The organism is Pedobacter suwonensis (genome assembly GCF_044762335.1).
In the GTDB taxonomy this organism is placed as follows: domain Bacteria; phylum Bacteroidota; class Bacteroidia; order Sphingobacteriales; family Sphingobacteriaceae; genus Pedobacter.
On the sequence record NZ_JBIWEB010000022.1, the window covers coordinates 1 to 86456 of the forward strand.

At 38.9% G+C, this 86456-nt stretch carries 73 protein-coding genes; 34 read left to right on the forward strand and 39 right to left on the reverse strand.

Annotation, left to right across the window (positions count from 1 at the left end; genetic code table 11):
* Positions 1–169: 169 nt before the first annotated feature.
* The 6 genes from ACIQXP_RS22345 to ACIQXP_RS22370 form a co-directional block, all read right to left on the reverse strand.
* A complete protein-coding gene (locus ACIQXP_RS22345) occupies positions 170–1201 on the reverse strand; it encodes a response regulator (protein ID WP_293741977.1) in 1032 nt (343 codons plus the stop codon).
* Between the two features lie 9 nt (positions 1202–1210).
* Positions 1211–2413, reverse strand: coding sequence for a PAS domain-containing sensor histidine kinase (locus ACIQXP_RS22350; protein WP_387507953.1), 1203 nt, complete (start codon positions 2411–2413; stop codon positions 1211–1213).
* A gap of 54 nt (positions 2414–2467) precedes the next feature.
* A complete protein-coding gene (locus ACIQXP_RS22355; RefSeq protein ID WP_387507956.1) occupies positions 2468–4249 on the reverse strand; it encodes a hypothetical protein in 1782 nt (593 codons plus the stop codon).
* A 302-nt stretch (positions 4250–4551) separates the two neighbouring features.
* Positions 4552–5424, reverse strand: coding sequence for a universal stress protein (locus ACIQXP_RS22360; protein ID WP_387507958.1), 873 nt, complete (start codon positions 5422–5424; stop codon positions 4552–4554).
* 104 nt (positions 5425–5528) lie between these two features.
* Positions 5529–6986, reverse strand: coding sequence for a L,D-transpeptidase family protein (locus ACIQXP_RS22365; protein ID WP_387507961.1), 1458 nt, complete (start codon positions 6984–6986; stop codon positions 5529–5531).
* A gap of 109 nt (positions 6987–7095) precedes the next feature.
* Positions 7096–7818, reverse strand: a complete 723-nt coding sequence (locus ACIQXP_RS22370) for an LOG family protein (protein WP_387507964.1) — start codon at positions 7816–7818, stop codon at positions 7096–7098.
* A 109-nt stretch (positions 7819–7927) separates the two neighbouring features.
* Here ACIQXP_RS22370 and ACIQXP_RS22375 point away from each other — a divergent pair, with 109 nt between their 5' ends.
* From ACIQXP_RS22375 to ACIQXP_RS22385, 3 genes are all read left to right on the forward strand, one after another.
* Positions 7928–8308 (forward strand): hypothetical protein, encoded by a 381-nt coding sequence (locus ACIQXP_RS22375; RefSeq protein ID WP_387507967.1) that lies wholly within the window; start codon positions 7928–7930, stop codon positions 8306–8308.
* 25 nt (positions 8309–8333) lie between these two features.
* Complete coding sequence (locus tag ACIQXP_RS22380; protein WP_387507970.1) at positions 8334–9644, forward strand: NRAMP family divalent metal transporter; 1311 nt, start codon at positions 8334–8336, stop codon at positions 9642–9644.
* Positions 9645–9976: 332 nt separating this feature from the next.
* Positions 9977–10990 carry a zinc-binding alcohol dehydrogenase family protein gene (locus ACIQXP_RS22385; protein ID WP_387507973.1) on the forward strand — a complete coding sequence of 338 codons (1014 nt, stop codon included), beginning with the start codon at positions 9977–9979 and terminating at the stop codon, positions 10988–10990.
* A gap of 64 nt (positions 10991–11054) precedes the next feature.
* Here the strand turns inward: ACIQXP_RS22385 and ACIQXP_RS22390 are convergent, their stop codons facing one another.
* Positions 11055–11444, reverse strand: coding sequence for a response regulator transcription factor (locus ACIQXP_RS22390; RefSeq protein WP_145854687.1), 390 nt, complete (start codon positions 11442–11444; stop codon positions 11055–11057).
* Between the two features lie 42 nt (positions 11445–11486).
* On the reverse strand, positions 11487–12251 hold the full coding sequence (locus ACIQXP_RS22395) for a DeoR/GlpR family DNA-binding transcription regulator (protein WP_090979524.1): 765 nt from the start codon (positions 12249–12251) through the stop codon (positions 11487–11489).
* A gap of 162 nt (positions 12252–12413) precedes the next feature.
* Between ACIQXP_RS22395 and ACIQXP_RS22400 the strand changes: the two genes are divergently transcribed.
* From ACIQXP_RS22400 to ACIQXP_RS22420, 5 genes are all read left to right on the forward strand, one after another.
* The gene (locus tag ACIQXP_RS22400) at positions 12414–13982 is read left to right on the forward strand and encodes a glycerol-3-phosphate dehydrogenase/oxidase (RefSeq protein ID WP_387507977.1); all 1569 of its coding nucleotides are present in this window, start codon (positions 12414–12416) and stop codon (positions 13980–13982) included.
* 34 nt (positions 13983–14016) lie between these two features.
* A complete protein-coding gene (glpK, locus tag ACIQXP_RS22405; protein WP_387508062.1) occupies positions 14017–15510 on the forward strand; it encodes a glycerol kinase GlpK in 1494 nt (497 codons plus the stop codon).
* 203 nt (positions 15511–15713) lie between these two features.
* The gene (locus tag ACIQXP_RS22410; RefSeq protein WP_387507980.1) at positions 15714–16457 is read left to right on the forward strand and encodes an MIP/aquaporin family protein; all 744 of its coding nucleotides are present in this window, start codon (positions 15714–15716) and stop codon (positions 16455–16457) included.
* A gap of 206 nt (positions 16458–16663) precedes the next feature.
* Positions 16664–17341 carry a 3'-5' exonuclease gene (locus ACIQXP_RS22415; RefSeq protein WP_387507983.1) on the forward strand — a complete coding sequence of 226 codons (678 nt, stop codon included), beginning with the start codon at positions 16664–16666 and terminating at the stop codon, positions 17339–17341.
* Positions 17331–18782 (forward strand): DUF294 nucleotidyltransferase-like domain-containing protein, encoded by a 1452-nt coding sequence (locus ACIQXP_RS22420; protein ID WP_387507985.1) that lies wholly within the window; start codon positions 17331–17333, stop codon positions 18780–18782. The genes ACIQXP_RS22415 and ACIQXP_RS22420 overlap by 11 nt, the downstream gene beginning before the upstream one ends.
* 232 nt (positions 18783–19014) lie before the next feature.
* Here ACIQXP_RS22420 and rplT read toward each other — a convergent pair whose 3' ends face one another.
* The 9 genes from rplT to ACIQXP_RS22465 form a co-directional block, all read right to left on the reverse strand.
* Positions 19015–19359 (reverse strand): 50S ribosomal protein L20, encoded by a 345-nt coding sequence (rplT, locus tag ACIQXP_RS22425; protein WP_025144714.1) that lies wholly within the window; start codon positions 19357–19359, stop codon positions 19015–19017.
* A gap of 73 nt (positions 19360–19432) precedes the next feature.
* Positions 19433–19633, reverse strand: a complete 201-nt coding sequence (gene rpmI / locus ACIQXP_RS22430; protein WP_010600880.1) for a 50S ribosomal protein L35 — start codon at positions 19631–19633, stop codon at positions 19433–19435.
* 29 nt (positions 19634–19662) lie between these two features.
* Entirely contained in the window at positions 19663–20232 is a 570-nt protein-coding gene (gene infC / locus ACIQXP_RS22435; RefSeq protein WP_051691975.1) for a translation initiation factor IF-3, read from the reverse strand.
* A 17-nt stretch (positions 20233–20249) separates the two neighbouring features.
* Positions 20250–22175, reverse strand: a complete 1926-nt coding sequence (thrS, locus tag ACIQXP_RS22440; protein ID WP_145854697.1) for a threonine--tRNA ligase — start codon at positions 22173–22175, stop codon at positions 20250–20252.
* 328 nt (positions 22176–22503) lie between these two features.
* Positions 22504–23595: an acyltransferase family protein gene (locus ACIQXP_RS22445; protein ID WP_387507989.1), complete on the reverse strand. Its 1092-nt coding sequence runs from the start codon at positions 23593–23595 to the stop codon at positions 22504–22506.
* Positions 23596–23731: 136 nt separating this feature from the next.
* On the reverse strand, positions 23732–24631 hold the full coding sequence (locus ACIQXP_RS22450) for a hypothetical protein (protein ID WP_387507991.1): 900 nt from the start codon (positions 24629–24631) through the stop codon (positions 23732–23734).
* 444 nt (positions 24632–25075) lie between these two features.
* Positions 25076–25813: a (Fe-S)-binding protein gene (locus tag ACIQXP_RS22455; RefSeq protein ID WP_387507993.1), complete on the reverse strand. Its 738-nt coding sequence runs from the start codon at positions 25811–25813 to the stop codon at positions 25076–25078.
* A gap of 24 nt (positions 25814–25837) precedes the next feature.
* Positions 25838–27145, reverse strand: a complete 1308-nt coding sequence (locus ACIQXP_RS22460; protein ID WP_387507995.1) for an MFS transporter — start codon at positions 27143–27145, stop codon at positions 25838–25840.
* Between the two features lie 215 nt (positions 27146–27360).
* Positions 27361–29259, reverse strand: coding sequence for a RecQ family ATP-dependent DNA helicase (locus tag ACIQXP_RS22465; protein ID WP_387507996.1), 1899 nt, complete (start codon positions 29257–29259; stop codon positions 27361–27363).
* Positions 29260–29617: 358 nt separating this feature from the next.
* Here ACIQXP_RS22465 and ACIQXP_RS22470 point away from each other — a divergent pair, with 358 nt between their 5' ends.
* Positions 29618–32845, forward strand: a complete 3228-nt coding sequence (locus ACIQXP_RS22470) for an amidohydrolase family protein (RefSeq protein WP_387507998.1) — start codon at positions 29618–29620, stop codon at positions 32843–32845.
* A gap of 148 nt (positions 32846–32993) precedes the next feature.
* A complete protein-coding gene (locus tag ACIQXP_RS22475; protein ID WP_293741959.1) occupies positions 32994–33257 on the forward strand; it encodes a hypothetical protein in 264 nt (87 codons plus the stop codon).
* 313 nt (positions 33258–33570) lie between these two features.
* Here the strand turns inward: ACIQXP_RS22475 and ACIQXP_RS22480 are convergent, their stop codons facing one another.
* Positions 33571–35781 (reverse strand): B12-binding domain-containing radical SAM protein, encoded by a 2211-nt coding sequence (locus ACIQXP_RS22480; protein WP_387508000.1) that lies wholly within the window; start codon positions 35779–35781, stop codon positions 33571–33573.
* 205 nt (positions 35782–35986) lie between these two features.
* Between ACIQXP_RS22480 and ACIQXP_RS22485 the strand changes: the two genes are divergently transcribed.
* Positions 35987–36703, forward strand: coding sequence for a hypothetical protein (locus tag ACIQXP_RS22485; protein WP_387508002.1), 717 nt, complete (start codon positions 35987–35989; stop codon positions 36701–36703).
* Between the two features lie 46 nt (positions 36704–36749).
* On the opposite strand, the gene ACIQXP_RS22490 is transcribed toward ACIQXP_RS22485, so the two are convergent.
* Positions 36750–37940: a BaiN/RdsA family NAD(P)/FAD-dependent oxidoreductase gene (locus ACIQXP_RS22490; protein WP_387508004.1), complete on the reverse strand. Its 1191-nt coding sequence runs from the start codon at positions 37938–37940 to the stop codon at positions 36750–36752.
* A gap of 54 nt (positions 37941–37994) precedes the next feature.
* On the opposite strand from ACIQXP_RS22490, the gene ACIQXP_RS22495 reads away from it, so the two are divergent.
* Both ACIQXP_RS22495 and purE read left to right on the forward strand, forming a co-directional pair.
* Positions 37995–39134 carry a 5-(carboxyamino)imidazole ribonucleotide synthase gene (locus ACIQXP_RS22495; RefSeq protein ID WP_090979562.1) on the forward strand — a complete coding sequence of 380 codons (1140 nt, stop codon included), beginning with the start codon at positions 37995–37997 and terminating at the stop codon, positions 39132–39134.
* Positions 39135–39204: 70 nt separating this feature from the next.
* Complete coding sequence (purE, locus tag ACIQXP_RS22500; RefSeq protein ID WP_387508007.1) at positions 39205–39705, forward strand: 5-(carboxyamino)imidazole ribonucleotide mutase; 501 nt, start codon at positions 39205–39207, stop codon at positions 39703–39705.
* 68 nt (positions 39706–39773) lie between these two features.
* Here the strand turns inward: purE and ACIQXP_RS22505 are convergent, their stop codons facing one another.
* On the reverse strand, positions 39774–40337 hold the full coding sequence (locus ACIQXP_RS22505; RefSeq protein ID WP_387508009.1) for a YqgE/AlgH family protein: 564 nt from the start codon (positions 40335–40337) through the stop codon (positions 39774–39776).
* Between the two features lie 46 nt (positions 40338–40383).
* Between ACIQXP_RS22505 and pdxH the strand changes: the two genes are divergently transcribed.
* The 5 genes from pdxH to ACIQXP_RS22530 all read left to right on the forward strand — a co-directional run bounded on the left by pdxH (position 40384) and on the right by ACIQXP_RS22530 (position 45239).
* On the forward strand, positions 40384–41034 hold the full coding sequence (pdxH, locus tag ACIQXP_RS22510) for a pyridoxamine 5'-phosphate oxidase (protein WP_387508011.1): 651 nt from the start codon (positions 40384–40386) through the stop codon (positions 41032–41034).
* 89 nt (positions 41035–41123) lie between these two features.
* The gene (locus ACIQXP_RS22515; RefSeq protein ID WP_387508012.1) at positions 41124–42017 is read left to right on the forward strand and encodes a 3-hydroxyacyl-CoA dehydrogenase family protein; all 894 of its coding nucleotides are present in this window, start codon (positions 41124–41126) and stop codon (positions 42015–42017) included.
* A 31-nt stretch (positions 42018–42048) separates the two neighbouring features.
* Positions 42049–43071, forward strand: coding sequence for a Holliday junction branch migration DNA helicase RuvB (gene ruvB, locus ACIQXP_RS22520; RefSeq protein WP_293741951.1), 1023 nt, complete (start codon positions 42049–42051; stop codon positions 43069–43071).
* Positions 43072–43610: 539 nt separating this feature from the next.
* A complete protein-coding gene (locus ACIQXP_RS22525) occupies positions 43611–44123 on the forward strand; it encodes a hypothetical protein (protein ID WP_387508014.1) in 513 nt (170 codons plus the stop codon).
* A 534-nt stretch (positions 44124–44657) separates the two neighbouring features.
* The gene (locus ACIQXP_RS22530; protein ID WP_391527805.1) at positions 44658–45239 is read left to right on the forward strand and encodes a transposase; all 582 of its coding nucleotides are present in this window, start codon (positions 44658–44660) and stop codon (positions 45237–45239) included.
* Between the two features lie 96 nt (positions 45240–45335).
* Here ACIQXP_RS22530 and alaS read toward each other — a convergent pair whose 3' ends face one another.
* Positions 45336–47957, reverse strand: coding sequence for an alanine--tRNA ligase (alaS, locus tag ACIQXP_RS22535; protein WP_387508018.1), 2622 nt, complete (start codon positions 47955–47957; stop codon positions 45336–45338).
* Positions 47958–48073: 116 nt separating this feature from the next.
* On the opposite strand from alaS, the gene ACIQXP_RS22540 reads away from it, so the two are divergent.
* The 6 genes from ACIQXP_RS22540 (at position 48074) to ACIQXP_RS22565 (ending at position 56597) form a co-directional block, all read left to right on the forward strand.
* Positions 48074–48409 (forward strand): MerR family transcriptional regulator, encoded by a 336-nt coding sequence (locus tag ACIQXP_RS22540; protein ID WP_090979577.1) that lies wholly within the window; start codon positions 48074–48076, stop codon positions 48407–48409.
* Between the two features lie 384 nt (positions 48410–48793).
* A complete protein-coding gene (locus ACIQXP_RS22545) occupies positions 48794–50791 on the forward strand; it encodes a helix-hairpin-helix domain-containing protein (RefSeq protein WP_387508020.1) in 1998 nt (665 codons plus the stop codon).
* Between the two features lie 3 nt (positions 50792–50794).
* Positions 50795–52882 carry a ComEC/Rec2 family competence protein gene (locus tag ACIQXP_RS22550; RefSeq protein WP_387508022.1) on the forward strand — a complete coding sequence of 696 codons (2088 nt, stop codon included), beginning with the start codon at positions 50795–50797 and terminating at the stop codon, positions 52880–52882.
* A 1-nt stretch (position 52883) separates the two neighbouring features.
* Positions 52884–53660 (forward strand): enoyl-CoA hydratase/isomerase family protein, encoded by a 777-nt coding sequence (locus ACIQXP_RS22555; protein ID WP_387508024.1) that lies wholly within the window; start codon positions 52884–52886, stop codon positions 53658–53660.
* A gap of 22 nt (positions 53661–53682) precedes the next feature.
* On the forward strand, positions 53683–54330 hold the full coding sequence (locus ACIQXP_RS22560) for a DUF4412 domain-containing protein (RefSeq protein ID WP_090979586.1): 648 nt from the start codon (positions 53683–53685) through the stop codon (positions 54328–54330).
* A 98-nt stretch (positions 54331–54428) separates the two neighbouring features.
* The gene (locus tag ACIQXP_RS22565) at positions 54429–56597 is read left to right on the forward strand and encodes a S9 family peptidase (RefSeq protein WP_293741945.1); all 2169 of its coding nucleotides are present in this window, start codon (positions 54429–54431) and stop codon (positions 56595–56597) included.
* Positions 56598–56628: 31 nt separating this feature from the next.
* On the opposite strand, the gene ACIQXP_RS22570 is transcribed toward ACIQXP_RS22565, so the two are convergent.
* Positions 56629–57339 carry a DUF3307 domain-containing protein gene (locus ACIQXP_RS22570; RefSeq protein WP_293741944.1) on the reverse strand — a complete coding sequence of 237 codons (711 nt, stop codon included), beginning with the start codon at positions 57337–57339 and terminating at the stop codon, positions 56629–56631.
* Positions 57339–57950 (reverse strand): SatD family protein, encoded by a 612-nt coding sequence (locus tag ACIQXP_RS22575; protein ID WP_090979592.1) that lies wholly within the window; start codon positions 57948–57950, stop codon positions 57339–57341. The genes ACIQXP_RS22570 and ACIQXP_RS22575 overlap by 1 nt, the downstream gene beginning before the upstream one ends.
* A 182-nt stretch (positions 57951–58132) precedes the next feature.
* Between ACIQXP_RS22575 and ACIQXP_RS22580 the strand changes: the two genes are divergently transcribed.
* The 4 genes from ACIQXP_RS22580 to pdeM all read left to right on the forward strand — a co-directional run bounded on the left by ACIQXP_RS22580 (position 58133) and on the right by pdeM (position 64133).
* Positions 58133–59167 (forward strand): ligase-associated DNA damage response exonuclease, encoded by a 1035-nt coding sequence (locus tag ACIQXP_RS22580; RefSeq protein WP_387508027.1) that lies wholly within the window; start codon positions 58133–58135, stop codon positions 59165–59167.
* A complete protein-coding gene (locus ACIQXP_RS22585) occupies positions 59164–60753 on the forward strand; it encodes an ATP-dependent DNA ligase (RefSeq protein WP_387508029.1) in 1590 nt (529 codons plus the stop codon). The genes ACIQXP_RS22580 and ACIQXP_RS22585 overlap by 4 nt, the downstream gene beginning before the upstream one ends.
* A gap of 191 nt (positions 60754–60944) precedes the next feature.
* Positions 60945–63422: a ligase-associated DNA damage response DEXH box helicase gene (locus ACIQXP_RS22590; RefSeq protein ID WP_387508031.1), complete on the forward strand. Its 2478-nt coding sequence runs from the start codon at positions 60945–60947 to the stop codon at positions 63420–63422.
* A gap of 72 nt (positions 63423–63494) precedes the next feature.
* The gene (gene pdeM / locus ACIQXP_RS22595; protein ID WP_387508033.1) at positions 63495–64133 is read left to right on the forward strand and encodes a ligase-associated DNA damage response endonuclease PdeM; all 639 of its coding nucleotides are present in this window, start codon (positions 63495–63497) and stop codon (positions 64131–64133) included.
* Here the strand turns inward: pdeM and trxA are convergent.
* The 6 genes from trxA to ACIQXP_RS22625 all read right to left on the reverse strand — a co-directional run bounded on the left by trxA (position 64130) and on the right by ACIQXP_RS22625 (position 70967).
* Positions 64130–64426, reverse strand: coding sequence for a thioredoxin (trxA, locus tag ACIQXP_RS22600; protein WP_293741939.1), 297 nt, complete (start codon positions 64424–64426; stop codon positions 64130–64132). The genes pdeM and trxA overlap by 4 nt on opposite strands.
* 29 nt (positions 64427–64455) lie before the next feature.
* Entirely contained in the window at positions 64456–65010 is a 555-nt protein-coding gene (locus ACIQXP_RS22605; protein ID WP_293741938.1) for a hypothetical protein, read from the reverse strand.
* 26 nt (positions 65011–65036) lie between these two features.
* Positions 65037–65651, reverse strand: a complete 615-nt coding sequence (locus ACIQXP_RS22610) for a hypothetical protein (RefSeq protein ID WP_387508035.1) — start codon at positions 65649–65651, stop codon at positions 65037–65039.
* 81 nt (positions 65652–65732) lie between these two features.
* The gene (locus ACIQXP_RS22615; RefSeq protein WP_387508037.1) at positions 65733–67091 is read right to left on the reverse strand and encodes a dihydrolipoamide acetyltransferase family protein; all 1359 of its coding nucleotides are present in this window, start codon (positions 67089–67091) and stop codon (positions 65733–65735) included.
* A 56-nt stretch (positions 67092–67147) separates the two neighbouring features.
* Positions 67148–68392 carry a competence/damage-inducible protein A gene (locus tag ACIQXP_RS22620; RefSeq protein WP_387508039.1) on the reverse strand — a complete coding sequence of 415 codons (1245 nt, stop codon included), beginning with the start codon at positions 68390–68392 and terminating at the stop codon, positions 67148–67150.
* A gap of 4 nt (positions 68393–68396) precedes the next feature.
* Positions 68397–70967: a putative LPS assembly protein LptD gene (locus tag ACIQXP_RS22625; RefSeq protein WP_387508041.1), complete on the reverse strand. Its 2571-nt coding sequence runs from the start codon at positions 70965–70967 to the stop codon at positions 68397–68399.
* Positions 70968–71131: 164 nt separating this feature from the next.
* On the opposite strand from ACIQXP_RS22625, the gene ACIQXP_RS22630 reads away from it, so the two are divergent.
* The 3 genes from ACIQXP_RS22630 to ACIQXP_RS22640 all read left to right on the forward strand — a co-directional run bounded on the left by ACIQXP_RS22630 (position 71132) and on the right by ACIQXP_RS22640 (position 73905).
* Complete coding sequence (locus tag ACIQXP_RS22630) at positions 71132–71995, forward strand: N-acetylmuramoyl-L-alanine amidase family protein (RefSeq protein WP_387508064.1); 864 nt, start codon at positions 71132–71134, stop codon at positions 71993–71995.
* 12 nt (positions 71996–72007) lie between these two features.
* Entirely contained in the window at positions 72008–72784 is a 777-nt protein-coding gene (locus tag ACIQXP_RS22635; protein WP_387508043.1) for an N-acetylmuramoyl-L-alanine amidase family protein, read from the forward strand.
* A 167-nt stretch (positions 72785–72951) separates the two neighbouring features.
* The gene (locus tag ACIQXP_RS22640; protein ID WP_090979618.1) at positions 72952–73905 is read left to right on the forward strand and encodes an MlaD family protein; all 954 of its coding nucleotides are present in this window, start codon (positions 72952–72954) and stop codon (positions 73903–73905) included.
* Positions 73906–74743: 838 nt separating this feature from the next.
* Here the strand turns inward: ACIQXP_RS22640 and ACIQXP_RS22645 are convergent.
* The 4 genes from ACIQXP_RS22645 to ACIQXP_RS22660 all read right to left on the reverse strand — a co-directional run bounded on the left by ACIQXP_RS22645 (position 74744) and on the right by ACIQXP_RS22660 (position 78143).
* Entirely contained in the window at positions 74744–75649 is a 906-nt protein-coding gene (locus ACIQXP_RS22645) for a ribonuclease Z (RefSeq protein WP_293742157.1), read from the reverse strand.
* Between the two features lie 69 nt (positions 75650–75718).
* Positions 75719–76096 (reverse strand): STAS domain-containing protein, encoded by a 378-nt coding sequence (locus tag ACIQXP_RS22650; RefSeq protein WP_293741932.1) that lies wholly within the window; start codon positions 76094–76096, stop codon positions 75719–75721.
* A gap of 46 nt (positions 76097–76142) precedes the next feature.
* The gene (locus ACIQXP_RS22655) at positions 76143–77087 is read right to left on the reverse strand and encodes a phosphoribosylaminoimidazolesuccinocarboxamide synthase (RefSeq protein ID WP_293741931.1); all 945 of its coding nucleotides are present in this window, start codon (positions 77085–77087) and stop codon (positions 76143–76145) included.
* A 96-nt stretch (positions 77088–77183) separates the two neighbouring features.
* A complete protein-coding gene (locus ACIQXP_RS22660; protein WP_145854769.1) occupies positions 77184–78143 on the reverse strand; it encodes a PhoH family protein in 960 nt (319 codons plus the stop codon).
* 103 nt (positions 78144–78246) lie between these two features.
* Here ACIQXP_RS22660 and ACIQXP_RS22665 point away from each other — a divergent pair, with 103 nt between their 5' ends.
* From ACIQXP_RS22665 to ACIQXP_RS22675, 3 genes are all read left to right on the forward strand, one after another.
* Positions 78247–79026 (forward strand): SAM hydrolase/SAM-dependent halogenase family protein, encoded by a 780-nt coding sequence (locus tag ACIQXP_RS22665; RefSeq protein WP_387508046.1) that lies wholly within the window; start codon positions 78247–78249, stop codon positions 79024–79026.
* 299 nt (positions 79027–79325) lie between these two features.
* Positions 79326–79853, forward strand: a complete 528-nt coding sequence (locus tag ACIQXP_RS22670; protein WP_387508048.1) for a hypothetical protein — start codon at positions 79326–79328, stop codon at positions 79851–79853.
* Entirely contained in the window at positions 79834–79980 is a 147-nt protein-coding gene (locus tag ACIQXP_RS22675) for a hypothetical protein (RefSeq protein ID WP_387508050.1), read from the forward strand. The genes ACIQXP_RS22670 and ACIQXP_RS22675 overlap by 20 nt, the downstream gene beginning before the upstream one ends.
* A 123-nt stretch (positions 79981–80103) precedes the next feature.
* Here ACIQXP_RS22675 and ACIQXP_RS22680 read toward each other — a convergent pair whose 3' ends face one another.
* The 6 genes from ACIQXP_RS22680 to ACIQXP_RS22705 form a co-directional block, all read right to left on the reverse strand.
* The gene (locus ACIQXP_RS22680; RefSeq protein ID WP_387508052.1) at positions 80104–81054 is read right to left on the reverse strand and encodes a D-2-hydroxyacid dehydrogenase; all 951 of its coding nucleotides are present in this window, start codon (positions 81052–81054) and stop codon (positions 80104–80106) included.
* A 77-nt stretch (positions 81055–81131) separates the two neighbouring features.
* On the reverse strand, positions 81132–82205 hold the full coding sequence (serC, locus tag ACIQXP_RS22685; RefSeq protein ID WP_387508054.1) for a 3-phosphoserine/phosphohydroxythreonine transaminase: 1074 nt from the start codon (positions 82203–82205) through the stop codon (positions 81132–81134).
* 226 nt (positions 82206–82431) lie between these two features.
* A complete protein-coding gene (locus tag ACIQXP_RS22690; RefSeq protein WP_387508056.1) occupies positions 82432–84852 on the reverse strand; it encodes a TonB-dependent receptor in 2421 nt (806 codons plus the stop codon).
* A 136-nt stretch (positions 84853–84988) separates the two neighbouring features.
* The gene (gene rpe, locus ACIQXP_RS22695; protein WP_387508058.1) at positions 84989–85660 is read right to left on the reverse strand and encodes a ribulose-phosphate 3-epimerase; all 672 of its coding nucleotides are present in this window, start codon (positions 85658–85660) and stop codon (positions 84989–84991) included.
* Entirely contained in the window at positions 85661–86137 is a 477-nt protein-coding gene (locus tag ACIQXP_RS22700) for a DUF6036 family nucleotidyltransferase (protein WP_387508060.1), read from the reverse strand.
* Positions 86138–86140: 3 nt separating this feature from the next.
* Entirely contained in the window at positions 86141–86320 is a 180-nt protein-coding gene (locus tag ACIQXP_RS22705) for a hypothetical protein (RefSeq protein WP_090979639.1), read from the reverse strand.
* Positions 86321–86456: the final 136 nt, after the last annotated feature.

Consider the following 86456-nt stretch of genomic DNA (forward strand, 5'->3'; position numbering starts at 1 on the left):
AACTAGAAATGACGAAAGTTCACCCTGTCTTTTATACTAACGTTTTAAAAATAAACTTTAGTTTTAAATCATTTGATTAACCAAAGGAAATGACGATCTCACTGGGCACCAACCCCAGTTAACCGATTAACCAATTAAACCTTTAACCCAGCGAACAATGAGCCAAACGTTATTGCTTAATATTCCTGAGTTTCTCAATGGATAAAATATTAATGGCATTACCGGTTTTATCGATCAGTTTTTCATCTTTAAAATCAGCCAGCATTCTGCTTACCGTTTCACTGGCAGTACCTACCAATGCAGCAAGATCATCGCGCGAGATCCGGATCGTGCAGGTATTAGCCTCGCCGTCGCCAAATTTTGTAGCCACCTGTAATAAAGCTTCAGCTACCCTTTTCCGTACTGATGAATAGGCCAATTGCAGCATTTGTTTTCCTTTATCGCGTACATTGCCGGATAACAGACCAATAAATGTTTTGGATACAACCTGGTGACTGAGCAGGTATTCCATAAAATCGGCTTTTGGAATATGGATAATTTCTGATTCAGTGAGCGTAGCAGCATTTTCTGCGTAAAGTTCCCCGTTACATAAACTTTCATAACCGAAAAAATCGCCATCATGATAAAGGCCCGAAGAAAGTTCCCTGCCATCTTTAAAACGTTTGTAGGTTTTTACCTGCCCTTTTACCACGTAATAAAGATGTGTGGGTTCGTCACCTTCAATATAGATCACCTGCTTGCTGTTTACCGCCCGTGGTTTACCTTTCTTTCGCAGTTCGTCCATTACCGTTTCACCATTGCCTTCTGCCAAACTAAAACTGGTGGCCTGCTGCTTTTTCTTAAACCTGCTTTCTATTGCCCTGAAAAGTTCAGTATCATCAAACGGTTTGGTGAGGTAGTCATCGGCGCCCATTTCCATGCCTTTTCTCATATCTGCGCGCTCGGTTTTTGCCGTGATGAAAATAAAAGGAATATTGGCTGTTTTAGGATTTTTGTTCAGCAGGTACAAAACACCGTATCCATCCAGCTCAGGCATCATAATATCACACAGAATTACATCAGGAAGATGATTAACCGCCATTTCGACACCGATTTTTCCGTGTTTAGCCGTAAAAGTTTTATAACCGGCCAGATCCAGCACTTCAGCAGTACTTTCCCTGATATCGTCATTATCTTCAATAATTAAAACTTTCCTGTTCATGCGATAGATTTAAATTATAAAATTATTTTTAAAGGGAAAAGTAAGCGTAAATACCGTACCCGAATGCTGCTCGCTATTGCAGGTGACCGTGCCGTTCATCAGGCCAACATATCTTTTAACAATATTAAGACCCAAGCCTGTTCCCGGAATATCGCCGGTATTGTGCGCCCTAAAAAATGGCTCGAAAAGATTGCCCTGATCAGCATCTGGAATACCGATACCATTATCTTTTACTTCTAAAATCAGTTCATCATCTTTCAAAATAGAATTGAACTGGATGAGTGTGTCCTCGCCCGAGTATTTGATCGAATTCGAAATCAGATTGATGATGCAATTTTTCAACAGATTAGGGTCCAGGTAAACCTCAGCGGTTGTTCCGGTATGTTCGTAAATAATGTGCTGGTTCTGTTTGGTCATCATTTGCATCTCTTCTGCTATCTCTTCTGCAAAACTGATGATGTTAAAAGCTTGTGCCGATACCTCCACCTTACCTGCTTCCAATTTTTCAAGCGAGAGAAAATCGTTCAATATTGTAGTGAGGTTATTAATGGAATTTTTGATTTTTAAGGTATGCTTCTCTACACTGGCTACGTCATGTTTGGTCGTATATTTGTCAATTAGCGATGCAGATAGCTGAATCGAACTGAGGGGCGTCCTAAACTCATGCGAAGCCATAGAAACAAACCTGGTTTTAAGCTGGTTGAGTTCTTTTTCCTTTTGAAAAAGTGCACGCATATTTTCTTTCGCCATTTCCAGTTCTGAAACAAGCTTAACCAGGTCCTGTGTACGTTCCTTTATCTTAACTTCAAGTTTTTCAGTATAACTTTTAATCTGTTCTTCGTTGGCCTTTTCTTTGCTGAGATCGTGAATAAAACCTGTATAAATATTGCGGTCTGGAAATTTGATCTCACTCACCCCCAGCCTGAACGGGAATATAGAGCCATCTTTACGCTTTCCCGAAACCTCACGTCCAATACCAATAATATGTTTCTGTCCCGTATTTTCATATCTGGCAAGGTACTCGTCGTGGCGCGAATGGTCGGGTTCAGGCATCAGGACAGAAATGTTTCTGCCCACCAACTCCTCCCTGCTATAACCAAAAAGCTCAAGCGCCGCAGGATTTAGATGTTCTATCATCCCCTTTTCATCAATGGTGATAATCCCATCTATCGCGTTTTCAATAATCGCATCCAAAAATTTCGACCTGTCCATTATTATGCTTCAAATATGTTGTAAATATAGAAAAAGTATCAACGATCTCTTTTCCTATCCAACAATCAGTGTATCAAGCTTATTTTTCGAACTTGCCAACTGTTCATATAATTGCCTAAAGTCATCTGAAGCCTGATCTGAAACTTCGCTGAAAAGTTTTTTATAATAATTGATCCCCTCAGCCAGTTGCAGCTTAAAGCCATTCAGTTGTTTTATCTTTTTGTCACTAAACTGCTGTATATGTTGTTTAATATCCTCCTGCAGGTAATCGATATAAAGATTAAGCTCTTTGATAAAAATGTGCGGACGTTCAACCTGTTCCAACAGGTTAATTTTACCATAAATATGGCCAACCATTTCATCAAACGAGTATACATCAGAAAAATAAGCCAGGTTGGGTCCCGGGCAAATGGCAACAGCCTCATTTTCTTTTGGTTTCAGCATATCGTATTTTAGGTAGTTTGAAGAACAGAGTCCTTCGCAAAGGCATATTTTTCCAGTAACCTCAGTAAATTGTTTTTCGTATTCTTCAGCGGTTAGGCCGGCAGTTTGAAGGCTTTTGATTTTTAAGTGCTGATATTCCCGTGATGCAGTACAAATCGCCTGTTCGGTAAATTCGGTGTTGTTGCACAAATATTTCTTGGTACAGGGGCTTCCTGGCCTGCCCTTTTTAATCCGCTCGGTCCGCTGTTGCTCTATGCTGCTGTTTCTGAAATTATTAAAACGGATTCCCAATGGCGAAGCATTGCTTAAATAAAAATCCTGTTCGGTTGCAGCAGTGAGTTGCGTTAAAGTATTCGAATCTACATTGGTTACTTCTGGCACCAATAAAAAGGGACTTCCCCAGCCTGCGGCATCAAGATGGTAATGCTGCAATAAAAAGTTATGTTCTTCAGCGGTTCCGATTCCGCCCTGAACCGTGATCTTTTGTTTGGGTTCCTCTTCAACCAGAATTCCCTTTTTCACCAAAGCCAGCTGATACATTTCAAAAAGCTCCAGATACATTTCACTTCTTTTGGTTTTGAATTCCTCCAGGATCGGGCCGAGCAGATATCCATCGGTAGCAAATGCGTGTCCACCACAGTTCAATCCCGATTCAATTCTAAACTCTGATACCCATAAACCTTTTTTGGCCAGGAATTTAGCCTGGATCAAAGCCGACCTGAAATCACTTACTTTTAAGATAATTCGTTTTTTTAACAATTCATTCTCATCTGGAAAGAAATCTGCGAAATCCGCGATATAGCTATACAATTTGGGGTTCATCCCTGCAGAAAGTATAACCGATGCATTGAGTTTACTTTCAGCAAAACCCCGTAAAGCGGCCAGCGCATCCGTATTATCATCGCCAGTGTATTCCCCGTCAACATAGTTCATTTTATCCACCTTGGCCATAATATTAACATCGATACTCCCCATACGCATTGTATTTCTGAGTACAGATTTGAAGATCTCCTTGGCTTCTCCATCAGGATAATCCATCATCAGTTCATACCCATGTTTTAATTTTGAAGTGTCGGGCAAAAGTTCAAAGTAACGGCAGATATCAGTCCCATTACCAAAATCCTGCTGTTTTAAAGCTTTAAAATCCTGGTTTATGCAATCGGATAAAAAGTTTAGGTAGGCGGTAATCCGTTTGCTACGGCTATCAGGTTCATCTTTTCCGATTGCCTCGTAATATACTGATCTATTCTGCGAATGATGAGCGCGCATACGCTCTACCAATTCATCGTCAACAATAGAGAGTACAGAAGAAACGCCATATCTGGCAACTTTTAACGGGGTATCAATAGAATAACCCAAGCCCAAAACGGGAATATGAAATGAATGTAACATGGTATTTTGGTATGAAATAGCCTTTAACCTACTGAAAGACTAAATAATTCTCCAACAAAACTACCCTGCTTTAACGGATGTAGTGATGATAAGGCTCAAACCAAAAAATGAGCGAAATCACTTTTTCGAGACAGAAAAGTTAACCTGATCAGCTAAGGTTCAACCCGTAAACGCACAGGACCACACATGATAGCATGCCAGTACTTTATCTCTTTAAAATCACACTAAATTTTATTTTTTACCTGTACCAGGGGCTTGAATCGTTACGCCCCTCATCCGGACAAAATTAGCTGGAATTAGGTTCAAACAGGAATACAGTAAGCAGGAGGTAAAACCAAAAGCGGTATCTGGATATGATCTGACATATCAACCGTGTAACTGCCTTTAAGAAGATGATGAAGGAAACCATGTTTTCGGTGCACCATGGTCAGTATATCAATCTGTCCGTTTTCTACAATCCAGTCCAAACCATCTTTCACCTGCTCGCTTTTTACCTGACGGAAGTAAATATTGCGATAATTCACCTTGCCGGCAACCAGCTGCAGGAAGTCTGCAATTTGTTGAAGGGAAATTTCCGGACCGTTAGCATCATCTGAATGCATAATCAAAATTTCGGCATTAAATGGCTTTGCCAATTCAGCAAGCGTGCATAAAACCGATATATCGCTCGAAGTAAGGTCGGTGGCAAAAGCGATCTTTTTGGGAGTATTAAACCGACAGCATGATGGGATAAACAGCACGGGTATTTTAAGTTCGATTATTTTCCTGGTAATGTTCCCCATGAAGGCTTTCATCAACCGGTCTGTCCGGTTTAAACCGGACACAATCAGGTTCATTTTACATTCGGCGAAGTATTTACCCACCTCCTGATCAATTTTTCCATGGAGTAATCTACCGAATACTTCTGCTTTAAAATCCAGTTCGTGGTGAGCTTTTTTAAATTTTTGCTCCACTTTTCCGACAAGTTTGTTCAAGGCTTTTTTAACATCTTCTTCAAGCAGCTTATATTGCTCGTGAGGCCAAACCAGCGATGCGGCTGCAGGCGAAAACTCCGGCATCTGAAAAACATTGACCAATTCTACCCTCGCACCAATACCATGGGCAAGGTCAGTTGCATAATCAGCCGCATTTTCTGCTGTTGCAGAGAAATCGACAGGTACAAGGATCTTTTTCATATTGGCTTTATTTTAGTATAAAGTTTGGAACAAGCGCCGGTGGAAATATGAGTATCCTCGATTTTCAGATGATTAACATATAGAAACCGATTATTTAAAGTAGATTACTTCTTTACCGGTTTATTATTAACAGGAAACATTAAACTTTCCAAAACCTGATCGCGGTGATATACATCCGGATACACACGGAGCTGCCCGTCATTAACCTCGCAGGTGATATAAGTGATTTTTACCGGAACAGTATTTTTAAGATGGAAATCTTTTTTCCGCATGTTAAGCATTGATGATTTCAAAGCAGGTACCTTATCGCCTGTGCCATCGTTCCTTAATAACAGTTCGGCAAGTAAACCAGCATTTTCTACCCTGATACAGCCATGGCTGAATGCTCTTTGTTGTTTTTTAAATAATTTTTGTTCCGGAGTGTCGTGCAGGTAAATATCAAAAACATTCGGAAACCGGAATACAACCTTGCCCAGTGCGTTATCACAACCGGACGACTGCCTTGCATCATACAGGTTAGGATTAGCTTTGATCGCAGCTATAGTACTTTTGGTTAAGGGCACTATGTTTTGTTTTCTATCGTAAATACTGTAATGGTTATTGATCAGATAGGTCGAATCTTTCCACATTTTGGGTAACAGCTCAGTCGTAAATATTTTATGAGGCACTTTCCAGTCTGGCGATGTAGTGATGTACTTCACCTTACTTTCCAATTCTGGTGTCGGGCTGGAGGGCTTGCCAACAATGGTTTTAAAGATCACTACGTGATCATTGTTAACCAGTTTAAGTGTGTAGGAAGGAATGTTGATCTGCATGAAATAACGATCTGCTGTATTTATCCACCGTAGGCGCTCCATATTAACGGCCATTTTTCTGGCATCACCTTCCGGAAATTCATAGCAGTCATCTATATACTGCCCCTTAACCAGATGGAGATAATCCTGAAGCATTTTATACACATCTGCCTGCGGCTGGGCCGAGGTAACATTGGCCATAAAATCAGGGTGCCCCATAGCTTTCTTAAGATGTGATACCGGATCAAAATCCAGTGGTATTTTCGACTCCAGTCGTTCGGTGGTAAATACAGGGTTAAATTTACCGTAGTGAAGATGGTTGATGAGCGTGATCAGGGCATCAGTTAAATAAATATCAAAAATTTCCTGTTCCTGTAGTTTGGCATTTGGACTGGTAAGTGGGCGAAGCGCATCATAGGTAAGCTGATCGGGATGAAAATCGTTTCTGTTCAAACCAAACTGTAATACGCAATCCATCAGTAACATCGACGCCCAGACATCTGAATGGACAGTATCCTGCATTACCCAGGCACGCTTGTACAGCCTGTCCTGATAAAAGCGGTCAACCAGATTAGGATAGTTCAGCTTTTGCTGCAGGCTAATAATTTCTTTTTTAAGGGATAACGAATCGGTGTATATAACAGATCCATCTTTTTTAAGGCAAACTCCAAAAGCATTATAGACCAATAAGAAAGCCCACAAAAGCGTTAAGGAAATAAAAATCAGCTTCACCGTACCGAAGCGTCTCTGAATATTTTTATTTTTCATAACAGATTGATTTACAATGATAAATATCAAAATACAATCATCGTATTTTAATGATCCCGATCACTTTTTGCAATGATATCTTACAAGTTATCGAGTTGCTCATGAAAGCCTATGAATGCTCAAGCAACCATTTAAAAGGCTTTATTTTTCGTTTTGGCCTCAGGTTGAATTTCTTGATGCTATGCATTTTAACAAAGGTCTTGGCTTCAGAAATATCGTCTGTCACTAAAAAGAGACTGAGGTCATTTTCAGCGATTGTTCCCTCTTCTTTCATCTTTGCAATATGCTCTAAAAGGGATTGGTGATATTTTCGATCAAACATGATTACCGGAAAATCCCTGATCTTTTGAGTCTGGATGAGCGTCAGTGCCTCAAAACATTCATCAAGTGTACCATATCCCCCCGGCAGCACCACAAAAGCAAAAGAATATTTTACCAGTAAAATTTTACGGGTAAAAAAATGATTCATGTTCACCCATTTGTCCAGATATGGATTTGGTTTTTGTTCTCTTGCCAATGAAATATTGCAGCCTACCGAGCGGCCGCCAACTGCCTGCGCACCTTTATTGGCTGCTTCCATTAATCCGGGGCCTCCACCGGTCATAATCGTAAAGCCCAGTTGTGCAAAAGCTCCTGCAGCTTTTTCTGTAAATTTATAATAGGGATGATCGGGTGCAAAACGTGCAGAACCAAAAAAGGTAATGCAGGGGCCTACAAAATGTAATCCTCTAAATCCCCTGATCAGATCCAGTACCGTTTTTAGCGTAAAAATAAACTCCTTAGCTCGGGACCGTGGCCCTTCCAGGAATTCTATTTCTGATTTACTGGCCATTTTTTTTGACCAAATTTAACTCCCCGGCCAGGCAGCAGATATGATGGGTATCACTTTCGGAACTGCGCTGTATCATAACAGCCAAAACTTTAAATAATTAAAATTGTATATGAAAAAAATTAGTATTAAACACCTTAATAACGTACACGGCGACAGCATCCGTGGACTCGATTTTTACGCGGAGACATTAGAAATCTTAAGAGAAAGGCTCAACGAAATTGCAAAGGCAAATACTGGTAAAGAAACCATGATTGGGATAGAACACTTTCAAAACCTCTTTATCATCCATCAGGAAAAGATTGAAGTACTCAAACATCGCCTGCTGAAAAATATAGAGATGCTGGCCGGCGAAATAAAGGATACAAAAGGATTTATAGAACAAAGTGTGTTTGAAAAGAACGAGGAGCTACAGGCCGAATACCTGCGTGAGGTTGATTTATTTGAAGAGATGAGACATGAATTTTATCGTTTTGCAGCAGAATGGATGTAAACGAAAAACATAACCCCGCTGGTTTATGAAAGCAACATTGATGGCCCGCCTTAAACAGCAAAAAATACGTCTTAAAAACTGGGCAAAGCTTTTAGGGCCGGGCGTAACCACAGGGGCAGCTGATGATGATCCGTCGGGCATAGCCACCTATACCCAAACAGGAGCAAAATTTGGCTATAGTCAGCTTTGGACTGCGGTTTATATGTTGCCGTTAATGATTGTGGTCCAGGAAACCTGCGCCCGCATTGGATTAGTACAGGGAAAAGGAATTGCAGCCGTTATAAAAGAATATTACAGCAAAAGAGTACTCTATTTTATTGTAGGTACCGTGCTTGTTGCCAATACCATAAACATCGGAGCAGATATTGGTGCTATGGCTTCAGCAGCAGCGTTAATCATACCCTTGCCATTTGCAGTACTTGCCCTTGCTTTTACTTCTGTCACTTTATTACTCGAGATATTTACGACCTACAAAACCTATTCAAGGATATTAAAATGGCTTGCCCTGAGCCTGCTGGCCTACCCTTTAACCCTGATCATTGTTAAACAACCGTGGCTTACCTTATTGAAAGCCTCTTTCATTCCCAGTTTCAGCTTTAATTTTGAATACATTTTTATCATCATAGGCGTTTTAGGAACCACCATCTCGCCCTATATGTTTTTCTGGCAGGCCTCTCAGGAAGTTGAGGAAGAAAAATCAAAACGCCTGTTAAGAAATGGCAAACCTTTGGTTACCAGGAGGCTGTTAAATAACATGCGGATAGACAATGCAACCGGAATGATTATGTCAGAACTTACTACGTGGTGCATCATTGTTGTATCCGCTACTGTTCTCCACCGTTCGGGCAATACAGATATTAAAGATGCCGCTGATGCAGCCAGGGCGCTTGAACCGTTGGTCAGATCTTTTCCTACTTCAGGCTACATTGCAAAATTGATTTTCTCCACTGGTATTATCGGATTGGGCCTTTTGGCAATACCTATACTTTCAGGCTCGGCAGCTTATGCCATTTCAGAAACTCTCGATTGGAAAACCGGTTTAAATTTAAAGTTTAAAAAAGCCCATGGTTTTTATGGCGTAATCACGATTGCAACCCTAGTTGGCCTGATGATTAATTTTATCGGAATCGATCCGATAAAAGCTTTAATATATGCGGCTGTTTTAAATGGAGTTGCTGCTGTTCCGCTGCTTTTTATTATCGCCAGAATTTCTTCCAGTGAACTTATTATGGGAAAGTACAAAAGCTCAAAAACCGCTAATATAATAGTCTGGATCACTTTCGGGGTTATGGCACTGGCAATTATTGGTATGATTGTTTCTTTCATAAACAACTAATATTGGCCTTAGCGACTGCATAAACTTAGCTACGGTACAGCGCAAACGAGCTAGAAGATTGTAAACCTGTTATGGCTTAAAACAGCGAAAGTGAATTTACAAAGGAGCTTATCACGATTTTGGGTCCTTATTTTCGTTTGCCAGATCGACACTTCGCTTACCTGCTCTTCATTTCTCCAGATTATAAATTTTTGCCTGAATGTGATCTAAAGGTGTCAGCTTTTTTGTTCCGAGTCCTCTATCATATTGCAGATATATGGCAACATTAAGGTTCATCAGTTTATATTTGCTATGCAAAAAACAATATCTTTAATTAAAATAATTCACCAGTAATGAAAGCGATAGGATTTAAAACTTCACTCCCTATAAACGAAAGCGAAAGTTTCATCATGTTTGAAACACCGGTTCCAGAACCAAAAGGGAGAGACTTACTTGTAAAGATAAAAGCCATCAGTGTAAACCCGGTTGATTTTAAAATCCGGCAGAACAGCGCAAAAGACACCGTATTGGAAACACCCAAGGTAATTGGCTGGGATGCTGTTGGCACGGTTGAAGCCGTTGGAGAAGATGTTACCTTTTTTAAAGCCGGAGATGAAGTATATTATGCCGGAGATTTAACCCGAAGCGGCTCCAATGCCGAATATCAATTGATTGATGAACGCATAACAGGTTTAAAACCCTCATCACTTACCTACGTTGAGGCGGCCGCCATGCCATTAACCGCACTTACGGCCTGGGAATCACTTTACGATCGCATCCGCATAACCGAACCTAAAGATAAAGGAAAAAGCATCCTGATTATTGGAGGTGCAGGTGGCGTTGGCTCTATTGCCATACAATTGGCCAGGAAAATAAGTGGCTTAAAAGTGATTGCCACAGCCTCGAGACCAGAGACAAAAGATTGGTGTAAGGCCATGGGTGCCGATGTGGTAGTAGATCATAAAAACCTGGTTGAAGAAGTACACGCAGCAGGTCTAAAGGAAGTAGATTTTATTCTCGATCTGGTAGACCTGAATAACTATTGGGATGCTTTGGTAGAACTGATTAAACCACAAGGCCATATTGTATCAATAACGGGCTCTGCCACACCTGTCGCGCTGAATAAGTTAAAAAACAAAAGTGTGACTTTCTCTTGGGAGCTGATGTACACCCGTTCCATGTACCAGACTGACGATATGGAACAACAGCACCATATTTTAAACGCGTTAACAAAATTATTAGATGATGGCACCCTTAAAACTACATTAAATCAAGCGCTGAAGGGATTTTCAGTAGAAAACTTAAAAGAGGCTCACCGCCTGTTGGAGAGTGGAAAAACCATTGGCAAAGTGGTTATTGAATATTAAAATGCGTGTAAAAAAAAGAGAGAAACCTGACCAGCTTCTCTCCTTTTTTATATCCTATTTTCAACTAAACTTTAGCCCTGTTCTCTGAACTTCTTTTTAGCTGCGCGTTAATGCGTTCCAACACGTTATAAATATCGAAAGGCTTGCTGATGTAATCATCAGCAAATGCATCAATTGCTTTTTGCTCGCTATTGTTCTGTGCAGACATTACAATAATCGGGATATGTTTGGTGAAAATATCAGTTTTTAAATCTTCACATATCTCTGCTCCGTTTCCATCTGGTAACATTACATCTAATAAGAAAAGATCAGGCATTGCATCCTGGATATTTTTTTTCAGTTCCGCAAAGGAAGAAGAAAGCTGTAATTCAAAACCCTCTTCTTTTAACAGGATTTCAATCACGTTTCTGATTTCCTGATCGTCTTCTAAAATGTGTATTCGTTTTTTTTCCATGTTCAAATTATATGTTTGGGATGTCCGTTCGCGTGGAATGCGCTACACGATAGTAACAGTAACACCCAAACCTTCTAAATGTTTTACAATTTGTTCAGAAATTCCTTTATCGGTTATAATATGATCAATTTCTTCTAACCCGCATATCTTTCCGAAACCTCTTTTTCCAAATTTAGTAGAATCAGCAAGTACGATCGTTTTTTGTGATGCACCGATCATTTTGCGATTCAAATGCGCCTCCATGGCATTGGTAGTGGTTACGCCAAAATCTAGATCAATGCCATCTACCCCTAAAAACAGTTTATTAAAATAAAAATCCTGCAAAACCTGCTCCGCATAAGCGCCCATAACCGAAGAAGAACTTTTCCTGAGTAAGCCACCCAATTGTATCACTTCAATACCAGGTTCGCGCATTAATTCGAGCGCCACATTTAATGCAGAAGTAACAACTGTTAAATTGGTTGCAGGGGCAATGTTCTTCGCAAAATAAAGCACTGTAGTACCCGAAGCGATCACAATAGAATCATTATCGTTCAGCAATGCGGCTGCAGCCATTCCAATTTTATTCTTTTCCGCCGATTGTATTTTTTCTTTCTCGTTAACCGGACGGTCGACCGTGTAAGGGTTGTTTATCGTGGCACCACCGTGTGTTCTAAACAGCAGACTCTTGTCTTCCAGTAGTTTTAAGTCCTTTCTTATTGTTACCGAAGACACTTTCAATTCCTTACACAAATCCACAACATTGATGTACTGATCACGTTGCAGGCGACTTAAAATAAACTGATGCCTCTCAGCCAAATTCATCATAGTAAATTAAATTAGCGTGCTGCAAATTAGCAATAAAAACATTCTTTAACATATTTTAGATAAATATTTAATAAATTTTTAACCTGTTTAACATATTATTTCGATTAGGATTTATTATAATTGCGAATAGTTTCGTTTTGTTATCAATTATTATCAAACTCAATGAAAAGATTGCATGGACATCAACCGGCTGATGATATAAATTGGGATTTTATTATTATTGGTGGAGGTGCAACAGGTTTAGGTACGGCACTAGACGCGGCAAGCCGTGGTTTTAAAACGCTATTGGTAGAACAGGCTGATTTTGCCAAAGGAACATCCAGCAGAAGTACCAAGCTGGTTCACGGAGGTGTCCGCTACCTTGCTCAGGGTGACATTTCTTTGGTTAAACATGCACTGAAAGAACGTGGTCTGTTACAACAAAACGCTCCACACCTTGTCGATAAAGAACAATTTCTGATTCCCTGCTATGATTGGTTTTCTGTTATAAAATATTTAACGGGGCTTACCCTTTATGATTGGCTGGCGGGCAAATACAGCTTTGGCAAATCTAAATTTTTGTCCAGAAGAGAAACCCTAAGTATGATGCCTGGCATTAAAGCACGGGGATTAAAAGGAAGCATCAGGTACTATGACGGCAAGTTTGATGATGCCCGTTTGGCCATTAACATTGCACAAACGGCTATCGAAAAGGGTGCATCATTACTCAGCTACACCAAAGTAACAGCCCTTTTAAAAAGCGGTGATGTGGTTACCGGTATTGCAACAGAAGACACTATAACGGGTTCAACAGCTCAATACACGGGTAAAATCGTTATTAATGCAACGGGAGTATTTGTCGATGATATCCTGCAAATGAATAATCCTGCTACAAAGAAGATGGTAAGGCCCAGTCAGGGTGTACATGTGGTCCTCAGCAAAACCTTTTTAAATAGTGAATCAGCACTAATGATCCCAAAAACCACTGATGGGCGGGTTTTATTTGCTGTTCCCTGGCATAAGCATTTACTGGTAGGCACTACCGATACGCCGTTAAACGAACATAGTTTAGAACCGAGGGCATTAAAAGAAGAAGTAGATTTTATTATCAGTACGGCAGCAGGCTATTTCAACCGTAAGCCCATAGCAAAAGATATCTTAAGTGTATTCTCAGGTTTACGTCCCCTGGCTGCCCCTACCTCTGGTGATCCGAACAGCACAAAGGAAATCAGCAGAGACCATAAACTGATTGTTTCCGCAAAGGGATTGATTACGATTACGGGCGGCAAATGGACAACTTACCGCCTAATGGCAGAAGAAACAGTGAATTTAGCTATTGCACATGCAGGTTTAAAACATAAAGCATGTGTAACTCAAAATTTAAATATACACGGGAGTACAGCCAGTTCGGGAAGTGGTCACCTGGCCGTATATGGATCAGATCGTATAAAAATTGAAGCCTTGATTAAACAAAACCCGGGCCTTGAAAAACCATTACATCCGTCTTTTCCTTTCATTGAAGCCGAAGTGGTTTGGTCTGCAAGGAACGAAATGGCAGAAACTGTAGAAGATATCTTAAGCAGGAGATTAAGAATCTTATTTATTGATGCACAGGCTGCTAAAGATATGGCGCCTAGAGTAGCCTCTCTGCTTTGCAAAGAATTAGCTGCAGATGAAAACTGGAAAACCGAGCAAATTAAAACTTTCAATAAATTAGCTGATGGTTACCTTTATTATGAATATATAAAATAACTAAAAGGCAGAAACCTCTAACCAAATTTTAATGATGAGCAAATACGTCTTATCCATAGATCAGGGAACCACAAGTTCGAGGGCTATTATTTTTAATTATCATGGCGAAATTGTTGCCATCGCACAGCGCGAATTTACACAGGTTTACCCTAAGGCAGGCTGGGTAGAGCATGATCCCATGGAAATCTGGTCTACACAATTGGCTGTTGTAACAGAAGTAATCGTTAGAGCAGGCTTAACCGTAGGCGATATTGAAGCTATCGGAATTACCAATCAACGCGAAACCACTGTGGTTTGGGATAAAGAAACCGGACAACAGGTTTATAACGCAATTGTATGGCAAGACAGGCGTACTGCTGGCTATTGCGATGAAATTAAGGCAAAAGGGCTAGGCGATAAAATACAGCAGAAAACAGGTTTGATCATAGATTCTTATTTCTCTGCCACTAAAGCCCGGTGGATTTTGGAAAATGTTGAAGGCGCACGTAAAAAAGCAGAAGCAGGAAAACTGGCTTTTGGCACCATAGATACCTGGCTGATCTGGAAATTAACAGCAGGTGAAAGACATGTAACTGATGTAACCAACGCCTCCCGAACCATGCTCTATAACATCTGTACTTTAAGCTGGGATGAAGAATTGCTCGAGCTTTTCTCTATCCCAAAAGCAATGCTTCCGGAGGTAAAATCATCAAGCGAGGTTTATGATGAAACGGCGGGAAGAATACTGGCTGCAAAAATCCCGATTGCAGGTATAGCCGGCGATCAGCAATCAGCTTTATTTGGGCAAATGTGTACCGAAATCGGAATGGTAAAAAACACCTACGGCACAGGTTGTTTTATGCTAATGAATATCGGAGAAAAACCGAAAATTTCTGTCAACAACCTGTTAACCACGGTTGCCTGGCAAATTAATGGCAAAGTAAATTATGCTTTAGAAGGCAGTATTTTTATAGGTGGCGCCGTTGTGCAGTGGCTGCGTGATGAAATGGGACTGATTTCTAAATCGGCTGACGTAGAAACTTTAGCTAAAAAAGTAAATGATACAGATGGCGTTTATGTGGTTCCTGCTTTTGCAGGTTTGGGCGCTCCGCATTGGGATCAACATGCACGTGGCACCATAACCGGATTAACCCGCGGCACAAACAAATCACATATTGCCAGGGCAGCATTAGAAAGTATTGCTTACCAAACGATGGATGTGTTGAAAGCGATGGAAGCAGATGCGGGTATAAATATTACAGAGTTGAGAGTGGATGGTGGCGCTACCACCAATGATTTGTTGATGCAGTTTCAGGCCGATCTGCTAAAGTGTAAGGTAATCAGACCTGATGTAACTGAAGTAACCGCTATTGGCGCTGCCTACCTTGCCGGTTTAGCTACCGGTTTTTGGGAAAGTATCGATCAGATCCGTTCGCAATGGAAAATAAATAAAACTTTCATTGCTGAAGCAGGAATTGATAACACAGAACGAATAAAGGGCTGGAACAGGGCCGTAAAAGCTGCCAGGGTGAGTGCAGAAAGCCAGTAACTGACCATCCTAGGGCCTAAAAATAAATTTTAATTCATTGAGACAGCTTGTAAGAGATTTAAAGCAAGCCATTCGACTAACTCAGGATTGACAATTTATATTATGCGGCAGCATCCTTAGCTTGGTTTAAACAGATGCCTGCTGCAAATTGCTTTTAATTCTAAACGACCTAATAAATTAATTCAATCGCTTAAAATTTTATAATGAATGTATATCTCTCAGAATTTATAGGTACTGCAATCATGATTCTTTTAGGAAACAGTGTTGTAGCTAATGTAGTGCTTAAAGGCACAAAAGGTAATAACGGAGGGTGGATAGTTATTACAACGGCCTGGGCCCTGGCCGTGTTTACAGGGGTTGTTGTTGCAGGTCCTTATAGCGGGGCACATTTAAATCCGGCAGTAACCCTCGCACTTGCCATTGGAAAAGGCTTTAGCTGGGCTCTGGTTCCATTTTATGTTTTAGCCCAGTTGGCCGGAGCCATGACAGGATCGTTTCTGGTTTGGTTGATTTATAAAGATCATTTCGATGCTACTGACGATCAGGCTTTAAAGGCCGCACCTTTTGCAACTGCTCCGGCCATCAGAAACATGTCCTCGAATTTGTTATCAGAAATTGTCGGAACATTCGTGTTAGTATTCGTGATTTTTTATTTTACCGATGCCAGCATGGGCACAAAAGAAACGGTGAGCACCCCTATTGGCTTAGGTTCCATCGGTGCAATCCCCGTAGCATTTTTAGTTTGGGTAATTGGTTTGGGATTAGGTGGAACAACAGGCTATGCCATCAATCCGGCGAGAGATTTGGGTCCGCGGATTATTCACTTTTTAATCCCAATGAAAGGAAAAGCAAGCAGCGATTGGGCATATGCCTGGGTACCAGTTGTTGGCCCTGCTATAGGTTCGATACTGGCCGCTCTGGCATTTTTGCTCATTAGTAAATCTTGATATCTTCGGAAATACCCGCCGAATGCATTCAAAAAAAGTATTAATATCAACTGAAACGGATAGCGCTGTCTACACAGATTTTGTTTGGCAGAGCTTACTAATTTTATTATATTTTCTCAAAGCAACACTCAATTTAATTATGCCGCTACCGAATATTACTTATCTTTGAAATAACATCCAGCTACTATTTATCTAACCAATCAGAATTGCAAGCATACTTCCTCGTTGTTGATACCGAAACCTCGGGCCTGCCTAAAAATTGGACTGCCCCTTATTCTAAAGAAAAGAACTGGCCTTATATTGTTCAAATTGCATGGATTATATACGATCAAGCCTATCAAGAAATTAAGCGTGAGAATCACTACATCAAAAATACCGATTTCAGTATTGACCAGTCAGCACTAAAAATTCATAAAATCACCCCAGAATACCTGCACAAGCATGGAGAAAACAAAGAGAAAGTGATGTTCCAGTTTGCTGACGATATAGAAAAGTACAAACCTTTGGTTATAGGCCACTTTATTGAACTTGATTATCATATGGTAAATGTCGAATTATACCGTCTTGGTAAAGAAAACATATTTAAAAACCTCTCATTTTTCTGTACCATGAAGGCAAGTGCACCTTATATTACCAATACCGTGATCAGTCACTTAAAACTGGATAAATTTTACACCATTTTATTTAACGAGGCGCCCGAAAGCATCCACAACGCTTTATCTGATACACAAAACACTGCAAAGATTTTCTTTCACCTTTTAAAAACAGATAAAATTAACCTACCTTCAATTTACCAACAGGAGCATACCTTTAACATGGAGAAAGAAAAGAGAAAAGAATTTTCGTTTAAAAGAATTTTAAAGGAACTTTTTAATGGAAGATAGACTGGCCGATCGAATTTATACTGCCCGTATTGGAGATATTACTTTCAGAAAAATTGTGAGTTGTAGCCCCCACACACCAATTTTCGAAGCTGCGATTAAAATGTCGGAGCAAAAAACCAGCTGTCTTTTTGTTAAAAATGACGAAGGAGATTATTTAGGATTTGTAACTGACATTACTTTGAGGGATAATGTCATCGCCAGGCAATTGAGTGCACATTTGCCTATTGATGAAGTAATGGACACCAATATTATGACCATAACACCAGATGCTTATGTTTATGAGGCCATACTGATGATGTTCAGCAAAAAATCGCGGTATCTATTGGTAAACGATAACGGAAATTTTGTTGGTTTTTTAAGCAGAAACCGCCTGTTAAGCGAACAGGCGGAGTCTCCATTGGTTTTTATCCAATCGGTAAAGTCGGCTGTAAATACAAACGATTTAAAACTTAAATGGCAGAAAGTACCGGGCATCGTATCTCAACTGCTTACGCGGGGTGTGCACTCGAAGATTGTAAACGAGGTAGTGACCACCATTGCCGATACCATCTCTTTTAAAATTATCGAAGATGTTATTGCCAAATTAGGCCCACCGCCTGCTAAATTTGTGTTTATGGTTTTGGGCAGTGAGGGTAGAAAAGAACTGAGTTTAAAAACCGATCAGGACAACGCCATTATATATGAAGATACGGCGGAAGAAAATAGAGCGGCCGTACGCTCTTACTTTCTCGATCTGGCAACCCAGGTTTCTGATAAATTAAACTTTGTGGGCTTTGTATATTGCGACGGCGACTATATGGCCACCAATCCAAACTGGACGCATTCATTATCGCACTGGAAGTATAATTATAAAAACTGGATTGAAGAAGCTCTGCCTGAAACTGCTGTGAAATTTGCCGCATTCTTCGATTGCAGGGCCATCTATGGCGATCTGGCAATCATGGAAAGCCTAAGGTCATTCGTAAATGACGAGTTGCAAAAACCCATTGAAAAATTCTACGTATACCTGGCTAAAAATGCTTTGCTTTACGAGCCTCCCCTTACCTATTTTAGAAATATCAGAACGCAAAAAATTCAGAAAAAAGAGGTGTTTGATATTAAAACTGCCATGACCCCCATTGTCGACCTGGCGAGGGTATATGCTTTACAAAACAGAATTTTTCAAAAGGAGAATACCGGCGAACGTTTAAAAACTTTAAGAGATCTGGGCGTTTTTAGTGAAAAGCAATTTAATGAGCTTTCCCAATCCTATTATTACCTGATGGGATTAAGATTAAAACACCAGGCCAATCTGATCATGAATAATCAGGCAGCTCCAAATAACTTTATTGAAATTGATAGTTTAACTAAAATTGAGAAGGTAACACTGATCGAAATCTTTAAAATCATCCTCAACTTTCAGGGTGGGATTAGAATGAAGTTTACCAATAGCCTAGGTTAGGCCACAGTGCTTAGGGCGTTTGATACCAAGCGTTTATAATACGCAGCCGTCATGCTGAATAAATTCAGCATCTATTATTCTATTATCACTTTAATGGAAGACCCTGAAATAAATTACTATCGGTGAGCTCGCTAGGGCTCGGTTCAGGATGACGATCCTTGTTTTAAAGAAAAAAGGTCCCGATTTGCATCGGAACCCTTTTAAAATATGAATATCGCTTAAGCGAAAATTTCTATTTTACTGCATCAATTACAGCTTTGAAAGCTTCTGGGTGATTCATTGCTAAATCAGCCAATACTTTACGGTTTAAACCGATTTCTTTTGAAGCTAATTTACCGATTAATTGAGAATAAGAAATACCGTGTTGACGTGCACCAGCGTTGATACGTTGGATCCACAATCCGCGGAATTCTCTTTTCTTAACTTTACGGTCACGGTATGCATATTGCAAACCTTTTTCTACTGTGTTTTTAGCAACAGTATAAACCTTACTTCTTGCTCCCCAATAACCTTTGGCTAAATTAAGGATCTTTTTTCTTCTTCTTCTCGAAGCTACTGCGTTTACCGAACGTGGCATGTTGTTGTTGTTTTTTGGTAAGCGGCGTCCGGTTAAGGAACTTTAATGCCTGATACCTGGTGAAATTAATGAATTACTTTCCGATGCAAAGCATACGTTTTACGTTACCCGAATCTGCATCTGTTACAATTCCTGCATTTCCAAGCGCGCGTTTACGTTTAGTACTCATCTTGGTTAAGATGTGACTTTTGTATGCTTTGTTTCTTTTGATTTTACCTGTTCCAGTAAGCGAAAAACGCTTTTTAGCACTGGAATTGGTTTTCATTTTTGGCATAACCTGTTATTTAATTTATAAAATTGTTTTTATTTTTTTGCTACTTTAGGCGCAACGGTCAGGAACATCCGTTTACCTTCCAATTTAGGCAGCAGTTCCACTTTTCCTACATCTTCCAAAGCCTGGGCAAATTTTAACAATAAAATTTCTCCTTGTTCTTTGTACACAATTGCCCTGCCTTTAAAATGCACGTAAGCCCTAACTTTTTCACCGTTTTCTAAAAAGCTCACTGCATGTTTTAATTTAAACTGGAAATCGTGGTCGTTGGTATTAGGCCCAAAACGGATCTCCTTAATTACAGTTTGTTTGGCATTAGCTTTAATTTCTTTCTGCTTTTTCTTTTGCTCGTAAACAAACTTACTGTAATCAATAATTCTACAAACTGGCGGTACAGCGTTTGGAGAAATCTCTACCAAATCCAATTCCAGTTCATCAGCAAGTGCCAAAGCTTTCGCCAAAGGATAAATCCCCGGTTCAACATTATCGCCAGCTAAACGCACTTCAGGCGATTTTATATACTGATTAATGTTATGCTCTGCTTCTTTTTTCTTAAAAGGTGGACGTGGTCCCCTGTTAAATCCTGGTCTTCCTAATGCCAAATTTGTATTATTTTAATTTAAACTGTTATTTCTTTTCTTAATAAATTGTTGAACTCTTCCAACGTCATTTCGCCTAAATCTCCCTCACCATGTTTACGAACAGAAACTTTTCCTTCTGCCATCTCTTTATCGCCGATAATGAGCATGTACGGGATCTTTTTAACTTCCGCATCGCGTATTTTGCGACCGATTTTCTCATCACGAAAGTCAATCAGCCCGCGAATATCGGAATTATTTAGTTCATCTAAAACTTTTTTTGCATATTCTTCATATTTTTCTGAAATAGGAAGAATAATAAACTGTTCAGGACTTAACCATAACGGGAAGTTTCCGGCACAATGTTCGATCAAAACAGCAATAAATCGTTCCAGTGAACCAAAAGGTGCACGATGAATCATTACCGGTCTGTGCTTCTGGTTATCACTACCGGTATATTCCAATTCGAAACGTTCAGGTAGGTTATAATCGACCTGAATAGTACCCAATTGCCATTTTCTTCCTAAGGCATCCTTCACCATAAAATCGAGTTTAGGGCCATAAAACGCAGCTTCACCATATTCTACCACAGTGTTTAAGCCTTTTTCTGCAGCAGCTTCGATAATGGCCGTCTCTGATAATTTCCAGTTTTCATCAGAGCCGATGTATTTCGATTTGTTTTCAGGATCTCTTAAAGAAACCTGTGCGGTATAGTTTTCAAAACCTAAGGATTTAAATACATAAAGCACTAAATCGATCACTTTTTTAAACTCGTCTTTCACCTGCTCTGGCATACAGAACAAATGCGCATCATCCTGAGTAAAACCACGTACTCGGGTTAAACCATGTAACTCACCACTTTGTTCGTAACGGTAAACAGTACCAAACTCTGCAAAACGAACCGGAAGGTCCTTGTAAGAACGTGGTTTGGTTTTGTAAATTTCACAGTGGTGCGGGCAGTTCATCGGTTTCAGGAAGAACTCCTCTCCTTCCTGCGGAGTTTTGATTGGCTGGAAAGAATCTTTACCGTATTTTTCCCAGTGACCAGAAGTTACATATAAGTTTTTATGCCCAATGTGTGGTGTTACTACTTGCTCGTACCCTGCTTTGGCCTGTGCTTTAGTTAAAAAGTTCACCAAACGTTCGCGTAAAGCAGTTCCTTTAGGCAACCATAGCGGTAGGCCCATGCCTACTTTTTCAGAGAAAGCAAAAAGCTCCAGCTCTTTTCCTAATTTACGGTGGTCGCGTTTTTTTGCCTCCTCAATCATTAAAAGATATTCGGTAAGCTCGCTTGCCTTAGGAAAAGTAACCCCATAAATGCGGGTTAATTGTTTTTTAGTTTCATCACCTCTCCAGTAAGCACCAGCCACATTCATCAGTTTTACGGCTTTTACAAAACCAGTATTGGGAATATGTGGGCCACGGCATAAATCGGTAAATGAACCCTGGGTATAAAAAGTAATTTTACCATCTTCAAGGCCATCAATTAAATCCAATTTATACTCATCGCCTTTTTCGGTAAAGTATTTTACCGCATCAGCCTTGCTTACACTTTCGCGCACAAAAGTTTCCTTTTGTTTAGCCAGTTCGATCATTTTGGTTTCAATGGCTTTGAAATCATCCGAAGAAAATTCGCGGTCGCCAAAGTCTACATCATAATAAAACCCGGTTTCAATTGCCGGACCGATACCAAATTTGGTACCTGGGTAAAGCGCTTCCAGCGCTTCTGCCATTAAGTGTGCAGAAGAATGCCAAAAAGTAGATTTCCCGGCTGCATCATTCCAGGTCAACAGTTTTACTGTAGAATCTGATTCAATCGGCCTGGTTGAATCCCAAACTTCGCCATTAACCTCAGCGGCTAATACGTTACGGGCTAAGCCCTCAGAAATTGATAATGCAATCTGGTGGGCAGAAGTGCCCTTTTCGTACTGACGGACCGAGCCGTCAGGTAAAGTAATGTTAATCATCTACAACTATGATTTAAATTTTAAATAAAAAAGTTTTAAAGATCACTTACAATGTGATTCTATTTTGTGCGAAGATATGGTTTTATTGATCAAAAAGCAAGATTCACTCCATATCAAATCACCAAGAAACCACGGATTATTACAGCTTTTTTTTCAAAATCCCCGACTGTTGTCACGCTGAACGGATTGGAAGCACAACTGAAACTCATTCAAAACTTACGAAGCATCATGAAATGCTACGGAGGCACTTATTAATACAATTTCTCTGCGTCTAGTCGGGGCTAAAGTGTCCACACAAGCGATTTTATCTTGCTGATATGAGTTGACTTTAGGCTTCACTTACTAATTTACCTTTCAAATATTTACGTAAAGGTGTATCAACAAACCGCATAATGAGGTAAGCTAAAATAACAAGCAGGATTACCGAAACCGGAATCACACCAAAAAGCATCATACCTTTAGGTTTAGCCACTGCTACATAGGTAAGATAAACCCAAATAAATGGATAATGCGTCATATAAAGCGGATAAGATATTTCGCCGGATAAACGGCAAATTTTTCTTAAAGCCGGACTCAACGTTGCGCCCGCACCTAGCGAGACCAATAATGGAAAATAGAGCAACACAATTATAGATTCGCTAATCCAATTATAATCATCATTAAAAGGAAATAAAAAAGCTACCAATAATAGTGCAGTAATTCCCAAAAACCCTAATTCGTTTTTAATGATAAGATTAAACCGATAAACGAGCATACCGGCTGAAAATGAATACAATACCCTTGCTCCTCCGTCCCAGAAATTTTGTCCGCCCCAGCCACCACTAAGATTTTTAGATTGTAAAGCTACGTAACAAAGCACTGCCGCGCCAACCAAAGTAAGAGTTATCAATGCCTTTTTATTGATTTTATAAAGCAGCAGGATGTAAAATATATTAGCGATGTATTCCCAAAACAGTGACCATGCTGGTGCATTTAAACAAAATAAATTGGTGTAACGCTCTGGCATAATTGGGTATGGGATGAGGAAAGCAGAGGTTAAAAATAACAAAGCTGTTTTACCGAAGCCATAAACAGGGTAAAAATCACTGAAAGGATCAAATAAAAAGGTTAGCAGGCCCAACACAGCACCAGCAATCACCAAAGGATGTAAACGGATTAGTCTTAATTTAAAAAATTGCGTAATACCAATGCGCGCCGCCCGGTTATCGTAGGCGTACGCAATGACAAAGCCCGATAAACAGAAAAAGAAATCGACAGCCAGGTAACCATGACCGATAAAATTTTTGCTATAATCGGTAATGGCAATTTCCATAAAATGAAAAATGACTACTACTATGGCGGCTACGCCTCTCAATCCATCCAAAATTTCAAAATGTTGTTTGGTGTGGAGCAACTCTGCCCTGTTTTCTGTTATAATCACTTTGGTTAGGCTTTTATCTGAACCCAATTATAGGAAATATGTCAGCATTACAAATAATCGCTTCAAAAATGATACAAAAAAAGCCCCGAAGCTTAAAAACTTCAGGGCTTGATATATATATTAGGTTGATTCTTAATTAATTTATTCCAAAAGCTCTTCCCTGGCCGCCACCTGCTGGTCTGTTCTGCCTAAAACGTTTCATCATATTTTCCATCTTGGTTTTATATTCTTCAGGGGTAATCAATTTTGCTTTTTTAGGTGCAGTAACATCTTTGCCACTTACATTTCTATATTCAATGCTTTTGGCAATTGAGCTGTTCCCTCTACCCTCAATAGCCAGTACTGCACCTTCTGTCCACATATTTGGATTAGGAGAAAAATCGAAACCTAAATCGTTGGTGTACCAGATTTTGGTTTCTTCTACCACATTTTTATCCATATCTAAAATTTTGATGGCCCTGGTAGATCTTACAATGGCCTGTTGACAGTTAAAACCTAAAATTTGTTTGGTTGAGTCAGTTTTAACCACTTCAATTTTTGGAGCCTGAGCTATTTTTGCCCTTGTCGTATCATTTGAGTTGCCACCGCCCGTTCTGAACGAAGAAATTGGACCGGAAGTAGACAGGGTTAACTTGCTCGGCATATAATAAGTCGTATCATTCAGATCGAATACTTCAGTTAAACTTTTATCAGCAAAGTTGTAATAGTATTCCCGATTGCCTCCGCCACCACCAAAACGCATCATCATCCGGCCCATTCCGCCGCCGCCGCCACCTGCACCGTTGCTATCTTCCGTTTCTTCAACCGGCATATAACTGGCATTGGTTGCCGTAAATAATAATTCAAAATTGGTTTTGCTTGATGAAGGCATCCTCGCTTTCATCTGGTCGGTTAACTGTATGCCATTGGCTGAAGCCATAGCTGCAGGATCTATGGTGTTTTCAAACTGTATAGCTCCCGAAGTTTTTTTCTTTTGTGCATGCGCAACCGATACAATTGATAAAAATCCAAGTAGAGCGAAGGTTATTTTGTTCATGATGATTTTGTTTTGTGGATTAGATACGAAAGCTTAAAAAAGGTTTAACAAAGATATTTTAGATTATAATTTAAACGTGTTAAATTGTGTTAAAGTCAACCTCGATATGGCCTTCGCAAGCTATTTAAAGCAGATGTAATTTATTTTTTACAATAGATTTTTTGGAAAGCAATTGCAGTAGCTTTTCGGTAACGATAGTCCCGCCCTTTGCTTAATCCCGATTAAATATACTTTGTTAATTAAAATCGATCTTTAAATCGGGATAATGCTGACGGTCGGGTTTATTTAACACAAGACTGTGGTTCTTTTGCAAGAAAAGCGATGAGTCTGGCAGTCGTTACCCTGAATTTTGCTTGTAATAAAAAGCTTTTCACAGGTCTGTGTCCGCACAGACCGAAATGTCAACTAAAATATAAATGATTTTTTAGGACGCATTTGCAAAAATTAATATTCTGTACTCTCCAGCCAGCCATTACAAAGCACATCAGCAATATGCATGGTTTTGATTGGCAGGTTATTTTTATCAATGTAACCTTGCAGGTGCAAAAGACAGGATAAATCAGTAGATATAATATAATCAGCACCCTGAGCCAGGGCATGGTTGACTTTCTGTTCGGCCATCGCAGATGAAATGGCATCAAATTTAACGGCAAATGTTCCGCCAAAACCACAGCACATATCGGTATCCTCCATTTCGATCATTTCCAGTCCATGTACTTTCGAAAGTAAGTGACGCGGCTCGTCTTTAATTTTGCACTCGCGTAACGCACTGCAAGAATCATGATACACTGCTTTCCCTTCCAGCTCGGCACCAAAATAATCTTTTTTCGCCACCTTAACCAAAAAATCGGATAATTCCCAGATATTGGATTGCAAACTTCTGCACTTATTGTGAACAATAGTATTGGTAAACAGGTCGTTATAACCACTCTTCACCATTCCCACACACGATGCAGACGGAGCAACGATATAAGTATTTTCAGAAAAATCGTTCAAGAATTTAGTTCCTACCTGTTTGGCTTCATCCCAATAACCCGCGTTATAGGCCGGTTGGCCGCAACAGGTCTGTTTCGAGTTGTATGCTACTTTACATCCCGACTTTTCTAATAATCTCAACGTATTGAAAGCGGTTTCGGGATATAACTGGTCTACAAAACAGGGAACAAACAATTCTACTTTCATCAACAAATTCTTTAGTCTGCAAACTTACAATTTTGCGGTTTCATTGCGCTCGATTTTTTTCAGGAATGCTAAAAATACCAATCCAGCTATAAAAAAGGATGCCAAAGCAATGATGGATTGGCGCATATTATGGGTTAAACCCTCAATAAATGCAAAACTAAACAAACCAATTACAATCGCCAGTTTCTCTGTAGCATCGTAGAAGCTAAAAAATGAAGCAGTGTCGGTTGTGTGCTCCGGAATATGTTTAGAGTAAGTGGAACGGGATAAAGATTGTATTCCGCCCATGATCAGACCAACAATGGCGGCCAAAGCGTAAAATTGATATTGATTTGTTATGGAGTATCCGTAAATGCAACAACCTATCCAAATCAATACAACAATCATTAAAACATTAATATTTCCCAATTTTTTGGCTAAAATCGACATTAACCATGCACCCAGAATTGCAACAAGCTGGATGATTAAGATCACAGCAATTAAGCTGCCCGATTCCAGTTTTAAAACCTTTGCACCGAAACCGGCAGCAGCAAGCATAATGGTTTGCACGCCCATTGAATAAAAGAAGAAAGCAATTAAATAGGTTTTCAAAAACTTCATTTGCTTTAACTGGCCCCATACCTTTGCAAATTCGCCAAAACTGCTTTTAATGATTCCTTTGTTAATGTAGCCTGCGTTAGGAACATCTTTTGGTAATGCCTTGAAAGGTATCTGGGCAAATAGAAACCACCATATCCCAACCAGCAGAAACGATATCTGAGCTGGCAACGACTGATCCGTAATTCCAAACAGTTCCGGTTTTAGTACAAAAACAAAACAGACCAGCTGTAAAATTACACTGCCAATATAGCCGTATGAAAACCCCTGAGCACTTACTTTATCCTGATTATCCTTTGAAGCAATTATCGGCAAATAAGCATTGTTAAACATTACACCGCCCACATAACCCATTGCGGCCAGAACGAAGCATATAATTCCAGCTTCTAAAGTTTCTAATTTGAAGAAAAACAAACCCATACAGGAGAATGATCCGATATAGGTAAACAATTTCATAAAGAATTTCTTTTTGCCCTTTGCATCAGCATAAGAAGATAATACCGGCAGCAATACGACCATTAATAAGTAAGCTACAGCAAGTGCATAGTTCGATAGAACGGTATTTATAACCGTTTTACCAAAAAAAGTTACTTCGTCGCCATGCAGTTTGGTTGTGGTAATGGCAACGTAGTAAACCGGAAAAATAGTCGAGGTAATAACTAAATTATAGGCAGAATTTGCCCAGTCGAAGAAAGCCCATGAGCGTATGGTTTTCTTATTGTCTTTTTCTATCATTTATTTTTCGCTTCTAGGAAGACTGCACTGATTGTTTGAGGATACTGGTTAAATAGTTCATTACAAAACTAATATTTTATTGCTAACTTGATAGGCATTTTTCTCACATCTCACATCTCACATCTCACATCTCACATCTCACATCTCACATCTCACATCTCACATCTCACATCTCACATCTCACATCTCACATCTCAAATCTCAAATCTCACATCTCAAATCTCCAAATAATACTTCTTCCCATCAGTTTTAATCTTCCCTGCATCCAGTAACTCTCTTATAGCATCAATTCGATCTGTTTCTGTGCCGTTTTTAATATGAATAACCAAATCATCAAGGCTGAGCATTTGTTGCTGGAGCAAAGAAATAATTTCATAATCGATTTCTTCCCGTACAGAATGGTGGTTTTCGGCTTTCTTTTCAGCCAGACAAACATCGCAGACACCACACTTTTTGGTATGATGTTCATCAAAGTAATTAAGCAATTGAATGCTTCTGCACAAATTGGATGAGGCGTAAGCTACCACCGCATTGATCTGCTTGTGTAAAATCTCTTTTCTCAGTTCCAGGTATTTTACGTCCAGGTCAAAGTGATCCATATCTACTCTCGGTCTCACATACTGCAACTGCGGTTGATCTGTTTGCTGGATATAGGTAAGCAATTCAATGGTCTGCAATCTATTTAACAAAGCAATAATATCATTATAAGATAAACCTGTTCTCTTGGCTAAATCCGCTTCATTAATTTTAACGAAACCATCAAAAGCGCCTCCATAAGAGCGTAGAATGGTCTTTATTATTCCATCATAAGCCCTATTTTCGATCTGGAAACGATAAACATCCTCATGGCCGGCAATAAACATGATTCTGGAAGGTAAAAAAACACTTTCAGAAAAGGTAAGATAGCCATCATGCTCCAAAAACTTTAGTGCAGAAATTGTTTTTAAAACATTTACGTTAAACCGTTTGCAAAAATCAGCGATATCAAATGGAAAGGTTAAACCTTCGCCTGCTCCAAATGCCAATTGAAAATAGTTGCCGAGATAATGATAAGTTTTTCTGATTTCAGCCGGCGAGGGAAAGCTATCCAAATACCGCGACTCCAGGCTCATGATATCGGATGGATTGGCCAATAAAACGGCATAACTTCTCTTTTCATCCCGCCCTGCCCTGCCCGCCTCCTGGTAATAAGCCTCCAAACTTTCAGGTAAATCCAGATGCACCACAAAACGAACATCTGCTTTATCAATACCCATGCCGAAAGCGTTAGTAGCAACCATGATCCGGGTTTTATTATTCTTCCACTCTTCCTGCTTCAGAAAGCGTACATCGCGTTCCAGTCCGGCATGGTAAAAATCGGCTTTAATTCCGTTCCGGTTGATAAAATTGGCCACCTCTGCGGTTTCCCGTCGGTTGCGAACATACACTAAACCTGTACCTTTAACATTTTTACAGATATTGATCAGCTTTTTATATTTATCCTCATGATCAACAACCACATAACTTAAATTATCCCTGGCGAAGCTTTTTACAAAGACCTGTGGATCTTTCATTTCCAGTTTTTCTACAATATCCTTCCGCACAAATTCAGTAGCGGTTGCAGTAAGCGCTAAAACCGGGATACCTGGTAAGATTTCGCGCAGTTTGGATAGCTGCAGATATGGAGGACGAAAATCGTAACCCCATTGCGAAATACAGTGTGCTTCATCAACCGCAATGAGGTTAACATTCATGTAAGAAATCCTGACCTGAACCAATTCTGAAAGCAATCTTTCTGGCGAAAGGTACAGGAATTTAACCTTGCCATAAATACAGTTATCCAGCAAAATATCGATTTCGCGTTTACCCATGCCTGCATAAATGGCAATGGCCTCAATCCCTTTCGATTTCAGGTGTTCTACCTGATCTTTCATCAGGGCAATTAGTGGAGAAACCACGATACAGATTCCCTCCTTCACCAATGCCGGCACCTGAAAACAGATTGATTTACCACCTCCTGTTGGCAAAAGCGCTAAAGTATCTTTCCCCTCCAGAACCGAAGCGATAATATCTTCTTGTAGTGGCCTAAAAGCCTGGTGCCCCCAATATTTCTGTAAAATCTCTATTGCTGTCATAAATCGGCGGTATCAAAACTATACATTTAATCCAAAATCGCCACTTATTATTGTTGGAAATTGAAAAAATCATCTTCAGAAAAGATTATTAACTTTGCAGATAAGAAGGATAAATTTATAGAGTGCTCGTCTCGACTGAAGCGCAGTCCCGAATATTCCGGAAAGAGATCTATCTTGATAGATTTAGCTTCGCTGAGCCCTCGGGTTCTCGACTACGTTGCACTCCGCTCGAAATGAAGATAGTTTTTCTTAAGATATATTATTTAAAACGCTCAACAGTGTTGAGAGAATTGAAATTCTAAAAAAAATTACTTCAAAAAAAAATACACGAATTGTTCAAATAACCATCCAATATATAATGAAACACCTTTATTTTCTAACCGCTCTTTCGCTATTATTTTTCAGTGTTCATGCCCAGGAAAAAAAGTGGGACATTGAAAAATACCAGGGAACAACCAAAAATTTCACTTTAAATACGGATGAAGGAACCTGGATGAACCTGGATGTAAGTCCCGACGGGCAGGAAATTGTTTTTGATTTATTAGGCGATATTTACGCAATGCCAATCACTGGAGGCGTGGCAAAGCTAATTAGCGGAGGTATTGCCTGGGATGTTCAGCCGCGCTTTAGCCCTAATGGAAAATACATTTCCTACACGAGTGATAAAAGTGGAGGAGATAACATCTGGATCATGAACCGGGATGGCTCTGGTAAAAAACAGATTACCAAGGAAAACTTCAGGCTATTGAACAATGCCACCTGGATGCCAAACGGCGAATACATCATTGCACGTAAGCATTTTACAGCAAGCCGTTCTTTGGGTGCAGGAGAAATGTGGATGTATAGCATTAACGGTGGCGATGGTGTACAGTTAACGAAGCGTAAGAACGACCAGCAGGATGCGGGTGAGCCCAATGTTTCGCCGGACGGAAGGTTCGTTTACTTTAGCGAAGACGTGAGTCCGGGCCCCAATTTCGAATACAGTAAAGACCCTAACGGAACCATTTATGCCATTCGCCAACTCGATTTAACTACCGGAAAATTAACTACCTTAATTGATGAACAGGGCGGTGCCTGTCGTCCGCAGGTTTCTCCAGACGGAAATTTAATGGCTTTCGTAAAACGCGTAAGGCTGAAGTCTACGCTATACGTTCAGAATCTCAAAACCGGAGAAGAATGGCCAATAAACGAAGATTTATCCCATGATCAACAGGAGACATGGGCCATTTTTGGAGTTTATCCAAACTTTGCCTGGACACCAGATAGCAAAAGCATTGTTTTTTATGCAAAAGGAAAAATCAGAAAAACGGAAATTGGAACCTTGATCAACACCACCATACCTTTTCAGGCAAATACGATCCAAACCTTACAAAAAGCATTACATTTTGAGCAGCAGGTTTTCAATAATGAATTTTCGGCAAAAATGTTAAGGCAGTTAACCACCTCGCCCGATGGGAAAACAGTTGTTTTTAATGCCGCAGGGTACCTGTACAAGCAGGAACTGCCTGCTGGAATACCGGAAAGGTTAACCAACGGACTGGATTTTGAATTCGAACCGGCCTTTAGTCCTGACGGAAAATATGTTGTTTATGCTACCTGGAGCGACGAGCTGCGTGGAGCAATAAAACGTACGGATCTAAAATCGGGAAAAACCATTATGCTAACTGATGAAAAAGGGTTTTATTACTCACCGCAATATTCTACTAAAGGAGATAAAATCGTTTTCAGAAAAGGAAGCGGAAACGATGTTTTAGGCTATAACTTTGGCCGTGGCACAGGTATTTTTCTTATGCCAGCCAATGGTGGGGCAAAAACTTTAATTTCGGATAATGGAATCCGTCCGCAGTTTAACAATACCGATACCCGCATCTATTTCCAGAGTTATGCTGACGGGAAAAAAGCACTAAAGAGCATTGACCTGAACGGAGCAAATGAAAGAATTCACTTTACTTCTCAATATGCAAACCAGTTTGTGATTAGTCCAGACAATAAATGGCTGGCATTTAATGAATTATTCAATATTTACATTACACCGATGATTAATATTGGTACAGCACAGGAAGCTTCTGCAGGCAATAAGGCTATCCCTCTTACCAAAGTAACTACAGATGGCGGAACCTATATTCAATGGAGTACAGACAGCAAAAACCTGCATTGGACATTAGGCCCAAAGTATTTTACCATCGACGTAAATAGTGCCTTCAATTTTGACGGAACTACCCCCAAAACTGAGGCTTCTGCCATTGATATTAACCTCGTATTGAAATCTGATGTTCCTACGGGGATACTGGCATTTAAAGGAGCAAGGATTATTTCGGTGAAAGGCGATGAAGTGATTGAAAACGGCACCATCGTTATAGATGGAAATAAAATTACAGCGATAGGAAAAGCAGATGCGGTAACTATTCCGGCTAATGCCAAAACCATTGATGTTAACGGCAAAACAATCATGCCGGGCATTGTTGACGTTCATGCCCACTTAAGGACGAGTCCGGATGGAATAACGCCACAGAGCGACTGGAGTTATATGGCCAACCTGGCTTTTGGAGTAACCACTTCGCACGATCCATCAAGCAATACCGAAATGGTTTTTAGCCAGAGTGAAATGCTTAAAGCTGGTAGAATGGTTGGTCCGCGGGTTTATTCTACGGGATCTATTTTGTATGGTGCAGATGGTGATTTTAAAGTGGTGATTAATAGTTTGGATGATGCATTGGCTCATCTGCGCCGTTTAAAAGCGGTGGGTGCATTTTCAGTTAAATCATATAATCAACCACGTAGAGAGCAGCGTCAACAGATCCTAGAAGCGGCCCGTCAGCTCAAAATGGAAGTTGTACCCGAGGGTGGTTCTACATTTTTTACCAACATGAATATGGTTGCAGATGGACATACCGGCATTGAGCACAGTATACCGGTTTTGCCAGTATATAAAGATGTTACTACCCTTTGGAATAACACAGAAGTAGCCTACACCCCTACGTTAATTGTAGCTTATGGTGGTCAATGGGGCGAAAATTACTGGTATGACAGAACCAACGTTTGGGAAAACGAAAAACTGATGACTTACACCCCACGTTCGATTATCGATGCAAGGTCAAGACGCAGAACCACCTCTGAATATAGCGATTATAACCACATCGAGGTTGCTAAGGCCACCAAACAAATTGCTGATGGCGGCACCAAGGTTAACCTCGGCGCACATGGACAGATTCAGGGCTTGGGAGCACACTGGGAGCTGTGGATGCTGGTTCAGGGGGGCTTTAGTCCGCTGCAGGCCATTAGGGCGGCAACTTTAAATGGTGCAAGTTATTTGGGCATGAACAAAGAAATCGGTTCATTAGAAGTAGGTAAACTGGCCGACATGGTCATTATGGATGCCAATCCTTTGGATGATATCCGAAACTCTGAAAAAATCAAATATGTGATGATTAATGGACGGCTTTACGATAGCGCCACCTTAAACGAAGTAGGAACCAGAGAAAAATTAAGGGCTAAGCTATGGTTCGAGAATGCAAAAGGAAATGGTTACATTATTCCAAACGGGGAATCAGAAACCTGGACTTTTACGGTTCCACATTGTGATTAATCAATTATTATCTGTAATATCTAATTAATTAAGTAATATAAGATGCATATCATTATAAAATGATGATGTGCATCTATAATCAAGAAATAACAAACGAACTGTTAACCGTAGTTGCATAGCATATGTTATTAGACTAATAAATACCGATATGATACCGAACAAGCTCTATAGTATAGCGTCAATTATATTCTTAATCTTAAGCATAGCTGTATTCTCTTACAGCGGATATTACATTTTAGGTATTCAGACTGTAAACCTGTTTTTAGCACTAATTGCAATGGCCTATATCACGTCGTTTATATCGGTAATGAAAAACAGAAAATCGGTTATTTCGTGGTTGCTTTTAATCGTAAATTCGATCGTACTCATTTGCATCATTTACTTTTTGACGCACTTTAAAATGAAGATGTAGTAAGAATAATGTTTGCGCTCGTTTTTAACGGGTGCATGCATGAGCTTGTCTCAAAATGAGAAATTCAATAATAGCAATAGAATTAACGTTGGCGATGTAGTCATGCTCAGCTCGACTGGGCATCTTAATGCTTTGTATGGACTCATTTAGTTGCCGTTCTATCTCATTAAGATTCCTGTTTTCACGGGAATGACGCCCTTTCAAAATATTATTCTGCCAAAAATCTCCAAATCATTTCCGAGACAGCCTCATTTTACGCTAGTTGGCAAACGAGCATAAGCATTTAATGTTAAGAAGTTTACAATTAAACAATTTACAATACGAGTAAACCGTATGCTCTTAATGTATTGACCGGTTTAGAATACCAGAAAAGTTCAAAATTCTCCATTTCCTGTTCAAAATCTCTCTTAACTTCCTGAAAAGTATATACTTTTTCATTCGAGACCGAAATTTTATTCAAAATGGCAGTTAACCACTCGCCTTCCTTTTTATTCGTTTGAATGGCAAAAGTTTCCTTTTTATCATGAAAGGTAAGCGAAGCCATTTCCCATGTATTTCCTTTTTTTGATTTCGTAAAATAATCAGCAAAGGGCTTTCCTCCTATCCATATTACTTTTGCAGTTGGTTTAGTGGTAAACTGATCACTGTCAATCAATGCCTTTTCAATAAAATTGGCGGGAATTTTTGTTCTTGGGATTTTAAAATCGAACCAATCCTGCAATTCGTAATCAAAACAGATACCATGCATAAAATTGAATAACGATTTTTTTAATCCATAGCTGAATTTATTATGATCAATACCTGTTTTGTCAGTATAATTGATGTCGTTATTGGCAAAAGTTCCGATAACCTCGGTCTCTTTAACCACGCCGAATTTTTCAGGATACATCCCGACAGGGCTATGCGCCGTCATGGCAAACTGATGCCAAAAGCCCGATTGTAATATTCCAGCTTCAAACAATTGCCGCACCATCTCTAAACTATCAACCGTTTCCTGTACCGTTTGCGTAGGATATCCATACATCAGATAAGCATGTACCATAATCCCTGCTTCGGTAAAATTACGGGTAACCTTCGCTACCTGTTCTACCGTTACCCCTTTATCAATCAGTTTTAACAGACGATCAGAGGCGACCTCCAATCCTCCCGAAACCGCAATACAGCCTGAGGCCTTTAACAACAGACATAAATCCTGCGTAAAACTTTTCTCAAACCGGATATTCGTCCACCAGGTAACCGCTAATTTCCTTCGGATAATTTCCAAAGCGACTTCGCGCATTAATGCCGGCGGTGCCGCCTCATCTACAAAATGAAACCCATTCTGGCCGGTTTTAGCATATAAATCCTCAATACGGTCAACAATTAACCTGGCTGCAACAGGTTCATAAACCTTAATGTAATCGAGTGAAATATCGCAAAAAGTACATTTGCCCCAGTAACAGCCATGAGCCATGGTGAGCTTGTTCCAGCGTCCATCACTCCACATACGGTGCATGGGGTTCACAATTTCGATTACCGAGATGTATTGATCCAAAAGCAAACCAGTATAATCTGGTGTGCCTACATCAGCCTGTTTATAATCGTTCCTGAAAGCATCGTTGCGATAAAATACTTTACCCTTTTCGAGCAAAAAAGTTCTTTTATAAAAGTGGGCTTCTGCTGGAATAGGGTGCGTAATATTATGATATAATAATTCGATAGGCAACTCGCCATCATCCAAAGTAATGTAATCGAAAAATTCAAAAACCCGAACATCTGATAAGGATCTTAATTCGGTATTGGGAAAACCACCACCCATTGAAATTTTAATTTCGGGATGATTGGCCTTTATCCATTGCGCACAGCGAAAAGCACTGTATAGGTTGCCGGGAAAAGGAACAGAAATCAGGAGTAGTTTAGGCTGAACTGTTTCAATTTTATCCTTCAAAACCGAAATTAAAATCTGATCAATGTAAGTGGGGTCCTTTGATAACGCGTTATATAACTCGTCAAATGAATTTGCGCTTCTGCCCAGCCGTTCAGCATAACGGCTAAAACCAAAATTTTCGTCGACGCATTCTACAATGTAATCAGATATGTCTTCCAGGTAAAGCGTGGCCAGATGTTTTGCTTTATCCTGCGTACCCATCGCCCCAAAAGCCCAATCTAATTCTTCCAATTGCAAAAAACGGGAAGCCTGTGGCAAAAAATCATCGCTGCAGATCTGTAAGGCCAATGTTGGATTCTTGCCTTGTAAAAAAGCAATTGCGGCATCAATGGTTTTTAAATATTCATCCTGTAAAGCGAAGATTCGTTTGGCGTTATCACTTATGTGTTTCTGATTAGCTACATTCCGTTCAGTGTGACGGAACAAATCTTGCAGTCCCTTTTTAGAAAACAGCTCTAAAATGACTTCAATTCCTAAATCGGCCTGTGTAGCACTGATATTTTTGGTATTCAAAAAACCTTTTATATACGCCGTTGCCGGATATGGAGTATTCAGTTGGGTAAAAGGTGGCGTAATGGCAAAGATTTCGGTTTTCAAAAGGAATTGTTTTTCTGCAAAAGTACATGATTTCCGGAAGTTTATTGTTGTAATTTTAAGACTACTGCGCTAGCGAATAATGAACTCCAATTAATTTTCGCGTTTTTGTAATTGCCTAACCTACTAATTGCCTTTAAACTTGATAATAAACTAAAAGTCCGATTAACACGTTTTATAACTACATCAACACCTTTTTTCTACCTGAATGAAGATCTTTTGCTTTTACTTTCTGATGCTGTGCGTGCAAATCAGCTTTGCACAGAAGACATTTACATTCCCAAAAATTAAAACACAAGGAACTTCCATTGAACAGGTTACGCCTTTCAACTGGACAGCCATAAATCAGGCTCATGGCGATTTAAACAACGATGGTTCAGATGATTTAGCGGTAATCTTTGAATACGATAAGACAATCAACGAAACGCGGGCATACGGCGATAACAATAGTTCGATTATAAAGGAAACACAGAAACCCAGGATACTGGCCATATTTTTCAAAGATCAGTCAACTGGAGCACTGACTTTATCTATACAAAACAACGATTTTATTTTACGTTCAGAAGAAGGTGGTAAATTAGGAGATCCCTTACAGCAAATTGCGGTCAAAGATCAACAACTTTACCTCCGTTTCCAAGGTGGTTCTGAGTGGCGCTGGGAATTAGGCTATACCTTTAAATTTGAAAATAATGATTGGTTTCTAACCAGCGCGATTAACCTTTATTTTAATCAGAACACCGGAGACATGACCGAAAGAGTTTATGATTTTAGAACCCGGGAATTATTTACCACTGTTGGGAACCTGCACAGAAGAGATATTGCCAACCGGAAAACCAGCGAAGTTTTATATTTTTCACAGTTAAGGACTTTCAGGACATTTAAAAAGCCATGGGCATGGGAAATCATGCCAAATGTTTATTTGTAACAGAGCAAACCTATCAGGTTTTTGAAACCTGATAGGTTTAATACCATTAAATATTCTGCGCAATTACAAAACCACTGGCCCAGGCCCATTGAAAATTATAGCCGCCAAGCCAACCGGTTACATCCAAACACTCGCCACCGAAAAACAGGTTTGGGATTTTTTTACACTCCAAAGTTTTAGACGAAATTTCGTTCGTATCAATTCCGCCACGCATTACCTCCGCCTTATCATAACCTTTATCGCCTGCAGGCTTTATCTTAAAATGGTGGATGGTTTGTTCTACTAAATCAATTTCCCCTTTGGTTAGTGCAGCAACGGGTTTATTCAGAGGCAAAAACTTACCCAGTGCATCCGTAAATTTCCTGGTATAAATCCGGTTTAGCAATGTAGACACCAAGGTTTTACCGTTTGTCTTTCTTTCTGCTTCCAATAACGAAACTATATTTTGATGTGGCAGCAAATTTAAATTCACTGTCTGTCCCCTTCTCCAAAAAGAAGAGATCTGCAAAATAGCCGGACCACTCAGTCCCCAGTGCGTAAAAAGAATATTCTCTTCAAATGATATTTCGTCGTTGCTCACTTCACAAAAAACGGCATTGCCCGAAAGTTGTGCAAACCACTCTTCGTCTTTTCCGGTAATGGTTAAAGGAACCAAGGCCGGTGCAGTTTCAACAATTTTTAAGTTGTGTTTTCTGGCAAAGCGTAAAGCAAAATCAGTAGCACCCATTTTCGGGATCGGTAATCCACCGGTGGCAATGACGAGTTTCGCCGCATTTAGTGTAACCGTTTTACCATTCCTTTCATAATTCACCCTAAAGCCATCAGGTAAAATTTCGATGTCTTTTACATCAGCAGTGCACCTGATTTCCTGTCCAAAATCTTCACAAATAGCCGTAAAAACCTGTACCACATCTTTGGCATTTTTTTGATCCGGGAATAATTGCCCTAAAGTTTTTTCTTTTCCATCAATGCCGTAAGTTTCAAAAAAGCTAATAGTATCGTTAACCGTCCATTGGGTAAAAGCAGATTTTACAAAGTGCGGGTTGGCCGATATAAATTGCTCTGCCGATGCGAATTGGTTGGTATAATTACAGCGGCCTCCTCCTGAAATTAGAATTTTTGCCCCAGGTTTTTCATTTTTCTCCAGCACAATAACTCTCTTGCCCAGATAGCCTGCCTGCACTGCGCACATCAGTCCACACGCGCCTGCCCCAATAATTATTGCATCAGCATTCATCTATAAAATTTATTATGGTTACTTTTGCACAAAAGTAGCATTATTTTCAAGCGCATGGCAAAACAGATTAGCGAATTAAAATTAGGTATTTTAGGTGGTGGGCAACTGGGCAGGATGCTCATTCAACAAGCCATAAACTATAATGTAACCACATTAGTTTTAGACCCGGATCCTGATGCTCCCTGTAAACACATTTCCAATTATTTCGAAAATGGCTCCATCACAGATTTTGACACCGTTTATAATTTTGGCAAGAAAGCTGACATCATCACCATTGAAATTGAAAAGGTAAATATTGATGCACTTGAGCAGCTCGAGAAGGAAGGCAAAAAAGTATTTCCGCAATCAAGGGTAATTCGTTTAATCCAGGATAAAGGAGTGCAGAAACAGTTTTTCAAAGAGAACGATATCCCGACTTCTCCTTTTCAGATTGTAAATACAAAGGAAGATATGGAAAACTGCAATATTCCTTTTCCATATATACTAAAACTGCGTAAGGATGGTTACGACGGTAAAGGGGTGATGAAAATCAACGGTGCCGCCGATCTGGAAAAAGCTTTTGATGCACCCTGCATTGTCGAAAAACTGGTTGATTTTGAAAAAGAGGTAGCCGTAATTGTGGCACGTAACGCCAATGGCGATGTAAAGACATTCCCAATGGTTGAAATGGAATTTAATCCGGAAGCCAATCTGGTTGAGTTTCTCATCTCACCATCCACTTTTGCTGAAAGTTTGCAACAAAAGGCCGAAAACATCGCCAAGAATATAGCTTCAGCAATGAATATTACCGGTATTTTAGCGGTTGAAATGTTTGTATGTAAAGACGGTGAGTTACTGGTGAATGAGGTTGCTCCCCGCCCGCATAATAGTGGCCATCAAACTATTGAAGGCAATTACGTTTCTCAGTTCGAACAACATTTACGCTCCATTTATAATTTGCCGCTTGGCGATACCAGCAGCATTACCAATGCCATTATGATCAATCTGCTTGGAGAAAAAGGTTTTGAAGGTGTGGCCCAATATGAAAATCTTGAAAAAGTACTCGCCATAGATGGTGTTTATGTTCACCTATACGGCAAAAAGTACACAAAACCTTTCCGCAAGATGGGCCATGTTACCATTGTTGATATCGACAGGGAAAAAGCGATTGAAAAAGCAAGGTTTGTACAAAAAACACTAAAGGTAATTGCTTAAGCCCCTACCTCGCCGAATTGGAGCAAAAAGCAGGATAAAGAAATAAATTTAGAAGAAATAAAAAACAGATATGAGTCAAGGAAATTCAAATTCAGCATTAGTAGGGATTATTATGGGAAGCAAATCAGACCTGCCGGTGATGCAGGATGCTGCTGATGTACTAGAAGAATTTGGAATCAGTTACGAAATTACAGTAGTTTCTGCACATAGAACACCAGAACGTATGTTCAATTATGCTAAAGAAGCTCAGGGCCGTGGATTAAAGGTTATTATTGCAGGCGCTGGTGGCGCTGCGCATTTACCCGGAATGGTAGCTTCGATCACCACCTTACCCGTAATTGGTGTCCCGGTAAAATCATCAAACTCTATTGATGGCTGGGACAGCATTTTATCTATCTTACAAATGCCTAACGGTATTCCGGTAGCCACAGTAGCTTTAAATGCAGCTAAAAATGCGGGCCTGCTGGCATCTCAGATTTTAGCTACCGCTGATGAATCTTTAACAGTTAAAATGCAGGCTTATAAAGATGAATTAAGAAAAAAAGTTGAGGAAAGCGCTGATAGCATTTAGTTTGGAGTTACAAGTTGGGAGTTTGGAGCAATATCGTTAACTCAAAACTCTAAACACCCAACTCCAAACTAGTTCAAACTCGGATCTACCGGAAAATTGCTAATATGTGCATATTTTGGGCCTAAATTCACAATAACATCGCGCCAAAGCTTTTCGTCATCATTACTAAAAATAAGGTCCGGATTAAAATTATCGCTTACCATCCAGGCGTTCTGTTCTATTTCACGATCGAGCTGACCATGATCCCAGCCCGAATATCCCATAAAAAATTTCACTTCATCCTCATTTATCGCATTGGTATTGATCAGGATTTTAAGCGTTTCAAAATTTCCGCCCCAATATAAACCATTTCCAATAGGCTCACCACTCTGTAATTTATCATAACACCTGTGGATAAAATGTAAGGTGTCTGCCGCAACAGGACCACCGAAATAAATATAATTTTTGGCATCCCATAAATCGGGAATTACATCATTCAATACCAGATTGCCTACCTGATTAAGAATATATCCTACAGTCCAATCCTCACCATGTTCTGTTAATAACACAACAGATCTTTTAAAATTGGGATCGGCCATAAAGGGTTCTGATATGAGTAAGCGGCCGGTTTTTGGTTTTATATTGTTCAGCATGATGATAATCATTTGTTACACCGTAAAAGATGCCTATTTTTGTTAAATGCAAGTTACAAATGAATTTCTACAAAACCTGCGCCAAGATTACAAAAGCGCTTCGCTAGATGAATCTGACGTTGATCCAGACCCAATTGTTCAGTTTCAAAACTGGTTTAAACATGCGGTTGATGCTCATATATACGAACCTAATGTAATGACTTTGGCCACTGCAGATAAAGCTGGCAGACCCGATGCCCGCATTGTTTTACTTAAAGGTGTCGATAAAGACGGTTTTCGGTTTTTTACCAATTACCTCAGTGCCAAAGGAAAAGAGCTAAAACGTAATCCTTATGCTGCATTAGTGTTTTTCTGGCCCGACTTGGAAAGACAGGTGAGAATTGAAGGTACCGTAGAAAAACTGGATAAAGAAACCTCGGAAGCCTATTTTAATACCAGACCGATTGCCAGTCAGATTGGTGCGGTAGTTTCGCCGCAAAGCCAGATTATTCCAAACAGGGCCTTTCTGGAAGAAAAAGTTGAACAACTGAAAGCTAAAAGTACCAAAAAGGGCATTGTTAAACCGGCACATTGGGGCGGTTATATTGTAAAGCCAACCAGAATAGAGTTTTGGCAAGGCCGAAGAAGCCGGTTGCACGATAGGATAAACTTTGAACTGGTAAAAGGAAGCTGGACAAAAACCAGGTTGGCACCATAACCTTTTTTATAAAATTAGTAGAGATTGGTTTTGCAACAGATCTTTTTTACCAAATCGTTTATTAATAATTTTCGTTTAATCATTAAAGAATGAAACAAATCGCAGTTATCGGATCCGGAACTATGGGAAATGGCATTGCCCATACCTTTGCACAATTTAATTACCAGGTCAACCTGGTTGACATCAGCCAGTCTGCGCTGGATAAGGCCATGCAGACCATTACCAAGAATCTTGAAAGACAGGTTGCCAAAGGAACCTTAACAAAGGAGCAGAAATCAGCTTCATTGGATAATATCACTACTTATACCTCAATAAAAGATGGAGTTCAAAATTGCGATTTAATTGTTGAAGCTGCTACAGAAAACATCGACTTAAAGCTGAAGATTTTTAGGGATTTAGATGAATATGCACCTGCACATGCCATTCTGGCTTCCAATACTTCTTCTATATCGATAACTCAAATTGCTGCCGTAACCGGCAGAGGTGAGCAGGTAATCGGAATGCACTTTATGAATCCCGTGCCGGTGATGAAGTTAGTAGAAGTAATAAGAGGTTATGCCACAAGCGATGAAACGACCAGCACCATTATGCAGCTGTCTCAGCGCCTGGAAAAGGTTCCTGTGGAGGTAAACGATTATCCGGGTTTTGTGGCCAACCGAATTTTAATGCCCATGATTAACGAGGCCATCTATACGCTATACGAAGGTGTAGCAGGAGTCCGGGAAATTGATACCGTGATGAAACTTGGAATGGCACACCCGATGGGGCCCTTGCAGTTAGCCGATTTTATTGGGCTGGATGTTTGTTTGGCCATATTAAAAGTATTACATGATGGTTTCGGTAATCCTAAATATGCTCCTTGTCCATTATTGGTAAATATGGTGGCAGCAGGTAGAAAAGGGGCTAAAACGGGTGAAGGCTTTTATAAATACACTTCTGGATCAAAGGATCTTATTGTTTCAGATAAATTTAAAAAATCCTAATTTTTTTAGCATTTAATTTTATATTTGCTGTATGAATGAGCATCTGGACCCTGAAGCAAGCAACCTTACCCCTACCGATCGCGATATTGAAAGGGTTTTAAGGCCCCAGGCTTTCGAAGACTTTACAGGACAGGAAAAAGTGATGGAAAACCTGAAGATTTTTGTTCAGGCAGCGAAACTTCGTGGCGAGGCTTTAGATCATGTTCTATTGCATGGCCCTCCGGGATTAGGTAAAACCACACTTTCTCATATCATTGCCAACGAAATGGCTACAGGTATTAAAGTAACATCCGGCCCTGTATTGGATAAACCCGGCGACCTGGCTGGTTTGTTAACTGGCCTGGATGAAGGTGATATTCTTTTTATTGATGAAATCCACCGTTTATCTCCTTTGGTTGAAGAGTATCTATACTCAGCCATGGAAGATTTCAAAATAGATATCATGCTTGAAACTGGTCCTAATGCCCGTTCAGTGCAGATATCACTTAATCCTTTTACATTAGTGGGTGCAACCACACGCTCCGGCTTGTTAACAGCACCGCTGAGAGCCCGTTTCGGAATTAATGCCCGTTTGGCTTACTATGACGCTAAATTACTTACGACAATCGTGCTCCGCTCCTCCGAAATATTAAAAACGCCAATCAGCGATGAAGGTGCCTATGAAATTGCCCGACGCAGCCGCGGTACGCCGCGTATAGCCAATGCCTTACTACGCAGAACCAGAGATTTTGCACAGATTAAAGGAAATGGAACTATCGACACCGAAATCGCCCGTTATGCATTAGATGCACTGAACGTAGACGAACATGGTTTGGATGAAATGGATAATAAGATTCTGGTTACGATTATTGATAAATTTAAAGGTGGTCCGGTGGGCTTAAAGACCATTGCCACTGCCGTTGGAGAAGATGAGGGTACTATTGAAGAGGTTTATGAACCATTTTTAATTCAGGAAGGCTATATCATGCGTACTTCACGTGGACGAGAAGTTACCGAGGCTGCATACAAACATTTAAAGAAAAATTTTCCTGGACAAACCGGAAAGCTGTTTTAGGAAACATTGGTTGCGTCAAAATTGTCCTTTAGACTGATGTCCAACCGAATGAAAAAGTTTATTGACTGACCTCAAAAACCTCACTGCTACGGTGAGGTGCAGACCGTAAATAAAATTAACTGCCATTCCAGCGCAGGCCGGATCTTAAGGGCCTGGAATCAAGCTTTAGCATTTCCGTCAGATGGTTATTGAACGGAGTGAATAGAAAGAAGCAATATCTGTTTAAATAAAACATCGCTTCTCCACTCAATTGAGCATGATGATTTACATGCGGTAAACTTCCTTAATCCTAGTTATAAAATATAAAGGTAACAAAGGTCAGCTGTGATTAAAATTAGGCATGACCAAAAATATTATACCATAAAAAGATATAATCATGTTACGCCGCCATGCTAACCAAAAAATATGGAAAACCAAAGTATCAGTTTGCGAAGGCCAAATGGTAAACACTGAGCTTCCTTTTTTATATATCTGTTACAATAGAAGTTTTGGCACAGCGTTTGAATTATTTGAACCACACACAAATAAATTGGATTATTATGAAAAAGTTATTCATCATCTCCGCGATTTTAGGTATCGTGGCGTTAACTTCTAATCAATCTAACGCTCAGGTAAATATTAATGTGAACATTGGTCCTCAACCAACATGGATTCCTGCTGGTTACCAAAACGTTAATTATTATTATCTTCCAGAAGTTCAATCTTACTATTATGTCCCTCAAAGGCAGTTTGTTTATTTAAACGGCAACCGTTGGATCAGATCAAGGTATTTACCTGCCAGGTATAGAGGTTATGATTTGCATCACGGACGAAAAATTGTAATGCAAGGAAACAGTCCATACCGTGATTACCACAAGCATAGGGTAACTTATGTAAGCCGAAATAACTATTACCGCTCATCTTATGGCGGCGGTGTTGACAGGATTAGAAACCGCGCACCCAAGCATCATTATAAACCACATCATGTAGATCATGGGCGTCATGAAAGAAGGATAAATACCAGTTTATTCTCCAGAGGGTATCGGGAAAAACATGGGCATGGCAGACATTGAAAAAGAGGCTTAACGCCAGTCATGGTCGGAAGATTTTTCTTCCGACTTTTTTTGTTTAAGCGGCTTAACTTTTTTCTTTTTAAATATTTGATTATCAGTATTTTATATTGATTTTATCGCTTATTTTTTGTATCTTAATGAGTGACAATCAATAAGATATGGCCATTTTTAAAGATCATAATATTAGCATAAAACAGCTGTTTGGATACATCCCCGAAGCTCTAATGGCAAATTTGTCTCTGACAACCAAGATCGATCACTACGCGAAAGTGCTGCATGGGAACAAGTTATTTTATTTACTGCTTTACGGCATTTTGGATAACGAAAAGCTGAGCCAGTGAACATTAGAGGATACCTTTAATGATTCGGTATTTAAAGTGCTTTTCAAGCTTGATGAAGATGAAAGAATACGTAGAAGTTCCATTTCAGAGCGGCTTTCCAAAATAGATCCGGATTATTTCAAACAGATCTATGAATGCATTTATGATCAGTTTTCCGAATTGTATGGATCGGGGTCTGCAGTCGACCAGAAATATGCAAGCATTTAGTGCGAATGCGATAACATTCATTTGCAGGTCAAAGGAGAATAAAAAGTTTGTTGAACTTGAATCGTTCATCACCGAAGATCAGGAACTGGATATAGGGGGATCTGTACTGCTAAAGGATTCTAAAGTGCAATTATATACTGGTGTTGTGGTTAATAATAAGCAGGGGAATAAACATTTCAGGCACGAATTGGTAGATAGCCCATTCCGTCTTATTATTGTGGAAAGCAAACTGGATGATAAGAAATATTGGTTCCTAACCAATGATTTCAAACTTTCTGCTAGAGAGATAGCCCAGGCATATAGGAGGCGTTGGGATATAGAAGTATTTTTCCGGTTCTTAAAACAAGAACTAAATGTAAGCCACCTGGTCTCTCTAAACAAGAACGGTATACAGGTAATGTTATACATGACCTTAATTGTTGCTATGTTAGTACTCATCTATAAAAAAGCAAATAACATAGGTTACAAAACTGCCAAAAGGCGATTTGCCATGGAAGTAAGGGACTTGGCTATTGCACTAATCGTTGTGCAATGCGGCGGAGACCCAGGCCTATTTTTTAAAACATAAAAAAAATGGCCGGAATTTCTTCCGACCATGACTGGCTTAACGCCTCTTTTTTTATTTATTTAGGCACGCTGAATTAAATCAGCAAGCTATTTTTATTTACGATTGATGCGGAATAAAACTTTCTGCTTTTTCCAGAACAACCTTTAATCCTGCCGGATTTTTACCACCAGCTGTGGCATAAAACGGCTGCCCACCGCCACCGCCCTGGATTTCTTTACCCAATTCGCGAACGATATTTGAAGCATTTAATCCTTGTTTCACCAGCTGATCAGCCAGCATCACTGTTATCCCAGGTTTGCCATCAATTTCGGTTGTAAAAACCAGGAAAAGATTATCAATCATATCTCTTAAAGAAAATGCCAGGTTTTTTACTGCTTCAGCACTTGGTAAATCAATATGTTTAGCAATCAGGTTAATGCCATTTATTCCTCTTACATGATGTACAATATCATGCTTCAACGTATTTACACGTTCTATGGTCGATTTTTCAATTTCCTTTTTCAGTTTTGCATTTTCGTCAAGCAATGCCTGAACTGCTGCAGATAAATCTTTGCTCCCGTTTAGTAAAGCTTTTAAATGACCCAATTCTTTTCTTTGCTCCAGGAAATACTGCTCAGCTTTATCAGCAGTTATGGCTTCGATCCGGCGAACCCCGGCTGCAACAGCGCTTTCTGAAACAATTTTGAAGGAGCCGATCTGTCCGGTCGCTTTTACGTGCGTACCGCCACAAAGCTCTTTGGAGAAATGATCATCAAAAGTGATCATGCGGACAAAATCGCCATATTTTTCGCCAAATAAAGCCGTAACACCACTTTCAATGGCATCCTGATAAGGAACATTACGCTGTTCTTTTAACTTAATATTCTGGCGGATTTTCTGATTTACAATTACCTCAATCTGTGCTAATTCCTCATCAGTCACTTTAGCAAAGTGTGAAAAATCGAAACGCAGGTAATCTGCATTCACCAATGAACCTTTCTGGTTGACATGTTTGCCCAGCACCTGTTTTAAAGTGGCGTGCAACAAGTGCGTAGCCGAGTGGTTATCTTCAGTTAAGATCCGTTTATCTTCATCTACAACTGCCCAGAATTTTCCTTCCAGGTTATCAGGCAATATATCGGTAAAATGGACGGTCAGACCATTTTCTTTTTTTGTATCGGTGATGTCTACCCAAAACTTGCGGCTATGGTCTTCTAAACGTCCGGTATCGCCTACCTGACCACCACTTTCGGCATAAAATGGCGTTTGGCGCAATACAATCTGATACTGTTCTTTCCCTTTAGCTTTTACTTTACGGTATTTTAAGATCTCGGTTTCAATTTCCAAATCATCATAACCCACAAACTCACTTTGATCATCAGCATTTACGATAATCCAGTCACCAGTATCAATGGCAGTTGCGGCACGGCTATCATCTTTTTGTTTTTTAAGCGCCTGTTCGTAGCCTACAAGATCAACACGCCAACCTTTTTCGCGAGCCATTAATTCCGTTAAATCAATAGGGAAACCAAAGGTATCTGATAATTCGAATGCAAAAGCGCCTTCAACCACATTATTTGCAGCCTGGTATTTTTCGAAACGCTGAATACCTGTAGATAAAGTCCTCAAGAAAGAAACCTCCTCTTCCAAGACTACTTTTTGTACAAAATCCTGCTGCGAAATCAGTTCATCAAAAACACCTTTAAATTGATCAGCCAATAAAGGAACCAATTGATTTAAAAATGGTTCTTTAAAGTTTAAAAAGGTATAGGCATAACGTACAGCCCTGCGTAAAATCCTGCGGATGACATAACCGGCTTTATTATTAGAAGGCAACTGACCATCGGCAATCACAAAGGAAATGGCACGGATGTGATCGGCCATGACGCGCATGGCAATATCGGTTTTCTCGTCGGCTCCATATCTAATACCCGATTTTTCTGCAATGAATTGAATCATCGGTTGAAAAACATCGGTATCATAGTTGGAGGTTTTTTCCTGTAAAACGCGCACCAAACGTTCAAAGCCCATCCCGGTATCAACATGTTTGGCTGGCAAGCTCTGCAATGAACCATTTTTTAAACGGTTAAACTGCATAAATACATTGTTCCAGATTTCGATTACCTGAGGGTGATCTGCATTGACCAGCGTCGCCCCATCAACCAAAGCTCTTTCTTCATCCGTACGGCAATCTACATGGATTTCGGAACATGGTCCGCACGGCCCTGTATCGCCCATTTCCCAAAAGTTATCTTTTTTGTTTCCAGGTAAAATATGGCTTTCGTCTACATATTGTTTCCATAAATCGTAGGCTTCCTGGTCTTTCTCCAGCCCTTCTTTTTCATCGCCTTCGAAATAAGTAACATATAATTTATCCTTCGGGATTTTATAAATCTCCGTCAACAATTCCCAACTCCAGGCAATCGCCTCCTTTTTGAAATAATCGCCAAAGCTCCAGTTGCCCAACATTTCGAACATGGTATGGTGATAGGTATCAATACCAACTTCTTCCAGATCGTTATGTTTACCCGAAACACGTAAACAGCGTTGTGTATCTGCAACCCGAGAATATTTTATAGCGGCTTCCCCTAAAAAAAGATCTTTAAACTGGTTCATACCGGCGTTGGTAAACATTAAAGTGGGATCGTTTTTAACCACTATCGGTGCCGAAGGAACAACATGATGTTGTTTCGATTCAAAAAAACTAAGGAATGCCTGTCTAATCTCTTTTGCTGTCATTTCAATATTATTGGAGGGAACAAAATTAAAATTTTATTGCGTTAATAAGGAAAAATCAAGCTACATTTGAATACTTTAATTAAATGATATAAAGCGCTCATAATCAACCATAAAATATGCCTTATAAAGAAAGAGACATTAATAAAATGTATTATACCATGGGCGAGGTGACTGAAATGTTTAATGTCAACGCATCGCAGATCCGTTTTTACGAAAAGGAATTCGACATTCTCCAGCCTAAAAAAAACAAAAAAGGCAACCGCCTTTTTACGCCCGAAGACATTGAAAATCTAAAAATTATTTTCAACCTCGTTGATGAAAAAGGTTTTACCTTAAAAGGTGCTAAAGAATATCTGAAGAATAATAAAACGGGTGTGAAAGAAAATCAAAAAATTATTGACTCATTGGAAAAACTGAAAAGTTTTCTGGTAAATCTGGCACAAGAACTTTAATTATCCCGTTAAGTTACCTAAATCGTATATATTCCCACGTTAAATCAACTATTTAAAAATACATTTTTGTAGTTTTTAATGATTTTCTTATATTAGAACTACCAATACAAAATCACCCTAATTTTTTATTAACCAGCTTAAACCCTGCTTATGAAAATTTTGTGTGTAGTATTGCCCGCCTTTTCTTCCTGTTCATTATTTCCAAAAAAGCATCTTGGTATAGGTTCACCTTTATTGAAAAGTAATCTGCTTCGGCAAACAAGTCTTTTAAGGAACATGCTTATTCTCATCCTACATTTGATAAGGTCATGGTTTACGGCCCTTTATCATCAATTATTAATTGTAAGTAGTTGCGCTTTTAGGTTTTTAACCGCCGCTTTAATAATGATCGGCTTTATGGCAAATGCGCAAACCAATACAAAGGAGGAAGATATACGTGATATTTTGGAAAGCGTGGCCGAAAACCTTCCCGATGATTACGATATGACCGAGTTGGTTGATGTATTGGAAAGGTATCGTAAACACCCAATTAACCTGAACAAAACATCGGTAGATGAACTAAACACTCTGGTATTTTTATCGCCGCTGCAGATTGCTAATTTCTTTACCCACCTCAAAGAAAACGGCCCGCTTGCCGATGTGCTTGAACTACAGAGTATCCCTGGCTTTGATGTTAAAACCGTTCAAACCCTGCTCCCATTTATAACCTTAGCCGATATGACTGATTATCAGCAAATCGGTTTTAAAAACCTTATTCATGCAGGTGAGAATGACATCATGATGCGGCTGGCGCGAACCTTGCAAAAACAGAAAGGCTACACCGATTTACCTGGAAACCGGTATTTAGGTTCACCAGAAAAATTTCAGATGCGATATCGGTATCAATACAGCTCAATTCTATCGGCAGCCTTCACCTTGGATAAAGATGCGGGAGAAAAATTTATTGACAAACCTTTCGATTTTTATTCAGGTAACATCGCGCTATTCAAATTGGGCAAATTAAAAAAATTAGTGATTGGCGATTATACGCAGCAGTTTGGGCAGGGACTAACCTTATGGTCGGGTTTTTCTTTTGGCAAAGGACCTGATGTTACCAGCGTCGCTAAAAAAGATTTGGGTTTAAGACCTTACAATTCTACCAACGAATACTCCTTTTTTAGAGGTGTGGCTGCAACCCTTAACTTATTTAAAAATGTAGATATAACGCCATTTATTTCTTTCCGCAAGCTGGATGCGAGTCAAAAGTTAGATGCCGATGGAAGTTTAGTTCAGTCTACGATCAATCAAACCGGTTTGCACAGAACACCTACAGAGCTTAAAAATAAAGGTGTTTTGGCACAGACCGTATTTGGCACCACCATTCAATATGCTAAAAACGACTTTGCCATTGGAGCAATTGCCTATCATACCCATTTTAAGAGTCGTTTTATCACACAGACTGCAGCTTATGACCGGTATAGTTTTACAGGAAAATCTTTAACCAATCTGGGTTTATTTTATAATTATACCTATAAAAACATGTACCTATATGGGGAGGGCGCCAAAGGTTTAGGTGGTGGCTTTGCTTATATTAATGGTGTATTGGTGAGTTTATCATCGACAGTTTCTGCGGCTTTAACCTATCGCAATTATGCCAAAGATTACCATAGTTTCTTTAATCAGGCAGTATCCGAATCGAGTGAGGCGGTAAATGAAAGGGGCTTATATGCAGGATTAAATATCAATCCAAATAAACGTTGGTCATTCTCTTTTTATGGAGATTTATTCCGGTTTCCCTGGTTAAAATATCGTGTGGATGAGCCTTCGAAAGGCTATGAAGTTTTAGCGCAAGCCATTTATATGCCCAGTAAAGCTTTTAAAATTTTGGTCCGGTACAAATCAGAAAAAAAGCAACAGAACACCGATCTGAATGTACCGGTAAAGTTTTTAGACGACGTAAAAAGAGATGGCTACCGTACAGAAACGAACTGGCAACTGAACAAGAACTGGCAATTTCAAAACCGCCTGGAGATTTCCCAATATAAGAAAGGAAATGCCAAAAGGGAGTTTGGATACCTCATTTATCAGGATGTAGACTATTCCCCAATGTTTGCCAGGTTAAGTGGAAATGTACGATTTGCATATTTTAATACGCCGAGTTATAATAGTAGAATTTACGCTTACGAAGATGATGTGCTATACAGTTTTGCCTTTGGAATGTATAATGGAAAAGGGTTTAGAACCTATCTGAACCTGAGATATAATGTGATCAAAAAGCTCAATGTGTGGTTTCGTTATGGGCTATTTATTTATCAGGACGTAAAAACGGTAGGTACCTATCTGGACGAGATTAAGGGTAATCAAAAATCGGAGGTTAAAATTCAGGTACGCTATCAATTTTAACCGATGTTTAAAACGGAATATATTTTTGCCAGAATCCTCTTGCCTTTTATTCTGGGTGTCTGTATTTTTTATTATTTCCCGGCATTGACATCTGTTAAATCCTTGATCATAATTGTATTCACTATTTTAACAGGACTCTTATTCTTAAATGTTGTTTATAAAAAATACAATGTATACCGTTACAAAGGCACCGTTGGTTTTTTAATTTACATTTTTTTCTTCAGCCTTGGTGGCTTATTTTGCCTGCTCAAAAATGAAAGATTAAAACAAAACTACTTTGCAAACACCAGGTGTAATCAATTTAAAGTTTGGGTAAATAGCGAACCTCAACAGAATCATGATATTGTACGCTTAAAGGTTGAAATACTATCAGGATATCGGAAAGATAAGCAGATCAATGCATCAGGCCAATTGTTGCTGAACGTCAAATTAGATAGTCTGAAACCCCTCATGATAAAATACGGCGATGAAATGATGATCTCAGTTAGATACACCGAAATAGAACCTCCACACAACCCTGCAGAATTTGACTTTAAAGCTTGGCTTGCCAGTCAGCATATTTATCATCAGGCATTTATAGATCAGGATCACATGATTAGCACCAAAAACAACGTTGGCAATCCGATCAAAAAGATAGCCTTAAGCTTAAGGGAAAGGCAAGTTGCAAAATATAGAAGTTTGATTAAAAGTGATGAGGCTTTTGCCGTGGCCTCTACCCTTATTTTAGGATACCGTGCTGATTTAAGTAAAGAAACGTTGTCGGCTTACTCCAAAACAGGAACCATTCATGCTTTATCCGTTTCAGGGGCGCATGTAGCCATCATCTATGTCATTTTGAATTTTATTTTTTTCTTCTTGAACAATAACCGGACGTTAAGAATAGTGAAACTGATGTTCATCTGCACCTTGATCTGGGGATATGCCTTGATGACCGGTTTATCGCCCTCTGTCGTCCGTTCAGCCATCATGATCAGTATTTTAATCGCTGCCAAAGTTTTATCGAAGAAAACCAATAGTTACAATGTATTAGCCTTTTCGGCATTTTGTCAAATCGTTTACAATCCATTTTTAATCTGGGATGTGGGCTTTCAACTTTCCTATCTCGCCGTATTTGGCCTGATTTATCTTCAGCCAAAAATATACAAGCTTCTCTACACTGATAGTGGTTGGTTGGATAAACTATGGAGTTTGACATCTATGTCTCTTGCTGCGCAAATAGTCACATTTCCATTGAGTATCTATTATTTTCATCAATTCCCCCTTTATTTTTTATTTGCTAATCTTTTCATAACCATTCCGCTAATATTAATGATGTATTTAGGGATTGCTGTATTAATCCCATCATTCGGATTTCTGGCTCCGGTATTCGAATGGATTATAAATTTTACAAATGCAGTGCTAAACTGGATCGCCAATTTGCCATACGCCAGCTTTTCATCCATATGGATTGATCTGCCAGAATTTGTGTTATTGACTTGCTCGCTGGGCATGTTCATTTATGCATTGACAAAACTTAACAAGCGATTTTTATTTGGCTCTTTATTCTTATTTGTCTGTTATCAACTTTTGCTTTTGCGCGATGACCTGATGGTTTTTCAGCAGCGGAAAATTATTTTCTTTTCGTTGAGAAAAAATTATGCGGCCGCCTTTATTGATGGAAAGCAAGCTGTTTTGGTTTCGGATTTAAATCGTGAAGATAAAAACTATACCTTCTCGGTTGAACCTGCATTAGCTCAGCTGCAAGTAGATAAAATACATTTTATAAGTTTAAAAAAAGATACTGTTTTAAAGCGCTTCGTATCAAACAACAATCAGATTGCCTTTTTTCAATATAAAATGCTCTTGGTTGGTGAAGATTTGAATGATAAAGAAATCAATGGAAATGCCAGCTTTTCTAGCATCTGGATAAGTGGAAATACAAAATTTAATTTTGCAAAAATACACCGAGGTATTACATATAAAACGGCGATAATAGATGCGACCAATAAAGATTATAAAATTCGGATCTTTAAAAAAGAATTCGAGAATAATAATATAGATGTATATGTTTTAAAGAAAAATAAAGCATATTTGGTGCAACTAAGCCGATAACATGAAAAATCTGGTTTTATATCAGGTTGCTGAACGAATAGCAACAATAACTATCAACAGGCCCGAAAAGAGAAATGCGCTAAACCCAAAACTCATTGCTGAGTTAACTGCTGCATTTATAAGGGCATCAGAAGATGATCTGGTAAAAGTGGTGATATTAAAAGCAAATGGTGATGCATTTAGTGCCGGTGCCGACTTAGCCTATCTTCAGCAATTACAGTACAATACATTTGAAGAAAACGTAGCCGATTCCAATCATCTAAAAAAACTTTTTACTACGATTTACTATCTGCCAAAGGTAGTTATTGCCCAGGTTGAGGGACATGCTATTGCCGGTGGCTGCGGCCTGGCAACCATATGTGATATTATTTTTGCCACTCCTGAAAGTAATTTTGGTTATACCGAAGTAAAAATCGGTTTTGTGCCTGCCATAGTTTCCTGTTTTTTAAAACAGAAGGTAAGCGAATCCATCGCCAAGGAAATTTTACTCACCGGAAAAATTTTCTCTGCCGAGCAGGCATTAAAATATAATTTGATAAATTTTGTAACAAATTCTTCCGATATCCATCAAAAAGCAAGAGAATTTGCACTAAGTTTGTGTAACGGAAGTTCTGGTAATTCATTAATGATTACCAAACAACTGATTACCCAAACGGTTAATCCGTACTTAGAAAAGAGTTTGGAAATTGCAGTACAGATTAATGCGAGGGTAAGAGAAAGTGAGGATTTTAAAAAAGGGATTTCCTCATTTTTAAATAAAGAAAAAATTAATTGGTAAATAACTTAACAACAATAAAAACATGTTCAAATCAATCAAAACCAGCATTGTAGCTTTAATCTTGGTGAGTACAGCTATAATTGCCCATGCACAAAAGAAAGTTGCTGAAGGTACTTTAGTATTTGCTGTAACGGCAAACGGTACCACAACTGAAGTTAAAACTAAATTTAATGGCAACCTAACTAAAATCGAAATTGAAAATGGCCCCGCCCTGGTAAATATCATTTCGAATACAGCGGATAAAACCGGATTATTATTGATTGATGTTCCGGTAGCTCAAAAACAGTTTGCGGTAAAGGTGAGCAAAGCAGAAACAGAAGCACAGGAAGCTTTGATGCCAAAATATTCTGATTATAAAGCAACTGGCGAAAAACAGACCATTGCCGGATTTAATGCAGAAAAGTACACCTACAAAGACGACAAAGGCGGAGCGCATGAATTATGGGCAACAAAAGATGTTGATATTGCTGCAATTACAAGTGGAGGCCTATTTAAAGGCTTGGGTGCACTTCCTGTAAAATATTCTGCATTAATTAACGGTGTAAATTCAGACCTGGTTTTAAAATCTCTTTCTGAAGCCAAAGTTGGCGCCATTAATACTGAAGTGCCTGCCGGTTATGAAGTAGTAACTATGGAAGATTTGAAAGCCATGCAAGGTGGTGGTGAATAATTAACCAATTCAAGGTAATTTACAGCTTTTTAACTGCAGGCTTTTTATTTAAATTAGCCCGAAAGTTAAAAAGCTTTTTTTATGTCCAAAAATTATATATGATTAAAAAATTATTATTCAGATTATCAGTTGCTTGTATAGCATTTTGTTCGCTTGTTGATGCAAAAGCTCAAAATATCAACTGGGCAAAAGACGGTAATTCCTACTATCAGATTGCAAATGGAGAAATTATTTCGGTTACCCTCCCTAAAGGTGATAGAAAAACAGTCATATCCAGGGCACTGTTAACACCTGCCGGAAAAGCTAATGCCATTCCGGTAAGGAGTTTTCAACTGTCTGACGATGGTACAAAAGCATTAATCTACACCAACAGTAAAAAAGTTTGGCGTTACGATACCCGTGGTGATTATTGGCTGGCAGATTTAACCGCGAATAAGATTACCCAGATTGGGAAAGACAAACCAGCCTCATCATTAATGTTTGCTAAATTATCGCCTGATGGCAGCAAAGTAGCCTATGTAAGCAAACATAACCTATATGTAGAGAATGTTGATGGTACCGGGGCCAAAGCTTTAACAACTGATGGTACAGAACGCATGATTAATGGTACTTTCGATTGGGTTTATGAAGAAGAATTTGATTGCCGGGATGGCTTTAGATGGAGTCCGGATGGTAAATCTATCGCATATTGGCAGCTGGATGCAACCAAGATCAAAAATTTCTTAATGATCAATAATACCGATTCTATTTATCCATTTACCATTCCTGTAGAATATCCAAAGGTGGGTCAAAACCCATCTGCCTGCAAAGTTGGCGTAGTTGATATTGCAACAGCCAAAACCAACTGGCTAGATGTTCCTGGTGATAATATCCAGCACTATATTCCACGCATGCAGTGGGTACCCAACAGTAACAATATTATTTTACAGCAGCTTAACCGTGAGCAGAATGAAAGTATCGTATTTATCTGTAATGCAGCTACAGGATCAGCAAAAGCTGTTTATACCGAGAAAGCCAAAGCCTGGATTGATGCACAGGATGAATGGAAATGGTTAAACGATAACAAAGAGTTTACCATTGTATCGGATAAAGATGGCTGGAACCACCTGTACAGGATTAGTTTGGATGGGAAGAAAGAAACATTGGTTACAAAAGGTAATTATGATGTAATTGATGTAAAACTGATTGATGTAAAAAATAACCAGGTTTATTTTCTGGCCTCGCCAACAAATGCAACCCAGAAATATCTCTTTAAAACCAAATTGGATGGAAAAGGTAAGCTGGAGCAGGTTACACCATCTGTTTTACCCGGTACCCACAATTACGACATTTCACCTAATGCGGCTTTTGCCCGTCATTCTTATAACAGTTCGGTTGTTAGATTCATTACAGAATGGATGAACTTTACTACCGGAAATCCATTTACAATGGATGGAAGCATTACTTCGCAACTGGCGAAACAATCAGTAACGAAAAACAAGGTTGAGTTTTTTAAAGTAACTACCGAAGATGGAATTGAAATGGATGGGTGGATGAAAAAGCCGGATAATTTTAATCCAGATAAAAAGTATCCCGTTTTATTTTATGTATATGGTGAGCCTGCAGGTGCTACAGCGCTGGATGTTGACGGTGCCGGCACAAATCATTTATATGACGGCGATATGGCTAAAGATGGTTATATCTATATTTCAATGGATAACAGAGGTGCACCTGTTCCCAAAGGGAGCGCCTGGCGTAAAAGCATCTATAAAAATATTGGTGTAATTAATATCCGCGATCAGGCGATGGCCGCTAAAAAATTATTGGCTACACATGCGTATATGGATAAAGACCGTGTAGCGGTTTGGGGATGGAGCGGAGGTGGGTCTTCTACATTAAACCTGATGTTCCAATATCCTGAAATTTATAAAACAGGTATTGCTATTGCGGCGGTTGGTAATCAGTTAACCTATGATAATGTTTATCAGGAACGTTATATGGGTACACCTTTTCCGAGCAAAGAGGCATACATTAAAGGTTCGCCAATTACACATGCTAAAAACCTAAAAGGCAATTTGTTGTATATCCATGGCACGGGCGACGATAATGTGCATTATCAAAATGCCGAAATGCTGATTAATGAGTTAATTAAAAACGGAAAGGTTTTTCAACTGATGAGTTATCCAAACCGTACCCACAGCATTTCTGAAGGTGAAGGTACCAGCAAACATTTATCTTTAACCTATACCAAGTTTTTAAAAGAAAATTGCCCTCCGGGAGCAAGATAGAAATTTAGAAGCAGCTTTCGGGCTGCTTTTTTTATGCAATAAACATTTGAATCAGCATGGCCGTTACAATTGCGATACCAAAGCTTAACAAAGTTCCAATCAGTACATATTCGGTTAATTTGAGATCGTGTTTTTCTTTTAAATCACCAAACCGGAATATGGATTTCGCTGCAAGTAAAAAACCAACGGCCTCAAAATGGTTGGTAAGAATAAACAGAAAAATCAAAGTCCTTTCCAATATCCCGATGTATTTGCCGGCGTTCTCCAACGATTTGGGGCTGTCAGGCTGATTATCAGGAATCCATTTAGCAATAATCACTTTCATGATAATTGATGTGGGGAGGGTTAAAAATAAGGCGCCTGAAATAAGTACCCAGGTGTGCAGATGGTTTAAAAAACCAATATTCAAACTTCCCTTATAGAAAATATGCCATACAGCTACAATTGAGCTGAAATGCAAAACCTGATCAACAAAAAACAGTATCCGGGCATTTTTATGGGTTTGAAAGATGGATTTTAGCGCATCAATAATCAAATGCATTACACCTATTGTTAATGCTGTTTTCCAAACATCAAAGCTTAAAAAAACAATAAATATCAAAGCCACATGGATCATTACATGCAAATAGAGCTTGCCTGACTTTAATTTTTTCCTTTCCTTATCTTTTACCCAGGCATTAGGCTGCAAAAAGAAGTCCCCGATTAAATGGGCAAGAATAAGTTTGATTAAATAGATGTCCATTATTTTAAAATCATTTGGTTCAATTTTTTACGGTAAATCCTGTCCATTTCCATGATTTCGCTGTAATGTGCGCGTTTTAATGCTTCACTAACCGATGATTGCGTTCGGCCTGAAATAGCGGCAAGTTCGCTCTGCAATAAATCGTTATTTTCCAGGGCCATTTTTACCATTTCGGCAGCTACAACACCCCAACTATCCATCGCAATCAACGATAACTTGATTAAAACATTAATTTCCTCGTCAAAATCAGCAGAATCTGTTTTAACTGCTAAATTAACCTTAGCCTGTTTTAAACTGTCAAAAGCCGCTCCTGAATACACAAAAGCATCTCCACTGGATTCTGAAAGTTTTTTACGTTTAGTTTTTATTGCTCCAATTCCGATTCCCATTCGTACATCTGCAGGTTTATTTACCTTGATGCAGGCTTTTAAATAGGCCGCGGTTTTGATGGCATTTTCTGGTCCTACTTCTAACTGAAAGCTATCTCCCCGATAAATTTCCCACTTACCACTATGATCAGAAACTACTTTTAAGGCCGTTTTCAGGTCCGATAACCAGCTGTCTTTAATTTTTCTTGAGCCTATAATATCACCTGTTATAATACAAATCATATTACAATATCGAACTTATTATTCATATTTTAAAATAATATCGGGTATTTAGCCGATATTTCAAATTATCGGGTATTTAGCCGATATTTCAAATTATCGGGTATTTAGCCGATATTTCAAATTATCGGGTATTTAGCCGATAATCATTCAAAACTAATCATTGGTTTTATTGTTAAGTAGCTATGGCATTAATAGAATTTACCAAAAGAGGAATCTACTGTAAGCAGGGCGATTTTTATGTAGACCCCTGGTGGCCTGTAGATTATGCAGTAACTACACATGGCCATAGCGATCATGTTCGTTTCGGAAATAAATACTACCTCTGCCATACCTTAACCAAACCCATCATCAAACGCAGGATCAGCGAAGATTTAAACGTAGAAACACTGGAGTATGGAGAAAGCATTACCCGTAATGGCGTAAATATTTCTTTTTTTCCGGCCGGACATATTATTGGCTCTGCACAGGTGCGATTGGAATATAAAGGTGAAATTTGCGTCATCTCTGGTGATTATAAAATTGAAGATGATGGCATCACCACACCATTCGAGGCTGTAAAATGTCATTCTTTTGTTTCAGAAAGCACTTTTGGTCTGCCAGTTTACAAATGGCAAAAACAGGAAATTGTTTTCAACGGAATAAAGAACTGGGTTAATGATAACATCAATCAACAGAAAACAAGTGTATTAATTGCCTATAGTTTGGGCAAAGCGCAGCGTTTAATTAAAAACCTGGCCGGCAATACCCCTATTTATGTACATAACAGCATTGCCAACCTTAATGAAGTGATTATAGAAGCTGGTGTAAAGCTTCCCAAAACGATTAGGATTACACCTGAAACCACAAAAGACGAGTTACAGAAAGGAATTGTAATTGTACCGCCCGCCATGCGCGATAGCCGCTGGATCAAAAATTTATCCCACCCGGTTACCGGTATATGTTCTGGCTGGATGCAGGTACGGGCACACCGCCGCTGGCAAAGTGCTGATGCCGGTTTTGCGCTGAGCGACCATGCAGATTGGCCAGGCTTAATGGAAGCCATTATTGCAACAGGTGCCGAAAAAGTATATGTTACTCATGGTTTTACAGCCGCTTTTAGCCGCTTTTTAAATGATGAGGGAATAGAAGCCGCAGAAGTTTTAACCAGGTTTGGCCAGGAAGATGATGAAGAAAACAAAGTTGATTTAGCCGGGCAGAACGAAAATAAACAACTATGAAACGCTTTGCAAAACTGATCCAGCAGCTCGAACTGAGCAATAAAACCAACGATAAAATCGCGTCCCTGGTTGATTATTTTAACTATGCCGATGATCAAGATAAAGTATGGGTAATTGCCTTATTTACCGGTAAAAAACCCAAAAGACCAATTAAATCAGCGTTATTGAAATACTGGGCGATAGACATTACCCAAACACCAGAATGGTTATTTGCTGAAAGCTACGCTAATGTTGGCGATTTAAGCGAAACCATTGCTTTACTATTGCCCCCTGCTGAAAATACCTCTGACTTTCAACTACATAAATGGGTTGAAGATTTGCACGATTTAGAAGGTAAAGATGATGAAATCAAAAAAGATTTTATTTTAAGTGCCTGGAATAAACTCGAAACGCAGGAACGTTTTATCTTTAACAAACTGATTTCAGGTAATTTCAGGATTGGTGTTTCCAATAAAATGCTGGTGAATGCTTTGGCCAAACAAAGCAACTTAGATAGCGCCCAGATTATGCACAGCATTATGGGGAAATGGAACCCTTATGAAATTACTTTTCATGAGCTGATTAATGGCATCCATGTAAATACAGATAATTCCTGGCCTTATCCCTTTTGCCTGGCATATGCACTGGAGCAAGAGCCCGAAAAACTAGGCGATATTGCTGAATGGCAGGCCGAATGGAAATGGGATGGTATCCGCGGGCAGATTGTAAAGCGCAATGGAGAACTTTTTATCTGGAGCCGTGGAGAAGAACTGGTTACAGAACAGTTTCCCGAATTGCATTTTATGATCAATGTTCTGCCTGATGGTGTAGTTTTAGACGGCGAAATACTGGCAGTACAAGATAAACAGGTTTTGTCATTCAGCACATTACAACAGCGTTTAAACCGGAAAACGATTAGTAAAAAACAGCTGGACGATGCACCCATCGGATTTTTTGTTTACGATATTTTAGAATATGGAGCTAAGGATTTCAGGGAAAAACCTTTAAGCATAAGGCGTAATACATTAGAAAAACTGATCGGTGGTTTAGACGAAAGTCCGGTGATGATATCTCCTGTGATCAATTGCAGCTCGTGGGAGGAGTTGGCAGATTTAAGACAAACCTCGCGTTCTATTAACAGTGAAGGCATTATGCTTAAAAAATTAAATTCTCACTATCACAGCGGAAGAAAACGTGGCGATTGGTGGAAATGGAAAATTAACCCCTATACCGTTGATGCAGTAATGATTTATGCGCAAAAAGGAAGTGGAAGAAGGGCTAATTTTTTTACTGATTATACCTTTGCCGTTCGTGACGGCGAGAATTTAGTGACGATTGCCAAAGCTTACTCCGGCTTAACAGATAAAGAAATTAAAGAAGTAAATGCTTTTGTAAACCGTAATGCAATTGAAAAATTCGGTCCGGTACGCACTGTAAAACCCGAACTGGTTTTTGAAATTGCGTTTGAGGGAATTGCAGAAAGCAAACGACATAAGGCAGGTTTAGCTTTACGTTTTCCACGTATATTGCGGTGGCGAAAAGATAAAAAAGCTGATGAAATTAATACTTTGGAGGACTTGAGGCAGTTATTGCAATCAACATTTTAGCATCTCCATGGTCTGTGTCACTACAGACCATTACATCAGCTTGAAGATTTTGGTCGGTAGTGACACAGACCGAGAAGTTGCTGCTATAAGGTAAAGCCTATGGCCGGGCTGCTGCAAACGAAGAATCACTGCAATTGCTTTTCAAAAAAACTAAAAACAGATCAATATAACATCATAAGGAAAAAAAAAGAATGGACCAAACCAAAACCAAAGGTTATAAAAAGATAAAAGCCTGGTTAAAGGCAAATAAACGCAGGCCTTTTCAATTTCAGGAAGATGCCTGGCAGTATTATCTTAATGGCTATAGTGGTTTGGTAAACGCGCCTACCGGTTTTGGAAAAACATTTTCACTTTTTTTGGCGGTAGTCATTGAAGCTTTAAATGCTTCAGCACCCCATAATAAAAAAGCAAAGGACCGTTTACAATTGATCTGGATTACCCCACTCCGTTCTTTAGCCAAAGATATTGCAAGAGCAATGCGCGAAACTTTACTGGAACTGGAATTAGATTGGTACGTTGGCGTACGAAATGGCGATACTTCGCAGGCAGAGAAAGTACAACAGAAAAAATCGATGCCCGAAATTCTGTTGATAACCCCGGAAAGCCTGCACCTTTTGCTGGCACAAAAAGGCTCATCAACACTATTCCGCAATCTTAAATGCATTGTGGCGGATGAATGGCACGAACTTTTGGGCAGTAAACGCGGCGTACTGGTTGAGTTAGCCGTTTCGCGTATTAAAGGTTTACAAAAGCTGGAAAAAAACCAATTCCTGAGGATTTGGGGAATTTCAGCAACCATCGGAAATATTGAAGAGGCTTTAGATGTATTGACGCCGGATTTAGCAGAAAAAAGAGTGATTGTTAAAGCCGATCTGGAAAAGAAAATCCAGATCAAATCCATCCTGCCTGATGATATCGATACATTGCCCTGGGCGGGGCATTTGGGTTTAAAGCTCGCTTATAAGCTCTTACCCATTATAGAGAAAAGTAAAACGACGTTAATTTTTATCAATACCCGCGGACAATCGGAAATGTGGTACCAGCATTTGCTGAACATTGAACCCGAACTTGCGGGACGCATTGCCATACATCATGGATCGATAGATTTTGAACTCCGCAACTGGATTGAGGATGCACTACATACCGGGCAGCTCAAAGCCGTTATTGCTACCTCATCGTTAGATCTGGGCGTAGATTTTAAGCCCGTTGATACAGTGGTTCAGGTAGGATCGCCAAAAGGTGTTGCCAGGTTTTTGCAAAGAGCAGGACGCTCTGGTCACTCCCCTCACGAAATCTCTAAAATATATTTTCTACCAACCCATGCTTTAGAACTGGTTGAGGCGGCAGCGATTAAAGAGGCGGCCAAAACCAATAATATTGAGAGCCGTGAGCCCTTTATTATGGTATTCGATACCTTGATCCAATATTTGGTTACGCTGGCCATAGGCGATGGATTTGATGATAAAATCATTTATGAAGAAATTAAGGGTACACACGCCTTTAAAATGATCTTACCCGAAGAATGGGCATGGGTGATGCAGTTTATTACCTCAGGAGGAGATAGTTTAAGTGCCTATACCGAATTCAAAAAAGTAATTAAAGATGAAGACGGACTTTGGAAAGTAAAGAGCAGACAACTGGCCATGCGGCACAGGTTACATATCGGAACCATTGTAAGTGACGCGATGTTGAAAGTGAAATTCATTTCTGGCGGTTATATCGGCATGGTAGAAGAATATTTCGTCACCCGGTTAAAAGCCGGAGATAATTTCCGCTTAGCCGGAAGGGTTCTGGAGTTTGTTCAGGTGAAAGACATGACCGTTGTTGTGCGGGTGAGTAAACAGAAAAATGCAATCTCTCCTAGCTGGAATGGTGGTCGCTTACCCCTATCTTCCAATTTAGGATCAGTTTTAAGAAAAAAATATAATGAAGCCCTGGACAAATCCCATCAGGATGAGGAATTAGATACGGTCTATCCACTATTTTTATTACAGGAAAAACGTTCCCATGTTCCCAAAAACAATGAGTTACTGATAGAGCTTATTAACAATAAAGAAGGGTTTCACCTCTTTGCCTACCCTTTTGAGGGCCGTTTGGTACATGAAGTTTTGGCGGCCCTGGTGGCCTATCGCCTGAGTAAACTGTTGCCTATCAGTTTTTCTATTGCCATGAATGATTATGGTTTTGAACTTTTAAGCGAAACGGAAATTCCTATGGACGAATCGATTGCCTACGAAGTTTTTTCACCTAAGAATTTAACTGAAGATATTACACAAAGTATCAATTCAACTGAAATGGCAAGAAGGAAATTCAGAGATATTGCCTGCATCTCCGGACTCGTTTTTCAAGGCTATCCTGGCAAATATGTAGCCAATAAACACCTCCAGTCATCTGCTGGTCTGTTTTTTAATGTTTTTAGCGATTATGATAAACATAATTTACTTTTGCGACAGGCATACGATGAGGTTTTTTACCAACAACTGGAAGAACCCAGATTGGCAGCCGCTTTAGAAAGAATTCAGAATGGAGCAATTATTATCACGAATCCAAAAAGTTTCACACCACTGTCTTTTCCTATTAAAGTAGACAGTTTACGCGAAAACATGAGTTCTGAAGAGTTAGAGCAACGGATTGCCAGAATGAAAGCCGAAGCAGAGAGAATTAGATAAAAACATTTTCTTGTAACCTGTCTAAAATTAAAAAATCCTTCGACAGGCTCAGGATGACAATAGCGTAAATAAATGACCATTATAAGCCAGGGTGAAGAGTTGATTTTAGATAAAGAAAGGGCTTTGTTCTTACCCAAACATCAGCTTTTAGCAATAAGCGATTTACATTTGGGCAAATCTGCCCATTTTCGTCAGGCCGGTTTGCAAGTGCCGGCAACCATTGCCCAGACAGATTTACAACGTTTAAGCTGGTTAATTAAGCAATATCAGCCTGAAACATTGCTGATCAATGGTGATATGTTTCACCATGGTTTAAATACAGACGTTGAAGAGTTTTCTGTTTGGAGAAAGCAATACCAGGAACTTAATTTTTTATTGGTAAAAGGAAATCACGACAGGCTTTCGAACGCGAATTATGCTGCAATGGGCATCGAAATACATGAACCCAGTGTTTGTTTGGGGCCGTTTTGTTTTATCCATGATGCTCCACAATGTACCGAAGATGAATTGTACCCCATTAGCGGACACATACATCCAGGGGTTACCATAGTCGGGAAAGCAAAGCAAAGGTTAAAATTTCCTTGCTTCTATTTTGGAAAGGAATACGCCGTTTTACCTGCGTTCAGTTTATTTACCGGACTCTATAATATCTATCCTAAAACAAGCGAGCGTATATTTGCAGTCACCCCAAAAAGTGTGCTAGAGGTTTAAGCATGGGCATCAATCACCTGTTTCAGTTGTGAAGCCTGCAATACGCCACTTTGCCTCCATACCTGCTTTCCTTTTTTAAACAAAATTAAGGTAGGAACGCTCTGAACATTGAACGATGAAGCCGCTGGCTGATTTTTATCGATATCTACTTTAATAATAGATACCGAGTCGCCTACCTGTGATTTTAATTGTTCCAGAATCGGTTTCATCATTTTGCATGGACCGCACCACTCCGCAAAAAAATCAATCAGCACTGGTTTATCGCCGTTAATTAAATCTGAAAACTTAGACATGATAATTATATTTACTAAGGAAACAAAGGTTAAATGGATTGGTTTTTATGAAATCTTGCTATTTCTATTGACTCACTCAATATTTTGATAATTAGTTCTGCCTCTTCCTGATTGATCCGGTCTACTGCAGTAATTTTAGAAGAATCATCATTACAGATGATTGATTTTGTATTGGTTGAGAACAAGTAATTGGGTCTCGTAAAATATCTGGTGCTTTCTATATCTTTATTCAATATCATTAAATCAGTTATTTCTGTTAAACTGATATATTTTGGGGAAGAAATAAAATCAAATTTCTTTTTAATGATGAGTTTGTCGTTTTGAATACTTAAAATAGTCTTGCCAAATACTTCCCAAAGCCATGTTTTAATAAAGAACAGCCCTATTGCAATCCATCCTAAGAACCAAATACTTAATGAGCTTATGGCTTTTAGATTAGCAAGAATTATGATGGGGAAAAAAAGTTCAACAGCTAGCCATACCAGCAAAAATGGCGCAAAAGCAATAATAAAGAACCAATTTTTAGTTAAGGAGATTACAAATTCTTTTTTATCATTCTTCTCAGCAAAACTGATTCTTTTCATTAATTACCAGTTTAAAACTAATAGAATTAAGCATTTACAGGAAGTTCCGCGGCTAAAGCAGTAACCCAATCTTCAAATAAAGCTTTTTCAATCTTAATGACTTCAGCTGCATGGTTTTCCCAATCATCAGAAAAATTAACCAATTGGCTCATCATTTCCTCCAGATGTCCCTCTTCCTCCAGAATAATAGATTTCACATTTACCCTGCTTTTTGCCTCATCAAGAGCTGCCTGATAGATTGGATACAGTTCATCGGCACGTACTTCAATAGCATAAGTAACGAATAAATATGCAGCGAATTTTAAATCATAACCTGAAAGATTAAATACAGCTTTTAAATAGCGACAAACTGCAATATCCAAGGCATGTAAATAGTATTTGGTATGATTTGGCGATAACAGCTCGGCGTTGGTATAAGTTTTACAGAGAGCCTCATCAAGCTTCGAAATCTGCTTTTTTAAATAGTAAGAATGACGGTGTTCTTCTGCAGCATGTTTAAGAATAATGAGGTTTACACTTTCTTTATGTTCTGAAGCGGAGATCTTCTTCGCACCTGCATTTTCCATATAAGATAACGTATTTAACCATTTGGCATGCAATACATTATCTGAAACTATTGATTTTAAATTTGAAGCTAACATTATTGATTGTTTAACTACTAGGTTGTTCTAATTTTGTGAATTACACCAATTGAAAGCCGTTAATTGAACCCTGAGAGATGATTAAATTTCCCTGTTTAGATCCCAGCTTTCCAAATAATCTGCCACCCTACGCACAAACATTCCGCCTAACGAACCATCTACAACCCTGTGATCATATGATAGTGACAAGAACATCATGTGCCTGATCGCAATTACGTCACCATGCTCGGTTTCCAATACGGCAGGTTTCTTTTTGATCGCACCTACCGCCAAAATAGCCACCTGAGGTTGGTTAATAATCGGCGTCCCCATCACATTCCCAAAACTACCTACATTGGTTAAGGTAAATGTTCCGCCTTGTGTTTCATCAGGTTTTAATTTAGAATTTCTTGCTCTTGCAGCCAGATCGTTAACAGCCTTGGTTAAGCCTACCAGGTTTAGCTGATCAGCGTTTTTAATTACCGGAACAATTAAGTTGCCACTAGGTAAAGCTGCGGCCATACCAATATTGATATTCCCTTTTTTGATGATCTGGTTCCCATTAACCGAAACATTGATCATCGGGAAATCTTTGATAGCTTTGGCAACCGCCTCCACAAATATTGGCGTAAACGTTATTTTTTCATTTTCACGTTTCTCGAAACTGTTTTTGACTTTATTGCGCCACAATACCATGTTGGTAACATCTGCCTCTACAAAAGACGTAACGTGCGGTGATGTTGCTTTGCTCATCACCATGTGATCGGCAATCAGCTTGCGCATTCTATCCATTTCGATAACCTCATCTGCACCATTAACACTTGTGGTAGATGGCTTATTTGAAATTGGAGGCTGAGGGGCTGATTCAACTTTTTTAGCTACAACTTCGGAAACTTGCGGAGGAGGCGGCGTTAATTCCACTGTAGCCGTTTTTATGGTACCTCCATTTTTCCTGGAAATATAATCCAATAAGTCATCTTTATTTAAACGTCCGTCAACACCAGAACCTTTAATGGCATCTAATTCTGCCAGAGAAATATTTTCCTGAGCTGCAATACTCTTCACCAAAGGAGAATAAAAGCGATCAGATGAGCTGAAATCGGTTGTGGTTGCAGGACTGTTGTCGTCAGGTAGTTGTTTGATTCCAGGGATAGCAGCGATCTTTTCTTCTGCCACTGGCTCTTCTGCAACAGACACTTCAACTTCAGGAGCGTCTCCGCCTTCCGTTTCGATAATGGCAATTACATCCCCTACCTGGGCCACTTCATCTTCAGCAAATAATTGTTTTACCAATTTACCGGCAACCGGCGACGGCACCTCTGAATCTACCTTATCAGTAGCGATTTCTAAAACGGTATCGTCTAATTCAATAACATCACCAGGTTGTTTTACCCATTTAATCACCGTTGCTTCTGCAACACTTTCACCCATTTTTGGTAACAGTAGTTCGTATTGAGCCATATTAAATTACAGTATTATATATTGGTAACGCGACAAAAATACAGTTTTTATTCTTTCTAAACTGTTTCTTTAAGGAGATTTAATAACATCGCCAACGCCGAAGCGGCAGAACGTTCGATGTTTTGAATCCGTTTGTTACTGAAATTAAACACCTTAGCTACCGTTTTGTGTTTTGAAGAAACTGCAATCCAAACCGTACCAACCGGTTTTTCTTCTGTACCACCGTCCGGACCCGCAATACCACTTACTGCAAGTGCATAATCCGTTTTGAAATGTTTAATTGCTCCTTCCGCCATTTCAGTTACGGTTTCTTCGCTTACTGCACCGAAAGTGTTTAAAGTGCTTTCTTTTACACCCAGAATGGATTCCTTAAGTTCGTAGGCATACGCAACTGCCCCGCCCCAATAAACTGATGAAGATCCGGGATGCTGCGTAATTAAATGTGCGATATATCCGCCAGTACAGCTTTCAGCTGTTGACAAAGTGAGCCCTTTACTTTTCATCACATCCAGAATCGCTTTTTCCATTGGAATATCTTCATCCGTTACCACAAACTTATTCACTTTAGAAATGATCTGCCTGGCGTAATTCTCAACTTCTTTATTCAACTCTGCTTCGTTATGGCCTTTGGCCGATAAGCGTAAGCGAACTTGCCCCAATTTTGGCAGATAGGCCAGTTTGATATGGGTCGGCAGGTTATCCTCTATTTCTTCAATCTCTTTTGCCAGAAATGATTCTCCGATATTTGCGGTGAGGATGGTTTTATGTACAATAAACGGCAGCTTAAATCGCTTTGTAATCCTTGGAAGAATCTCGTCATCCATGAGATACATCATCTCATAAGGTACGCCCGGCATTGATACAAAAATCGTATTGTTTTGTTCAAACCACATACAGGGTGCGGTACCATGTTTATTTACAATCACTTCACATCCGTCAGGAACATCGGCTTGCTGTATATTGATATCCAATAACGGGCGCTTGTATTTTTCGAAAATCTGACGGACCATTTCCAATGCAGCGGGGTCATTGCGGAAGCCCATATTAAAATACTTTGCCAAAGTTTTTTTAGTAATGTCATCTTTGGTTGGTCCGAGGCCACCGGTAATTAATATCAGATCTGCACGTTTTTCAGCAAGTTCGAGTGCTTCTAAAATATGCTGTTCGTCATCAGAAACTGAGGTAATCTGCTTAACGGCAACCCCAATTAAATTTAACTGTTTAGCCATCCATGCAGAATTGGTATCAACGATCTGGCCGATGAGTATCTCATCGCCAATGGTAATAATTTCGGCTAGCATAAATTTATCGGTATGTGTTGTAAAAACCCTGTCTTTTGCTCAATTTTAAGTCCTGTAATATAGATGCCTTAACCTTTATGGTTACGGAATAACTTTTATAAGCACCATACGGAACCCAGTTTACACTCATATCCCAGCAATGTAAATCGCGGTAAATAGCCAAATTCATAGGCGTTAAACCATTGTTCTTAAAATCGTATCCTGAATTAAAAGTAACCTTCCATTTTGGTGTTAAATTAACATCACCATTAAAGTTTAATGTATTCGAAACGGTATTAATGTTTCCATCATTTGAATATTGAAAACTGTAGGAGAATGAAAAATTCCAGGGAATGTTAAAATCAACGAATGCATTCGGATCACGGCTGATAGCAGCTAACTGTTCAGACTGTATATCCGTTAGTCCCTTTTTGTTGGCCGCCGCCCCTAGTTTGTCATTAGCCTCATTTTTACGTTTCAAAGCCTCCGGATTTAAACTATAGTCGAATGAAAAACCAAAATTGGCCAGGCGCGGCAAAAATTTACCACTTTGCCAGAAATAACGATCTTGTCTGATCCGGCGTGTAGAACCTGGTATAGTATCAGCCGCTAGCGAATATGGATCTAACGTTCCGTTATAGTTTATCCCTAATTTATCGGTGAACTGAGACCGTCCGCTAAAACCAATTGTAGACAACTTATAAGATGTAGCCAGAAAATTATACGAGCCACTAAAACTCAAACCTTGAATGATAGGGATTTTTTTTGAACCTGTTCCGGTTGTATCATTCTTATTTCTCACCTTTAATTCTACCGTATTATCCAGACCAAAACCGATAGATGCATTAGGACCGCCAAACGAGCCTTGCTGCGCCATGCCATCAAAAATAGAATATTTTAAAGGCTGTCCACTGGTGTAAATCTGATTTCCATTCTGATCTATTGCCGGGCGGAAAGGTCCGGCACCTGCTTTTGTAAAATCTGGTGAATAAGAAAAAGATACGTTTGGAGTCACTACATGACGCAATGCCTGAATCTTACCTGCAGGATTAAAATCCCTTCTGCCATATATTTTCGTCGACATACTTGTTGATAAGCTATAACTACCGGCTCTTTTAAAACCACTAACAGTATCTTCCCTGAAAGAAAAAGTATTATCGGCAAAACTCGTATATCTTCTGTTCACACTCTGAAAATTCCATACTTCGTTATAGGTACCGCCCAGACTAAAATTAAGGTATTTCAGGGCTGTAAACGACATATTTAAAGGTATACTGTGTGCAAAGCCGCTTCTCAGCCGTTTTAAACCATCATTTTGAAACAGCAAACTATCAAAAGTGTCGATACGGTTTGTTCCTTGTAAACTATAACCCACTGTAATTTTTTGATACCATTTTTGTTCGCCAACAGCGCTTTTAGAACTAAATGGATTAAAAGTAGGCACGTTAAAGGTCATTTCCGGCAGTCTAAGCGATATCGCCCTGGTACTTAAGGTTTGGTCACTTGATGCAGCCAGGGAGAAATTCATACCGTTTGAATAGGCCTTTGCATAACTGATGCTACTACTTGTTGAGTTAGTGGCGATGGTATTAATATCATAAGTAGTCCCGGCTGCTGTATTTCTATAATATCCCTTTCTTCCTGTTGAAACCAGTCTTACACTTGCGCTGAACGTTGTACCTGGGTTGGCATTGGCATTTTGACTGTGGCTCCAGTTAATACTGAAGTTTTTGGTCGGATTGTTAAATGCATCAGTCCCTTCCAAACCATCTTTAAAGCTAGCGTAAGCTAGGTTAATATTACCGTTAAACTTATATCTTTTGGTGTAGTTACTGAGTAAACTTGTTTCGTAAGAACCGTTGGTATAAATAGAACCGAGAAGTTTAGCATCCCAATAATCATTTAATCCAAGATAATACCCCCCGTTTTGCAAAAAAAAGCCCCTCGTTGCATCTTCACCCGGTGTAGGCAGGATAACCCCCGACGTTCGTTTATTCGGTTTAGGAAAAAATGCAAACGGCAAACCCAAAAAGGTGGGAACATCTTCAATAATCATGTAAACCGGACCGGTAATGATCTGTTTTTCTGTTACTACCCCTTTTGAAATCATCAATCCAAAATGCGGATGAGGAAGGTTACAGGTGCTGTACATCACGTTTTTAACGTGTAGTTCATCATCTATCTGCTTTTTACTTTGCCCACCGGAGAAAAAGCCGCCCTCCTGTTCAGAAAAAACGCCATATACTTTGGCCCGGGTTGTTTCTGAATTGTAAAAAATAGAATCGGCAATCGCAGTACCTTCAGCACCGGATTTAAAGATAGGTTTTCCGGTATACCTACCGGTTTTTGGATCTTTAACACCACGGGCATAAATAGAATTTTGCTTTTTATCATATTTGATATAAGCCGCATCCAGCTCAAAATCACCATAAACCACCCTTGCGTTCCCATACAAATAGACAATGCTTTTGTCAGCGCTCATCTTAACGGAATCTTCGGCTTTGTATTCAACCTTCTGGTCGATACTACTATTATTTTTACCTGTCTTTTTAACTGAATCTTTTTTGACAGTGTCTTGCTGAACGATCTGTTGCAATGAAAAACGAGAAAATGCGTTAGCTTTACTAACAACATGTGTTAATAAAATGACAGATATTAGAAAAATAGAGCTCTTGAGGGGTTTCAAATTCGTATTTGAATGTTATTTTTGCACAAATGTTTAATCAAAAACGTTCAAAATTAGTGAAAAATATACCATTGATGTATCTTAAATCCATTTTAACCATTATTATTTATCTGACGCTATCAAATTTAGCTGATAATCAAGTGCTTGCACAGGGTTATAAAATTAAAACAATTGTGATAGATGCCGGTCACGGTGGTAAAGACGGTGCAACTCACGGGGTGTATTCAAAGGAAAAAGATGTGGCGCTTAAAACCGCGTTAAACCTTGGTCGTGCACTTCAGGATAGCTTAAAAGATATTAAAGTGATTTATACCCGTGAGACTGATGTGTTTATTCCGCTTTATGAGCGGATCAACATCGCAAATAATGCAAAGGCAGATTTATTTATTTCCATTCACTTAAATGATATGCCGGTTAGGGTATCCAGAGTGGTAGATTATTATAGAAAAGTGAGAGGCAGAAAAGTACCGGTTTACCGTACGGTTACCTCTAAAAGTACTTCAACGAGGGGAACTGAAACTTTTGTGTCCGGAACGGGCCGTTTAGGGGAGCAGGATGAAGTAATAAAACGGGAAAATGCATCGATGTTTCTGGAAGAGAATTATCAGAAAAACTATGAGGGATTTATCGCGAATACCCCTGAAAGTGACATTATGTTATCCCTAATGAAACAAACAAACAGAGAAAGAAGTTTAAAGTTTGCGTCATTGCTTCAACAGGAATATGTAAATGCCGGCCGCATCAACAGAGGGGTACAGGAAAAAAGCCTTGCGGTATTGGCGCGTGCAGCAATGCCTGCGGTATTAACAGAGATAGGTTTTGTGAGTAACCCTGAAGAAGAAGATTACATGAATTCTCCTGAGGGGCAAAATGAAATTGTAAGTGGAATTGTTAAAGCAATTAAAAATTATAAACGTATAGCTGAAACATCATTTTAATAACCTGCCTGCATGAAGTTTAAACTGCTGATCACAATCATCTTATTTTCGTTACTGGCTGGTCAAAAAGCACCCGCTCAGGGCTATAAGATCAAAACAATTGTTATCGACCCTGGTCATGGCGGAAGAAAACCCGGCGCATCAGGTAGTTTTTCGAAAGAAAAAGATATAGCCCTGAAAGTAGCATTAAAATTAGGTGCGTTATTAAACGACGAAATGCCTGAAATTAAAGTCATTTTTACGCGCAAAACCGATGTAGATGTTGATTTATACAAACGTGCAGAAATAGCTAATGAAGCCAATGCAGATCTTTTTATATCGATCCACTGTAATTCGATGCCACCAGGCAACAAACATATCAAAGGGGTAGAAACACTTGTGGCGGGTTCGCACCGGTTAAAGGAACAAGATGCAGCCATCAGGGAAAATGCCGATATCAAATTGGAGAAGAATTACAAAAGTAAATATGATGGTTATGATCCCAATAACCCCAGCAGTTTTATTCTTTTTTCGCTTTTAAAAAATACCTTTAGAGACAAAAGCATTAAATTTGCCAAATTAATACAGAACAGTTACATCAAAAGGGATGAACGAATGAGCCGTGGGGTTAAAGAACAGGGGGTTTTAGTATTGCAACGCTGTGGCATGCCTGCCGTTTTAACAGAAGTAGGCTTTATTTCAAATACCGAGGAAGAAAAATACATTAACTCACAAAATGGGCAGAATGAGATTGCCAGTTCTATTTTGGAAGCCATAAAAACATACAAAAAAAATATTGAGGTTAAATAACTGGCATTATAAGTGATAGTTATCTTAACTTTGGAAAAATATAAAACAGATACCAAACAAATAGTGCCGCCTTTGTGTATTTATAGGGTTTGGTACAATAAAACATTTACGCTCTTGCAAGCGAAGAAGTAATACTTCAACACTTGTAACCATTAAATAAAACACTCATGAAGATTAAGAACGAAACCAAAGTAGGTATTTTAGCTGCATTTGCCATTGCTTTATTGATAATTGGATATAACTTTTTAAAAGGAAATTCAATTTTCTCAAATGAAACCACATTATTTGCAAAATACACAAGGGTTGATGGTTTAACGGTATCAAAACCTGTACTTATTAATGGTTATCAGATTGGCCGGGTAGCTAAACTGGAATTACAGGGAGATGGTAGCATCATTGCTACCTTAAGCATCAATAGCAAATATGAAATTCCTGAAAATAGTATTGCCCGTTTAGAAGGTACAGATTTGTTGGGAAGCAAAGCTATTGTAATGTCGTTAGGTGATTCTAAAAAAATGGCCGAAGATGGATACACTTTAAATGCCAATGTTGAAAAAGGCCTGATGGAACAGGTTCAACCGGTTCAAAAGAAAGCGGAGTTAATTATTGGTAAGATGGACTCTATCTTGAGTAGTGTGAATTCTATCCTAAATCCTAACTTCCAAAAAAATGTTGATAGAAGCTTTAATAGCATAGCAGGTACATTAGCATCTTTGGAAACAACTTCTAAAAAAGTTGATGGTCTGGTTGGTTCAGAAAGCGCCCGTATTGAAGCCATCTTCAAAAACGTTGAAGGTATTACAGCCAACTTAAATAACAACAATCAAAAAATAAGTGATATCCTAACGAATATCAATACGGTTACCGATAAGTTTGCAGCAGCTAACTTTAAACAGACATTAGATAATGCAAATAATGCAATTGCTGATCTACAAAGCGTAATATCGGGAATTAAAAGTGGAAAAGGCAGTTTAGGCTTGTTATTGAATGATGATAAAATGTATCAGAATTTAAATAATGCTTCAAAAAATCTGGATGAACTGATGATCGATTTAAAAGCTAACCCTAAACGTTATGTTCACTTCTCTGTATTTGGTGGCGGTAATAAAAAAGATAAGTAAATTTAATTTTATAATTCAGGAAGCCTTGCAGTGTAAATTGCAAGGCTTTTTTGTAGTTGAAATAAATTACAATTTACTCTTTTTGCCAAAGCACAGCGTACAAGTGAAGCGGAATGCTCATCTGTCATCCTGAACGAAGTGAAGGATCTTAAAACCATAAATTAGAGGTTGATATATATAGTTTCCTATTTTTTTACTACAGAGTACATTGAGAATAAACACAGCGTAAACTGAGAGGTATTGACACAGTGTATTTTTTTAACCTCAAAGCGCGCAGAGATAGGTCGCAAAGACGCAACTTTAAAATGACGGCAGCACATAAGAATAATTAACTTTCTTACCCTCTCTGTTTGCGCTGTTCACTTCCTCTGTTTCTTATGTGGTTAAACTGAAGAATTTCATCAATGCATCCGCAAATGTTTTTACCACAGAGGAGCACAAAGAATAAACATAGCATACAAGTACTCAAGTAGCTGGCCATCTGTCATCCTGAACACCGTAAAAGGTCTTAAAAGGAGGAGAAACAAAAAAGCATTTTTTGTCAAGAAGAAATGAATTAAGACACTCCTACCAATTTGTCAACCTGTGAAATTAGTTTAACTGTAAGAGATCGTTATTCCCGAGTTCCTCATATCGGTATCGGATGGGAATGTAATGCAACCACATTAAGATTTCCGCATACGCGGGAATGACAAACATTACACAGTTGATAAATCTATAAATTTATGAATCTGGATAATCCAGCCAGAAAGTTCATGATAAATTTAGCATGACGGACCTGATATAATCTCTGCGTTACCCGGTGCCTCCCTCTTTGTATGCTATGGTTGAAAAATGCTTACAGCTGAAAAGTCCTGCCTTCAACAGCTAGCTCTGTATTTTCAAAAACAGATTGCGCTTCTTCAAAGAGCATTTGCAAAGTTTTATAACGTGAAGAAAAATGCCCGATGAGTAATTTCTTTGCTCCTGTAATTTTAGCAACCTCTCCTGCCTGTAAAGCAGTTGTGTGATGCGTTTCTTTAGCCCTTTCCAACAAATCGTGCATAAAAGTGGCTTCATGATACAAGGTATCGCAATCTTTTATGGTATCAAAATAACTTTCATCAAATAAGGTGTCTGAACAGTAAGCATAGCAACGTGGTGCATCCGCTTCTGTAGTATAATCTATACTACGTAAGATATCGCCATTTGGCAGTTCAACATCCATTCCTTTTTTTAAGGCCGTATAATAAGCCATCGGCACCTGATCAGTCTTCTCTTTTATCAACTTCCGCTGACGCTTCTTTTGCTGAAATATAAAACCGGTAGTTGGAATGCGATGGTTTAAAACAATCGTTTTAACTGTCAGATCACTATTTTCAAATATCTGTGTAGATTGATCAGCTTCAATTGGAAAAAATTCAATCGGGTACCTGAGTACGGTATCGGAGTATTTGAACTGGATTTCTAAAATCTCTAATAAAGGCTTAGGACCAAATATCTTTATCGGTTTTATCCGGCCGTTTAAATGTAAACTGGATAGCAGTCCGATTAAACCAAAGTAATGATCACCATGTAAGTGACTGATGAAAATGTAATCGATACGCGCCGCTTTAAGATTATATTTAGCCAGTTGCTGTTGTGTGCCTTCACCACAATCGATCAGGTAGTATTTTTCATTACAATTTAAAAGCTGTGCTGAAGGATTCCTGTTAAATACCGGGGTAGCGGAACTGCTTCCTAAAATTGTAACTTCAAATTTCATCATGATAATATATAAAAAGCCCCGTAGATTTTAGAAACTACGAGGCCGGAATGTTATTTAAATATTTTGTTATCTATCTCCTCTAAACTCTTTCTCCAACTCCTCCATAAAGATAAAATCAGTAGCCTCGTCTATTGTATTAACAAACATTACAGATTGAAATATGTTTGATAATTCGACAATCGACGCCAGCTCATCGTTAACTCCAGTTACAATAAATAATCCGCCTGCTGATTTACAAAGCCTGTCGCCGGCAAGTAAACAGCTTAGATCCTGTGCATCATTACATTCGGTAACAGCACTTAAATCAACAACTATATTTTTAAATCCCTCTGCATTAAGCAAGTAGAATTCTGCTTTCAAACCCGGGGCATTATCATTTGTAAACTTATTTTCCTCTAACTTTAAGGTTACATATTTATCGTGTTTATCTACTGAAAATTTCATCGCTCTCTTCTCTTTATTTTACTAATGTATAAAATTTCTTTCGGATTTAAAGTGTTTCCAAAGCCTTTAAAACGTTGGTTTCAATTCGGCTTGAGATTGCATCAGCATCAGCTTTTATAAAGTGCTCTCCTACAATTTTTTCGTACAGTTCTATATAACGTTCCGAAATAGAATTCACAATTTCATTCGTCATTTCTGGAACTACCTGACCATCCTTACCTTGAAATCCGTTTTCAATTAACCACTTACGTACGAATTCTTTTGAAAGCTGCTTTTGTGGCTCATTACGATCCTGACGTTCCTGATATCCTTCTGCATAGAAATAACGTGATGAATCAGGCGTATGAATTTCGTCAATCAGATAGATTACACCATCGGCCTTACCAAATTCGTACTTCGTATCAACCAAAATCAATCCGCTTTTTGCCGCGATCTCAGTTCCACGTTGGTAAAGCGCATAGGTGTATTGTTCTAACTGCTCATAATCTGCTACAGAAACAATTCCTTTTGCCAATATATCTTCCTTCGAAATATCTTCATCGTGGCCGACAGCAGCTTTGGTGGTCGGGGTAATAATGGGCTGAGGCAATTTATCATTCTCTTTTAATCCATCAGGTAAAGAAACACCACAAACAGACCGTTTTCCGGCACTGTATTCACGCCAGGCATGACCAGCTAGATAACCTCTGATGACCATTTCTACCTTAAAAGGCTCACAGATACGGCCAATGGTAACCATTGGGTCTGGCACTGACAAAACCCAATTCGGTACAATATCCTGTGTAGCGGCCAAAAACTTGGCTGCGATCTGATTTAAAACCTGTCCTTTAAATGGGATAGCCTCTGGCAATACCACATCAAATGCCGAGATCCGGTCTGATACTACCATTACCATAAACTGATCAGCTATGGTATACACATCGCGAACCTTACCTTTGTAAAAATTGCTCTGATTTGGGAAATTAAAATGGGTTTCTTTAAGTGCTTTCATGAGGCCGTAAAAATAGGAAAAAAGTCCGAAAGTCTTTAGTCCATAGTCCCAAGTTGATTTTGACTTAAGACTACAGACTCGCGACTTTGGACTGAACTACTGAATATCACCGTAAGCTTTCAAAATATCTTTAACCAGTTTATGCCTTACTACGTCTTCCCCGCTTAAATAAATTATATCTATTCCTTTAATATCTTCTAAAATTCTTAAGCCATTAAACAAACCCGACATCTGTTTTTTAGGTAAGTCTACCTGGGTAACATCGCCGGTAACGATAAATTTAGCTGTTGGTCCCATACGCGTTAAAAACATCTTTAACTGCATATCGGTTGCGTTCTGCGCCTCGTCAAGTATCACAAAGCAATTATCAAGGGTACGCCCCCGCATAAATGCCAGCGGAGCAATTTCTATCGTACGGTTTTCAATGTAAAATTTCAGTTTTTCTGCCGGAATCATATCATCCAATGCATCGTAAAGGGGACGTAGATAAGGATCGATTTTCTCTTTTAAATCACCTGGTAAAAAACCAAGATTCTCCCCTGCTTCCACCGCAGGCCTGGTGAGAATAATCCGTTTAATTTCTTTATTTTTCAATGCCCTTACAGCTAAAGCTACTGCAGTATAAGTTTTTCCGGTACCCGCCGGACCAATGGCAAATAAAATATCGTTTTTAGCGATACTGTTTACCATTTTACGTTGATTTGCTGTTCTGGCTTTTACCAACAGGCCGTTCGTACCGAAAACAATTACTTCCCCGCCCCCACCTGAAGGTTGTTCTGTATCTTTTTTTGCAACGCCCGAAGCCTTTGCACCAAGTATGTTTTCGACATCATTATTGCTTAGGGAGCTGTATTTTTCGAGGTGCGCAACCAATTGATTAAACTTCTCTTCGAAAGCCTTAAGTTCCTGTTCATCACCGAGAACCTTAACATCACTACCTCTCGCCACCAATTTTAACTTCGCGAAAGCACCTTTAATCATTTCGTAATTCTCATTGTTCGCCCCCCAAAAGTGAGCAGGATTTACGCTATCCAGGGTTAATTTTAATTCGTTCAAATTGTAGTATTTTAAAAAGTTATCGGGGTATATTAATTAAAATTTGAATATTTGCAGACGCTTAGGCCTGTACACAAGAATAAGCAATAATAATGAATTTTTAATGGGGATAATTACTTTAACAACAGATTTAGGTTCAAAAGACTTTTACCAGAGCGCCCTTAAAGGTAGTCTGTTGAGTCTGATGCCTAATGTTAATTTAGTTGATATTACCCACGAAGTACCCTCATTCAATATATCATACGCGGCCTTCGTTTTAAAAAATGCTTATCCCTACTTTCCAAAGAATACCGTACACCTGATCGGTATAGATTCAGTATATAGCGAAAACACCAAGTACATTGCCGTAAAACACCGTGATCATTTTTTTGTTGGTGCTGATAATGGAATCTTCTCACTTCTTTTTGATGAGGCTCCGGAGGATGTGGTGGAGTTGAACATTATGCAGGATTTGAAATACCTGCACTTCCCCCTTGTGGATATTTTTGTTAAGGCAGCAACGCATCTGGCCAAAGGTGGTAAACTGAAAGACATTGGTTTACCTGTGGCTGAGATTGAGCAAAAGATGCTTTTAAACCCTGTTATTGAACAGAATATGATACGTGGAAGTGTAGTTTATATTGATACTTTTTGCAATGTGATCACCAACATCACCAAAGATCTTTTTACCAAAATACAGAAAAACAGAGACTTCACTTTATACTTTAGAAAAAGTGAAACGATCACCCAGTTAAGCTGGCATTATAACGAAGTGCAGGAAGGCGAAAAACTTTGCCTGTTCGGAATTAGTAACCACTTGGAGATTGCCATCAATAAGGGCAAAGCAAGTGGCTTGTTAGGCTTGCATCTGGGTGATATTGTGAGGGTTGAGTTTCATTCTTAGCAAGCTGAAAGACCAAAGCGAAAAGATTAAAGAAACAACTCAGATCAATAGACCTTAAATCACAGTCATTTCGAGCTGAGCAAAGCGAGTGACGAGAACCAAGTAAGTGCTCAGCGAAGCTTAATTTACTGCAGGAATTATTTCTAAATAGATTTTTATCCGCCTATACGGGCAGGCATTTCGTTGCAATCCAATCGTGATGACAAATATTTTTGGCGCTTTGTATTACCATTGAAAAAATGGCTGGTGAACCATTGTACTAACTAAAACAACTTCTATCCTTTTCGCGTTTATAGCAAATGAAGAAATATGTTTACCTGCTCTCGGTTATCTTGTTTAGTCTGGAAGCTTTTGCCCAACAGGATTCTGCTGCTTATGCAGCGCAACGGGTTAAAGTAAATGCTTTGCTTCAAGAACGAAGTACTAAATTTGGTCAATACGATGAAAGTTTAACACAACGATCAGGTATTTTTGGCTGGCAAACGAAGAAAGATATTAAAAATTCAAATGAAATTCTTCGACAGGTGGTATTGACCGATAATAATATTTTTAAGGAGTTAAAAATATTAATGGATTATAAAGACCTGCAGAATCAGCAAAAAGTGGCTGTCGCAGATCATTCTCAAGAACGGATCGAGGCTTATATGCATACCATTAAAAAATTGCAGGATCAGAATGCACAGCTTAAAGAAGATTTAGCGAAAAATAATAAAGGTAGTCTATCAACCTACATCATCGCATTCCTGATTCTGGTAATGGCAGGCGGCTTTTATTTCTTCAATAAGAAACTACACCGATATAAAAGGTATGAAAAAAGCACTGTTTAAAGCCGTTGTCAAAATCAACAATGCCATTTTGCCAGGTTTATATAAAAAAGATCCAAATAAGTTAAGCAAATGGGAAAAGGCTATTCTTGGTTATCGTTATTGGGTATTAACGAAAGCGTTAGATTAAAAAAGACCAATCCGAGATTGGTCTTTTTATAAGTTCGTCATGCTGATAAGATAGCTACCAGATTCATTTCAGCATCTGTTCTGAAAAGGCCCTGAACCAAGTTCAGGGTGACGGTAACAAGGTTTATTTCTTAAAATGTTCAATAATCAAAGTAGCCAGTTCTGTACCAATACGTTCCTGGGCTTCATTTGTAGAGGCACCGATGTGCGGTGTTAACGAAATTTTTGGATGGGTTAGAATTTCAGCTAACGGCGTAGGTTCGTTATTAAAAACGTCCAAACCAGCAAAAGAAACCTGACCAGCATTAAGCGCTTCAATTAAAGCCGGCTCATCAATTGTTCCACCTCGAGAACAGTTTACAATACCAACACCTTTTTTCATTTTAGCAAATTCTTCAGCACCTAAAATAGGCTTGTCGGCAAATGGCGTGTGCAAACTCAGGAAATCACTTCCGGTGATTACTTCCTCTAAAGAAATCGTCTTAATCGGGATACTTACTGACTTTCCACCTTGAAATTCTAATGTGATTTCTGATTCTGAAGGATATAAATCATAAGCCAGAACATTCATACCCAGGCCTAAAGCTACTTTTGCAGTAGCACGGCCAATACGGCCAAAACCGATAATACCCATGGTTTTACCACTTAACTCAGTTCCTTTAGCGTAAGCTTTTTTAAGATTGTTAAACTGTGTTGCGCCTTCAACAGGCATTTTACGGTTGGCATCCTGTAAAAATCTGATACCGGTAAATAAGTGTGAAAATACTAATTCAGCAACTGACAAAGAAGAAGCAGCTGGCGTATTTACTACTGCAATACCTTTACTGCGTGCATATTCTACATCAATATTATCCATACCAACGCCACCTCTGCCAATTAATTTAATATTGGGTACGGCATCAATCAGTTCTTTTCTAACTTTTGTCGCACTGCGCACTGTAATGGCATCATAGTTTTTTAAAGCTTCAGCTAATTGATCTTGCGCAATGGTTTCCGTATCAACCTGAAAACCTGCTTTTTCTAATAATTCTTTTCCGATCGGATCAATTCCGTCGTTTGCTAATATTTTAATCATGGTATATACAATGGCACAGATTAAAACGATTACACCGATTAAATAATCATGGTAATCTTCTGCGGTTAAAATTTAAATTAATTTGCTTTTGCTTGTTTTTCTTCAAATGATTGCATGGCATCAATTAAAGCATGTACACTTGTAATTGGTAAGGCGTTATACATCGATGCACGGAAACCACCCACACTTCTGTGGCCTTTAATACCCACAATTCCTTGCTCTTCTGCATACTTTAAAAATGGTTTTTCCAGCTCCGGATTTTCCATTACAAAACAAACATTCATTCTAGAGCGGTCTTCAATAGCACAAGTTCCTTTAAATAAAGAATTGCGGTCGATCTCCCTGTAAAGTGCTTCCGCTTTTTGTTTATTTTCTTTCTCAATTTCAGCTACACCACCTTTGGATTTTAACCAGCGTAAATTTAATAAAGCCACGTAAATAGAAAAAACCGGAGGCGTATTGTACATCGAATCATTATCAATATGTGATTGATAATTCAACATCGAAGGAATTTTACGATCGATTTTACCTAAAACCTCATTTTTTACTATAGCAATAGTTAAACCTGCCGGACCTACATTTTTTTGAGCACCTGCATAAATTAAATCAAATTTAGAAACATCGATTACACGGCTCATGATATCAGAAGACATATCGCAAACCACAGGAATGTTGGTTTGAGGTACTTCAAAAAGCTCAGTTCCATAAATGGTATTGTTTGAGGTATAGTGGAAGTAAGCATTATCAGCAGGGATTTCAAAATCCTTTGGAATAAAAGTATAATTTGCATCTTTAGATGATGCCACAACATTTACATTACCGATAAATTTAGCTTCTTTCAATGCTTTGGTTGCCCAAACGCCGGTATCTAAATAACTTGCTGTTTGTCCATCGCCCAATAAGTTCATCGGTACCATGGCAAACTGTAAACTTGCACCACCCTGTAAAAATAAAACGGAATAACCCGATGGCACATTTAATAATTCTTTTACCAACTTATCAGCTTCTGCAACAACTGCCTCAAATTCGGTTGTTCTGTGCGAAATCTCTAAAATCGATAATCCATCGTTAAAATCTAAAACAGCCTGAGCGGCTTGTTTAAACACTTCTTGAGGTAAAATACAAGGGCCTGCGCCAAAATTATGCTTCATCTTATTATATAATGTTTTATGGGCGTAAATGTAAAATTTTTAAAGCAGTTATGCTTATAAAATCGTTACCTAAAAAATTAAATTTTGTTAAAAAAAGCCTTCAAAACGGTAGGTTTATTGCAGTTTTTACAATTAAACCGATTTATCTGAATTTTGTATATTTGAAGGGGTTTGACAGAAAAAAATGTCTCTCCGGGTTATAGAATTGAACTTGTAATTTCCCTGGCTAATTTTTTAATTTTACAATCAGCTTCAGGTTAAACTGCCTGCCTGTTAAATAATTTGGAATTGCATATTGAACATTATCTACATCTTTTAACCAAAGATACGATACTGTATTGGTAATATTCAGCATGTTAAAAACCTCGAAAAACAGAATTACGGCATTAAAATTTCTATCCAGAAATTTGGGTTTATGCAAGGCTGCATCATCTAAAAAGTCTTTAGAAAAACCGATGTCTACCCGCTTGTAAGCGGGAACATAAAATTTATCCAAATACCTTGGTGTTTGCGACGGGCCTATTGGTAAACGTGAACCATAAACTGCATTGAGGTGAACTTTATAGGTTGGACTGTTCAAGAGTCTATCCTGAAAAAATATGGAGAAATTGAGGCGTTGATCTGTTGGCCGTTTTAGATAACCTGGATAAATCGTGTTTCCATTCTGAACATAACTATCGCCGATAATATCTTCGTTGGCATGCATTACCGACATTCTGAAATAAGAAACCAGGTCTTTAACAAATTCGCCTCCAACGCTAAAATCAGCACCGTAAGCATAACCATGCGAAACTTCATTTGCCAGATATTTGATCCTTAAGTTATCTATTTTATATGGGATTAGCCGGTCAGAATATTTAAAATAAAACTCTGAAGTAAATTTCAACCGGGTTCCAAAACCGTCAAAAGCATAATCATAACCTATTGATGTATTATAAGAACGCTGCGCCTTTTGATTTATATTTAATATGCCCGAAAAATCGCGGATGGTCCGGTACAATGGGGGCTGATGATAAATACCTGCAGTAAATCGTAATATTTTGTTGTTGGAATTTGGACGGTACGCAATTAACATTCTCGGACTGATCAGCAATTGTTTGCTTAGAGAGTTATAAGTAGCCCTGACGCCCAATTGTAATTCCGCTAAACTGGAGAGGGAATAACTGTCCTGAATATAAGTGCTGTAATTTTTTATATCAATATTGTTTTTAACGTTAATGACGTTCTGTAAAGTAATGTCTTTCGAATGATTGGGCAAAATATATCCTGCAGAATCCGTATAGTTATACTCATTTAACTGATCGCCATACCTGGACTGGTCAAATTTTAGCCCCCATGAAAAAACATGACTGTTAAAATTCTGGTCAACTTTTATTTCTGAAGCAAAAACCTGAGTATTTAAGCTGTTTCGGCCATAATTATAGTAACTGCCTATACCTCTGCTTTTGCTAACCTGTCCAAAGTTTTCACCATTAAAATTCTTATCTACCTCGGCAAAAATATAGCTTCCATTAATATCGAAACGCTCGCGTTCAATGGTTTTAAAATAACTGTTTATAAATTTAACCACTAAATTGGGTTTGGGCGAATAAGTAGCTGTAATGGCATTTCCAAAAGTCTGGTAGTCATCTATTTCCTGTCCGGTATAGTCGACATCCAATTTCAGCGTGGTACTTAGCGTACCAAACTGTGTTTCGCGATTGGTAGGCAATAACTTAAACTGACCAATATTGAAATTGCTTAAAAAGCTGATGCTGAATTCAGGGGAAAAATCGTATTGATAAAGCACCTGCGCATCGGCATAATTAGGATTATAGCTTCCCTTTTCATCCCGCTTAATTAGAACACTGGTGTTATTCTTGTACCGCAAACCCGCCAATAAAAAACTGCGTTTAAACACTCGCTTAGTACTTAGTGACGTATTTAATAAACTTGTACTCAATATGGTTTGATTACTATCTGGCTTCTCATACCGGATATCCAGAACAGAGGAAAGTTTGTCTCCATATTTTGCTTCGAAACCACCTGCTGAAAACCTCGCTTTACTCACCAGATCAGCATTGATAAAGCTTAACCCTTCCTGCTGCCCGTTACGGATCAATACAGGTCGATTAATTTCCACATCATTAATATAAATCAGATTTTCATCAAAATTACCTCCGCGAACACTGTACTGAGCACTTAATTCATTATTTGTAGATACACCGGGCAGGGTTTTAAGCATGGTTTCAAAATTTCCGGAAACCAATGGAATGGAAGAGACATCGCCTATATTGATTGTAGTGGTATTGCTTAACTGGTTCTGTTTATTGGCAATATTAACCTGCTCCAATTCATTGATATTGGCAATTAAGCTAACCTGTCTGGTAATTCGCGCACCGGAGCGCTCACTAAATTCAATTATTTGAGGTTGGTAGCCCAAAAGCGAATATTTGATACTAAATGTTTTCGATTTTGAATAAATCGTATAAACGCCAAACTCATCTGTAACTGTAGATTGTGCTTGCCCCACCACTGTTACAGTAACTTGTGCCAGAGGCAACTTTTCATCACTATAAACTATTCCTGATACCCTAACCAAAGGTTGGGCTACAACAAAACCGCAACCGGTAACTAAAAGGAATAGAATAAGCCGAAATTTGAGCATTTTTAGTATCAAGCCGTAAGCGTATCAAGATAAAAGTATCAAGTATCGAGATAAAAGTATTAAGTGTCGAGATAAAAGTATTGAGTATCAAGATAACTAAACTTCTTATCATTTGAACAATTTAGCAATAAAACAATTAAATGTTTATACTACTAATTAACTGTCGTTTCATTTCAGCAATCGTTTCTGTCGGATCATCTGTGGCAAAAATTGCATTTCCAGCTACAAAAGCATTGGCACCTGCCGATACCAGTGTAGCAATATTCTGTAATCCCACGCCACCATCAACCTCTATAATCAAGTTTTCATTTACACCTTGGATTAAAGTTTTTAAGTCCTTTATCTTTTTATAGGTGTTGTGAATGAAGGCCTGTCCGCCAAATCCGGGATTAACTGACATAATTAACACCAGATCAAGATCTCCAATCACATCCTGAAGTAGTGTAACCGGTGTATGCGGATTTAAAGCTACACCTGCTTTACATCCTGAAGACCTAATTAACTGTATGGTTCTATGTAAATGCGTACAGGCCTCATAATGCACCGTAATTCTATCTGCACCTGCCTTGGCAAACTCCTCAATGTATTTATCCGGCTCTATAATCATTAAATGTACATCCAATGGTTTAATGGCATGTTTTTTTACAGCCGCCATTACCGGAAAACCGAAAGAGATATTCGGGACGAAAACGCCGTCCATTACATCAACATGAAACCAATCTGCATCACTTTGATTAATCATTTCAATGTCGCGCTGTAAATTGCCAAAATCGGCAGAAAGTATGGATGGGGCTATGATGTATTTCATTTAACCGTTTCTTAATTTTTTAATATTTTCTAATTCAATTATATCAATATGGTCTTTCGGGCGATTTGCAGCTTTCTTAGAATCAATTAATTGATTAATATGCAGAAAAGGAATTTCCAATTCATAAATTGTTGCTATAGATGCATATTCTAAACACTTATCAAAACCAAATTCCTCCAAACCTTTAACAGTAGTCATGATATCCATCCGTAAACTATTATCCAAATAAAAATCCGTCCAACCTGGAATAAAAACTAAAGTTTCTAAATTTTTGAAATCTCCCAAACCATACTGTTTAAATGCAGCTCGTAAATTCTGTCTGTTCTCAAGATTATCTTTAATCCAAATATCTATATCGTCTGTTGTTCTATGGAAGCCATGCAAATTTGTTGCAACACCACCAATCATAATAAAACGAACATTATTGTTCAGCAATGAACGCCACAATTTTAAAATCTCATCATCAAAAGCATCCATTTATTATTCGATTTTTTTATGAGTAATTTTTGCAGATTTTAATATCATATTTAGCTTCATCAATCTTGCCATGGTGTGAAAACGCTCTGTATAAGTACTTGATAAGCCTTTTTTCAGTAAATCTTCTTCAGCCTTTTTATAATCAGCAATAGGCTCTTCAACGATGTGAATATCTTTTTTCATCTGTAATGCAAGTTACAAAATCATTGTTAAACAAAATAGCCATATCGAGTAGGAAGATAGGGATTATTTCCCTATCTGTCCTCTCACACCACCGTACGTACCGATCGGTATACGGCGGTTTGCTAGAATAACTTCG

What these genes read in the sequence shown, in the direction of transcription:
- ACIQXP_RS22375 (WP_387507967.1), top strand. Translation starts at nt 7,928, where the DNA reads ATGAAAAAAATTAGTATTAAACACCTTAATAACGTACACGGCGACAGC.
- ACIQXP_RS22665 (WP_387508046.1), top strand. Translation starts at nt 78,247, where the DNA reads ATGGGGATAATTACTTTAACAACAGATTTAGGTTCAAAAGACTTTTAC.
- glpK (WP_387508062.1), top strand. Translation starts at nt 14,017, where the DNA reads ATGAGCAAATACGTCTTATCCATAGATCAGGGAACCACAAGTTCGAGG.
- ACIQXP_RS22675 (WP_387508050.1), top strand. Translation starts at nt 79,834, where the DNA reads ATGAAAAAAGCACTGTTTAAAGCCGTTGTCAAAATCAACAATGCCATT.
- trxA (WP_293741939.1), bottom strand. Translation starts at nt 64,426, where the DNA reads ATGTCTAAGTTTTCAGATTTAATTAACGGCGATAAACCAGTGCTGATT.
- rpmI (WP_010600880.1), bottom strand. Translation starts at nt 19,633, where the DNA reads ATGCCAAAAATGAAAACCAATTCCAGTGCTAAAAAGCGTTTTTCGCTT.
- ACIQXP_RS22525 (WP_387508014.1), top strand. Translation starts at nt 43,611, where the DNA reads ATGAAAAAGTTATTCATCATCTCCGCGATTTTAGGTATCGTGGCGTTA.
- ACIQXP_RS22635 (WP_387508043.1), top strand. Translation starts at nt 72,008, where the DNA reads ATGAAGTTTAAACTGCTGATCACAATCATCTTATTTTCGTTACTGGCT.
- ACIQXP_RS22495 (WP_090979562.1), top strand. Translation starts at nt 37,995, where the DNA reads ATGGCAAAACAGATTAGCGAATTAAAATTAGGTATTTTAGGTGGTGGG.
- ACIQXP_RS22580 (WP_387508027.1), top strand. Translation starts at nt 58,133, where the DNA reads ATGGCATTAATAGAATTTACCAAAAGAGGAATCTACTGTAAGCAGGGC.
- ACIQXP_RS22390 (WP_145854687.1), bottom strand. Translation starts at nt 11,444, where the DNA reads ATGGAAAAAAAACGAATACACATTTTAGAAGACGATCAGGAAATCAGA.
- ACIQXP_RS22505 (WP_387508009.1), bottom strand. Translation starts at nt 40,337, where the DNA reads ATGCTGAACAATATAAAACCAAAAACCGGCCGCTTACTCATATCAGAA.
- ACIQXP_RS22560 (WP_090979586.1), top strand. Translation starts at nt 53,683, where the DNA reads ATGTTCAAATCAATCAAAACCAGCATTGTAGCTTTAATCTTGGTGAGT.
- ruvB (WP_293741951.1), top strand. Translation starts at nt 42,049, where the DNA reads ATGAATGAGCATCTGGACCCTGAAGCAAGCAACCTTACCCCTACCGAT.
- ACIQXP_RS22345 (WP_293741977.1), bottom strand. Translation starts at nt 1,201, where the DNA reads ATGAACAGGAAAGTTTTAATTATTGAAGATAATGACGATATCAGGGAA.
- ACIQXP_RS22385 (WP_387507973.1), top strand. Translation starts at nt 9,977, where the DNA reads ATGAAAGCGATAGGATTTAAAACTTCACTCCCTATAAACGAAAGCGAA.
- ACIQXP_RS22570 (WP_293741944.1), bottom strand. Translation starts at nt 57,339, where the DNA reads ATGGACATCTATTTAATCAAACTTATTCTTGCCCATTTAATCGGGGAC.
- ACIQXP_RS22585 (WP_387508029.1), top strand. Translation starts at nt 59,164, where the DNA reads ATGAAACGCTTTGCAAAACTGATCCAGCAGCTCGAACTGAGCAATAAA.
- ACIQXP_RS22355 (WP_387507956.1), bottom strand. Translation starts at nt 4,249, where the DNA reads ATGTTACATTCATTTCATATTCCCGTTTTGGGCTTGGGTTATTCTATT.
- ACIQXP_RS22620 (WP_387508039.1), bottom strand. Translation starts at nt 68,392, where the DNA reads ATGCTAGCCGAAATTATTACCATTGGCGATGAGATACTCATCGGCCAG.
- ACIQXP_RS22400 (WP_387507977.1), top strand. Translation starts at nt 12,414, where the DNA reads ATGAAAAGATTGCATGGACATCAACCGGCTGATGATATAAATTGGGAT.
- ACIQXP_RS22515 (WP_387508012.1), top strand. Translation starts at nt 41,124, where the DNA reads ATGAAACAAATCGCAGTTATCGGATCCGGAACTATGGGAAATGGCATT.
- ACIQXP_RS22590 (WP_387508031.1), top strand. Translation starts at nt 60,945, where the DNA reads ATGGACCAAACCAAAACCAAAGGTTATAAAAAGATAAAAGCCTGGTTA.
- ACIQXP_RS22450 (WP_387507991.1), bottom strand. Translation starts at nt 24,631, where the DNA reads ATGAACAAAATAACCTTCGCTCTACTTGGATTTTTATCAATTGTATCG.
- ACIQXP_RS22575 (WP_090979592.1), bottom strand. Translation starts at nt 57,950, where the DNA reads ATGATTTGTATTATAACAGGTGATATTATAGGCTCAAGAAAAATTAAA.
- ACIQXP_RS22670 (WP_387508048.1), top strand. Translation starts at nt 79,326, where the DNA reads ATGAAGAAATATGTTTACCTGCTCTCGGTTATCTTGTTTAGTCTGGAA.
- ACIQXP_RS22465 (WP_387507996.1), bottom strand. Translation starts at nt 29,259, where the DNA reads ATGACAGCAATAGAGATTTTACAGAAATATTGGGGGCACCAGGCTTTT.
- ACIQXP_RS22650 (WP_293741932.1), bottom strand. Translation starts at nt 76,096, where the DNA reads ATGAAATTTTCAGTAGATAAACACGATAAATATGTAACCTTAAAGTTA.
- ACIQXP_RS22540 (WP_090979577.1), top strand. Translation starts at nt 48,074, where the DNA reads ATGCCTTATAAAGAAAGAGACATTAATAAAATGTATTATACCATGGGC.
- ACIQXP_RS22615 (WP_387508037.1), bottom strand. Translation starts at nt 67,091, where the DNA reads ATGGCTCAATACGAACTACTGTTACCAAAAATGGGTGAAAGTGTTGCA.
- ACIQXP_RS22690 (WP_387508056.1), bottom strand. Translation starts at nt 84,852, where the DNA reads ATGCTCAAATTTCGGCTTATTCTATTCCTTTTAGTTACCGGTTGCGGT.
- ACIQXP_RS22680 (WP_387508052.1), bottom strand. Translation starts at nt 81,054, where the DNA reads ATGATTAAAATATTAGCAAACGACGGAATTGATCCGATCGGAAAAGAA.
- ACIQXP_RS22410 (WP_387507980.1), top strand. Translation starts at nt 15,714, where the DNA reads ATGAATGTATATCTCTCAGAATTTATAGGTACTGCAATCATGATTCTT.
- ACIQXP_RS22460 (WP_387507995.1), bottom strand. Translation starts at nt 27,145, where the DNA reads ATGATAGAAAAAGACAATAAGAAAACCATACGCTCATGGGCTTTCTTC.
- thrS (WP_145854697.1), bottom strand. Translation starts at nt 22,175, where the DNA reads ATGATTAACATTACTTTACCTGACGGCTCGGTCCGTCAGTACGAAAAG.
- ACIQXP_RS22550 (WP_387508022.1), top strand. Translation starts at nt 50,795, where the DNA reads ATGTTTAAAACGGAATATATTTTTGCCAGAATCCTCTTGCCTTTTATT.
- rpe (WP_387508058.1), bottom strand. Translation starts at nt 85,660, where the DNA reads ATGAAATACATCATAGCCCCATCCATACTTTCTGCCGATTTTGGCAAT.
- ACIQXP_RS22605 (WP_293741938.1), bottom strand. Translation starts at nt 65,010, where the DNA reads ATGAAAAGAATCAGTTTTGCTGAGAAGAATGATAAAAAAGAATTTGTA.
- alaS (WP_387508018.1), bottom strand. Translation starts at nt 47,957, where the DNA reads ATGACAGCAAAAGAGATTAGACAGGCATTCCTTAGTTTTTTTGAATCG.
- ACIQXP_RS22640 (WP_090979618.1), top strand. Translation starts at nt 72,952, where the DNA reads ATGAAGATTAAGAACGAAACCAAAGTAGGTATTTTAGCTGCATTTGCC.
- ACIQXP_RS22380 (WP_387507970.1), top strand. Translation starts at nt 8,334, where the DNA reads ATGAAAGCAACATTGATGGCCCGCCTTAAACAGCAAAAAATACGTCTT.
- ACIQXP_RS22455 (WP_387507993.1), bottom strand. Translation starts at nt 25,813, where the DNA reads ATGAAAGTAGAATTGTTTGTTCCCTGTTTTGTAGACCAGTTATATCCC.
- ACIQXP_RS22610 (WP_387508035.1), bottom strand. Translation starts at nt 65,651, where the DNA reads ATGTTAGCTTCAAATTTAAAATCAATAGTTTCAGATAATGTATTGCAT.
- ACIQXP_RS22370 (WP_387507964.1), bottom strand. Translation starts at nt 7,818, where the DNA reads ATGGCCAGTAAATCAGAAATAGAATTCCTGGAAGGGCCACGGTCCCGA.
- ACIQXP_RS22545 (WP_387508020.1), top strand. Translation starts at nt 48,794, where the DNA reads ATGATCGGCTTTATGGCAAATGCGCAAACCAATACAAAGGAGGAAGAT.
- ACIQXP_RS22420 (WP_387507985.1), top strand. Translation starts at nt 17,331, where the DNA reads ATGGAAGATAGACTGGCCGATCGAATTTATACTGCCCGTATTGGAGAT.
- ACIQXP_RS22655 (WP_293741931.1), bottom strand. Translation starts at nt 77,087, where the DNA reads ATGAAAGCACTTAAAGAAACCCATTTTAATTTCCCAAATCAGAGCAAT.
- ACIQXP_RS22700 (WP_387508060.1), bottom strand. Translation starts at nt 86,137, where the DNA reads ATGGATGCTTTTGATGATGAGATTTTAAAATTGTGGCGTTCATTGCTG.
- ACIQXP_RS22485 (WP_387508002.1), top strand. Translation starts at nt 35,987, where the DNA reads ATGAAGATCTTTTGCTTTTACTTTCTGATGCTGTGCGTGCAAATCAGC.
- ACIQXP_RS22630 (WP_387508064.1), top strand. Translation starts at nt 71,132, where the DNA reads ATGTATCTTAAATCCATTTTAACCATTATTATTTATCTGACGCTATCA.
- ACIQXP_RS22470 (WP_387507998.1), top strand. Translation starts at nt 29,618, where the DNA reads ATGAAACACCTTTATTTTCTAACCGCTCTTTCGCTATTATTTTTCAGT.
- ACIQXP_RS22360 (WP_387507958.1), bottom strand. Translation starts at nt 5,424, where the DNA reads ATGAAAAAGATCCTTGTACCTGTCGATTTCTCTGCAACAGCAGAAAAT.
- rplT (WP_025144714.1), bottom strand. Translation starts at nt 19,359, where the DNA reads ATGCCACGTTCGGTAAACGCAGTAGCTTCGAGAAGAAGAAGAAAAAAG.
- ACIQXP_RS22475 (WP_293741959.1), top strand. Translation starts at nt 32,994, where the DNA reads ATGATACCGAACAAGCTCTATAGTATAGCGTCAATTATATTCTTAATC.
- serC (WP_387508054.1), bottom strand. Translation starts at nt 82,205, where the DNA reads ATGAAGCATAATTTTGGCGCAGGCCCTTGTATTTTACCTCAAGAAGTG.
- pdxH (WP_387508011.1), top strand. Translation starts at nt 40,384, where the DNA reads ATGCAAGTTACAAATGAATTTCTACAAAACCTGCGCCAAGATTACAAA.
- ACIQXP_RS22490 (WP_387508004.1), bottom strand. Translation starts at nt 37,940, where the DNA reads ATGAATGCTGATGCAATAATTATTGGGGCAGGCGCGTGTGGACTGATG.
- ACIQXP_RS22565 (WP_293741945.1), top strand. Translation starts at nt 54,429, where the DNA reads ATGATTAAAAAATTATTATTCAGATTATCAGTTGCTTGTATAGCATTT.
- pdeM (WP_387508033.1), top strand. Translation starts at nt 63,495, where the DNA reads ATGACCATTATAAGCCAGGGTGAAGAGTTGATTTTAGATAAAGAAAGG.
- ACIQXP_RS22555 (WP_387508024.1), top strand. Translation starts at nt 52,884, where the DNA reads ATGAAAAATCTGGTTTTATATCAGGTTGCTGAACGAATAGCAACAATA.
- purE (WP_387508007.1), top strand. Translation starts at nt 39,205, where the DNA reads ATGAGTCAAGGAAATTCAAATTCAGCATTAGTAGGGATTATTATGGGA.
- ACIQXP_RS22530 (WP_391527805.1), top strand. Translation starts at nt 44,658, where the DNA reads ATGCAAGCATTTAGTGCGAATGCGATAACATTCATTTGCAGGTCAAAG.
- ACIQXP_RS22645 (WP_293742157.1), bottom strand. Translation starts at nt 75,649, where the DNA reads ATGAAATTTGAAGTTACAATTTTAGGAAGCAGTTCCGCTACCCCGGTA.
- ACIQXP_RS22395 (WP_090979524.1), bottom strand. Translation starts at nt 12,251, where the DNA reads ATGATGAATTTGGCTGAGAGGCATCAGTTTATTTTAAGTCGCCTGCAA.
- ACIQXP_RS22350 (WP_387507953.1), bottom strand. Translation starts at nt 2,413, where the DNA reads ATGGACAGGTCGAAATTTTTGGATGCGATTATTGAAAACGCGATAGAT.
- ACIQXP_RS22365 (WP_387507961.1), bottom strand. Translation starts at nt 6,986, where the DNA reads ATGAAAAATAAAAATATTCAGAGACGCTTCGGTACGGTGAAGCTGATT.
- ACIQXP_RS22705 (WP_090979639.1), bottom strand. Translation starts at nt 86,320, where the DNA reads ATGAAAAAAGATATTCACATCGTTGAAGAGCCTATTGCTGATTATAAA.